80 protein-coding genes, 3 tRNA genes and 3 pseudogenes are annotated in these 94667 nt (G+C 73.1%); 49 read left to right on the top strand and 37 right to left on the bottom strand.

Translation table 11 applies throughout. From position 1 onward, the window contains the following. Window positions 1–34 precede the first annotated feature (34 nt). The 4 genes from hrcA (at window position 35) to AB0K92_RS11545 (ending at window position 4301) form a co-directional block, all read left to right on the top strand. Window positions 35–1051, top strand: a complete 1017-nt coding sequence (gene hrcA / locus AB0K92_RS11530) for a heat-inducible transcriptional repressor HrcA (RefSeq protein ID WP_165998278.1) — start codon at window positions 35–37, stop codon at window positions 1049–1051. Next, on the top strand, window positions 1052–2188 hold the full coding sequence (gene dnaJ, locus AB0K92_RS11535) for a molecular chaperone DnaJ (RefSeq protein WP_165998276.1): 1137 nt from the start codon (window positions 1052–1054) through the stop codon (window positions 2186–2188). A gap of 248 nt (window positions 2189–2436) precedes the next feature. Further along, window positions 2437–3555: a nitronate monooxygenase gene (locus tag AB0K92_RS11540; protein WP_365921721.1), complete on the top strand. Its 1119-nt coding sequence runs from the start codon at window positions 2437–2439 to the stop codon at window positions 3553–3555. Beyond that, window positions 3552–4301 (top strand): 16S rRNA (uracil(1498)-N(3))-methyltransferase, encoded by a 750-nt coding sequence (locus AB0K92_RS11545; RefSeq protein WP_365921723.1) that lies wholly within the window; start codon window positions 3552–3554, stop codon window positions 4299–4301. Before AB0K92_RS11540 ends, AB0K92_RS11545 begins: the two co-directional genes overlap by 4 nt. A 13-nt stretch (window positions 4302–4314) precedes the next feature. Here AB0K92_RS11545 and AB0K92_RS11550 read toward each other — a convergent pair whose 3' ends face one another. Beyond that, complete coding sequence (locus tag AB0K92_RS11550; protein WP_365921725.1) at window positions 4315–4677, bottom strand: hypothetical protein; 363 nt, start codon at window positions 4675–4677, stop codon at window positions 4315–4317. A 9-nt stretch (window positions 4678–4686) separates the two neighbouring features. Further along, the gene (locus AB0K92_RS11555; RefSeq protein WP_365921727.1) at window positions 4687–6258 is read right to left on the bottom strand and encodes a hypothetical protein; all 1572 of its coding nucleotides are present in this window, start codon (window positions 6256–6258) and stop codon (window positions 4687–4689) included. Between the two features lie 186 nt (window positions 6259–6444). On the opposite strand from AB0K92_RS11555, the gene AB0K92_RS11560 reads away from it, so the two are divergent. The 5 genes from AB0K92_RS11560 (at window position 6445) to AB0K92_RS11580 (ending at window position 12949) form a co-directional block, all read left to right on the top strand. Further along, window positions 6445–6981, top strand: a complete 537-nt coding sequence (locus AB0K92_RS11560; RefSeq protein ID WP_365921729.1) for a hypothetical protein — start codon at window positions 6445–6447, stop codon at window positions 6979–6981. A 45-nt stretch (window positions 6982–7026) separates the two neighbouring features. After that, window positions 7027–10278 (top strand): S41 family peptidase, encoded by a 3252-nt coding sequence (locus tag AB0K92_RS11565; protein WP_365921731.1) that lies wholly within the window; start codon window positions 7027–7029, stop codon window positions 10276–10278. A gap of 364 nt (window positions 10279–10642) precedes the next feature. Further along, window positions 10643–10996, top strand: coding sequence for a histidine triad nucleotide-binding protein (locus AB0K92_RS11570; protein WP_165998265.1), 354 nt, complete (start codon window positions 10643–10645; stop codon window positions 10994–10996). 13 nt (window positions 10997–11009) lie between these two features. After that, window positions 11010–11915, top strand: a complete 906-nt coding sequence (locus AB0K92_RS11575) for a ribonuclease Z (protein ID WP_365921733.1) — start codon at window positions 11010–11012, stop codon at window positions 11913–11915. 20 nt (window positions 11916–11935) lie between these two features. Beyond that, on the top strand, window positions 11936–12949 hold the full coding sequence (locus tag AB0K92_RS11580) for an adenosine deaminase (RefSeq protein ID WP_365921735.1): 1014 nt from the start codon (window positions 11936–11938) through the stop codon (window positions 12947–12949). Window positions 12950–12975: 26 nt separating this feature from the next. On the opposite strand, the gene AB0K92_RS11585 is transcribed toward AB0K92_RS11580, so the two are convergent. Next, window positions 12976–13761, bottom strand: coding sequence for an IclR family transcriptional regulator (locus AB0K92_RS11585; protein WP_365921737.1), 786 nt, complete (start codon window positions 13759–13761; stop codon window positions 12976–12978). A gap of 75 nt (window positions 13762–13836) precedes the next feature. Here AB0K92_RS11585 and AB0K92_RS11590 point away from each other — a divergent pair, with 75 nt between their 5' ends. The 9 genes and pseudogenes from AB0K92_RS11590 to era all read left to right on the top strand — a co-directional run bounded on the left by AB0K92_RS11590 (window position 13837) and on the right by era (window position 21972). Then, entirely contained in the window at window positions 13837–15138 is a 1302-nt protein-coding gene (locus AB0K92_RS11590) for a glucarate dehydratase family protein (RefSeq protein WP_365921739.1), read from the top strand. A 205-nt stretch (window positions 15139–15343) separates the two neighbouring features. After that, entirely contained in the window at window positions 15344–16462 is a 1119-nt protein-coding gene (locus AB0K92_RS11595; protein ID WP_365921847.1) for a PfkB family carbohydrate kinase, read from the top strand. 201 nt (window positions 16463–16663) lie between these two features. Next, on the top strand, window positions 16664–17737 hold the full coding sequence (locus tag AB0K92_RS11600) for a PhoH family protein (RefSeq protein WP_365921741.1): 1074 nt from the start codon (window positions 16664–16666) through the stop codon (window positions 17735–17737). A gap of 12 nt (window positions 17738–17749) precedes the next feature. After that, window positions 17750–18247 carry an rRNA maturation RNase YbeY gene (ybeY, locus tag AB0K92_RS11605; RefSeq protein ID WP_165998253.1) on the top strand — a complete coding sequence of 166 codons (498 nt, stop codon included), beginning with the start codon at window positions 17750–17752 and terminating at the stop codon, window positions 18245–18247. After that, window positions 18244–19548, top strand: coding sequence for a hemolysin family protein (locus AB0K92_RS11610; RefSeq protein WP_365921743.1), 1305 nt, complete (start codon window positions 18244–18246; stop codon window positions 19546–19548). Before ybeY ends, AB0K92_RS11610 begins: the two co-directional genes overlap by 4 nt. Continuing rightward, window positions 19545–19904, top strand: a complete 360-nt coding sequence (locus AB0K92_RS11615) for an MmcQ/YjbR family DNA-binding protein (RefSeq protein ID WP_365921745.1) — start codon at window positions 19545–19547, stop codon at window positions 19902–19904. Before AB0K92_RS11610 ends, AB0K92_RS11615 begins: the two co-directional genes overlap by 4 nt. A gap of 46 nt (window positions 19905–19950) precedes the next feature. Then, complete coding sequence (locus tag AB0K92_RS11620) at window positions 19951–20304, top strand: cytidine deaminase (protein ID WP_365921747.1); 354 nt, start codon at window positions 19951–19953, stop codon at window positions 20302–20304. Between the two features lie 155 nt (window positions 20305–20459). Next, window positions 20460–20896, top strand: a pseudogene (locus tag AB0K92_RS11625) (hypothetical protein). Window positions 20897–21018: 122 nt separating this feature from the next. Beyond that, complete coding sequence (gene era / locus AB0K92_RS11630; RefSeq protein WP_365921749.1) at window positions 21019–21972, top strand: GTPase Era; 954 nt, start codon at window positions 21019–21021, stop codon at window positions 21970–21972. 22 nt (window positions 21973–21994) lie between these two features. Here era and AB0K92_RS11635 read toward each other — a convergent pair whose 3' ends face one another. The 3 genes from AB0K92_RS11635 to AB0K92_RS11645 all read right to left on the bottom strand — a co-directional run bounded on the left by AB0K92_RS11635 (window position 21995) and on the right by AB0K92_RS11645 (window position 24720). Next, on the bottom strand, window positions 21995–23299 hold the full coding sequence (locus AB0K92_RS11635) for a GH1 family beta-glucosidase (protein ID WP_365921751.1): 1305 nt from the start codon (window positions 23297–23299) through the stop codon (window positions 21995–21997). Continuing rightward, entirely contained in the window at window positions 23296–23562 is a 267-nt protein-coding gene (locus AB0K92_RS11640) for a protealysin inhibitor emfourin (protein WP_365921753.1), read from the bottom strand. The genes AB0K92_RS11635 and AB0K92_RS11640 overlap by 4 nt, the downstream gene beginning before the upstream one ends. Window positions 23563–23649: 87 nt before the next feature. Next, entirely contained in the window at window positions 23650–24720 is a 1071-nt protein-coding gene (locus AB0K92_RS11645) for a M4 family metallopeptidase (RefSeq protein ID WP_365921755.1), read from the bottom strand. 318 nt (window positions 24721–25038) lie between these two features. Here AB0K92_RS11645 and leuA point away from each other — a divergent pair, with 318 nt between their 5' ends. Both leuA and AB0K92_RS11655 read left to right on the top strand, forming a co-directional pair. Next, window positions 25039–26760, top strand: coding sequence for a 2-isopropylmalate synthase (gene leuA / locus AB0K92_RS11650; RefSeq protein ID WP_365921757.1), 1722 nt, complete (start codon window positions 25039–25041; stop codon window positions 26758–26760). 198 nt (window positions 26761–26958) lie between these two features. Continuing rightward, entirely contained in the window at window positions 26959–27654 is a 696-nt protein-coding gene (locus AB0K92_RS11655; RefSeq protein ID WP_365921759.1) for a TerB family tellurite resistance protein, read from the top strand. Between the two features lie 224 nt (window positions 27655–27878). Here the strand turns inward: AB0K92_RS11655 and AB0K92_RS11660 are convergent, their stop codons facing one another. The 7 genes from AB0K92_RS11660 to AB0K92_RS11690 form a co-directional block, all read right to left on the bottom strand. Beyond that, a complete protein-coding gene (locus tag AB0K92_RS11660; RefSeq protein ID WP_365921761.1) occupies window positions 27879–28814 on the bottom strand; it encodes a dihydrodipicolinate synthase family protein in 936 nt (311 codons plus the stop codon). Window positions 28815–29008: 194 nt separating this feature from the next. Next, window positions 29009–29944: a hypothetical protein gene (locus AB0K92_RS11665; RefSeq protein ID WP_365921763.1), complete on the bottom strand. Its 936-nt coding sequence runs from the start codon at window positions 29942–29944 to the stop codon at window positions 29009–29011. Beyond that, window positions 29941–30471 (bottom strand): SigE family RNA polymerase sigma factor, encoded by a 531-nt coding sequence (locus AB0K92_RS11670; protein ID WP_365921765.1) that lies wholly within the window; start codon window positions 30469–30471, stop codon window positions 29941–29943. The genes AB0K92_RS11665 and AB0K92_RS11670 overlap by 4 nt, the downstream gene beginning before the upstream one ends. A gap of 89 nt (window positions 30472–30560) precedes the next feature. Beyond that, window positions 30561–31445, bottom strand: coding sequence for a class A beta-lactamase (gene bla, locus AB0K92_RS11675; protein ID WP_365921767.1), 885 nt, complete (start codon window positions 31443–31445; stop codon window positions 30561–30563). 94 nt (window positions 31446–31539) lie between these two features. Beyond that, window positions 31540–33015, bottom strand: a complete 1476-nt coding sequence (locus tag AB0K92_RS11680) for an alpha/beta hydrolase (RefSeq protein ID WP_365921769.1) — start codon at window positions 33013–33015, stop codon at window positions 31540–31542. Window positions 33016–33112: 97 nt separating this feature from the next. After that, the gene (locus tag AB0K92_RS11685; protein ID WP_165998221.1) at window positions 33113–33313 is read right to left on the bottom strand and encodes a DUF397 domain-containing protein; all 201 of its coding nucleotides are present in this window, start codon (window positions 33311–33313) and stop codon (window positions 33113–33115) included. Beyond that, window positions 33295–34128 carry a helix-turn-helix transcriptional regulator gene (locus tag AB0K92_RS11690; RefSeq protein ID WP_165998220.1) on the bottom strand — a complete coding sequence of 278 codons (834 nt, stop codon included), beginning with the start codon at window positions 34126–34128 and terminating at the stop codon, window positions 33295–33297. Before AB0K92_RS11690 ends, AB0K92_RS11685 begins: the two co-directional genes overlap by 19 nt. A 172-nt stretch (window positions 34129–34300) precedes the next feature. On the opposite strand from AB0K92_RS11690, the gene AB0K92_RS11695 reads away from it, so the two are divergent. From AB0K92_RS11695 to AB0K92_RS11705, 3 genes are read left to right on the top strand one after another with little or no spacing between them, the layout of a single operon-like run. After that, window positions 34301–34525, top strand: a complete 225-nt coding sequence (locus tag AB0K92_RS11695; protein WP_165998218.1) for a hypothetical protein — start codon at window positions 34301–34303, stop codon at window positions 34523–34525. 54 nt (window positions 34526–34579) lie between these two features. Continuing rightward, on the top strand, window positions 34580–35326 hold the full coding sequence (gene recO, locus AB0K92_RS11700) for a DNA repair protein RecO (RefSeq protein WP_165998215.1): 747 nt from the start codon (window positions 34580–34582) through the stop codon (window positions 35324–35326). A 25-nt stretch (window positions 35327–35351) separates the two neighbouring features. Then, window positions 35352–36188: an isoprenyl transferase gene (locus tag AB0K92_RS11705; protein ID WP_165998212.1), complete on the top strand. Its 837-nt coding sequence runs from the start codon at window positions 35352–35354 to the stop codon at window positions 36186–36188. Between the two features lie 113 nt (window positions 36189–36301). Here AB0K92_RS11705 and AB0K92_RS11710 read toward each other — a convergent pair whose 3' ends face one another. The 4 genes from AB0K92_RS11710 to AB0K92_RS11725 are packed head-to-tail and all read right to left on the bottom strand — an operon-like array spanning window position 36302 to window position 39493. Continuing rightward, a complete protein-coding gene (locus AB0K92_RS11710; protein WP_165998211.1) occupies window positions 36302–36712 on the bottom strand; it encodes a transcriptional repressor in 411 nt (136 codons plus the stop codon). A gap of 60 nt (window positions 36713–36772) precedes the next feature. Continuing rightward, window positions 36773–37675 carry a metal ABC transporter permease gene (locus AB0K92_RS11715; protein WP_365921773.1) on the bottom strand — a complete coding sequence of 301 codons (903 nt, stop codon included), beginning with the start codon at window positions 37673–37675 and terminating at the stop codon, window positions 36773–36775. Further along, a complete protein-coding gene (locus tag AB0K92_RS11720; protein WP_365921775.1) occupies window positions 37675–38445 on the bottom strand; it encodes a metal ABC transporter ATP-binding protein in 771 nt (256 codons plus the stop codon). Before AB0K92_RS11720 ends, AB0K92_RS11715 begins: the two co-directional genes overlap by 1 nt. 37 nt (window positions 38446–38482) lie before the next feature. Next, on the bottom strand, window positions 38483–39493 hold the full coding sequence (locus AB0K92_RS11725) for a zinc ABC transporter substrate-binding protein (protein ID WP_365921777.1): 1011 nt from the start codon (window positions 39491–39493) through the stop codon (window positions 38483–38485). Between the two features lie 160 nt (window positions 39494–39653). Here AB0K92_RS11725 and AB0K92_RS11730 point away from each other — a divergent pair, with 160 nt between their 5' ends. The 3 genes from AB0K92_RS11730 to AB0K92_RS11740 all read left to right on the top strand — a co-directional run bounded on the left by AB0K92_RS11730 (window position 39654) and on the right by AB0K92_RS11740 (window position 42827). Beyond that, the gene (locus tag AB0K92_RS11730) at window positions 39654–41036 is read left to right on the top strand and encodes a glycine--tRNA ligase (RefSeq protein ID WP_165998204.1); all 1383 of its coding nucleotides are present in this window, start codon (window positions 39654–39656) and stop codon (window positions 41034–41036) included. 154 nt (window positions 41037–41190) lie between these two features. Next, the gene (locus tag AB0K92_RS11735; protein WP_365921779.1) at window positions 41191–42204 is read left to right on the top strand and encodes an aldo/keto reductase; all 1014 of its coding nucleotides are present in this window, start codon (window positions 41191–41193) and stop codon (window positions 42202–42204) included. Between the two features lie 26 nt (window positions 42205–42230). Further along, a complete protein-coding gene (locus AB0K92_RS11740; RefSeq protein ID WP_165998199.1) occupies window positions 42231–42827 on the top strand; it encodes a TetR family transcriptional regulator in 597 nt (198 codons plus the stop codon). A gap of 260 nt (window positions 42828–43087) precedes the next feature. Here AB0K92_RS11740 and AB0K92_RS11745 read toward each other — a convergent pair whose 3' ends face one another. Next, window positions 43088–44527, bottom strand: a complete 1440-nt coding sequence (locus AB0K92_RS11745) for an MFS transporter (RefSeq protein WP_365921781.1) — start codon at window positions 44525–44527, stop codon at window positions 43088–43090. A gap of 77 nt (window positions 44528–44604) precedes the next feature. Between AB0K92_RS11745 and dusB the strand changes: the two genes are divergently transcribed. Next, window positions 44605–45759 carry a tRNA dihydrouridine synthase DusB gene (gene dusB, locus AB0K92_RS11750; RefSeq protein ID WP_365921783.1) on the top strand — a complete coding sequence of 385 codons (1155 nt, stop codon included), beginning with the start codon at window positions 44605–44607 and terminating at the stop codon, window positions 45757–45759. Here dusB and AB0K92_RS11755 read toward each other — a convergent pair whose 3' ends face one another. The 3 genes from AB0K92_RS11755 to AB0K92_RS11765 all read right to left on the bottom strand — a co-directional run bounded on the left by AB0K92_RS11755 (window position 45760) and on the right by AB0K92_RS11765 (window position 51080). After that, window positions 45760–47400: a CDP-alcohol phosphatidyltransferase gene (locus tag AB0K92_RS11755; RefSeq protein ID WP_365921785.1), complete on the bottom strand. Its 1641-nt coding sequence runs from the start codon at window positions 47398–47400 to the stop codon at window positions 45760–45762. Window positions 47401–47613: 213 nt separating this feature from the next. Further along, window positions 47614–49566 carry a glycogen debranching N-terminal domain-containing protein gene (locus AB0K92_RS11760; protein WP_365921787.1) on the bottom strand — a complete coding sequence of 651 codons (1953 nt, stop codon included), beginning with the start codon at window positions 49564–49566 and terminating at the stop codon, window positions 47614–47616. After that, window positions 49563–51080 carry a hypothetical protein gene (locus AB0K92_RS11765; RefSeq protein ID WP_365921789.1) on the bottom strand — a complete coding sequence of 506 codons (1518 nt, stop codon included), beginning with the start codon at window positions 51078–51080 and terminating at the stop codon, window positions 49563–49565. Before AB0K92_RS11765 ends, AB0K92_RS11760 begins: the two co-directional genes overlap by 4 nt. A gap of 121 nt (window positions 51081–51201) precedes the next feature. On the opposite strand from AB0K92_RS11765, the gene AB0K92_RS11770 reads away from it, so the two are divergent. Then, a complete protein-coding gene (locus tag AB0K92_RS11770) occupies window positions 51202–52428 on the top strand; it encodes an ROK family protein (RefSeq protein ID WP_365921791.1) in 1227 nt (408 codons plus the stop codon). Between the two features lie 570 nt (window positions 52429–52998). Next, on the top strand, window positions 52999–55692 hold the full coding sequence (gene ppdK / locus AB0K92_RS11775) for a pyruvate, phosphate dikinase (RefSeq protein ID WP_365921849.1): 2694 nt from the start codon (window positions 52999–53001) through the stop codon (window positions 55690–55692). A 165-nt stretch (window positions 55693–55857) separates the two neighbouring features. On the opposite strand, the gene AB0K92_RS11780 is transcribed toward ppdK, so the two are convergent. Both AB0K92_RS11780 and AB0K92_RS11785 read right to left on the bottom strand, forming a co-directional pair. Next, the gene (locus AB0K92_RS11780; protein WP_365921793.1) at window positions 55858–56805 is read right to left on the bottom strand and encodes a superoxide dismutase; all 948 of its coding nucleotides are present in this window, start codon (window positions 56803–56805) and stop codon (window positions 55858–55860) included. Window positions 56806–56961: 156 nt separating this feature from the next. Beyond that, window positions 56962–58119 (bottom strand): alkaline phosphatase PhoX, encoded by a 1158-nt coding sequence (locus AB0K92_RS11785; protein WP_365921794.1) that lies wholly within the window; start codon window positions 58117–58119, stop codon window positions 56962–56964. 231 nt (window positions 58120–58350) lie between these two features. On the opposite strand from AB0K92_RS11785, the gene AB0K92_RS11790 reads away from it, so the two are divergent. Together AB0K92_RS11790 and AB0K92_RS11795 are read left to right on the top strand one after the other, a co-directional pair. Beyond that, a complete protein-coding gene (locus tag AB0K92_RS11790; protein WP_365921796.1) occupies window positions 58351–58854 on the top strand; it encodes an excalibur calcium-binding domain-containing protein in 504 nt (167 codons plus the stop codon). Window positions 58855–58891: 37 nt separating this feature from the next. Beyond that, on the top strand, window positions 58892–59560 hold the full coding sequence (locus AB0K92_RS11795; RefSeq protein WP_365921798.1) for a hypothetical protein: 669 nt from the start codon (window positions 58892–58894) through the stop codon (window positions 59558–59560). A 126-nt stretch (window positions 59561–59686) separates the two neighbouring features. Here AB0K92_RS11795 and nirD read toward each other — a convergent pair whose 3' ends face one another. The 4 genes from nirD to AB0K92_RS11815 all read right to left on the bottom strand — a co-directional run bounded on the left by nirD (window position 59687) and on the right by AB0K92_RS11815 (window position 64869). Further along, window positions 59687–60040 carry a nitrite reductase small subunit NirD gene (gene nirD / locus AB0K92_RS11800; protein ID WP_165998185.1) on the bottom strand — a complete coding sequence of 118 codons (354 nt, stop codon included), beginning with the start codon at window positions 60038–60040 and terminating at the stop codon, window positions 59687–59689. Next, on the bottom strand, window positions 60037–62652 hold the full coding sequence (nirB, locus tag AB0K92_RS11805; RefSeq protein WP_365921800.1) for a nitrite reductase large subunit NirB: 2616 nt from the start codon (window positions 62650–62652) through the stop codon (window positions 60037–60039). Before nirB ends, nirD begins: the two co-directional genes overlap by 4 nt. Continuing rightward, a complete protein-coding gene (locus AB0K92_RS11810) occupies window positions 62652–63866 on the bottom strand; it encodes an FAD-dependent oxidoreductase (RefSeq protein ID WP_365921802.1) in 1215 nt (404 codons plus the stop codon). The genes nirB and AB0K92_RS11810 overlap by 1 nt, the downstream gene beginning before the upstream one ends. Window positions 63867–64023: 157 nt before the next feature. Continuing rightward, a complete protein-coding gene (locus AB0K92_RS11815; protein WP_365921851.1) occupies window positions 64024–64869 on the bottom strand; it encodes an NAD(P)-binding domain-containing protein in 846 nt (281 codons plus the stop codon). A gap of 196 nt (window positions 64870–65065) precedes the next feature. Here AB0K92_RS11815 and AB0K92_RS11820 point away from each other — a divergent pair. Beyond that, a pseudogene (locus AB0K92_RS11820) lies at window positions 65066–65432 on the top strand (helix-turn-helix domain-containing protein). 7 nt (window positions 65433–65439) lie between these two features. Here AB0K92_RS11820 and AB0K92_RS11825 read toward each other — a convergent pair. Next, window positions 65440–66060 carry a class F sortase gene (locus AB0K92_RS11825; RefSeq protein ID WP_365921804.1) on the bottom strand — a complete coding sequence of 207 codons (621 nt, stop codon included), beginning with the start codon at window positions 66058–66060 and terminating at the stop codon, window positions 65440–65442. A 170-nt stretch (window positions 66061–66230) separates the two neighbouring features. Further along, entirely contained in the window at window positions 66231–66749 is a 519-nt protein-coding gene (locus AB0K92_RS11830; RefSeq protein ID WP_365921806.1) for a hypothetical protein, read from the bottom strand. A 288-nt stretch (window positions 66750–67037) separates the two neighbouring features. Here AB0K92_RS11830 and AB0K92_RS11835 point away from each other — a divergent pair, with 288 nt between their 5' ends. After that, window positions 67038–67736, top strand: coding sequence for an NAD(P)H-dependent oxidoreductase (locus AB0K92_RS11835; RefSeq protein ID WP_365921808.1), 699 nt, complete (start codon window positions 67038–67040; stop codon window positions 67734–67736). Window positions 67737–67753: 17 nt separating this feature from the next. On the opposite strand, the gene AB0K92_RS11840 is transcribed toward AB0K92_RS11835, so the two are convergent. Next, window positions 67754–69379, bottom strand: a complete 1626-nt coding sequence (locus AB0K92_RS11840; RefSeq protein ID WP_365921810.1) for a M4 family metallopeptidase — start codon at window positions 69377–69379, stop codon at window positions 67754–67756. Between AB0K92_RS11840 and AB0K92_RS11845 the strand changes: the two are divergent. Continuing rightward, window positions 69378–69928 (top strand): annotated as a pseudogene (locus tag AB0K92_RS11845) (gamma-glutamylcyclotransferase family protein). The gene AB0K92_RS11840 and the pseudogene AB0K92_RS11845 overlap by 2 nt on opposite strands. 6 nt (window positions 69929–69934) lie before the next feature. Here AB0K92_RS11845 and AB0K92_RS11850 read toward each other — a convergent pair. After that, on the bottom strand, window positions 69935–72421 hold the full coding sequence (locus AB0K92_RS11850; RefSeq protein ID WP_365921812.1) for a molybdopterin-dependent oxidoreductase: 2487 nt from the start codon (window positions 72419–72421) through the stop codon (window positions 69935–69937). Window positions 72422–72522: 101 nt separating this feature from the next. Next, window positions 72523–73200, bottom strand: coding sequence for an ElyC/SanA/YdcF family protein (locus AB0K92_RS11855; RefSeq protein WP_365921814.1), 678 nt, complete (start codon window positions 73198–73200; stop codon window positions 72523–72525). A gap of 180 nt (window positions 73201–73380) precedes the next feature. Here AB0K92_RS11855 and AB0K92_RS11860 point away from each other — a divergent pair, with 180 nt between their 5' ends. The 5 genes from AB0K92_RS11860 to AB0K92_RS11880 all read left to right on the top strand — a co-directional run bounded on the left by AB0K92_RS11860 (window position 73381) and on the right by AB0K92_RS11880 (window position 80284). After that, a complete protein-coding gene (locus tag AB0K92_RS11860) occupies window positions 73381–74145 on the top strand; it encodes a sirohydrochlorin chelatase (protein ID WP_365921816.1) in 765 nt (254 codons plus the stop codon). A gap of 92 nt (window positions 74146–74237) precedes the next feature. Then, complete coding sequence (locus AB0K92_RS11865; protein ID WP_365921818.1) at window positions 74238–75503, top strand: deoxyguanosinetriphosphate triphosphohydrolase; 1266 nt, start codon at window positions 74238–74240, stop codon at window positions 75501–75503. 125 nt (window positions 75504–75628) lie between these two features. After that, a complete protein-coding gene (locus AB0K92_RS11870; protein WP_365921820.1) occupies window positions 75629–76894 on the top strand; it encodes an FAD-dependent oxidoreductase in 1266 nt (421 codons plus the stop codon). 124 nt (window positions 76895–77018) lie between these two features. Then, complete coding sequence (dnaG, locus tag AB0K92_RS11875; RefSeq protein ID WP_365921822.1) at window positions 77019–78923, top strand: DNA primase; 1905 nt, start codon at window positions 77019–77021, stop codon at window positions 78921–78923. A 140-nt stretch (window positions 78924–79063) separates the two neighbouring features. Next, the gene (locus tag AB0K92_RS11880; RefSeq protein ID WP_365921853.1) at window positions 79064–80284 is read left to right on the top strand and encodes a sigma-70 family RNA polymerase sigma factor; all 1221 of its coding nucleotides are present in this window, start codon (window positions 79064–79066) and stop codon (window positions 80282–80284) included. Window positions 80285–80332: 48 nt separating this feature from the next. Here AB0K92_RS11880 and AB0K92_RS11885 read toward each other — a convergent pair whose 3' ends face one another. The 4 genes from AB0K92_RS11885 to AB0K92_RS11900 all read right to left on the bottom strand — a co-directional run bounded on the left by AB0K92_RS11885 (window position 80333) and on the right by AB0K92_RS11900 (window position 85962). Continuing rightward, window positions 80333–82261 (bottom strand): ABC transporter ATP-binding protein, encoded by a 1929-nt coding sequence (locus tag AB0K92_RS11885; protein WP_365921824.1) that lies wholly within the window; start codon window positions 82259–82261, stop codon window positions 80333–80335. After that, entirely contained in the window at window positions 82261–83994 is a 1734-nt protein-coding gene (locus AB0K92_RS11890) for an ABC transporter ATP-binding protein (RefSeq protein WP_365921826.1), read from the bottom strand. Before AB0K92_RS11890 ends, AB0K92_RS11885 begins: the two co-directional genes overlap by 1 nt. Window positions 83995–84114: 120 nt before the next feature. Beyond that, complete coding sequence (locus AB0K92_RS11895) at window positions 84115–85566, bottom strand: FGGY family carbohydrate kinase (protein WP_365921828.1); 1452 nt, start codon at window positions 85564–85566, stop codon at window positions 84115–84117. Window positions 85567–85659: 93 nt separating this feature from the next. Continuing rightward, a complete protein-coding gene (locus AB0K92_RS11900; RefSeq protein ID WP_165998147.1) occupies window positions 85660–85962 on the bottom strand; it encodes a YtxH domain-containing protein in 303 nt (100 codons plus the stop codon). 167 nt (window positions 85963–86129) lie between these two features. Here AB0K92_RS11900 and AB0K92_RS11905 point away from each other — a divergent pair. The 3 genes from AB0K92_RS11905 to AB0K92_RS11915 all read left to right on the top strand — a co-directional run bounded on the left by AB0K92_RS11905 (window position 86130) and on the right by AB0K92_RS11915 (window position 86521). Beyond that, window positions 86130–86202: transfer RNA gene (locus AB0K92_RS11905), tRNA-Asn, on the top strand. A 5-nt stretch (window positions 86203–86207) separates the two neighbouring features. Then, a tRNA-Asn gene (locus AB0K92_RS11910) sits at window positions 86208–86280 on the top strand. Window positions 86281–86447: 167 nt separating this feature from the next. Beyond that, window positions 86448–86521: transfer RNA gene (locus AB0K92_RS11915), tRNA-Ile, on the top strand. Between the two features lie 171 nt (window positions 86522–86692). Here the strand turns inward: AB0K92_RS11915 and AB0K92_RS11920 are convergent. Next, window positions 86693–87532: an IclR family transcriptional regulator gene (locus AB0K92_RS11920; RefSeq protein ID WP_365921830.1), complete on the bottom strand. Its 840-nt coding sequence runs from the start codon at window positions 87530–87532 to the stop codon at window positions 86693–86695. Window positions 87533–87918: 386 nt separating this feature from the next. Here AB0K92_RS11920 and AB0K92_RS11925 point away from each other — a divergent pair, with 386 nt between their 5' ends. From AB0K92_RS11925 to AB0K92_RS11955, 7 genes are all read left to right on the top strand, one after another. Then, window positions 87919–88725, top strand: a complete 807-nt coding sequence (locus AB0K92_RS11925; protein WP_365921832.1) for a 4-oxalocrotonate decarboxylase — start codon at window positions 87919–87921, stop codon at window positions 88723–88725. Next, entirely contained in the window at window positions 88722–90212 is a 1491-nt protein-coding gene (locus tag AB0K92_RS11930) for an aldehyde dehydrogenase (RefSeq protein ID WP_365921834.1), read from the top strand. Before AB0K92_RS11925 ends, AB0K92_RS11930 begins: the two co-directional genes overlap by 4 nt. 197 nt (window positions 90213–90409) lie before the next feature. Beyond that, complete coding sequence (locus tag AB0K92_RS11935) at window positions 90410–90721, top strand: hypothetical protein (RefSeq protein WP_365921835.1); 312 nt, start codon at window positions 90410–90412, stop codon at window positions 90719–90721. Then, the gene (locus AB0K92_RS11940; protein WP_365921837.1) at window positions 90706–91545 is read left to right on the top strand and encodes a hypothetical protein; all 840 of its coding nucleotides are present in this window, start codon (window positions 90706–90708) and stop codon (window positions 91543–91545) included. Before AB0K92_RS11935 ends, AB0K92_RS11940 begins: the two co-directional genes overlap by 16 nt. Then, window positions 91542–92711 carry an amidohydrolase family protein gene (locus AB0K92_RS11945; RefSeq protein ID WP_365921839.1) on the top strand — a complete coding sequence of 390 codons (1170 nt, stop codon included), beginning with the start codon at window positions 91542–91544 and terminating at the stop codon, window positions 92709–92711. The genes AB0K92_RS11940 and AB0K92_RS11945 overlap by 4 nt, the downstream gene beginning before the upstream one ends. Beyond that, window positions 92708–93691: a class I SAM-dependent methyltransferase gene (locus tag AB0K92_RS11950; protein WP_365921841.1), complete on the top strand. Its 984-nt coding sequence runs from the start codon at window positions 92708–92710 to the stop codon at window positions 93689–93691. Before AB0K92_RS11945 ends, AB0K92_RS11950 begins: the two co-directional genes overlap by 4 nt. A gap of 57 nt (window positions 93692–93748) precedes the next feature. Beyond that, window positions 93749–94534 carry a TIM barrel protein gene (locus AB0K92_RS11955; protein WP_365921843.1) on the top strand — a complete coding sequence of 262 codons (786 nt, stop codon included), beginning with the start codon at window positions 93749–93751 and terminating at the stop codon, window positions 94532–94534. The last annotated feature ends 133 nt before the right edge of the window (window positions 94535–94667 follow it).

The raw sequence follows: 94667 nt of genomic DNA on the forward strand, positions 1-94667 counted from the left end.
CGCCAAGGGGACCGACCGCTGGAGGTGTGCGCGGATGCTCAGTGAACGGCGGCTTCAGGTATTGCGCGCCATCGTCCAGGACTACGTCGGAACCGAGGAGCCGGTCGGCTCCAAGGCGCTCACCGAGCGGCACAACCTCGGCGTCTCGCCGGCCACGGTCCGCAACGACATGGCCGCCCTGGAGGACGAGGGGTACATCGCCCAGCCGCACACCAGCGCCGGGCGGATCCCCACCGACAAGGGCTACCGGCTCTTCGTCGACAAGCTCGCCGAGGTCAAGCCGCTCACCGCGCCCGAGCGGCGCGCGATCCAGAACTTCCTCGACGGCGCCGTCGACCTCGACGACGTCGTGGCCCGCACGGTGCGGCTGCTCGCGCAGCTGACCCGGCAGGTCGCGGTCGTGCAGTACCCGTCGCTGACCCGGTCTACGGTGCGGCACGTGGAGCTGCTGTCGATGGCACCCGCGCGGGTGATGCTGGTCCTGATCACCGACACCGGACGGGTCGAGCAGCGGATGATCGACTGCCCGGCGCCGTTCGGCGAGACGTCCCTGGCGGATCTGCGGGCGCGGCTGAACAGCCGGGTCGCGGGCCGCCGTTTCACGGATGTGCCACAACTGGTGCAGGATCTCCCCGAGGGCTTCGAACCGGAGGATCGCGGTACCGTTCAGACGGTGCTCTCCACCCTGCTGGAGACGCTGGTCGAGCGCACCGAGGAGCGGCTGATGATCGGCGGCACCGCCAATCTCACCCGCTTCGGACATGACTTCCCCCTCACCATCCGCCCCGTCCTGGAGGCGCTGGAGGAGCAGGTCGTGCTCCTCAAGCTGCTGGGCGAGGCGAAGGACTCGGGCATGACCGTGCGCATCGGCCACGAGAACGCCCATGAGGGACTCAACTCCACGTCGGTGGTGTCGGTCGGCTACGGTTCGGGCGGCGAGGCAGTCGCCAAGCTCGGCGTGGTCGGACCGACCCGCATGGATTACCCGGGAACGATGGGAGCGGTACGAGCGGTGGCACGGTACGTCGGACAGATCCTGGCGGAGTCGTAGGTGGCCACGGACTATTACGCCGTTCTCGGCGTGCGCCGCGACGCGTCGCAGGAAGAGATCAAGAAGGCCTTCCGGCGGCTCGCTCGCGAGCTGCACCCGGACGTCAACCCCGATCCGAAGACCCAGGAGCGGTTCAAGGAGATCAACGCCGCTTACGAGGTGCTGTCGGACCCGCAGAAGAAGCAGGTCTACGACCTCGGCGGCGACCCGCTGTCGCAGAGCGGCGGCGCGGGTGCCGGCGGCTTCGGCGCGGGCGGCTTCGGCAACTTCTCCGACATCATGGACGCGTTCTTCGGCACGGCGTCGCAGCGCGGGCCGCGCTCGCGCACCCGCCGCGGCCAGGACGCGATGATCCGGATCGAGGTCGAGCTCGACGAGGCGGCCTTCGGCACCACCAAGGACATCCAGGTCGACACCGCGATCGTCTGCTCCACCTGCAGCGGTGAGGGCGCGGCGCCGGGCACCTCGGCGCAGACGTGCGACATGTGCCGCGGCCGCGGTGAGGTCTCGCAGGTCACCCGGTCCTTCCTGGGCCAGGTCATGACCTCGCGGCCGTGCCCGCAGTGCCAGGGCTTCGGCACGGTCGTGCCGAACCCGTGCCCGGAGTGCGCCGGCGACGGCCGGGTCCGCTCCCGCCGCACCCTGACGGTGAAGATCCCGGCCGGTGTCGACAACGGCACCCGGATCCAGCTCGCGGGCGAGGGCGAGGTCGGCCCCGGCGGCGGCCCCGCCGGTGACCTGTACGTCGAGATCCACGAACTCCCGCACCCGACCTTCCAGCGGCGCGGCGACGACCTGCACTGCACGGTGACGATCCCCATGACGGCGGCGGCCCTCGGCACCAAGGTGCCGCTGGAGACGCTGGACGGCATGGAGGAGGTCGACATCCGTCCGGGCACCCAGTCCGGCCAGTCGATCCCGTTGCACGGCCGGGGCGTCACGCATCTGCGCGGCGGCGGCCGGGGCGACCTGATCGTCCACGTCGAGGTGCAGACCCCGACCAAGCTCGACCCCGAGCAGGAACGCCTCCTGCGCGAGCTGGCCAAGCTGCGCGGCGAGGAACGCCCGCAGGGCCAGTTCCAGCCGGGGCAGCAGGGGCTGTTCTCGCGGCTGAAGGACGCGTTCAACGGCCGCTGAGGCGGGCGCGGCGCGCGCGGGCGCGGCTGGGCGGACGCGGCGTCGAGGCGGCCGGGGGTCCGGTCCGGGGGCGGCCCCGGGCAGGCACGGTCAGCCGGGGCAGCAGGGGCTGTTCTCGCGGCTGAAGGACGCGTTCGACGGCCGCTCGGGCCCGGTTCCGCGCAGGCCGGGTCCCGTGGGTGCCGGTGGTCTATGCCAGTCGGGCGCCCGGTTTCGGACTTGTTCGGGGGACGTGACAACATGCCGTCATGTCCTCCGCACTGACCGATCTCTTCCCCCACCCGATCGTGCAGGCCCCCATGGCGGGCGGCGTCTCCGTGCCGCAGCTCGCCGCCGCCGTGTCCGAGGCAGGGGGGCTCGGCTTCCTGGCCGCCGGGTACAAGACGGCCGACGGCATGTACCAGGAGATCAAGCAACTGCGGGGGCTGACGAGCCGCCCCTTCGGCGTGAACCTGTTCATGCCGCAGCCCGAGCATCCCGGCGCGGGCACCGGCTCCGGCGGAGCGACCGACGCCGCGCCCCCTCATGCCGCCGCCGTCGACGTCTACGCCCATCAGCTGGCCGGTGAGGCCGCCTGGTACGAGACCGAGCTGGGCGACCCGGACAGCGGTCGGGACGACGGCTACGACGCCAAGCTCGCCGTGCTGCTGGACAACCCGGTGCCCGTCGTCTCGTTCCACTTCGGCGTGCCCGGCCGGGACGTCCTGGACGCGCTGCGCCGGGCCGGAACGTTCACGCTCGTCACCGCCACCACCGTCGACGAGGCCCGCGCCGTCGAGCGGGCCGGGGCGGACGCGGTGATCGTGCAGGGCGTGGAGGCGGGCGGCCACCAGGGCACCCACCGGGACCTCCCCGAGAACGACGGCTCCGGCATCGGACTGCTCTCCCTGACCGCCCAGGTCCGCGAGGCGGTCCGGCTGCCCCTCGTCGCCGCCGGCGGCATCATGCGCGGCAGCCAGATCGCCGCCGTCCTCGCCGCCGGGGCGAGCGCCGCGCAGCTCGGCACCGCGTTCCTCGCCACCCCCGAGTCGGGCGCCCACGCCGTGCACAAGCAGGCGCTGACCAACCCGCTGTTCACCCGCACCGAACTCACCCGCGCCTTCTCCGGCCGTCCCGCGCGCGGCCTGGTCAACCGGTTCATGCGCGAGCACGGGCCGTACGCCCCCGCCGCCTACCCGGAGATCCACCACCTCACCTCGCCGCTGCGCAAGGCCGCCGCCAAGGCCGGGGACGCGCAGGGCATGGCGCTGTGGGCCGGGCAGGGCCACCGGATGGCCCGCGAACTGCCCGCCGGGCAGCTGGTGGAGGTGCTGGCGGCCGAACTGGCGGCGGCCCGGACAGCGTTGTCGGAAGGCGGCCGGCGATGACGGCACCCGTGTTCGTGGTCGACCACTTCGACGCGGGAAGCGGCGGCCGGTACGTGCTCGACGGCCCCGAGGGGCGCCACGCGGTCTCCGTGAAGCGGCTGCGGGCAGGCGAGGACGTCATCCTGACCGACGGCGCCGGCCGCTGGGCGGACTGCGTGGTCCTCGGCACCGAGGGCAAGGACCGCCTCATCGTCCAGCTCGACTCCTACTCGGAGGAGCCGCCCGAGCAGCCCCGCATCACCGTCGTCCAGGCCCTGCCCAAGGGCGACCGCGGGGAACTCGCCGTCGAGACCATGACCGAGGTCGGCGTCGACGCGATCGTGCCGTGGCAGGCCGCCCGCTGCATCACCCAGTGGAAGGGCGACCGCGGGCAGAAGTCCCTCGCCAAGTGGCGCGCCACCGCCCGCGAGGCGGGCAAGCAGTCCCGCCGGGTCCGCTTCCCCGAGGTCGCGGACCTCGCGTCGACCAAGCGGGTCGCCGCGCTGCTCGCCAAGGCCGACTTCGCCGCCGTACTGCACTCCGACTTCGAGTACGGCAGCGAGCCGCTGGCCACCGCCGAACTGCCCGCCGAGGGCGAGATCGTGCTGGTCGTCGGCCCCGAAGGGGGCGTCGCCGCCGACGAGTTGGCGCTGTTCCGGGAGGCGGGCGCCAAGGCGTACGTCCTCGGCCGGAGCGTGCTGCGCACCTCCACCGCCGGCACGGCCGCCGCGGCCCTCCTCCTCGGCCGCACCGGCCGCTGGTCCTGACGCCGCGCGCGGCCTACCCCGCGGCGCGGCGGGCGGCGGCGCCCGGGAGCAGCGTCCAGCCGTCCACCTCCTGCTCTCGGGGACCGGGCAGCAGCCCGCGCCCCGCGGCCTCGTCGACGAGCGCGCGCACGCTGCCCGGCTCGTTGAGGTTCAGCCCGTTGCCGTGCTCGTCGCTCACATACCCGCCGGGCTGATAGCCGCCCTCGACGGCGCGCCCGGGCCCCGCCCGGAACACGATCCGCGTCCGCCGCCCGTCCCGCAGCAGCCCGACCACCTCCTCACACGGCCGCCCCTGACCGTGCCGGTGCCGGACACTCCACAGATAGGTCGTCGTCTCGTCCACCACGAGCCGTCGCAGGCTGCCCTTCTTGCGCATTCCGCCAGGCTAGGCGGCGCGGCAACGCTTCGGCGCGGGGTTTTCCGCGGGAAGGAGCCGGACGTCCTCGCGGCGGACGGCGAAGGACTCCTGGACGACCTCGTCGTCGTAGCGGGCCGGATCCCACAGCCAGATCCAGTCGCCGGTGGCGCCGAAGGAGAGGACCGGGTGGCCGGTCGCGGCCGGACCGTTCTCCACCGGGAACGGATTGTCCGGGTCCACGGGGCGGACGCACACCAGGCGGCCCTGGAGGCCGTGATAGCCGGGCGGGTCGGTGCCGTCGCGGGCGACGGACCGGGCGGCGTGGCCCGCCGCGCCCCGCGCCAGGCCGGCGCCGAGCGCGAGCGCGGTCAGCGTGTAGGCGATGGTCAGGAGGGTCGTCAGGGTGATGGCGAACACCCGGAAGGTGCCGTCCCGTTCCAGCACGTGGAAGTGGCGCAGCCAGCCCACGAGCGCCACGAAGAACAGCACGCTGCCCAGCGCCAGCGCCATCGGCCTGCCCGCGGCCAGATACGTGCCGAGCGTCGGCGCGGGCACCGTGGCGGCCCGGATGTCGAAGCGGTCCAGGTACACCTCGTGCATCTCGCCGCCCAGCCAGCGGACCATCGACCACACCACCGGCACCGACAGCGGGACCAGCCAGGCGGCGTGCCGGGTGAAGAACGTCCGGCGCACCGCGAGCACCACCCCGGTGCCGGTGAACGCGGCCGCCGCGAGGACCAGCAGCCCCGCCCACAGCGCGCCGGGACCGGCGTCCCGGCCCACCAGGGCGCCGAACGCGGCCATCGCCGTCGTCCCCGCCAGACCCGCCGCCCACTGGGCCGCGGGTCCGCGGTCCCGGGTCTCCTTCATCGTGCGGCCCAGCGGCAGCGCGCCCGCCGTGCTCAGCGTGACCGGCAGCAGCTTCCACGCCCCGTCCGCCCACACCGCGTACATCCCGCAGACGACCGCCACCACGATCCCCACCGCGCCCGCGGCCTGCCACGCCAGCCGGATCCGCCGCTCCTGCCCGGTCTCGTCGCGCGGCGGGTTGGCGTCGGAGTGGACCGGCACCCGCAGGTCATGCCGTGCGGGGTCGTAGGCGCGCCCGCCGAGCGCGCGGGCGGTCAGCTCCGCCTCGGCCGCCTGCCGGGATCCGGGGCCCGCCGGTACCGTCACCGCCCGCTGCTCGTCGGCGAGACCGAGCCACACCCAGGCGCGGCGCGGCAGGCCGCCGGAGGCCGGCGCGCGGTGCAGGTGGTACGTCGTCCGGGGCGGCCGCTCGTGCACGACCAGCGCCGCGTCGCGCACCCACACCCCCAGCTCGGCCTGCCGGACGAGCCGTTCCACCTCCGCCACAGCCGTCCTGACCGCACCCAGCCGCGCCCCGTGCAGCCGGACCTCCACCACCAGCGCGGTGCGCTGCGGGTCGGCGGCCGTGGCCCGCTCGGCGGGTCCGGCGGGCCGTACCGCCCATCCCCGCTCCTCGAACAGGGCGGTGGCGTAGGCGACTTCGTCCGGGTGATCGACGACGTCGACCAGCATGCGCACCCGGCGCCGGCGCGGCGGCGCGGGCGGTGCGCCGGCCGGATCCGGCGCCACCGGAGCCCCTTCACCGGGAGGCTCCGCCGGGCGCGGCGCGGGCAGGATGCGGGGCCGGATGCGGGGCGGCAACGGTTCTCCAGGGCGCGGCGGTCGGGACGACACCCGATTGTGACGCGAGGGCAGGCGGTGCGTGGCCGTATGCGCTCTTCCGTGACCCGGCGGGTCGGTGGCAGCATGCCCCCCATGGGGGCGTTGAGGCGGGTTTGGGGTCGGTCCTTCGGGCGTGGGGCGGTTGCCGTGGTGGCGCTCGGTGTGGGTGTCGGTGGTGTGGTGGCGTGTGAGCCGGGCGGGCTGAGTTCGGCGACCGTGGCGTACACGACGGACGAGACGGTGACCCGGGAGCTTGAGCGGCAGAAGGCGGACGTGCGGTGGCTCAGCTGCACGGCGGACGTCGGGGACGGCGGGCGCCCGACGCCCAGTGCCGGCGAGGACACCGTCGCCGACGTGCGGTGCGAGGGCGAGACCACTGACGGCAAGGAGATCACCGTCGACGGCAAGGTGACCCGCGCGGTCAACGGCCGCTGCGTGCGCGGGGACATCGTCGCGAAGGTGGACGGCAAGGAGTGGTTCCGCGTCAACGGCCTCGGCGACTGCGACGCCCCGAGCACCCCGCCGGTGAACCAGCCGCCCGGTGCCGGTCCCGACCCGGACGTCACGGTGACGGTCACCAAGACCGTCTGGTGCCAGCGCGATCCGCAGTGCTGGCCGGAGGGCAAGTGATCCAGAACCCTGTCCGGGCCGCCGCCGCTTGCGTAGGGTGATCGGGTGACGCAGTCTTCCACGCCGGGGTATCTCCGATTTCCGCATCCGCACGGCGAGTTGGTGGCCTTCACCGCCGAGGACGACGTGTGGCTCGCACCGCTCGACGGCGGGCGGGCCTGGCGGGTCAGCGCCGACAACGTGCCGGTGAGCCACCCGCGCATCTCGCCCGACGGCACCACCGTCGCCTGGACCTCCACCCGTGACGGCGCCCCCGAGGTGCACATCGCGCCCGTCGACGGCGGCCCGTCCAAGCGGCTGACCCACTGGGGCAGCCGGACCACCAAGGTGCGGGGCTGGACCCCCGACGGTCACGTCCTGGTGACCGGCAGCCACGGCCAGGCGAGCACCAGCCGCACCTGGGCGCACGCCGTCCCGCTCGACGGGGGACCGGCGGTGACCCTGCCGTACGGGCCGGTCTCCGGGGTGGCGTACGGGCCGCACACCGTGCTGCTCTCCGCGGGCATGGGCCTGGAGGCGGCCCGCTGGAAACGCTACCGGGGCGGCACCGCGGGCAAGCTGTGGATCGACCGGGACGGCGACGGCGAGTTCGTCCGGCTCCACGAGGACCTGGACGGGAACATCGAGTACCCCTTCTGGACCGGTGACAGGATCGCCTTCCTCTCCGACCACGAGGGGACGGGAGCCGTCTACTCCTCCCTCGCGGACGGATCCGACCTGCGCCGCCACACCCCCCTCGGCGACACCTCCCACCCGGCCGAGACCGGGACCGGGACCGGGGTTGGGACCGGGGGAGGTTTCTACGCCCGCCACGCGGCCGGCGACGGCACCCGCGTCGTCTACTCCCGCGCCGGCGAACTGTGGCTGCTGGACGACCTCGACGGCGCCGAGCCGCGCCGCCTCGACATCCGCCTCGGCGGGCAGCGCACCGACCGGCAGCCGTACCAGGTGAACGCCGCCCGCTGGGTCGGCGGCGCCGCGCCCGACCACACCGCCCGGGGCAGCGCCGTCGCCGTGCGCGGCGCCGTGCACTGGGTGACCCACCGCGCCGGCCCCGCCCGTGCGCTCGCCGCCACCCCCGGCGTACGGGCCCGGCTGCCGCGCACCTTCCGGGTGGAGGGCGAGGAGTGGGTGGTGTGGGTGACGGACGCCGAGGGCGAGGACGCCCTGGAGTTCGCGCCCGCCACCGGACTCGCGCCCGGCGCCACCCCGCGCCGGCTGGCCGCCGGGCGGCTCGGCCGGGTACTGGGCCTGGCGATGGCCCCGGACGGCAGCCGCGCCGCGGTCGCCGCACACGACGGGCGGGTCCTGCTCGTCGAACGGGAGACCGGCGAGGTCCGCGAGGCCGACCGCAGCGAGCACGGCGACGTCTCCGGGCTCACCTTCTCGCCGGACTCGGCCTGGCTGGCCTGGTCGCACCCCGGCCCCAGCCCGCTCTGCCAGATCAGGATCGCCCACACCACCGACCTGACCGTCACCGAGGCGACCCCGCTGCGCTTCCAGGACTACGCGCCCGCCTTCACCCTCGACGGCAAGCACCTGGCGTTCCTCTCCACCCGCTCCTTCGACCCGGTCTACGACGAGCACGTCTTCGACCTGGCGTTCGTCACCGGCGACCGCCCGTACCTGATCACCCTCGCCGCGACCACGCCCTCCCCGTTCGGCCCGCAGCGGCACGGCCGCGCCTTCGACGCGCCGGACAAGGACGAGACCCCCGACAGCGAGGGCACCCCCGCCACCCGCGTCGACCTCGAAGGCCTGGCCGACCGGATCGTGCCGTTCCCCGTCGAGGCCGGCCGCTACTCCACCCTGCGCGCCGCCAAGGACGGCGTGCTGTGGCTGCGCCACCCCGTGCAGGGCGTCCTCGGCGCCTCCCGGGCCACCCCGGACGACCCCGACCCGCACACCGAGCTGGAGCGCTACGACCTCGCCCAGCAGCGCCTGGAACACCTCGCCGCCGACGCCGACCACTTCGAGGTCAGCGGCGACGGCAAGCGGGTGCTGCTGTGGACCGACAGCCGGCTGAAGGTCGTGCCCAGCGACCGGCGCGCCTCCGGCGACGAGGACAGCGACACCAACATCACCGTCGACCTCTCCCGCGTCCGCCAGACCGTCGACCCGGCGGCCGAGTGGCGGCAGATGTACGACGAGACCGGCCGGATCATGCGGGACCACTTCTGGCGGCCGGACATGAGCGGCGTCGACTGGGACGGCGTCCTCGACCGCTACCGGCCCGTCCTCGACCGCGTCGCCACCCACGACGACCTGATGGACCTCCTCTGGGAGGTGCAGGGCGAACTCGGCACCTCGCACGCGTACGTCATCCCGCGCGGCGGACACGGCCACGGGGACCGGCAGGGCCTGCTCGGCGCGGACCTCTCCCGGCACCCGGACGGCACCTGGCGCGTCGACCGGGTGCTGCCCTCGGAGACCTCCGACCCCGAGGCCCGCTCCCCGCTCGCCGCGCCCGGTGTCGCGGTGCGCGCCGGGGACGCGATCGTCGCCGTCGGCGGGCAGCCGGTGGACCCGGTCACCGGGCCGGCGCCGCTGCTCGCCGGCACCGCGGGCAAGCCGGTCGAGCTGACCGTCCTGCCCGCCGGCGGGGGCGAGGTGCGGCACACCGTGGTCGTGCCGCTCGCCGACGAGGAGCCGCTGCGGTACCACGCGTGGGTCGCCGGCCGGCGGGCGTACGTCCGCGAGCGCTCCGGCGGGCGGCTCGGCTACCTCCACGTCCCGGACATGCAGGCCCCCGGCTGGGCCCAGATCCACCGCGACCTGCGGGTCGAGGTCGCCCGCGAGGGCCTGATCGTCGACGTCCGCGAGAACCGGGGCGGGCACACCTCCCAGCTCGTGGTGGAGAAGCTGGCCCGGCGGATCGTCGGCTGGGGCGTGCCGCGCGGCATGCGACCGTACAGCTATCCCGAGGACGCGCCGCGCGGGCCCGTCGTCGCCGTCGCCGACGAGTTCTCCGGCTCCGACGGCGACATCGTCAACGCGGCGATCAAGGCACTCGGGCTGGGGCCCGTGGTGGGCACCCGCACCTGGGGCGGCGTCATCGGCATCGACAGCCGCTACCGCCTCGTCGACGGCACCCTCGTCACCCAGCCGAAGTACGCCTTCTGGCTGGAGGGGTACGGCTGGGGCGTGGAGAACCACGGCGTCGACCCCGACATCGAGGTCGTCCACCGCCCCCAGGACCACGCCGCCGACCGCGACCCCCAACTCGACGAGGCCATCCGCCTGGCCCTGGAATCCCTGGAATCCACCCCGGCAAAGGTCCCCCCACCTCTCCCGTGACGACCACGGCGGCCACGCGGAGGGCTGCCCACCCAGCCCTCCACACCCCCCACCCGACCACGACGCCCCACCACCCTCCCCCCAGGGACGCGGGGAACTGCGCGAACGACCCTCCACTACCCGCACCTGACCACGACGCCCGGCCCCCGTCCCCCCTAGGGGCGCGGGGAACTGCGCGAACGACCCTCCACTACCCGCACCTGACAACGACGCCCGGCCCCCGTCCCCCCTAGGGGCGCGGGGAACTGCGCGAACAACCCCCACAACCTGCACCCGACCACAACGCCCCGCCCCCCAACCCCCCACCCCCGCCGACGATACGATGCCCCCACAGACGATCACCCGCTCAACCCCCGGAGGGACCATGGCAGGGGAGCCACAGGACGACTGCTTGTTCTGCAAGATCGTCGCGGGCCGCATCCCGGCGACGATCGTCCGCGAGACCGAGACCACCCTCGCCTTCCGGGACATCAACCCCCAGGCACCCACCCACATCCTGGTGATCCCCAAGGCGCACTACCCGAACGCCGCCGAACTCGCCGCCGCCCGCCCCGACCTCGCCGCGGACGTGCTCCACGAGACCCGGGCCGTCGCCGACGACGAGAAGCTCGACAGCTACCGCACCGTCTTCAACACGGGCAGCGGCGCCGGCCAGACCGTCTGGCACGTCCACGCGCACGTCCTCGGCGGCCGCGGCCTGGAATGGCCCCCCGGGTAAGCGGTACGCGATCGTGTCCGTCCGTGAATTGGTGGTCCTCGGCACCGCCAGCCAGGTCCCGACCCGGCACCGCAACCACAACGGCTACCTGCTGCGCTGGGACGGCGAGGGCATCCTCTTCGACCCCGGCGAGGGCACCCAGCGCCAGATGCTGCGCGCCGGCGTCGCCGCCCACGACCTGAACCGGATCTGCGTCACCCACTTCCACGGGGACCACTCGCTGGGCCTGCCGGGCGTGATCCAGCGGATCAACCTCGACCGGGTGCCGCACCCGGTCACCGCCCACTACCCGCGCTCCGGCCAGCGCTTCTTCGACCGGCTGCGCTACGCCACCGCCTACCGCGAGACGGTGGGGGTGACCGAGGCCCCGGTCGACGCCGACGGCCCCCTCGCCCGCACCCCCTCCTACACGCTGGAGGCCCGCAGGCTCTCCCACCCGGTCGAGTCGTACGGCTACCGGATCGTCGAGCCCGACGGCCGGAGGATGCTGCCCGAGCGGCTGGCCGCGCACGGCATCACCGGCCCGGACGTGGGCCGTATCCAGCGGGAGGGCTCTCTGGGCGGGGTGACCCTGGCGGACGTCAGCGTCGTACGCCGCGGGCAGCGGTTCGCGTTCGTCATGGACACGAGGCTGTGCGACGGGGTGTACGCGCTGGCGGACGGCTGCGACATGCTCGTCATCGAGTCGACGTTCCTCGACGAGGACGAGCATCTCGCCACCGAGCACGGCCATCTGACGGCGGGTCAGGCGGCGCGGGTGGCCAGGGCGAGCGAGGTGCGCCACCTCGTCCTCACCCACTTCAGCCAGCGCTACACCGACCCGGGCGAGTTCGAGCGCCAGGCGCGCGCCGCCGGGTTCGAGGGCGAGCTGACGGTGGCGTACGACTTCCTGCGCGTACCGGTCCCGAAACGCAGGTAAACGGGGCGTACCATGCCCGAATGCCCCTCCCCAAAGCAGAACTGCACCTGCACATCGAAGGAACCCTGGAGCCGGAGCTGGCGTTCGAGCTGGCCGCCCGCAACGGGGTGACCCTGCCGTACGCCACCACGGACGAGCTGCGCGCGGCCTACCGGTTCGAGGACCTGCAGTCCTTCCTCGACCTGTACTACGCGCTGATGGCCGTCCTGCGCACCGAGCGGGACTTCGAGGACCTGGCCGACGCCTACCTCGCCCGCGCCGCCGCGCAGGGCGTGCGGCACGCGGAGATCTTCTTCGATCCGCAGGCCCACCTCGCGCGCGGCGTGGCGATGGGCACGGTCGTGGAGGGCCTGTGGCGGGCGCTGCGGCGCGGCGAGGCCGACCACGGCGTCTCCACCCGGCTCATCATGTGCTTCCTGCGCGACGAGTCCGCCGAGTCGGCCCTCGCCACCCTGGAGGCGGCGAAGCCGTACCTGGACCGGATCACCGGCATCGGCCTGGACTCCGCCGAGGTCGGGCACCCGCCGGCGAAGTTCCGCGAGGTCTACGAGGCCGCGGCCGCGCTCGGACTGCGCCGGGTCGCGCACGCGGGCGAGGAGGGGCCGGTGGAGTACATCACCGAGGCCCTGGACGTGCTCGGCATCGAGCGCGTCGACCACGGCCTGCGCGCCATGGAGGACCCGGTGCTGGTCGAGCGGCTGGTGCGGGAGCGGATCCCGCTCACCCTGTGCCCGCTGTCGAACGTCCGGCTGCGCGCCGTGGACACCCTGGCCGGCCACCCGCTGCCCGCGATGCTCGACGCCGGACTGCTGTGCACCGTCAACTCCGACGACCCGGCCTACTTCGGCGGCTACGCGGGCGACAACTTCGACGCCGTACGCCGTGAACTCGGCCTCTGCGACGAGCGGCTGCGCGAGCTGGCCCGCAACTCCTTCCTCGCCTCCTTCCTGGAGGACGACGAGGAGCGACGGGCGCGCTACCTCGCCGAGGTGGAGGCGTACGAGTTCCCGCGGCCCGGACCCGCCGTGCCGTAGACGGCGCGGGTGGGGCGCGGGTGGCGCTAGCGCCAGTGGACGGCGCCCCCGGACGCCGGTGCCGTCGCCTCGATCTTCGCCCGGACCTCCCGCATCACGGCGACGATCCGCTCCTCGTGCCCCGGCGTCAGCCGGACCACCGGCACCGAGCAGCTGATCGCGTCCTGGGCGGGGGAGTCGTACCGCAGGGCGAACCCGAAGCCGACGATCCCGGGCACGCCCTCCTCGCGGTCGATCGCGTAGCCGCGCGCCCGCACCTCGGCGAGGTCCGCCGCCAGGGAGGCGCGCGTGGTGCGGGTGCGGGGGGTGAGGGCGGCGTACGGCTCGTCCGGCAGCTGGTCGTCGGGGCGTTCGGCCAGCAGCGCCTTGCCCAGGGCGCCCGCGTGCGCGGGGAACCGGCGCCCGACGCGGCTGATGGTGCGCAGGTACTCGTGCGACTCCCGGGTGGCCAGATACGCCACGTCCCGGCCGTCCAGCCGGCCCAGGTGGACCGTCTCGCCGAGCGCGTCCGACGCCTCGTCGAGATACGGCCGTACGAGCCGTACGCGCGGGTCGGAGTCGAGGTAGCCGGTGCCGGTCAGCAGGGCGCGGATGCCGATGCCGTAGAGCGAGCCGGTGATGTCGGTGCGCACCCAGCCGCGCGAGATCAGCGTCTGCAGCAGGGCGTACATCGAGCTGCGCGGGACGCCGAGTGCGTCCGCCAGCTCCTGCAGGCGCGCCGGACGGTCACCGCGCGCGGTGAGCAGTTCCAGCAGCTCCACCGTGCGCGCGGCCGACTTCACCTCGCGGACTCCGCCGCCTGACTCGGACATGGGGAGATGGTAGTGCGGCGAGGACCGCGTCCCGCTATCTTCATACGGGAACGTCGTCTACGTAGGGAGATGGCTGTGGCTCGTGACCGTGACCTCCGGATCGCCCGGGTCACCCTGACCCCCGTCCTGGTCGCCGACCCGCCCCTGCTCAACACCCAGGGCGTGCACCAGCCGTACACCCCCCGGCTGATCGTGGAGGTGACCACGGAGAACGGCATCACGGGTCTCGGGGAGACGTACGGCGACACCCAGTACCTCGACCTCGCCCGGCCCCTCGCCGCGCTGCTCACCGGGCACCGGGTCGACGACCTCAACGGGCTGTTCGCGCTCGCCGACCGGGTCGCCGTGGACGCCGCGCGGGTCGACGGCGCCCTCGACGTCGGCGGGCTGCGCGGCGTCCAGAGCGCCGAGAAACTGCGGCTGTCCGTCGTCTCCGCGTACGAGGTCGCCTGCCTCGACGCGCTCGGGCGCACGCTCGGGCTGCCCGTGCACGCCCTGCTCGGCGGCAAGGTGCGCGACACCGTCGACTACAGCGCCTACCTGTTCTACCGGTGGGCCGCGCACCCCGAGGGCGTCGCCGCCGAACCCGACGACTGGGGCGCCGCCCTCGACCCGGCGGGGATCGTCGCGCAGGCACGCCGGTTCACCGAGCGGTACGGCTTCTGCTCCTTCAAGCTCAAGGGCGGCGTCTTCCCGCCCGACGAGGAGATCGCCGCCGTCCGCGCCCTCGCCGAGGCCTTCCCCGGGCACCCCCTGCGGCTCGACCCCAACGGCGCCTGGTCCGTGCCCACGTCGCTGAAGGTGGCGCGGGAACTGGAGGACGTCCTCGAGTACCTGGAGGACCCCGCCCTCGGTACGGCCGCCATGGCGGAGGTCGCCGCGGGGACGCCGGTGCCGCTCGCCACCAACATGTGCGTGACGACGTTCGCCGAGATCAAGGAGGCCTTCACGCGGGACGCCGTCCAGGTGGTGCTCTCCGACCACCACTACTGGGGCGGCCTGCGCCGCACCCAGCAGCTCGCCGCGGTCTGCCGCGCCTTCGGCGTCGGCATCTCCATGCACTCCAACACCCACCTCGGCATCTCGCTCGCCGCGATGACCCAGGTCGCGGCCACCGTGCCCGGCCCGCTGCACGCCTGCGACTCCCACTACCCCTGGCAGTCCGAGGACGTCCTCACCGAGCGTCTGACGTTCCACGACGGCGCCGTCCGCGTCGGTGACGCGCCCGGCCTGGGCGTGGAACTGGACCGCGACCGGCTGGCCCTGCTGCACGAACGGTGGACACGCGACGACGGCACGCTGCGGGACCGCGACGACGCGGCGGCGATGCGGGTCGCCGAGCCGGGGTGGAGGGCGCCGGCGATGCCCCGGTGGTAGGGGGCCGCGGCGGGGGCACGTGACGGACGGAGGGACCGACTGCTGGGGGACCGGCGGTGACAGCGAGGCGGCTGGTCGACGCCGTCACCGGGGTGCCGGGTGTGACGGAAGACGTGCTGTCGGTGGCGTGGTGCACACTGGCCTGACCCGCACCACGTTCAGGGAGTGCACCGTGAACGCGTCCGCCGGAGCCACCGCCTCCACCGTGCCGGCCTCGCTCGCCGCGCCCGCCCCGCAGGGCTGCCCGCCGCAGGTCGACCCCCTCGCCGCGCTGCGCGCGCCCGGCGATCCGCCCTGGGACGTCTACCTCACCGGCACCGTCTTCCTCGACATCATCTTCACCGGCCTCGACTCCGCCCCGGTGCGCGGCACCGAGTCCTGGGCGCGCGGCATGGGCTCCAGCCCGGGCGGCGTGGCGAACATGGCGACGGCGCTGGCCCGGCTCGGCCTGAAGACGTCCCTGGCGGCCGCCTTCGGCGACGACCACTACGGCGACTACTGCTGGGACGCGCTGGAGAGCGGCGAGGGCATCGACCTCACCCCCTCCCGCACCGTCCCCGGCTGGCACTCCCCGGTCACGGTCTCCATGGCCTACGAGGGCGAGCGCACGATGGTGTCCCACGGCCACGAGCCGCCCCCGGAGGAGCCCGCCCCCGACTGCCCGCCGCGCGCCCGGGCGGCCGTGGCGTCCCTGGTGCCCGGCACCTCCGCGCCGTGGATCGCCCAGGCCGCCGCGCGGGGCACCCGGATCTTCGCCGACGTCGGCTGGGACGACACCGGCGCCTGGGACCTCGCGGCCCTGCCCGACCTCGCGCACTGCGAGGCGTTCCTGCCCAACGCGGAGGAGGCGATGCGCTACACCGGCACGAGCTGCCCGCGCGCCGCCGCCCACGCGCTCACCGCGCACGTGCCGCTGGCCGTCGTCACCCTCGGCGCGGACGGCGCGTACGCGGTGGACCGGCGCACCGGCGAGACCGCCGAGGTCCCCGCCATCGAGGTCGAGGCCCTGGACCCGACCGGCGCCGGGGACGTCTTCGTGGCCGGATTCGTCACCGGCACCCTCGCCGGCTGGCACCTCGCCGACCGCCTCGCCTTCGCCGGCCTCACCGCCGCCCTGTCCGTCCAGGAGTTCGGCGGCTCGCTCTCCGCGCCCGGCTGGGCCGAGATCGCCGCCTGGTGGCGCAAGGTCCGCTCCCTCGACGACCAGGACCCCACCGCCCTGCAGCGCTACGCCTTCCTGGCCGGTCTGGTCCCCGAGGACTCCGGCCGCCCTTGGCCCCTGCGCCGCGCCGTCCCCACCATCGGCTTCCGCCGCCCGGCCTGACGACCCGCCGCCGACCGCCCGGCACGAGGCGGCTCCGCCCGCCGCCCCACGGAACGGAACCCCGCATGTGTTCCCCCCGCCGAGGCCCGTTCGAAAAGGCCTACGGGGTTGTCGGTGCTCCGTCGTACCCTGGGAATCGCGAGGCCGCCCTCAGCTGCGCGGCCGTGACGAGGAGGAACCGCAGGCCTTCAGCGCCGGCCCATGACTCAGACACCCACACCGCACACCCCCGCGCAGGGGCAGGCGAGAGTGCAGTTCACCGTCCCCGCCCAGCACCCCATGGTGACCGTGCTGGGTTCCGGCGACTCCCTCCTGCGCGTGATCGAGAAGGCCTTCCCGGGGGCCGACATCCATGTCCGGGGCAACGAGATCAGCGCGGTCGGCGACCAGGCGGACGTCGCCCTCATTTCGCGCGTGTTCGACGAGATGATGCTGGTGCTCCGCACCGGGCAGCCGATGACGGAGGACGCAGTGGAACGCTCGATCGCGATGCTCAAGGCGAGTGAGGCCTCAGGGGACGCCGGCTCGGAGACCCCGGCCCAGGTGCTGACGCAGAACATCCTGTCCTCGCGTGGCCGCACCATCCGCCCCAAGACCCTCAACCAGAAGCGGTACGTCGACGCGATCGACAAGCACACGATCGTCTTCGGCATCGGCCCCGCCGGCACCGGCAAGACGTATCTGGCGATGGCGAAGGCGGTGCAGGCCCTGCAGTCCAAGCAGGTCAACCGCATCATCCTGACCCGCCCCGCGGTCGAGGCCGGAGAGCGCCTGGGCTTCCTGCCCGGCACGCTCTACGAGAAGATCGACCCCTACCTGCGCCCGCTGTACGACGCGCTGCACGACATGCTCGACCCCGACTCGATCCCGCGGCTGATGGCGGCGGGCACGATCGAGGTCGCCCCGCTGGCGTACATGCGCGGCCGTACCCTCAACGACGCCTTCATCATCCTGGACGAGGCCCAGAACACCAGCCCCGAACAGATGAAGATGTTCCTCACCCGCCTCGGCTTCGACTCGAAGATCGTGATCACGGGTGACGTGACCCAGGTCGACCTCCCCGACGGCACCAAGTCCGGTCTCCGTCAGGTCCAGGACATCCTGGAAGGCGTCGAGGACGTCCACTTCTCCCGGCTGTCCTCGCACGACGTCGTCCGGCACAAGCTGGTGGGCCGTATCGTCGACGCGTACGAGAAGTACGACAGCAAGCACGGCACGGAGAGCGGCGCCCACAAGGCCCGTAAGTCCGCCGCCAAGGGCTCCAAGGGGAAGTAGACCAGCACGACCATGTCGATCGACGTCAACAACGAATCCGGAACCGAGGTCGACGAGCAGGCGATCCTCGACATCGCCCGCTACGCGCTCGCGCGGATGCGCATCCACCCGCTCTCCGAACTCTCGGTGATCGTCGTGGACGCCGACGCCATGGAGCAGCTGCACATCCAGTGGATGGACCTGCCGGGGCCCACGGACGTCATGTCCTTCCCGATGGACGAACTGCGTCCGCCGTCGAAGGACGACGACGAGCCCCCGCAGGGCCTCCTCGGCGACATCGTGCTCTGCCCCGAGGTCGCCGCCAGGCAGGGCGCCGAGGCGCCGACGAAGCACTCCATGGACGAGGAGCTGCAGCTGCTCACCGTCCACGGGGTGCTGCACCTGCTCGGCTACGACCACGAGGAACCCGACGAGAAGGCCGAGATGTTCGGCCTCCAGGCCGCCATCGTGGACGGCTGGCGCGCGGAGAAGGGCCTGACCGGCCCGTCCCCGGCCCCGACCGTGTCATGAGCCTCCCGCTCGTCACCGGCGCGATCGCCCTCGTGATCGTCGCCTGGCTCGCCGCCTGCGCCGAGGCCGGCCTGGCCCGCGTCTCCAGCTTCCGCGCCGAGGAGGCCGTACGGTCCGGCCGGCGCGGCGCCGACAAGCTCGCCCAGGTCGCCGCCGACCCCACCCGCTACCTCAACGTGGCGCTGCTCGTCCGCGTCGCCTGCGAGATGGCCGCCGCCGCGCTGATCACCTACGGGTGCCTGCGCGAGTTCGGCAGCGTCAGCCAGGCCCTGCTCATCGCCATCGCGGTGATGGTCCTGCTGTCGTACGTCGCCGTCGGGGTCTCCCCGCGCACCATCGGCCGCCAGCACCCCGTGCACACGGCGACCGCGGCGGCGTACGTGCTGCTGCCGCTGGCCCGGATCATGGGCCCGGTCCCGTGGCTGCTGATCCTCATCGGCAACGCGCTCACCCCCGGCAAGGGCTTCCGGCACGGCCCGTTCGCCTCCGAGGCGGAGCTGCGGGCCCTGGTCGACTACGCCGAGCGCGAGTCGTTGATCGAGGACGAGGAGCGCCGCATGGTGCACTCCGTCTTCGAACTCGGCGACACCCTGGTGCGCGAGGTGATGGTGCCGCGCACCGACCTCGTCGTCATCGAGCGGTTCAAGACCATCCGCCAGGCCCTCACCCTCGCCCTGCGCTCCGGGTTCTCCCGGATCCCGGTCACCGGCGAGAGCGAGGACGACATCGTCGGGATCGTCTACCTGAAGGACCTGGCCCGCAAGACGCACATCAGCCGCGACGCGGAGAGCGAACTGGTCTCCACGGCGATGCGGCCCGCCTTCTTCGTCCCGGACACCAAGAACGCGGGCGACCTGCTGCGCGAGATGCAGAAGGAACGCAACCACGTCGCCGTCGTCATCGACGAGTACGGCGGCACGGCCGGCATCGTCACCATCGAGGACATCCTCGAGGAGATCGTCGGCGAGATCACCGACGAGTACGACCGCGAGCTGCCCCCGGTGGAGGAGCTGGGCGAGGACCGCTACCGGGTCACCGCCCGCCTCGACATCACCGACCTCGGCGAGCTGTACGGCCTCGACGAGTACGACGACGAGGACGTGGAGACCGTCGGCGGCCTGCTCGCCAAGGCCCTCGGCCGGGTCCCGATCGCCGGCGCGTCCGCCGTGGTGCCGCTGCCCGACGGCCGCGACCTGCGGCTGACCGCCGAGGCCGCCGCCGGCCGCCGCAACAAGATCGTCACGGTGCTGGTGGAGCCGGTGCCCCCGGCCGAGGAGACCGAGGAGGAGAAGCCGGAGTGACCCCGCGGGAGCTGCGCGCCCTGTGCCTGTCCTTCGAGGCGGCCGAGGAGGACTTCCCCTTCGGCCCGGACATCTCGGTGTTCAAGGTCCACGGCAAGCTCTTCGCGCTGTCGCACCTGGACGCGCGGCCCCTGAAGGTCAACCTCAAGTGCGACCCGGAGGACGCGGTCCGGCTGCGCACCGCCCACCCGGACCTGATCGTCCCCGGCTGGCACATGAACAAGCGCCACTGGAACACGGTCACCGTCGACGCCGGCCTCCCGGACCGGCTGGTCCGGGAGCTGGTCGAGGACTCCTACGACCTGGTCGTCGCCGGGCTGCCGCGCGCCGCCCGGCTCCGCCTGGACCGTCCCTGAGGGCCCACCGCGGGCCGCCGGACGTGCTCCTACGTATCCTCGGTCCATGACCGACAGCAGCGCGCTCGACCCCGAGGACCGCAAGATCGTGACCCTGGCCCGTTCCGCGCGGGCCCGCAACGGGGTGCCCGAGGGGGCGGCCGTACGTGACGAGACGGGCCGCACCTATGTCGCCGCCACCGTCGCCCTGGACTCGCTGAGGCTGAGCGCCCTGCAGACGGCGGTCGCGATGGCGGTGGCGTCCGGGGCGAAGTCGCTGGAGGCCGCCGCCGTGGTGACCGAGGCGGAGTCGGCGTCCGACGCGGACCGGGCCGCCGTACGGGACCTGGGCGGCCCGGAGACGCCGGTGCTGGTCGCCGGGCCGGACGGCACGGTCCGGGCGACGGTGACGGCGGGCTGACGCCCGGACGGGGCCGCCGCGCCCCGACGACGGAAGGGAGCCGGGAGCCGATGCCGGACGGGCACCACCCCACGAGCGGGCACCACCGCACCAGCGGACATCCCCGCACCAGCGGACACCACCGCACGGGCCGACACCTCGGCACGGGCGCGGCCCTGGCGGCCGGGGCCCTCGCGGTCACCGAGCTCGCCGTCGTGCCCGCGGCGGCCGTGACCCGCAGACGGCGACGATCACGGCCGACTGCCGGACGCACGGCAGCGGCCCCGGCACCCTGACGGCCACCCAGAGCGACACCACCGCCACGACGACCCTGAAGTCCACCGCGATCACCGCCCCCATCGGGCTCGCCGACTCGATCACCTCCCGGCTCACCCTGGTGCGCCCGGACGGCACCACCGTCACCTTCAGCGGCACCAGGAACCCGGCCATGGCCGCGGGCGGCCCCGTCACCGTCGGCCCGCTCACCGGCACCGTCGCCCCCGGCGACCGCCTGGAGGGCTACGGCGGCTCCCTGCGGATGACGGCCTTCGGCATCACCGTCACCTGCACGGCGACCGCACCCCAGGCACCGGGCCCGTTCGTCTTCGGCTGACCGCACCGGCCGGCGGCAGGACCCCGTGACCGGCAGGCGGCAGCGGCGCGCACCGCGAGGAGCGCGGGCCCGCGGACGGTCACGGTACGGCGGCGCTCCGGGGATCAGGGAGAATGGGCGGCATGAGCGTTCGCACCCAGTCATCCGAGCAGTCGGCCGAGGCAGTCCACCGGGCCGGTTTCGCCTGCTTCGTGGGCCGCCCCAACGCGGGCAAGTCCACCCTCACGAACGCTCTGGTCGGGCAGAAGGTGGCCATCACCTCCAACCGCCCCCAGACCACGCGGCACACCGTGCGGGGCATCGTCCACCGCCCCGACGCGCAGCTGATCCTGGTGGACACACCGGGGCTGCACAAGCCGCGCACCCTGCTCGGCGAGCGGTTGAACGACGTCGTGCGCACGACGTGGGCCGAGGTCGACGTGATCGGCTTCTGCCTGCCCGCCGACCAGAAGATCGGCCCCGGCGACCGGTTCATCGCCAAGGAACTCGCGGCGATCAAGAAGACGCCGAAGGTGGCGATCGTCACCAAGACCGACCTGGTGGACTCCAAGTCCCTCGCCGAGCAGCTGATCGCCATCGACCAGCTCGGCAAGGAGCTGGGCATCGTGTGGGCGGAGATCGTCCCGGTGTCGGCGGTCGGCAGCAAGCAGGTCGACCTGCTGGCGGACCTGCTGATCCCGCTGCTGCCCGAGGGCCCGGCGCTCTACCCCGAGGGCGACCTGACCGACGAGCCCGAGCAGGTCATGGTCGCGGAGCTGATCCGCGAGGCGGCCCTGGAGGGCGTCCGAGACGAGCTGCCGCACTCCATCGCGGTGGTCGTCGAGGAGATGCTGCCCCGCGAGGACCGCCCCGCCGACAAGCCCCTCCTCGACATCCACGCCAACGTCTACATCGAGCGCCCCAGCCAGAAGGGCATCATCATCGGCCCCAAGGGCAAGCGCCTGAAGGAGGTCGGCATCAAGTCCCGCAAGCAGATCGAGGCCCTGCTCGGCACGCCGGTCTTCCTCGACCTCCATGTGAAGGTCGCCAAGGACTGGCAGCGCGACCCGAAGCAGCTGCGCAAGCTGGGCTTCTGAGCCTCGCCCGGCGGGCCCGGTCTCACCGCTGGGCCCGCAGCACGTCGCGGAACCAGCGGTACGACGCCTTCGGCGTGCGCGCCAGCGTCCCGAAGTCCACGTGGACCAGGCCGAAGCGGCGGGCGTAGCCCTCCGCCCACTCGAAGTTGTCGAGCAGCGACCAGACGAAGTAGCCGCGCACGTCCACCCCGGCCGTGAGCGCGTCGTGCAGGGCCCGGATGTGGCCGTCCAGGTAGGCGATGCGGTCCTGGTCGTCGAGCCCGTCGTACGCGCAGCCGTTCTCCGTGACGACCACCGGGGGGAGCCGGTCGCCGTAGCGGTCGCGGAAGCCGGTCAGCAGCTCGGTCAGGCCCTCGGGGACCACCGGCCAGCCGAAGTCGGTCACCGGGCGGCCCTCGATCTGGCGGAGCGAGAAGGGCAGCTCGGCGGGCATCCGGACGCCGCCGAAGTCCGTCTCGGTGTCCCGCGGGGCGCCCACCCTGGCCGGCGCGTAGTAGTTCACGCCGTACCAGTCGAGCGGTTCGGCGATCACCTTCAGGTCGGCCTCGACGTCTCCCGGCATCAGCTCGCCGAGCCCGGCCGGGTAGGTGCCGAGCAGCAGCGGGTCGGCGAACAGGCGGTTCAGCAGGACGTCGTAGAACTCGGCCGCCGCCACGTCCGCGCCGTCCTCGGAGGCCGCCCAGGTCGGCCCGTGGGAGTTGGCGATGCCGATGTCCGTGGCGCCGGCCGCGCGCAGCGCGCGGACGGCCAGCCCGTGGGCGAGCAGCTGGTGGTGGGCCACCGGCAGCGCGTCGAAGAGCAGCCGCCGGCCGGGCGCGTGGGTGCCGAGGGCGTGGCCGAGCAGGGTGTGTTCGGCGGGCTCGTTGAGGGTGATCCACTTGCGTACGCGGTCGCCGAGGCGGCCGGCGACGACCGAGACGTACTCGGCGAAGCGCTCCGCCGTGTCCCGCCGCAGCCAGTCCAGGCCGAGCGGCAGGTCCCAGTGGAACAGCGTCGGCACCGGGCGGACGCCCGCCGCGCACAGGTCGTCCACGAGCCGGTCGTAGAAGTCCAGGCCGCGCGGGGACCGCACGCGCGGCCAGGACACCGAGAAGCGGTACGCGTCCACGCCGAGGCCGGCGAGGAGGGCGACGTCCTCGCGGTGGCGGTGGACGTGGTCGCAGGCCACCGCCGCCGTCGAGCCGTCCTTCACCCGGCCCGGCTCGGCCGTGAACGCGTCCCACACGGACGGCTCGCGCTCGTCGGCCGCGCCCTCGATCTGGTGCGCGGAGGTCGACACGCCCCACAGGAAACCGTCGGGGAAGCGCGGTATCGGGGCCGTCGTCACGCTCCCTCCTTCAGCACGCGGGTGACCAGCGCCCGCAGGTCGTCCGGCAGCCCCGGGTCGCTCGCGTGGACGGTCCGGCCGTCCACCGTGATCTCGTAGTGGAAGCCGTCCGGCACCCCGGCCGGGCGGCTGCCCTGCCCGGCGGCCAGCGCCCGCCCGGCCAGGGCCTGCCACTCGGCGGCGTCGGGGCGGCCCGCGGTGTCGATCTCGGCACTCCGCTCGATGCCCGCGAAGCCGCCCGTGCGCCTCACCTGAATTCGCATGGGTCCCTGTCTAGTACGGATGCCGCGCGAACTACAGGGTGCTGACTCCAGGGTGGGAACACCACGGTGGTGTGTACAGCGTGCGGACTACAGGGTGCGTACGCCGACCTGCTCCCACGCCTTGCGCACCGCCTCGTGCTCGTCGCCGCCGTCGCCGTAGCGCTCGCGGGCGGCCTTGACGGTGAGGGTGGCGAAGTCCGTGAAACGGGCCCGCTCGGTCAGCTCGCCGCCGGTCAGCACGTCGTACCAGACCTGCCCCGCCTTCTCCCAGGCGTGGCCGCCGATGGCGGTCGCCGCGAGGTAGAACGCGTGGTTGGGGATGCCGGAGTTGATGTGCACGCCGCCGTTGTCGCGGCCGGTGCGGACGTAGTCCTCCATCCTCGCGGGCTGCGGGTCCTTGCCGAGGACGTCGTCGTCGTACGCGGTGCCGGGCGCCTTCATGGAGCGCAGCGCCGTCCCGCTGACGGCCGGCCCGAGCAGGCCCGCGCCGATCAGCCAGTCGGCCTCGCCGGCGGTCTGGCCCAGCGTGTACTGCTTGATCAGCGAGCCGAAGACGTCGGACATCGACTCGTTCAGGGCGCCCGGCTGGCCGTAGTAGGTGAGGTTCGCCGTGTACTGGGTGACGCCGTGGGCGAGTTCGTGGCCGATGACGTCGACCGGGATGGTGAAGTCGAGGAAGACCTCGCCGTCGCCGTCGCCGAAGACCATCTGCTCGCCGTTCCAGAAGGCGTTGCCGTAGTTCTCGTCGTAGTGGACGGTGGCGTCCAGGGGGAGGCCGTCGCCGTCGATGGAGTGGCGGCCGTAGGCCTTGAGGAACAGCTCGAAGGTGGCGCCGAGGCCGGCGTAGGCGCGGTTGACGGTGGCGTCCCGGCCGGGCTCCTCGCCCTCGCCGCGCACCTTGGTGCCGGGCAGGACGGTCTTGTGCCCGGCGTCGTAGATCGTGCGCAGCGGCTGGTCCGACGGTGCCTTCGCCTGCGGCGCGGCGGCGAGGCGGAACTCGGTGGTGACCCGGCGGTGGCCGCGCAGCGCGCTGTCGCGGACCAGGGTGCGGCGGGCGGGTCCGGCGAGTGCGGGGTCGTCGTGGCGGGCGAGCTGGTCGAGGATGTGCGGCGGTACGACGGTGCAGAAGACGGGCTCGTGGCCCCCGTGGGTGCTCATACCAGGCACCATCGCACCGAGTGACCGGGCTGTCACCAGCCGCAACCATGATGGGGGAATTGCGGTGACGGAGGGCCCCGCTCGCCCGCGTCGAGTGGTATGGCGCACTTTTTGTCCGCTATGCCGCCGCGGTCCCGCATACTGAAACACACCCGCGCATCCGAAGGGGCTCCGCTAGCATGCTGCGCATCATGCGTTTCGGGCTGCTTCTTCTTAGCTGCCGCGGCGAGGGCCTGTAGTCCAGGTCGACTCCCTCCCCGCGGAGCTCGGTGTTGCCGTCGGCCGTCCTTTCCGGACACCTCAAGGAGCCCCCGCATCATGGCGAATCGCCAGCAGCCCAGTTCCATGCCGATCCACAAGTACGGCCGCTACGAGCAGGTCGACATCCCGGACCGCACCTGGCCGAACCAGCGGATCACCCAGGCCCCGCGATGGCTCTCGACCGACCTGCGGGACGGCAACCAGGCCCTGATCGACCCGATGTCGCCGGTGCGCAAGCGGGCGATGTTCGACCTGCTGGTCAAGATGGGCTACAAGGAGATCGAGGTCGGCTTCCCGGCCTCCGGCCAGACCGACTTCGACTTCGTCCGGTCGATCATCGAGGACGAGGGCGCGATCCCCGAGGACGTGACGATCTCCGTCCTCACCCAGGCCCGCGAGGACCTGATCGAGCGGACCGTGGAGTCCCTGAAGGGCGCTCGCCGGGCCACCGTGCACCTGTACAACGCGACCGCCCCCGTCTTCCGCCGGGTCGTCTTCCGCGGCTCGAAGGACGACATCAAGCAGATCGCCGTCGACGGCACGCGGCTGGTCATGGAGTACGCGGAGAAGCTGCTGGGCCCCGAGACCGAGTTCGGCTACCAGTACAGCCCGGAGATCTTCACCGACACCGAGCTGGACTTCGCGCTGGAGGTCTGCGAGGGCGTCATGGACGTCTGGCAGCCCGGCCCGGACCGCGAGATCATCCTGAACCTGCCGGCGACCGTGGAGCGCTCCACGCCGTCCACCCACGCGGACCGCTTCGAGTGGATGCACCGCAACCTGTCGCGCCGCGAGTACGTCTGCCTGTCCGTGCACCCGCACAACGACCGGGGCACGGCCGTCGCGGCGGCCGAGCTGGCGCTGATGGCCGGTGCCGACCGCGTCGAGGGCTGCCTGTTCGGGCAGGGCGAGCGCACCGGCAACGTCGACCTGGTCACGCTGGGCATGAACCTGTTCTCGCAGGGCGTCGACCCGCAGATCGACTTCTCCGACATCGACGAGATCCGCCGTACGTGGGAGTACTGCAACCAGATGGAGGTCCACCCGCGCCACCCGTACGTGGGCGACCTGGTCTACACGTCCTTCTCCGGCTCCCACCAGGACGCCATCAAGAAGGGCTTCGACGCCATGGAGGCCGAGGCGAAGGCCAAGGGCGTCACCGTCGACGACATCGAGTGGGCGGTGCCGTACCTGCCGATCGACCCCAAGGACGTCGGCCGCTCCTACGAGGCCGTGATCCGCGTCAACTCGCAGTCCGGCAAGGGCGGTGTGGCGTACGTGCTGAAGAACGAGCACAAGCTGGACCTGCCGCGCCGGATGCAGATCGAGTTCTCCAGGATCATCCAGGCGAAGACGGACGCCGAGGGCGGCGAGGTCACGCCGAAGGACATCTGGGCGATCTTCGAGGACGAGTACCTGCCGAACCCGGAGAACCCGTGGGGTCGGATTCAGGTCAAGAACGGCCAGTCCACCACCGACCGGGACGGCGTCGACACGCTCACCGTGGAGGCCACCGTGGACGGCGCGGACACCGTGCTGACCGGTCAGGGCAACGGTCCGATCTCGGCCTTCTTCGACGCGCTGCAGTCCATCGGGATCGACGTACGCCTGCTGGACTACCAGGAGCACACGATGAGCGAGGGCGCGTCCGCGCAGGCCGCCTCCTACATCGAATGCGCGATCGACGGCAAGGTGCTGTGGGGCATCGGCATCGACGCCAACACCACCCGCGCCTCCCTGAAGGCGGTCGTCTCGGCCGTCAACCGGGCCGCGCGCTGACCGTCCGGACCGGGGGTTTCGCGGGCCCCGGCCGCCGGAACGCGGTGCGTTCCGGCGGGCGGGGCCCGTCGTTTACCGGCCACTGACCCGATCAGGTCACGGAAAGGTCTCGTCCTGGGTGCTGACTAGCCCTGACGGATGTGGCTAACATCACGCCAGCGCGGCGATGTTGCCGCGGGGTTACGGAGGTGCTGCGACGTGCTGCCAGGACGGGGACGAGACGGCCGTGTCACCGGGCTTTCGCGCATGGTGGGCACCCGTACCGCGTGGACGGCCCTCACCGACGGGGACTTCTTCTGCCCCGGCTGCGGCGGTGACCGCAATTACCAGCGGCTGACCGGGCGCCGCCGGTTCACCCTGCTCGGCGTGCCGGTGCTGCCGCGCGGGGCGTGCGGGCCGGTCGTGGAGTGCGCGGCCTGCCGCCGCCACTACGGCACCGACGTGCTCGACCACCCCACCACCACCCGCTTCTCCGCGATGCTGCGCGACGCCGTACACACCGTCGCCCTCGCGGTGCTCGCCGCGGGCGGCACGGGCTCCCGTACGGCCCTGGAGACCGCCGCGCAGGCGGTGCGCGCGGCCGGCTTCCCGGACTGCACCGAGGAGCAGCTGGCCGCCCTCGTCGAGGCGCTGGAGGCGGACACCGGCCGGATCACCGGCGAGCCCTGCGGGCCGGGGCTGGCCATCGAGCTGCACGAGGCGCTGGACCCGCTGGCCCCGCACCTCGCTCCCGCCGGACGTGAATCGATCCTGCTGCAGGGCGCGCGGATCGCCCTGGCTGACGGCCCGTACACCACCGCCGAACGCGAGGCGCTGGCCACGGTGGGCGCCGCGCTCACCATCGGCGGCGACGAGGTGAACCGGCTGCTCGCGGCGGCGCGTACGCCCTCCTGACCTCCCCGCGTACTCCGGCGGGAGCGACCCGGCCCCGGGCACGCCCCTCGCGGGAGCCGTGGCTCGGCCTCACGCGCGACGGAAGGCCCCTCCCGCGCCGGGCCCGGGACCGGGCGCGCCGGTGAGCGTGGCGCACGCACGGGTCGGGACGGGGCACGCCTGGCGCGAAGGGCGCCTCCTCCTGAAGGTTCCTGGAGGCTCATGGACGCCCTTGGAGGCCCGCCCTACAGGAGTCCCGCCGCCGAGAGGAACTTCCCCACCCGCCGCACCTCGTCCTCCGACAGCGGCACCTGCGGATCCGCCGTGGCCGGGCAGGCGATCACGCCGCGCAGGTGCAGGGCCGCCTTGAACGCGCCGATCGCGGACGAGCCGGGGCCCATGCGCGCGGGGTCGCCGGCGTGCACGAGGCCGAACAGGGCGCACAGCCGCTCCTGCTCGGTGCGGGCGCGTTCCGTGTCGCCGGCGCGGCACAGGCGGTCGAGGCGGACGTAGCCGTGCGGGTCGACGTTGGCGAGGCCGGGGACGGCGCCGTGCGCGCCGAGGGCGAGGGCGGCGTCCACGATCAGTTCCGAGCCGGTCAGGACGGTGAAGCCGGTCAGGCCGGTGCGGGTGCGGGCGCCGGTGACGACCTCGCGGAAGGCGGCCAGGTCGCCGCTGGAGTCCTTAAGCCCGGCGAGGACCCCGTCGGCGGCCAGGTCCAGGACCAGGTCCGCGGGGAGCTTGGTGTGGACGGCGACCGGGATGTCGTAGGCGAGGACGGGGACGGGGGACGCGGCGGCGACCGCGCGGTAGTGGCGGGCGATCTCCGCGGGGTGGGTGCGGGCGTAGAACGGCGCGGTGACGACCACCGCGTCGGCGCCCGCCGCCGTCACCGCGGCCACGTGCTCCAGGACCCGGGGCGTCGTCATGTCGATCGCGCCCGCGAGCACCGGCAGGCGTCCCGCCACGTGCCGCACGGTCTCCGCCACCACCAGCCTCCGCTGCGCGTCCGTCAGATACGCGGCCTCCGACGTGGAGCCCAGGACGAACAGGCCGTGCACCCCGCCCGCCGTCAGGTGGTCGAGCAGCCGGTGCAGCGACTCCACGTCCACCTCCCGCTCCGGTGTCAGCGGGGTGCAGACGGGCGGGACGACACCGGTGAGCGGGGCGGGGACGGTCATGGCGGCTCCCTCGGCTGACGGGACCGGCGCCCGGCGGCGCCGGTCGGCTCGTGCTCCTCTCCGGATGGTGACACCGCGGGCGGCGCCCCGGCAGGGCGCCGGGCGGGAAACCGGGCATCCGGGTGGCGCCGCCCCCTGTACGGCGCCACCCGGACGCGGGTACCGAGGGCCCCGGGAAAGGGGCCCACGGCCCGTCAGGGCAGCTCCGCCATGTAGTGCTCGTCGCGGTCGGAGTCGTAGACCAGTTCGCCCGCCGCGTCGTAGCCCTTGATCCGCGGCGCCCGCGTGACCTGCTGGTCGAGTTCGCCGGTGGCGACGAACCAGCCGTGGTCCAGGACGGCGGGCCGGGTCTCGCCGTCGCCGTAGGAGACGGTCACCCTGGCCACCGAGGGGTCGACGAGGCCGATGCTGCCCCAGCGGAACGGCAGCTTCCAGTTTCCTCTGTCCATGGCGGACTGCGCGTAGAGCCTGAGCGCGTTGACGTCCGGGACGACGGGGCCCTGGTCCGGTGGCCCCTCGGCGACGCCCCCGATGTTCAGCCCGGCCACCTCGCCCTCCTTGACGGTGCAGATCACCCGGGTCCTGGCGGCGTCGTCGCGGGCCGCGACCACGAAGTGGCCGTCCCCGGGGGAGTTGCTGTCGCCGGTGCTGCGCATGGCGAGCAGGATCCGGTACTCCTCGGCGACGCCCGGCCCCCTATGCGGTTCCCGCCCGAGGTCGGAGTCCAGGCAGTCCTCCAGCATGGACACCGCGGACCGCCGCGTCACCCCGTCGAGGAGCTGCCCGTCGGTGGCCGGACCCGAAGGGCCGGGCGAAGTCGCCGAGGCCGTGGGCACGGGCGACCGCGAGGCCGTCGCGGACACGGCCGGCGACGCGCCCTCCCCGCCCCGGTCCGCGCCGCCCAGCGCGTACGCCCCCACCGGCGCCACGGCCAGCGTCACCAGCGCCGCCCCGGCCGCCGCCACCCGCCGGCGCCGCTCCGCCACGCCCCGGCGCCGGATCGCCGGGTAGGGCGCCATCGACGGCTGGAGGGTGAGCGCGTCATCGGCGAGCAGTGTCCGCACCCGCTCCGCGAACTCCCGCTCGCCGTCGGCTCCCTGCCACGCGTCCACCCGCTCGTCCCCGTTCACCTGCTGTCTCCCTGCCTGGACGGCACACCCATCGCCTGGGCGAGCCCCGGATACGTACGCAACTTCGCCAGCCCCTTGGACGCCTGGCTCTTGACCGTGCCGGGCGAGCAGCCGAGGGTGTCGGCGACCTCCGCCTCGGACAGGTCCTCCCAGTAGCGCAGGACCACCACCGCCCGCTGCCGCGCGGGAAGTCCGGCCAGCGCCGTGAGCAGCGGCGAGCGCTCCACCACGCGCCCCACGGTCTCGTCGTGTCCCGCCCGCTCCGGCGGCGAGGCGGTCAGCGCCTCGCTGACCCGCCGCTTGCGGAAACGGTCGCTGTTGCAGCTGACGAGCATCCGGCGGACGTACGCCTCCGGGTTGTCACTGCGCGAGATCCGCCGCCACGAGCGGTACGCCTTCGCCAGCGCGGTCTGCGTCAGGTCCTCGGCGTGGTGCGCGTCACCCGTCAGCAGATAGGCGGTCCGCACCAGGTGTGACCACCGTGCTCTGACGAACTCCTGGTACTGGGCCTCGTGTTCGGCCTTCATCAAGCACCCTCCTCGCCCCCCAGACCACCGTCCGGACGGAATCGGTTGCCCGGAGGGTCCGAGGGATTTCCGGGGCGGTGCGGGAGTGGCTAGGCCAGCACCTCCGACAGGACGGCCGCGGTCTGCGCGATCAGGGCGTTGTCGCGGACCGCCGCCGGGTCGAACTTGCGGGACAGGATGGCGAGGACGACCGGGGTGCCGTCCGGGGTCCAGGCGATGCCGACGTTGTTGTTGGTGCCGTAGGCGCCGCCGCCGGTCTTGTCGGCGACCGTCCAGGTGGGCGGGACACCGGCGCGCAGCCGGTCGCCGCTGGTGGTGTTGTGCAGCAGCCAGTGGGTCAGCAGCTCACGGTCGGCGCCGGGGAGGGCGTCGCCGAGGACGAGCCGGGCGTAGGTGCGGCCGATCGCGCGCGGGCTGGTGGTGTCGGTGACCCGCCACGGCTCCGCCGAGTTCAGCTCCGTCTCCCAGCGGTCCAGGCGGGTCACCGGGTCGCCGAGGGAGCGGGCGAACCGGGTGATCGCCGTGGGGCCGCCCAGCTCGCGCAGCAGCAGGTTGCCGGCCGCGTTGTCGCTGAACCGGATGGTCACGTCGCACAGTTCGGCGACGGTCATCCCCTCGGCGAGGTGCTCGCGCGTCTTGTCGGAGCCGTCCACCAGGTCCGCTTCGGTGTAGTGGATGCGGCGGGCCAGGAACTCCCCGTCCCGGTCCAGGTCGCGCAGGACCGCGGCGGCGGCGAGGGTCTTGAAGACGGAACAGATCGGGAACAGGTCGTCCGCGTGATGCCGGACGGTGCGTCCGGTGCGCAGGTTGCGGGCGTAGACGCCGAGCTTGGCGCCGTAGCGCCGCTCCAGGTCGCGCAGGCGTCCGGTGGCACCGGTGGTACCTCCGTCGGCGTGCGCCGCGGTGGAGCCGAGCCAAGTGGCGGCACCGCCGACGGCACCAGCGGTGAGGAGGGTACGGCGGCGTAACGACATCGAGGGCTCCTTCGTGATCGTCTCTGCCCGTGATCGACGCCGTCGCGGCCCGCCTCGGTTGCGGCTGGACCGCGCGCCCCGGTCGCTGCTGCCGCTAGTCGCAGTACCTGTCCCGTACCGGCCGCTCGCCCGACGCCAGGAATCGGGAGACCGTCGCGTCGCCGCAGGCGTTGCCGTGGGCGAGGTAGGCGTCGTGGCCCGTGGAGTCGACGACGACCATGCGCGCCCGGTCACCCAGGGCCGCGCGCAGCTTCAGGGCCCCGGCGAGCGGGGTGGCCGGGTCACGCTCGTTCTGTACGAGCAGGATGTTGGAGGGCCCCCGGTCGGTGATCCGCACCGCGGGCTCCCTGGGCGGGAAGGGCCAGGCGGCGCAGAGCATCGCGTTGCGCGGCATGCCCGCGGTCAGCGGGTGGGCGGCCCGGCTGCGGGCGACGTCCTTCCGGTACCCGGCCGGGTCCTTGGGCCAGGCCACGTCGTTGCACAGGGTTCCGGCGGCCACGGCGGTCACGTTCTGCAGCACCTCGTCCGGCGGCGACGCGGGGGCGGGCGGCACGGTGCCGCGCTGGGCGGCCAGCATCAGCCGCGCGAGACGGGGGAAACGGGCGGGGGAGTAGAGGCTCTCCAGCATGGTCTGGCGCAGTACGTTGCCGTTCAGCTCCTCGGGGTTGGCGCCCGGCCAGGGGATCGGCTCGGCGTCGAGACGGGCGGCCAGCCGCAGGAACAGGGGGCGGACCTCGGCGGCCGTCCCGGCGACCCGGTCCGGATTGCCGGGTTGCGACGCCCACCGGGCGAACTCGGGGAACACGTCCTCGACGCCCTGTTCGTACCCGGCGAGCCAGGCGCGGGCCACGCGTGCGGGGTCGGGGTCGTCATTGCTGTCGAGCACGATCCGGTCCGTGCGGTGCGGGAACAGCTGGCTGTACACCGCGCCGACGTACGTGCCGTACGACACGCCCCACGCGGACACCTTGCGCTCGCCCAGCGCGGCGCGCACCCGGTCGAGGTCGCGGGCCTCGTTGGCGGTGCTCAGATGCCGGATCAGCTCGCCACCGTGGTGGGCGCAGGCGTCCGCCATCCGCCGCGCGTCGGCCAGGTTCCCGTCGATCGAGCCGTCGGGGGCGGGCCAGGGCCGCAGCTTCACCGGGGCGAGGTCACCGTGGTCCAGGCCGCAGCCGACCGGGGTGGACGGGGCGAGACCGCGCGGCGCGAAGCCGACCAGGTCGAACCGCTCCCGCACCTCCTGCGGCAGCTTCTGCCCCTTCTTCGACGGGTCGTCGAGGCTGGAGCCGCCGGGGCCGCCCGGTATCAGCAGGAGGACACCCCGCCGCTCGGCCGGGTCCTCGCTCGGGATGCGCGAGATGGCGATCTCGATCGTCCCGGCGCCCGGATCGGCGTAGTCCATCGGCACCTCGACGGTGGCGCACTGCTGCCGGGGGTCGGGCGCGCCGCCCGCGCACGCACCCCAGTCGAGGGAGGGCCGCGGGGCGGCGGCGGACGGGGCGGCGAGTCCGGCGAACAGCAGGGCGGTGGAGGCGGCGACGAGGCCGACGGTGCGCGTGGTCTTCTTCATGCCCACGAGCCTCGCCGATCCCCGCCCGCCCCCACATCCGGGCAACGGCCCGGTTTTCACGGGGGTTTACCCCAGCACCACTCCTCCGGTACGTCCCTCAGCCGGCGGTGCGCGCCGTACGGATGAACGCGGTCCAGGCAGCCGGTCCGACGAGGATCACGGGCCCGTCCGGGACCTTGCTGTCCCGGACGGGGACGACACCGGGGACTCCGTCGGCGACCTCGACGCAGTCGCCGCCATTGCCGTCGCTGTGGGTGCTCTTGCGCCAGCGGGCGTGGGTCAGGTCGTACTCGCGCATCGTCTGTGGTCCTCCGCCGCCGATTCGATCAGGGCCAGGGACGCGTCAGGCGACAACGCGGCGGCCCTCAGCAGATCGTAGGTGGCTTGCGTGCGCTTCACCACAGGCGGATCGTCAAGGAGGCTCCCCGAATACACGGCTTCTGTATAGACCGTGGGGGGAGCATCCTCGAACTCCATGTACTTCAAAGATCCGGTCATGATGGCGTACGCGCCTGCCGTGTACGGCAGCACCTGGAGCAGCACGGTGCGCTCCCGTGCCAGCGTCGCGATGTGCTCCAGCTGGCCGGCCATGGCGGCTGGGCCGCCGACCGGGGTGCGCAGCACGTTCTCGTGCAGGATCGCCCAGTACGTCGGCCGGGCGGCGTCCCGCAGGATCCGCTGCCGCTCCAGCCGACCGCTTACCTTGTCCTCGATGTGCTCCTCCGGCGCCAGCGGGTTCATCGCCAGCGTGACCGCGCGGGCGTACGCCGCCGTCTGGAGTAGGCCCGGTACGAGTGCCGGTGCGAACTCGCAGATCTTGGTCGCCAGCGCCTCCAACTCGGCCGCCTGGGCGAAGTACTCCGCATAACGCCGGTCATTGATGAGCTTCCTGCACAACCGCTCGAAAATACCGTCGGTTTGCAGGACCTCGTCGATGCGTTGGGCGATATCCAGCTGAGGTTTTCGAATGGCCTGCTCGAACTGACCGATATAAGCGCCTGAGACGAATACCCGCGCCCCCAGGTCGACTTGGGTGATGCCCGCGTCCTCGCGGCGTCGCCTCAGCTCCGCTCCGAAGAACTCCCAGGCAGCCTGCCGTGAACCATTGGCCATGGCCAACCCCTTTGCCCGGCCCCGCACTTGTAGCGCACAAGCTCCTGTCGAGTGTAGGGCCGGCGGACGATGCTGGAGAGGGAAAGAGTGAAACCCGAATACGCAGGGGAGCCACGTGGAGGCACAGCGCCGATTGCAGGAAATGCGAACCGCAGGAAAAGGCCGGAAACCAATGACACCGACGAAGCCGCCGATCGGCTCGTACGTCGTCGACACCCGCACCGGGAAGGTGGGCATCGTGATGGGCCACGAGGGACCCTACGTACAGCTGAGACCGTACGGCGGCGGCAGGGAGTGGGACGCGGACCCACGGAGCGTACGCAACGCCACCCCGGCGGAGCGCCTGCGCGCCGCGACCGCGTACGCCAACGCGCGCAGCCGGGGCGAGGTCCCTTGACGCGACGCGGGCGTACCCGGCCGGGGACCCGCGCGGGTAGGCGAGAATGGGTCCATGAGTCTGTTCCGCGACGACGGCATCGTGCTGCGCACCCAGAAGCTGGGTGAGGCGGACCGGATCATCACGCTGCTCACGCGCGGTCACGGGCGGGTACGCGCCGTGGCGAGAGGCGTGCGCCGGACGAAGTCCAAGTTCGGGGCGCGCCTCGAACCGTTCTCCCACGTCGACGTGCAGTTCTTCGCGCGCGGCAGCGAGCTGGTGGGGCGCGGGCTGCCGCTGTGCACGCAGAGCGAGACCATCGCGCCGTACGGTGGCGCCATCGTCACCGACTACGCCCGGTACACCGCCGGGACGGCGATGCTGGAGACCGCCGAGCGGTTCACCGACCACGAGGGCGAGCCGGCCGTGCAGCAGTACCTGCTGCTGGTCGGCGCCCTGCGCACGCTCGCCCGCGGCGAGCACGCCCCGCACCTCGTGCTCGACGCGTTCCTGCTGCGCTCCCTCGCCGTCAACGGCTACGCCCCCAGCTTCAGCGACTGCGTGAAGTGCGGGATGCCCGGTCCGAACCGCTTCTTCTCGGTGGCCTCCGGGGGCTCGGTCTGCGTGGACTGCCGGGTGCCCGGCAGTGTCGTACCCTCGCCGCGGACCCTGGAGCTGCTGGCCGCGCTGCTTACGGGAGACTGGGAGACCGCGGACGCGTGCGAGCCGCGGTATGTGCGGGAGGGCAGCGGGCTGGTGTCCGCCTATCTGCACTGGCACCTGGAGCGCGGGCTGCGTTCCCTGAGGTACGTCGAGAAGTAAGAGAAGCAAGGGAGACGAGACGCTCATGGTCGTACGCGGGTTCCTGGGGCGCCAGCGCCGCGAGTACAGGACGCCGGAGCCGCACCCGTCCGGCGCGCGGCCGCCGAAGCTCCCCGGCGAGCTGGTGCCGAACCATGTGGCGATCGTCATGGACGGCAACGGCCGCTGGGCCAAGGAGCGGGGCCTGCCGCGCACCGAGGGCCACAAGGTGGGCGCCGAGCGCGTGCTGGACGTGCTGCAGGGCGGCATCGAGATGGGCGTCGGCGCCATCTCCCTGTACGCCTTCTCCACCGAGAACTGGAAGCGCTCGCCCGAGGAGGTGCGCTTCCTGATGAACTTCAACCGCGACTTCATCCGCAAGTCCCGCGACCAGCTCGACGAGCTGGGCGTGCGGGTGCGCTGGGTGGGCCGGATGCCCAAGCTGTGGAAGTCGGTCGCCCAGGAGCTGCAGATCGCCCAGGAGCAGACCAAGGACAACGACCGGCTGACCCTGTACTTCTGCATGAACTACGGCGGCCGCGCCGAGATCGCCGACGCGGCGCGGGCCATCGCCGAGGACGTGAAGGCCGGGCGGCTCGACCCGTCGAAGGTGACCGAGAAGACCGTCCAGAAGTACCTGTACTACCCGGACATGCCGGACGTCGACCTGTTCCTGCGCCCGAGCGGCGAGCAGCGCACGTCCAACTACTTGCTGTGGCAGAGCGCGTACGCGGAGATGGTCTTCCAGGACGTGCTGTGGCCGGACTTCGACCGCCGTGACCTGTGGCGGGCCTGCCTGGAGTTCGCCTCCCGCGACCGCCGCTTCGGCGGCGCCATCCCCAACGAGGAACTGCTGGCCATGGAGGGCCGGACAGAAGGCTGACCGTGCACGGGGCGGCTGAGGTTTTCAGGGGCGCGGGGAACTGCGCGACCAGTCACCACGAACCCGCAGCCGCCCACGCACCGCACCTCCCACGGCGAACCCGCGAGCCCCGCTCAACCGGCGGCGCACTCCGCGCAGGTACCGAAAATCTCCACCGTGTGCGCCACGTTCACATAGCCGTGCTCGGCCGCGATGGCGTCCGCCCACTTCTCCACGGCCGGGCCCTCGACCTCGACCGCCTTGCCGCAGACGCGGCAGACCAGGTGGTGGTGGTGCTCGCCGGTCGAGCACCGCCGGTACACCGCCTCGCCGTCGGAGGTGCGCAGCACGTCGACCTCGCCGGCCTCGGCGAGGGACTGGAGGGTGCGGTAGACCGTGGTGAGTCCGACGGAGTCGCCCTTGTGCTTGAGCATGTCGTGCAAGTCCTGCGCACTGCGGAACTCGTCGACTTCGTCGAGGGCTGCCGCCACGGCGGCACGCTGCCGGGTGGCGCGGCCCTTCACGGGCGGTCCAGCGGTCGTCACCGGTTGCCTCCTCACGTCTGCTGCGGTCCGGGCCATTGTGCCAGCCCGGACCGGCAGCGGTCAGACGCCGATCTCGTCCTCGGTCCGGCGGCTGGCCGGAATCGCGCACTCCGCCGGGTCCCCGGACGGCTGCGCGGCGGCCAGTGCCCGGGCCCGGCGCCGGGCCAGCGGGGTCGCCAGCGCGGTCAGCACGACAAACGCGCCGATGGTCAGCAGCACGATCGTCGCGCCGGGCGGAACGTCCTGGTAGTACGAGGTCACCGTGCCGCCGAGGGTCACGGACACCCCGATCGCCACCGCGACCGCGAAGGTCGCGGCGAAGCTGCGGGTGAGCTGCTGGGCGGCGGCCACCGGCACCACCATCAGCGCGGACACCAGCAGCAGGCCGACCACGCGCATCGCCACCGTGACCGTCACGGCCGCGGTGATCGCCGTCAGCAGGTTCAGCGCCCGCACCGGCAGGCCCGTGACCCGCGCGAACTCCTCGTCCTGGCTGACCGCGAAGAGCTGGCGGCGCAGCCCCAGGGTGACCAGCATCACGAAGGCCGCCAGCAGGCAGATCGCCGTCACGTCCGACTCCGACACCGTCGACAGCGAGCCGAACAGATACGAGGTCAGGTTGGCGTTGGAGCCCGTCGGCGCGAGGTTGATGAACATCACACCGCCGGCCATGCCGCCGTAGAACAGCATCGCCAGCGCGATGTCGCCGCGCGTCTTGCCGTACCAGCGGATCAGCTCCATCAGGACCGCGCCGAGGACGGAGACGAGGGTGGCCATCCACACCGGGGACCAGGACAGCAGGAAGCCGAGGCCGACGCCGGTCATCGCGACGTGGCCGATGCCGTCGCCCATCAGCGCCTGGCGGCGCTGCACCAGGTAGATGCCGACCGCGGGCGCGGTGATGCCGACCAGGACGGCGGCGAGCAGGGCCCGCTGCATGAAGTCGTAGTTCAGGAGTTCCATCAGCTCAGCAGTCCCGTCCGGATCGGTTCGGCGTCGTGGGCCGCGTGCGGATGGACGTGGTCGTGGCCGGGCAGCGCGTGCTGGCCGACCGCCTTCGGGGGCGGGCCGTCGTGCAGCACACAGCCGTCGCGCAGGACGACCGCCCGGTCGATCAAGGGCTCCAGCGGGCCCAGTTCGTGCAGGACGACCAGCACCGTCGCGCCCTGGGCGACCTGCTCGCGCAGCGTCGCGGCCAGCACTTCCTGGCTGGCCAGGTCGACGCCCGCCATCGGCTCGTCCATGATCAGCAGCTCGGGGCCGGCGGCGAGCGCGCGGGCGATCAGCACCCGCTGGTGCTGGCCGCCGGAGAGCGCGTTCACCGAGTCCCCGGCCCGGTCCGCCATGCCGACCAGGTCCAGCGCCCGGCGGACGGCCTCGCGGTCGGCCTTGCGGAAGACGCCGAAGCGGGTACGGGACAGACGGCCCGAGGAGACCACTTCGCCGACCGTGGCGGGCACGCCGCCCGCGGCCGTGGTGCGCTGCGGGACGTAGCCGACGCGCGCCCAGTCCCTGAACCGCCGGCGGGGTGTGCCGAACAGCTCGATCTCGCCGGCGCTGACCGGCACCTGGCCGATGACGGTGCGCACGGCCGTCGACTTGCCGGAGCCGTTCGCGCCGAGCAGCGCGACGACCTCACCGCGGGACACGGTGAGGTCGATGCCGCGCAGGACGGGGCGCGAGCCCAGCTCGGCGCGTACGCCGCGCAGGGATATGACGGGCTCGCTCACCATGTGGCCTCCGTAACGGTCAATTCGCGATCACTGGCGATCACTTCGCGCCGAGGGCCGTCTTCAGCGCGCTGAGGTTGGACTCCATGACCTCGAAGTAGTCGTCGCCCTCGGACTTGTCGGTGATGCCCTCGAGCGGGTCGAGCACGTCGGTCTTCAGGCCGGCGTCCTTCGCGAGCGTCTTCGCGGTCTTGTCACTCACCAGTGTCTCGTAGAAGACGGTGGTCACGCCGTCCGCCTTGGCCTCCTCCTGGAGCTCCTTGATCCGGGCGGGGCTCGGCTCGGACTCCGGGTCGAGGCCGGAGATGGCTTCCTGGGTCAGGCCGTAGCGCTCGGCGAGGTAGCCGAAGGCGGCGTGGTTGGTGAAGAAGACCTTGGTCCTGGTGTTCTTCAGACCGTCCTCGAACCGCGTGTTCAGCTCGTTCAGCTCGCCGACCAGCGCGTCGGTGTTCTTCTTGTAGTCGGCCGCGTGGTCCGGGTCGGCCTTCTCGAAGGCGGCGCCGATGCCCTTGGCGACCTCGGCGTACTTCACCGGGTCCAGCCACAGGTGGGGGTCGAGGGCGTGCTCCTCTTCCTCGGAGTGTTCCTCGGAGTGTTCCTCGGAGGGGGCGTCGGAGTGCTCGTCCGCGTGCTCCTCGGCGTGCTCCTCGCCCTCGTGGCCGTGGTCGTGCTCGACGCTGCCGTGGTCCTCCAGCTTCGTGAGGGAGGCCGCGTCGATCTTCGTCTTCACGTCGGCCTGGGCGACGGCCTCGTCGACGGCCGGCTGGAGGGTCTTGAGGTAGAGGACCGCGTCGGCTTCCTGCAGCGCGGCGGTCTGCCGGGTGGAGAGCTCCAGGTCGTGCGGTTCCTGACCGGGCTCGGTGAGGGTGGTGACGTTCACGTGGTCCCCGCCGATCCGCTCGGCGAGGAACTGCATCGGGTAGAACGACGCGACGACATCGAACTTGTCCGTGTTGCCCGCGTTCGCGGAGTCGCTGGAGCAGGCGGTCAGGGCAGCGAGACCGAGGGCGGTCACCGCCGCGGTGGGTATGAGCTGTCGTCGTACGTTCATGAGAGTCATTTTCAACAAAAGTGGAAACCGTTGTCAACAAACGGTCGTCCCGGCCGCGAGGGTATCCCGATTTGGTTCAGGGGGAGTGCACGCCGGTAACCTGAAGCATTCGCTGGAAGCATCTCGCTTCGTCGCCCGTCGTCGTAATGAAGAGAGCACCGTGGCCGCCGACAAGATCGACACCATCGTCAGCCTGAGCAAGCGCCGTGGCTTCGTTTTCCCCTGTAGTGAGATCTACGGCGGTCAGCGTGCCGCCTGGGACTACGGGCCGCTCGGTGTCGAGCTGAAGGAGAACATCAAGCGCCAGTGGTGGCGCTACATGGTGACGTCGCGTGAGGACGTCGTCGGTATCGACTCGTCCGTCATCCTCGCCCCCGAGGTCTGGGTCGCCTCCGGCCACGTCGCCACCTTCACCGACCCGCTCACCGAGTGCACCTCCTGCCACAAGCGCTACCGCGCGGACCACCTGGAGGAGGCCTACGAGGAGAAGAAGGGCCGCGCCCCGGAGAACGGCCTGTCCGACATCAACTGCCCGAACTGCGGCACCAAGGGCCAGTTCACCGAGCCCAAGCAGTTCTCGGGTCTCCTCTCCACCCACCTCGGCCCGACCCAGGACTCCGGCTCCGTCGCCTACCTGCGTCCCGAGACCGCCCAGGGCATCTTCACCAACTTCGCCCTGGTGCACACCGCTTCGCGCAAGAAGCCGCCGTTCGGCATCGCCCAGATGGGCAAGTCGTTCCGCAACGAGATCACGCCGGGCAACTTCATCTTCCGCACCCGCGAGTTCGAGCAGATGGAGATGGAGTTCTTCGTCAAGCCGGGCGAGGACGAGCAGTGGCACGAGTACTGGATGGAGCAGCGCTGGAACTGGTACACCGGCCTGGGTCTCCGTGAGGAGAACATGCGCTGGTACGAGCACCCCAAGGAGAAGCTCTCCCACTACTCCAAGCGCACCGCCGACATCGAGTACCGCTTCCAGTTCGGCGGCAGCGAGTGGGGCGAGCTGGAGGGTGTCGCCAACCGCACCGACTACGACCTCACCGCGCACTCCAAGGCCTCCGGCCAGGACCTGGCCTACTACGACCAGGAGGCCGGCGAGCGCTGGACGCCGTACGTCATCGAGCCCGCGGCCGGCGTCGGCCGCACCATGCTGGCCTTCCTCCTCGACGCGTACGTCGAGGACGAGGCGCCCAACGCCAAGGGCAAGATGGAGAAGCGCACCGTGCTGCGCCTGGACCACCGCCTCGCCCCGGTGAAGGCGGCCGTCCTGCCGCTGTCCCGCAACGCGGAGCTGTCCCCGAAGGCCAAGGGTCTCGCGCAGGCGCTGCGCCAGCACTGGAACATCGAGTTCGACGACGCCGGCGCCATCGGCCGCCGCTACCGCCGCCAGGACGAGATCGGTACGCCGTACTGCGTGACCGTCGACTTCGACACGCTGGACGACAACGCCGTGACCGTCCGTGAGCGGGACTCGATGAAGCAGGAGCGGGTCTCCCTGGACCAGATCGAGGGCTACCTGGCCGCGCGCCTGATCGGCTGCTAGCCGTTTCCTGAACCGCCGCACCGTTCCCCGCGCCCGCGAAGGGCGCGGGGAACGGTCGTTTCCGGGCCCGGTCGGCGTCGGCGGATCAGCGGACGTGACACATGACAGCTGACAGATATTGAAATCTGTCAGCTGTCATGTCACTCTGGTGTGCATGACGACGATCCAGACCCGCACCCTCGGAACCACCGGCCCCCAGGTCTCCGCCCTCGGCCTCGGCTGCATGGGCATGTCCGCGCTGTACGGCGAGGCGGACCGGGCCGAGTCCATCGCGACCATCCACGCGGCGCTCGAAGCGGGCGTCACCCTGCTCGACACCGGCGACTTCTACGGCATGGGCCACAACGAGCTGCTGATCGGCGAGGCCCTGCGCACGGCGCCCCCGGCCCGGCGGGAACAGGCCCTGGTCAGCGTGAAGTTCGGCGCCCTGCGCGGCCCGGACGGCAGCTGGCTCGGCTACGACGGCCGGCCCGAGGCGGTGAAGACCTTCGCCGCGTACTCGCTCCAGCGCCTCGGCGTCGACCACCTCGACGTCTACCGCCTCGCCCGGCTCGACCCGGCCGTCCCCGTCGAGGAGACCGTCGGCGCGGTCGCCGAACTCGTCGAGCAGGGGTACGTCCGGCACATCGGCCTCAGCGAGGTCGGCGCCGGCACCCTGCGCAGGGCCGCCGCGACCGCCCCGATCGCGGACCTCCAGATCGAGTACGCCCTGATCACGCGGGGCATCGAGAAGGAGATCCTGCCGACCGCCCGGGAACTGGGCATCGGCATCACCGCGTACGGCGTCCTCTCGCGCGGCCTGATCTCCGGCCACTTCACCGCCGACCGGCAGCTCGCAGCAGACGACTTCCGCGCCCACTCGCCCCGCTTCCAGGGCGACAACCTCCACCGGAACCTGCGGCTGGTGGACGAGCTGCGGAAGATCGCCGAGCACAAGGGCGTGAGCGTCGCGCAGATCGCTATCGCCTGGGTGCTGTCCCGCGGCGAGGACATCGTGCCGCTCATCGGCGCCCGCCGCCGCGACCGGCTCGCGGAGGCCCTCGGCGCGCTCGACGTCACCCTGGACGCGGCCGACCTCGCCGCCGTCGAGGAGGCCGTACCGGCGGACGCGGTGGTCGGCGACCGCTATGCCGCGGCGCAGATGGCAGACCTCGACAGCGAGCGGTGACACGGCCGCCGGGTACCGTCTTGGGCATGGCCCCGACCAGTGAGACCCTGACCGCCGACCGCATCCTCGAAGCGACCGAGGAGGTGCTGCGCCGCCACGGCCCGGCCAAGGCCACCGTGGTCGACGTGGCCCGCGCGCTCGGCGTCAGCCACGGCAGCGTCTACCGGCACTTCCGCACCAAGGCGGCCCTGCGCGAGGCCGTCACGAAGCGCTGGCTGGACCGCACGTCGGGGGAACTGGCCGGCATCGCCGCCGACCGGGACCGTGACCCGGAACAGCGGCTGCGCGCCTGGCTGCGGGCGCTGTTCGACGCCAAGCGCCGCAAGGCGGGCCGCGACCCGGAGCTGTTCGCCACGTACATGGTGCTCACCCGCGAGAGCGGCGAGGCGGTCCCCGAGCACATCGCCGACCTCACCGCCCAGCTGACGGACATCGTCCGCGCGGGCCTCGGCACGGGCGCCTTCACCACCACCGACCCGGCCGCCACCGCCCGCGCGGTCTTCCACGCCACCGGCCGCTTCCACGACCCTGCCTACGCGGCCGAGTGGGAACAGCCCGGCATCGAGGCGGACTTCGACGCGGTCGTGGACCTGGTGGTACGGGGCCTGCGCGCGAAGCCCTGAGCCTCCGCGGGGCGCAGCGGCGCTACGGCACGAGCCGGACGCGGATGTCCTTCTCGGACGGCAGCACGATCGTCGGATTCCGCCCGCGCCGCCACTCGGGCGTCACTCGGGCGTCACCAGGAACAGCCGCCCGCCTGACGCCGGCAGCAGCCGGAACCCCCGGTACCGGTGACGGTACGTCCGCGCCTCCTCCCCGGCCGTGCCGAGCCGAGCCGAGCCGCGGGGATCTTTCACCCGTGACCTGCCGGGTTACTCCACCCTCAGCCGCGCACCGCCTCGCGGACCTCTCCGGACTCCAGTCGCGCGGCCGTGTGCTCGGCGGTGCGGCGGGCCCAGGGGCCGGTGGTCAGCACGCCGAGCACCAGGACCACCGCCCCGCAGCCCACGAGGATCCACCAGCCGGGAACCGCCGCGGCGACGAAGGTGTCCCGGTAGGCGGCGGAGCCGATGCCCGCGGCCAGGACCGCGCCGACGACCGCGACGCCCAGGGTCTGCCCGAGCTGCCGGCTGGTGGAGGCGACGGCGGCGGCCACCCCGGCCTGGGCGCGCGGCATTCCGGAGACCGCCGTGTTGGTGATCGGCGCGTTCACCATGCCGAAGCCGACGCCGAAGAGCACGTACCCGGTCAGGAGCCCCGCGTTCGACGTCTCGGCCTCGAACGCAGCGAACAGCAGCGCGCTCGCGGTCATCGCGATGCCCGCGAGGAGGAGCGGCAGGCGCGCGCCCCGGCTGCCGACGAGGCGGCCGGACAGGGGCGCGCACAGGAAGGTCGGTACGGCCATGGGCAGCATCCACAGGCCGGCGTGCAGGGCGTCCAGGCCGCGGACGTTCTGGAGGTACAGCGTGGACAGGAACAGGAAGCCGCCCAGCGCGGCGAACGCGGCGATCGCGATCACCGTCGCGCCACTGAACGGCGCCGAGCGGAAGAAGCGCAGGTCGATCAGCGGTTCGGCGCGCCGGGGCTCGTAGACCAGCAGGCCCAGCAGCGCGGCCGCCGCCACCGCCGCGAACGGCAGGACCGCCGCGACCCCGGCCGCGGGCGCCTCGATGATCGCGTACGTCAGGCCGCCGAAGAGGAGGATGACCAGCAGCTGGCCGAGGGGGTCGGCGCGGCGGGCCCTGGCCGCGCGGGACTCGGGGATGTACCGGAGGGTGAGCAGCAGGGCGGCCAGTCCCACCGGCAGGTTGATCCAGAAGATCGCCCGCCAGCCGACCGACTCGACGAGGAGCCCGCCCACCAAGGGGCCGGCGGCCATCGAGATGCCGACCACCGCGCCCCAGACGCCGATCGCGCGGGCCCGCTCCCGCGGGTCGGTGAAGGTGTTGGTGATGATCGACATGGCGACCGGGTTCAGCATCGAGCCGCCCACCGCCTGGACCATCCGGAAGATCACCAGAGTGTTCAGGTCCGGCGCCACCGAGCAGAGCGCCGAGCCGGCGGTGAAGACGATCAGGCCCGCCATGAAGACCCGCTTGCGGCCGATCCGGTCGGCCGTGGAGCCCGCGAGCATCAGCAGGGACGCGAGGACGAGGGTGTAGGCGTCGATCGTCCACTGGAGCCCGGACGTGGTGGCGCCCAGGTCGTCCTGCATGGACGGCAGGGCCACGTTCAGCACGGTGTTGTCGAGGCTCACGATCAGCAGGCTCATGCAGCAGATCGCGAGCACGAGCAGGCGTCGGCGCGGGCTGAGGTCGGGCATGAGCTCATCGTACGCCGATTTCGATAGTGCGGCTAACTAATGAATTTTACCTGTTCATTGCGCTGCACAATGGAGGAATGTCCACGCCCACACAGCCGCCCGCGCAGCCCCTCCGGATCGGTCCGCACACCGTCCAGCCGCCCGTCGTCCTGGCCCCCATGGCCGGGATCACCAACGCGCCCTTCCGCACCCTGTGCCGGGAGTTCAGCGGCGGCAAGGGCCTGTTCGTCAGCGAGATGATCACCACCCGGGCGCTGGTCGAACGCAACGAGAAGACCATGCAGCTGGTCACCTTCGACCCCACCGAGCAGCCCCGCTCGATCCAGCTGTACGGCGTGGACCCGGTCACCGTCGGCAAGGCCGTCCGCATGATCGCGGAGGAGGACCTGGCCGACCACATCGACCTCAACTTCGGCTGCCCCGTCCCCAAGGTGACCAGGAAGGGCGGCGGCTCGGCCCTGCCCTACAAGCGCAACCTGCTGCGCGCCATCCTCCGCGAGGCCGTCGCCGGCGCCGGGGACCTCCCCGTCACCATGAAGATGCGCAAGGGCATCGACGACGACCACATCACCTACCTCGACGCCGGCCGCATCGCCGTCGAGGAGGGCGTCACCGCGATCGCCCTGCACGGCCGCACCGCCGCCCAGCACTACGGCGGCACCGCCGACTGGGACGCCATCGCCCGGCTGAAGGAGCACGTCCCGGAGATCCCGGTGCTCGGCAACGGCGACATCTGGTCCGCCGAGGACGCGGTGCGGATGGTCCGCGAGACCGGCTGCGACGGCGTCGTCGTCGGCCGCGGCTGCCTGGGCCGGCCGTGGCTGTTCTCCGACCTCGTCGCCGCCTTCGAGGGCCGCCCCGACGACATCGCCCGCCCCACCCTGCGCGAGGTCGCCGACGTCATGGTCCGGCACGCCCGGCTGCTCGGCGAGTGGATCGGCGACGAGACCAAGGGCGTCGTCGACTTCCGCAAGCACGTCGCCTGGTACCTCAAGGGCTTCGCCGTCGGCTCCGAGATGCGCAAGCGGCTCGCCGTCACCTCCTCCCTGGAGGAGCTGCGCGCCGGACTCGACGAGCTGGACCTCGACCAGCCCTGGCCGGCCGGCGCCGACGGCCCCCGCGGGCGCACCTCCGGCAACAACCGGGTCGTCCTGCCCGACGGCTGGCTGAAGGACCCGTACGACTGCGCGGGCGTCGGCGAGGACGCGGAGCTGGACACCTCCGGCGGCTGATCAGCCGTTCCGCCGTGCCGGCGTCGAGCCGTAGGCGGTCAGGAAGCGGTCCCGGAACGCGCTCATCTTCCACACCGGCGCGTCCGGGGCCGGCTCCAGCCCCTCCGACCAGCCCCAGCCGTCGATCTTCTCCAGCACCTCCGGGTCCTTGGCGACGATCGTCACCGGCACGTCCCGGCTCGCGCCCTCGCCGCTGACCCGGGCGATCGGCTGATGGTCGCCGAGGAAGACGAGGACCGTGTCCTCACCGCCGTAGCGCCGCAGCCACTGGGTGAGGCTGGTCACCGAGTACGCGACCGACTTGCCGTACTCCTCCTTCGAGCGGGCCACGCTCGCGACCACGTCCGCCGGATCGGCACCCCGCGCCTCGACCGCCTCGAAGATCCGCCCGTCGCCCAGCTCGTCCCAGCCGACCAGCTCGGGGATCGGCGCCCACGGCTGGTGGCTGGAGGTGAGGATGACCTCCGCCATCAGCGGCTTCTTTCGCTCCTTGCCGTGCTCCAGCCGCTGGAAGGCCTCCAGCGCGTACTGGTCCGGCATCGTCGACCAGCTGAACTTCGGCCCGCGATAGCCCAGGTGGAAGGCGTCGTAGACGGTGTCGAGGCCGTAGAACTCCGCCTCCGGCCACGCCTTCTGCACCCCCGGCATGACCCCGACCGTCCGCCACGCGCCCGTCTTGCGGAACGCCTTCGTCAGGCTGAGATGGCCGCCGGAGGTCACCGTGCGGTACCGCTGCTGGTTGGCGATCCACAGGCCCGACAGGAACGTGGAGTGGCCGAGCCAGCTGCTGCCCCCGTACGTCGCCGAGGTCAGCCAGCCGCTCTTCGCCCGGAACCCCGCCTTCTCCAGCGCCCGCGTCTCCCTCTCCAGGGTGCGGTGGACGTCGGGCCGGATCGCCGGGTCCTCGATGGCGCTGCGGCCGTAGCTCTCGATGAACGTGAAGATCACGTCCTTGCCGCGCAGGTCGGGGACGAGCCGTCCGGGCGGGGTCGCGCCGAACGCGTCGGCCTTCGCCTCCCGCGCGAACGCCGCCTCGTCCCGCAGCGTGGCCCGCACCCGCTCGGTCTGGGTCCGCACCGCCGCCGACGCGTGATCCGCGGCCACCGGCGCCCCCGCCACCTGCACGCCCAGCGCCGCGGTCGTCGTCCACACGACGGCCGCGGCGAGCGTCGAGCGCACCGCGACCGTGCGGTGCCGGGCCAGCACCTCGCCCAGCCGGACCGTGGCCAGCGTCAGCAGCGCGCCCAGCACCAGCACCAGGACGACCGCCCCGGCCGCCAGCCCGAACGCGCCCGCCGAGCCCATCGTGTCCCGGGCGTACGACTGGGCGTCGTCGAGGAGTTCCCAGTCCAGGACCAGGTTGAAGCCCCGGCCCAGGTACTCGTGGAACCCCATGTCCAGCAGGTTCAGCACCGTGAGCACGGCCAGCGCCAGCCCGCCGAGCGCCGCCGCCACCACCCGGGGCCGCCGCGGCAGCGCCAGCAGCAGCGCCGCCCCGACGACCGCCTCCACCGGTATCCGCGCGAACGCCCCCGGCGTGACCGTCCGCACCGTGTTCGGCAGCAGCAGGGCGGCCAGCACGAGCACGGCGGACAGCACGGTGAGCGCCCGGCTCAGCACACGCACGACCGTGGGAGACACCGGGGTCCTTCCGTACGGAACGATCTGGTGGCGGACCCGGCGTGGGGGAACGGGTCCGCCACCAAGAGGTACGGCCCGACCCCGCGCACTGTTCAATCGGAGCGCGGACGACTTCCCGAGGGGCGCGGGGCTCTGTCGACATGCGGCTCGCCGCGTGGGCGCGACCGGCCCTCACGGACCCGCAGCCGCCCGCCGACCCGACCACCCCTCCGCTCAGGCGCCCCCGACGGCGGTGAGCAACGCAAGCGGCGCCGCAGCGGACCGAGACTCCCGCACACACGCGTGCGGATACGGCACAGGCTCCCCGTGCGTGCCGCGGTCGTACCCCGCCAGCACCTCCGGCAGCCGGTCGCCGAAGGCCCCCGCCGCGTCCACCAGCGCGCCCGCCACCGTCCGCGCCTCGTCATGCAGCCCGTACCGCGCAAGCCCCAGCGCGATCAGCGCGTTGTCGTGCGGCCACACCGACCCGCGGTGGTACGACAGCGGGTGGTACGCCGGCTGCCCGGCCGCCAGCGTGCGCACCCCCCAGCCGGAGAAGAAGTCCGGCTCGACCAGACGCCGGCCGACGACCTCCCCGTACTCCTTGTCCAGCAGCCCCGACCACAGCAGATGCCCGGCGTCCGAGGCGAGCGCGTCCACCTGGCGGCCCTCGCCGTCCAGCGCGAGCGCCGGGAAGGACCGCTCCGGCATCCAGAAGTCCCGCTGGAACCGGTCCCGCAGATCCCCGGCGGCCTGCTCCAGCAGCGCGGCGTACGTCTCGTCCGACCACACCGTGCGGGCCAGGTGCGCGGTGCGGCGCAGGGCGTCGTACGCGTACCCCTGCGCGCCCGCCGCCATCACCGGGCCGGTCGGGCGGGTGCCGTCGGCCCAGCAGATCGCGCCGGGGGAGTCCTTCCAGTTCTGGTTGGCCAGGCCGCCCCGGTCGGCGCGGTAGACGAGATAGCCGCGCGAGGTCAGCCCGCCGTGGTCCAGCATCCAGCCGACCGCCGCGCGGGCGTGCGGTTCGAGGCGGCGGGCCATGGCCGTGTCGCCGGTCTGCTCGACGTACGCGCCGAGCAGCACCAGGAAGAGCGGGGTGGCGTCCACCGAGCCGTAGTAGCGGCCGAACGGCACCTGACCGAAGTGGGCCAGCTCCCCGTACCGCACCTCGTGCACGATCTTGCCGGGCTGCGCCACCGAACCGGGGTGCGTCTCCGCGGCCTGGGTCGCGGCGAGCGCGGGCAGGGTGTGGGCGGCCAGCTGCGGCCGGTACGGCAGCGCGAACAGGGCGGTGAGCAGGGCGTCCCGGCCCAGCAGCGCCAGGAACCAGGGCGCGCCGCCCGCGGGCACGCGCAGGTCCTCGCCGTCGGGGCCGGTCGCCGGGATCCGGAGGGAGGCCAGGTCGGCGAGCCCGCGGGCGCAGGCCGCCGCCAGCTCCGGCCAGCCGGTCGGGAAGGCCACGCCCTCCATGAAGCCGTCCTCGCGGGCCTGCCGCTGCTCGCTCAGCCCGGCGGGAGAGCTGGGCACCCGCAGCGTCCGCCGCTCACCGTGCGGGCGGGCCACCACCCGCACGGTCAGCTCCGCGGTGCCGTGCGGCTCCAGCGCGAGGGTCCACACCAGGCGCCGGGCGCCGGTGCCGGTCTCCTCGACGGCGTCCGGGGCGGGCTCCGCGGTGACCGTCGTACACGACCGCCACTCGCCGCGCTGATAGGTGAACTCCAGCCCGTGCGACAGGACCTGACGGCGGCGCACCACCCCCGGCTTGGGGTACGTGCGGTGGTCGGAGCGCAGCTCGAACTGGTCGGTGAAGTCGGCGTCGGCGGTGATGGCGAGCCGGACCGTGGTCGGCACCGGGCGGTTGCTGGTCACCCGCAGCCGCTCCACGAACGAGCTGTCGCCGACGGCCTGTTCCCGGAACACCGTGTACGCGGGCGGCTCCTGCCGTCCGCCGCGCGGGACGCGCACACAGCGCGCGGTGTCCCCGCCGGCCACCGGGGACAGCGTCTCCGGGACCGCGCCGTCGACGGTGAGCTGCCACCGGCTCAAGTGCCGGGCGTCGCGCACGAAGAGCCCGTCGGGCAGGCCGTGGCGGCCCGCGCCGCCGGCCCGTACCCCGTTGATGTCGCCGCCGTCGCCCACGGCGGCGTACGTCCCGCCGTGCACGAGCGGATGATGCCGGTCCGTCATCCCCGGTCCCCTCCCCTGAGGTCACTGCTGGCGGTGATCTGGTCGTGCCGGTCCTGCGACAGGTCCAGGGCGAGCGCGGCGGTCCAGCCGAAGCCGGTCGCACCACAGGCCTCGCCGGTGTACGGGTCGACGTACTCCGCGAATCCGGAGGCGTCCGCGAGGTCGAGGAGCGCCGTGCGCAGCGCGTCCGCCCGCTCCCGCTCCCCGTGTCTGCGCAGCCCCCGCTCCACCAGCCAGCCGGTGTTGAACCAGGCCGGGCCGCGCCAGTACCGGTGCCGGTCGAAGGACTCGCCGAGCAGGTCGTAGCTGGGCACCAGGCGGGTGGTGTCGCCGAGGCCGAAGTGCGGGCCGGTGAGGGTGCGCACCAGGGCCCGGGCGACCGGGCGGGGGAGCGAGGGCAGCAGCAGCGGGATCAGGCCGGACACGCCGCGCTCGGGGATGAGCCGGCCGGCGCGCACGTCCCGGCAGAGGAACATCCCCGCCTCAGCGCAGTACAGGCGTTCGACGAGCGCTCCCGTCAGCCGTTCCGCGCGGGTGTGGCGGGCCGTGCCGGTGGCGCCCAGTTCGCGGGCGATCCGGGCGAGCGCGTGCTCGGAGGCGATGAGCAGGGCGTTGAACGCGGGGTCCTCGACGGCGAAGTCGCCGGGGCCGTCGGCGTACCCGCGGTCCCGGTAGTCGGCCGCGAGGCGCACATAGCGGCCGTAGTCCAGGTCCGTCGGACGGTCCTCGGCGGCGCCGTGGTCGAGGTCGGCGCGGCGGAAGGAGCGGGCGGGGGCGGGGGTGACGCGGGCGAGCGGGGCGTCCCAGCAGGGGCTGTTGTCCATGCCCTGCTCCCACGGGTGGACGACCGAGGCGAGGCCCGCGCCGCCCAGGTCGCGCCGGTGCAGCAGATAGCGGTGCCAGGCGGCCAGCCGCGGATACACCCTGGCGAGGAAGGTGCGCGCCCGGGACAGCACGGGGTCGGCGCGGTGCACCAGCCAGGCGGCCAGCGCGTGCACCGGTGGCTGCACGATCCCCGAGGTCTGTACGGTGCGCGGGGCGCCCGCGGTGCGCCCGGCGGTGGAGGAGCGCCAGAAGTCGGGGCTCGGGAAGTAGGCGTCGAGCGGCACGGAGGGGTTGAAGACGATGTGCGGGATGCGCCCGTCGCCCCACTGCGCGGCGAGCAGTGTCTCCAGCTCCGTCTGCGCCCGTAACGGCGACAGGTGGCGCAGGCCGATCGCGATGAACGCGGAGTCCCAGGACCACTGGTGGGGGTACAGGCCGCGCGAGGGAACGGTGGAGGTGCCCGTCCAGTTCGCCTCCAGCACCCGGACGGCTCCGGCGTGCAGGGCCTCCGGGTCGTGCGGCGGAGGGCTGAGCGGCGGACCGAGCGGTGGGCTGTGGGGCGGGCTGTGCGGCGGACCGGGCGGCGGGCTGTGCGGCGGACCGGGCGGCGGGCTGTGCGGCGTGTGGGGCGGATCGTATGCGGTGGCGCGGTCCGCGCCGGGCACGGGCAGTTGGGCAGTGCGATCCACTCGGGGCTCCCCGAAAGGCGTCCGGCCCGACCGGTTCGGTCGGGGCCACCGTAGAGTTACGTCTATTTAACACGCAAAACTCAATATGTAATGCAGGCTTGAGAAACACAAGGGGGTGCGCATGAGCGGACGGCCGGGAAGGACCGGAAAGGGCGCGGGCCAGGCGAGCGCCGGCGACCTGCTCGAACTGGTGCGCAGTGGCCGGGCGACGACACGGGGCGCGCTCCAGCAGGTCACCGGGTTGTCCCGGGCCACCGTCGGCCAGCGGCTGGACCGGCTGTTCCGCGCGGGCTGGCTGCGCGAGGGGGCCGGCGGGCCGGTCGACTCCCCGCTGGGCGGCCGTCCCTCCATCACCCTGGAGTTCGACGACGCGCACGCGGTGGTCCTCGCCGCCGACCTGGACACCCGTCACGCGCGCGCCGCCGTGCTGTCGTTGACCGGCGAGATCCACGCCGAACACTCCGGCACCCTCGTCGTCGAGGACGGCCCCGACGCGGTCCTCGGCGAACTCGGCCGCTGGTTCGCCGAGTTGCTGGAGAAGGCCGGACACCGCGCCGAGGAGGTCTGCGGCATCGGCCTGGCCGTGCCGGGCCCGGTGGACAACGGCACCGGCCGGGTCGTCCAGCCGCCCATCATGCCCGGCTGGGACGGCTACGACATACGGGGCCGCCTCGCCCGCGCCTTCACCGAGCACACGGGCGCCGCCGGGGTGCCGGTGCTGGTCGACAACGACGCCAACCTGATGGCCTACGGCGAGCAGCGCACCGCGTACCCGGACTGCTCGGCGTTCGTCCTGGTGAAGGTCTCCACCGGCATCGGCGCCGGGGTCGTGGTCGACGGCTCGGTCTACCGGGGCATCGACGGCGGCGCCGGGGACATCGGCCACATCCGGGTGCCGGAGGGCTCCGGCGCGCTGTGCCGGTGCGGTTCCTACGGCTGTCTGGCCGCCGTCGCCAGCGGCGGCGCCGTGGCCCGCCGGCTCGCCGAGAGCGGGGTGCCGGCGGCGTCCGGCTCGGATGTGCGCGACCTGCTGGCGGCGGGGCATCCGGAGGCGGTGGGGCTGGCGCGGGAGGCCGGGCGCCGGGTCGGTGACGTCCTGGCGACGGTGGTGACCCTGCTGAACCCCGGCGTGCTGATGATCGCCGGGGATCTGGCCGGCACCCCCTTCCTCACGGGGGTGCGGGAGCTGCTGTACCAGCGGGCGCTGCCGCGCTCCACCGCCCGGCTGGAGGTCGTCACCTCGCGGCTGGGGGAGCGGGCGGGGCTGGTGGGGGCCGGCGCGTTGGTCGTGGAGCACCTGTACGCGCCGGAGCGGGTGGAGGAGCGGCTGCGGGCGATGGGGGTCTGAAGGGGCCTTGAGGGCCTGAGGGGGTCTTGAGGGGCTGAGGGGGGTTGTGAGAGGGGAGGGCCGGCCCCGTCAAGCGGCCGGCGTGACGGCCGGACGTGACGGCCGGGTTCCGGGCCGGATTCCCGTCTCGGGGCGCGTCCGGATGGTGAAATCCGGCAGGTCGTGGCAGCGTGATTCTCGCCACCCTTGATAAGGGTTGCGCTCACATGAGCGGATCATGGGCGACTGCACTTCTCCAAAGGGTGGCACTCAGTGCCACCCTTTGATCGTTCAGCGACCGAAATCAAGCGTGCTGGAGTCCGCTCATCTGAGCACAAAAACCGGTCTACCAGCGTTGCTGTGTTCAAGAAGTGAAAACATGATCCGTCGGCGGCTTACCAAGCCTTGACTTTCGATCCGCTGGCGGACGAGTGGTTACAGGCGCATGACGCGCAAGTGGACGTACCCAGCAGCCTTCGATCTGGGTATGTTCCTCGCCGTCAGGGCAGCCACCGCGTCCTCGAGGAGTCGAGACCCGTGTCGGAAAACAAAGATCAGCAGGCAGCCGCGCCGGCCGGCAGCGTTGAGGGCGTGAAGTTCGTCTACGACTTCACGGAGGGCAACAAGGACCTCAAGGACCTCCTCGGCGGCAAGGGCGCGAACCTCGCCGAGATGACCAACCTCGGCCTTCCCGTACCGCCCGGCTTCACCATCACCACGGAGGCCTGCAAGGTCTACCTGGAGAGCGGCGAGGAGCCGGCGGCACTGCGTGACGAGGTGAGTGCGCACCTCGAAGCGCTGGAACAGCGGATGGGCAAGAAGCTCGGCCAGGCCGACAACCCGCTCCTCGTGTCGGTCCGCTCCGGCGCCAAGTTCTCCATGCCGGGCATGATGGACACCGTCCTCAACATCGGGCTGTCCGACAAGTCGGTGCAGGGCCTCGCCCAGCAGGCCGGCGACGAGCGGTTCGCCTGGGACTCCTACCGCCGCCTCATCCAGATGTTCGGCAAGACCGTCCTCGGCGTCGACGGCGACCTCTTCGAGGACGCGCTGGAGAAGGCCAAGGAGGCCAAGGGCGTCACGGTCGACACCGAGCTGGAGGCCGCCGACCTGAAGAAGCTCGTCACCGCCTTCAAGAAGATCGTCAAGAAGGAGGCGGGCCGGGACTTCCCGCAGGACCCGCGCGAGCAGATGGACCTCGCCATCAAGGCGGTCTTCGACTCCTGGAACGGCGACCGCGCCAAGCTCTACCGCCGCCAGGAGCGCATCCCGCACGACCTCGGCACCGCGGTCAACGTCTGCTCCATGGTCTTCGGCAACCTCGGCCCCGACTCCGGCACCGGCGTCGCCTTCACCCGCGACCCCGCCTCCGGCCACCAGGGCGTCTACGGCGACTACCTCCAGAACGCCCAGGGCGAGGACGTGGTGGCGGGCATCCGCAACACCGTCCCGCTGGCGGAGCTGGAGAAGATCGACAAGAAGTCGTACGACCAGCTCATGCAGATCATGGAGACCCTGGAGAACCACTACAAGGATCTCTGTGACATCGAGTTCACCATCGAGCGCGGCAAGCTGTGGATGCTCCAGACCCGCGTCGGCAAGCGCACCGCGGCCGCCGCGTTCCGCATCGCCACCCAGCTGGTCGACCAGGGCCTGATCGACGAGGCGGAGGCGCTGCAGCGCGTCACCGGCGCCCAGCTCGCCCAGCTGATGTTCCCGCGCTTCGACGAGAAGGCACAGGTCCAGCAGGTCGCCCGTGGCATCGCGGCCTCGCCGGGCGCGGCGGTCGGCAAGGCGGTCTTCGACTCCTACACCGCGGTGAAGTGGTCCCGCTCCGGCGAGAAGGTCATCCTGATCCGCCGCGAGACCAACCCCGACGACCTGGACGGCATGATCGCCGCCGAGGGCATCCTGACCTCGCGCGGCGGCAAGACCTCCCACGCGGCCGTGGTCGCCCGCGGCATGGGCAAGACCTGTGTCTGCGGCGCGGAGGAGCTGGAGGTCGACACCAAGCGCCGCCGGATGAAGGTGCCGGGCGGCCAGGTCGTCGAGGAAGGCGACCTGATCTCCATCGACGGCTCGACCGGCAAGGTCTACCTCGGTGAGGTCCCGGTCGTGCCCTCCCCGGTGGTCGAGTACTTCGAGGGGCGGATGCACGCCGGCGCCGACGACGCCGACGAGCTGGTGGCCGCCGTCCACCGCATCATGGCCTTCGCCGACCGCAAGCGCCGCCTGCGGGTGCGCGCCAACGCCGACAACGCCGAGGACGCGCTGCGCGCCCGCCGCTTCGGCGCCCAGGGCATCGGCCTGTGCCGCACCGAGCACATGTTCCTCGGCGACCGGCGCGAGCTGGTCGAGCGGCTGATCCTGGCCGACACCGAGGAGGAGCGCGAGGAGTCGCTGAAGGAGCTGCTGCCGCTCCAGAAGCAGGACTTCGTCGAGCTGTTCGAGGCGATGGACGGCCTCCCGGTCACCGTCCGCCTGCTCGACCCGCCGCTGCACGAGTTCCTGCCCGACATCACGGAGCTGTCGGTCCGCGTGGCCCTCGCGGAGTCCCGCCAGGAGTCGCACGAGAACGAGCTGCGGCTGCTGCAGGCCGTGCACCGCCTGCACGAGCAGAACCCGATGCTGGGCCTGCGCGGCGTACGCCTCGGCCTGGTCATCCCCGGCCTGTTCACCATGCAGGTACGGGCGATCGCCGAGGCCGCGGCCGAGCGCAAGGCGGCCAAGGGCGACCCGCGCGCCGAGATCATGATCCCGCTCGTCGGCACCGTCCAGGAGCTGGAGATCGTCCGCGACGAGGCCGACCAGGTCATCGCGGAGGTCCAGGAGGCCACCGGCACCGAGCTGAAGCTCGCGATCGGCACGATGATCGAGCTGCCGCGCGCCGCGCTCACGGCGGGCCAGATCGCGGAGGCGGCGGAGTTCTTCTCCTTCGGCACCAACGACCTGACGCAGACGGTGTGGGGCTTCAGCCGCGACGACGTGGAGGCTTCGTTCTTCACCGCGTACCTGGAGAAGGGCATCTTCGGCGTCAGCCCGTTCGAGACGATCGACAAGGACGGCGTCGGCTCCCTCGTCGCCGCGGCGGCGAAGGCGGGCCGCGAGACCCGCCCGGACCTGAAGCTCGGCGTCTGCGGCGAGCACGGCGGCGACCCGGAGTCCGTCCACTTCTTCCACGAGGTGGGCCTGGACTACGTCTCCTGCTCCCCGTTCCGCATCCCGGTCGCCCGCCTGGAGGCCGGCCGCGCGGCGTCCACCTCGGAGGGCAGCGACCACCGCTAGCCCTTCGCGGACCTCGAAGCTCCGGAGCCGCCGCTTGTCACCCGACCCTCACCGATCGGCGGCGGCTCCGGCCTCCCGAAAGAGGGGGCGGCACCCTGTGCGGGGGTGCCGCCCCTTCGGTGTGCGCGGGGCCGGGGTGTCACGGCGGGCGGACCGGCGCGGGGGTCAGATGTCCACGGCCACCGCGGTGAACGTCGTCTCCGGGGTCTGCGGGCTGGTGAAGCGGGCGTTGACCAGGTAGAGGCGGTTGCCGTAGCGGGCGGCGGTGGTGGGGACGTCGAAGCGGGGGTCGGTGATCGTGCCGGTGAGGGTGGCGCTGGTGCTCGTGGCGTTCAGGTGCCAGACGGAGACCTTGTTCAGGCGGTTCTGGACGACGTACAGCGTGCGGCCGACGCGGTACAGGCCGTCGCCGTTGACGACGGAGTCCTGCCCGGCGAGGGCGATCTCGGCCGCCTTGCCCGTCCGCAGGGAGACCCGGTACAGCGTGCCCGGTGTGCTCTTCACGACGATCAGGCCCCGGTTGTCGGGGGTGGCGACGATCCCGTTGGCGTTGATGACGTCGGGCAGCTGCTCCCAGGCGCCGGTGAGGGGGAGTTCGCGTACCTCGCCGACGCCGTGGCGCGGGACGCCGTAGAGGACGGGCGCGCGGGAGTCGGTGAACCAGGCGCGGTCCTCGTGCAGGACCACGTCGTTGACGAACTGCCCGCTGGGCGCGGTCAGTCGGTAGGTGTGGACGAGTTCGCCGGTGTGCGCGTCCACGATCCGCGCCGTGCCCGCGCCGCCGCCCGCCACGTAGAGCAGGCCGTCCCGGTCCAGTTTCAGGCCGATGGACGCGGTGCCCGGCGCGCCGGGGTGGAGGATTCTGCTCGTGCCGGTGCGCAGATCGGTGCGGAGGATGCCGCCGTGGGCGCGGGAGCCGAAGTAGGCGTACGGCCGGGCGCCGATGGTGATGCCTTCGGGGAGCCAGCCGTCGGGCAGCGGGAACTCGGTCGGCCAGGTGGGCCGCGGGGTCGCGGCGCCGGCCGTGGCGGCGGCGGTGGCCGGTGTGAGCGCGGTGACGGCGGCGGCGCCGAGGACCGCGCGGCGGGACGGCCGGGGACGGTTCCGGGTCATGGTGGGGGCCTCCGAGAGGGGTGAGGCGTACGAGGGAAGGCGGGACTCGATGAAACGTCATGGGCGCCGGCCGGATCGACCGATGCGGGGAAGCCGACAGCAAGTCGACAGCCCATGCCGGTTCTCCCGGGTCCCACCTTGCCCGCGTCCGGGCGGCTAGGCGCGGAACGGCCCCGTCACCTCGTACGTGATTCCACCGGACGAGGTGCCCGTCGTGCCGCGCTGACTGGAGAAGTACAGGCGCCGGCCGTCGGGGGAGAACGCCGGGCCGGTGATCTCCGAGCCGGACTGGTTGTCGATGCGCAGGAAGGGCGCGATGACGTCGGCGGGGGTGATGACGCAGATCTCCATGTTGCCGCCGTCCTCGGCGACGTAGAGGTCACCGGAGGAGGTGCCGGTGACGTTGTCGACGCCGGTCAGCGGGGCGGTGCCGGAGGTGACGAGCGAGTCGTCGTAGGCCAGTTCGATGGTCTGGGCGGCCGCGTTGTACTGCCAGACGCGGTTGTCGCCCTTGGTGGTGAACCAGCAGGTGTCGTCGGCGTAGTAGCAGCCCTCGCCGCCGTTGAAGCGCTTGGCCCCGGAGACCTGGTTGCGGGTCGCGGTGGCGCCGGTCGGGTCGGGGACGCGGGCCCAGGTGACCGGGCCGGAGGTGCCGGAGCCGGCGACCATCACCTCCAGGGTGCCGGAGGAGAGGTTGCCCCAGGTGGTGGGGCGGAAGCGGTAGAAGCAGCCGTCGGAGACGTCCTCGGTCATGTAGACGACCTGGCGGACCGGGTCGGCTGCGGCGGCCTCGTGCTTGAAGCGGCCCATCGCGTCGCGGCGGACGGCCGCCTTGGCGCCCCAGGGGTCCGTTTCGTAGACGTAGCCGCGGTCGACCTCCTCGCACGACAGCCAGGTGTTCCACGGGGTCTTGCCGCCCGCGCAGTTGGTGCGGGTGTTGGACAGGATCCGGTACGCGCCGGTGATCGCACCCGTGGAGGAGAACTTCACGGCGCTCGCGCCGCCGCCCGGGTTGATCTCCGAGTTGGAGACGTAGATCCAGCCGGTGCCGTCGGCGTAACAGGCGCCGCCGTCCGGGGCGTTGTGCCAGGTGTACGAGGTGCCGGGGACCGTCTGCCCGGAACGGGCGATGACCCGGCTGGTGAAGCCGCTGGGAAGTCTGATGCCGTTGGCGTCCGGCGCGCCGAGCGGCCCGTAGGGGCCGGTCCCGGGCTGCGCGGGCGCCGCGTACGCGGCCCCACGCCACAACGTTCCGCCGAGCGCGGCCGAGGAGCCGCCGATCAGGGCCGCACGCAGAAGGCTACGACGTTCCACTCTCACTCCAGGAGGTGCCGTGTCCGCCCCGCCACCGGTCGGTGACGGGGTCGCGCGATCCGGGACCCTAGAGGCGCCGGATGGATTGTCCATGGACAGACAATGACGGCTGGGCGGCGGGCGCCCCAGCTCACTTCGCGTCACAGGTCACGGAATGGACACACGCGTCATACGTCACACGGGTACGCCATACGTTCATCCCCTCACGCAACAGACGTCCGGGGGGACGAGATGACCAACCCGTACACGAACCCGCACACGACACCGCCGCCGCCGCCGAACGCCACGCCTCCGGCCCCCGCGTGGGCCCGCAAGCGCTATGTGCTCCCGGCCCTCGCCCTGGCGTTCCTCCTCGGCATCGGAGCGGGCGCCGCCGGCGGAGAGGACACCACGACCGGCCAGAAGCCGATGGCCGCCGCGCCGGGGCCCAAGGAGACCGTGACGGCGACCGCGACGGTGACGCGGACGCCGGAGGCCGAACCCGCCCCGACCGTCACCGCCACCGAGACCGTCCGGGTCACGCGCACCGTGACCGCCCGGCCCGCGGCGGAGGCGGGCGGCGGCGACACGGACACCTCCGGCGACACGGACACCTCCGGCGGCGGCGACACCGACGTCTACTACGCCAACTGCACCGCGGTACGCGCCGCCGGCGCCGCGCCCATCCACCGCGGCGAGCCCGGCTACGCTTCCCACCTCGACCGGGACGGCGACGGCGTGGCCTGCGACACCTGAGCCTCGCCAGCGCCGGCCGGCGGCGGAAGGAGGAGTGATGGGAGGGCTGCCCGCTTATCGGGTGGAGGTCGGGGACGAGCCCCTCGAGCAGCCGGCGCGGCACTCCGTGGGGGGCCGGCCGTACCTGGAGGAGGGGCAGGGGTGGCCGGAGTGCTTCTGCGGGGCGCGGATGGCCTTGTTCTTCCAGCTCGACGTGCCGGCGGACGTCGAGGTGTTCGGCGGGGATCACCTGCTGGTCTTCCACTGCGGGGCGCACAACGACGCGACCGATCCGCCGGTGGCCGGCGGGCGGCTCGTGCCCCGGTACTGGGAGGCGCCCCAGCCGCCGTATCCGGCCCCCTTCTGGCGGGTGCTGATGCAGGGACCGGAGGCGAAGGCGGTGACGGAGACCGAGCCGGCCGTGTGCGCGCGGCCGCTGCGGCTGGTTCCCTTCCAGGACAGCCCGGAGCGGGCGGACTTCAAGGTGGGGGGCGAGCCGTCGTGGGCGCAGTTCCCCGAGTCGTACCGGTGTGCGTGCGGGGCCCGGCTGGCGTTCGTCTGCCAGGTGCCGGAGGGCGTGGAGTTCGCCGTCCGGCCGGGGCTGCCCGAGCAGCCGTACAGCATCGGCGCCGACACCTACAACCTGTTCCTCGGCAACGAGGTCTGCCTGCTGGCCTGCCCCGACCGGTGTGATCCGGCCGCGGTCTGGCCGGTCAACCAGCACTGAACGCGCGGCGCCCCACCCGCCGGGCGGGCGCGGCCGTGGGAACGCCGCCGCCACCGTCTCACCGGCCGGAGGCAGGGCAGGGCAGGCCGGTGAGACGGTGGCGGTCGGCGGTCCGGGGCGTGCGGCTCAGGCGGCCCGGACCTCGTACGCCGTCACACGTACGGTCTCGTCGTCCAGGCACTGCCCGGACTCCAGGTCGAACCGCTGCTTCAGCAGGGGCGAGGCGACGAAGGGGCGGCCCTGCCGGCTGCCCGTCAGGCCGCGGGAGAGGACGGCCGCGCCGGTGAACGGGTCGCGGTTGTCGATCGCGTAGAGGTTGCCCCCGCGGTCGCGGAACAGGGCCACCTGGCGGCCGTCCGGCAGCAGGGCCGCCACACCGCGCCCCGGCAGCAGGACGGTCAGGTCGCAGACCGTGAACCACTCGTCGTCCGCCAGCCGGAGCTGGACTTTCAGGTCGGTCGTCTCGGGTGCCAGAGTCATCGCTGGGCGCTTCCTTCCAGAACGTTGTCGTCGGCGGGGCGTCGCAGACCGATCGACAGCAGCGGCAGGTCCGGCTTCATCTGGTCGCGCTCGGGCACGAAACCGACCACCGGGTCGGGGGTGTCGGGCGCGTTGACGAAGGACACGAACCGGGCCAGCTTCTCCGGGTCGTTGATGGTCTCCGCCCACTCGTCGCGGTAGTGCGAGACATGCGCGGCCATCAGGCTCTCCAGCTCCTCGCAGATGCCGAGGGAGTCGTGGACGACCACGTCACGGACGTGGTCCAGGCCGCCCGGGATGCGCTCCAGCCAGGTGCTCGTGCGCTCCAGGCGGTCGGCCGTGCGGATGTAGAACATCAGGAAACGGTCGATCAGGCGGATCAGTTCGGCGTCCGACAGGTCCTGGGCGAGCAGGTCCGCGTGGCGGGGCGTCGCGCCGCCGTTGCCGCCGACGTACAGGTTCCAGCCGCTGGACGTGGCGATCACGCCGAAGTCCTTCGACTGGGCCTCCGCGCACTCGCGGGCGCAGCCCGAGACGGCCGCCTTCAGCTTGTGCGGGGAGCGCAGCCCCCGGTAGCGCAGCTCCAGGTCGATCGCCATCCGCACCGAGTCCTGCACGCCGTAGCGGCACCAGGTCTGGCCGACGCAGGACTTCACGGTGCGCAGCGACTTGCCGTAGGCGTGACCGGACTCGAAACCGGCGTCGACCAGACGGGCCCAGATCGACGGCAGCTGCTCCACGCGCGCGCCGAACATGTCGATCCGCTGACCGCCGGTGATCTTGGTGTAGAGGCCGAAGTCCCGGGCGATCTCCCCGATCACGATCAGTTTCTCCGGGGCGATCTCACCGCCGGGGATACGAGGGACGACGGAGTACGACCCGTTCTTCTGGAGGTTGGCCAGGAAGTGGTCGTTGGTGTCCTGGAGCGCCGCCTGCTCGCCCTCCAGGACATGGCCGTCGGCGCCGATGGCCGGGGCCAGCGAGGCGATGATCGACGCCACCGTCGGCTTGCAGACCTCGCAGCCGTCGCCGCCGCGCGCGCCCTCCCGGCCGTAGCGGTCCAGGAGGTCCTGGTAGGAGGTGACGCGCAGGGCGAGGACGATCTCGTACAGCTCCTCGCGGGTCTGCGCGAAGCAGCCGCACAGGCCCTTGTCGACCTCGATGCCGGAGGCCTCCAGCTCGGCGTCGACCAGCTGGCCGAGCACCTTGACGCAGCTGCCGCAGGTCGTACCGGCCTTGGTGCACTTCTTCACCTCGGGCACGGTGGTGCACCGGTGCTCGGTGACCGCCTCGCGGATCGTGCCCTTGCGGACGTTGTTGCAGGAGCAGATGATCGCGTCGTCCGGCAGCGCGGCCGGGCCGAGCTGGACGGGCGCGCCCGCACCGGCCGGCAGCACCAGCGACTCCGGCGAGACGGGCGGGACCGAGCCGGTGAACGCCTTCAGCGTGCCGTACGCCTCCGCGTCGCCGACCAGGATGCCGCCGAGCAGCGTGCCGTCGCGGCCGATGACCAGCTTCTTGTACAGGCCCGAGCGGGAGTCGGAGTAGACGACGTCGAGGCAGTCCTCGCTCGTGCCGTGCGCGTCGCCGAAGGACGCCACGTCCACGCCGAGCAGCTTCAGCTTGGTGGACAGGTCCGCGCCGGTGAAGCTCGCCTCGTCCGCGGCGATCGTCGCCGCCGCCGTCTCCGCCTGCTCGTAGCCGGGCGCGACCAGACCGTAGACCCGGCCGTCCGCGGCCAGCGCGCACTCGCCGATGGCGAACACGTGCGGGTCGGTGACCGTACGGCACTGCTCGTCGACCGCGATGCCGCCGCGCTCGCCGACCGCCAGTCCGCAGTCGCGGGCCAGCTGGTCGCGGGGGCGGACACCGGCGGAGAAGACCACCATGTCGGTGGCCAGCTCCGAGCCGTCGGACAGCTTCATGCCGGTCACGGCGCCCGCGGCGTCGGTCACGATCTCCTGGGTGCCCACGCCCGTGTGCACGGACAGGCCCATGTCCTCGATGGTGCGCAGCAGCGCCGCGCCGCCGCCCTCGTCGACCTGCACCGGCATCAGCCGCGGCGCGAACTCCACGATGTGGGTGTCGACGCCGAGGCCCTTGAGCGCGCCGGCGGCCTCCAGGCCGAGCAGACCGCCGCCGACCACCGCGCCGGTCGTCGCCCGCGTCCTCGCGTACTCCTCGATCGCCAGCAGGTCCTCGATCGTGCGGTAGACGAAGCAGCCGGTCGCGTCCTTGTTCGGCACCGGCGGCACGAACGGGTACGAGCCGGTGGCCAGCACCAGCACGTCGTAGTCGACGACCAGCCCGGAGCGGGCGGTGACCTTGCGCGCCTCCCGGTCGATCGTCTCGGCCGGGTCGCCGATGTGCAGCTCGATCCCGTGGTCCTTGATGAACTCCTCGTCGGTCAGGGAGAGGTCGTCCGGCGTCCTGCCCGAGAAGTACGAGGTGAGCGCGACGCGGTCGTAGGCGGGGCGCGGCTCCTCGCAGAGCACCACCACGCGGTGCGTGGCGGTCAGGCCGCGCGCGGCGAGCGCCTCCAGGAAGCGCTGGCCGACCATGCCGTGGCCGACGAGCAGGATCGTGGGGGTAGCCCCTTGGGTGGCGGTCATCAGGAGCCTCCGTCGTTGGTGAGCAGGTGGAGCAGGGGGCCGCCGTCCGAGGGGAGCGGCTCTGCTCCCTCCCAGGCGCGGGCGAGCGCGCCGACGGTGCCGAGTTCGCCGACGAGGACCCCGCCGACCAGGCGGTCGTCGCGGACGACGACCTTGCGGTAGGTGCCGCGGGTGGCGTCGGCGAGCTGCACGACGTCGTCGCCGGGGCGGGGCTGCGTCTCGCCGAACGCGGCGAGGTCGAAGGGGATCTGACCGGAGAGGGTGAGGCGGGTCAGGGAGCGGGTGCCGGTGTAGCGGGCGGTGCCGCTGCCCGTGAGCAGGGCGGCGAGCACGTCGGCCTGCTCCAGGGCGGGCGCGGCCAGGCCGTACACGGTCCCGTCGTGCTGGGCGCAGTCCCCGATCGCGCGGATGTGCGGGTCGGAGGTGCGCAGCTCGTCGTCGACCAGGACGCCCTTGCGCACGGCGAGCCCCGCGTCCTCGGCGAGGCCGGCGCGCGGGCGGACCCCGCAGGCCAGGACGACGAGGTCGGCGTCGAGGGCGTAGCCGTCGGCCAGCTCCACCGAGCGGACCGCGCCGCCGGCCACGCGCACGTCCCGCACCCGGCACTCGGTGTGCACCTCGACCCCGAGGTCGACGAGGTGGCGCCGGACCAGCTTCGAGGCGGCCGGGTCCAGCTGGCGCTCCATCAGCCGCTCGGCCTGCTGGGCGAGCACGACCTGCGCGCCGCGCAGCGCGAGCGCGCGGGCCGCGGAGACCCCGAGCAGCCCGCCGCCGATGACGACCGCCCGCACACCCGGCCGGACCGCCTTGGACAGGCCCAGGCAGTCGTCCATGGTGCGGAAGGCGTGGACACCCTCGGGCAGCTCGTGGTCCGGGGTGAACAGTCCGCGCAGCGGCGGCAGCACCGGGTTGGAGCCGGTGGCCAGGACCAGCGTGTCGTATGCGATCTCCGAGCCGTCCGCGCAGCGCAGGGTGCGGCCGACGCGGTCGATGCCGGTGACCCGGGCACGCGTCAGTTCCGCGGGTGCCGGGAGGGCGATCACATCGGGGCTGTAGCGGCCGGCCAGCACCTCGGCGAGCAGCACCCGGTTGTACGGACGGTGCTCCTCCTCGCCGATCAGCAGCGCGGGCGTGCCGAGCTCACCGAGCCGCCGGGCGAGCCGTACGCCCGCGAGGCCGGCGCCGATCACCACCACACGCGAATTCGAGGTCATGTTCCCGAGCGTGCGGTGCGGGTGTTACCCGGCGGCATCACGTCTGTTTCACGCGGGGAACTCTGCCCTCAGCGGGGGTGGGGGGTGGGTGTGAGGGGGCGCCGTCGCGACTCCGACGGCGCCCCCACCCGCTGCTGCTCCCGCTCAGGCCGTGGCCTCAGGCGGTGGCCGGCCGGGTGACCAGGAGGTCGATCACCCCGGTGGTGTCCTCGTCGCCGTGCCCGCCGTCCAGACGGCGCTTCATCAGGTCCAGCATGGGCCGCAGCAGCTCCTCGCTCACGCCCTGCTCCTCCGCCGTGCGCAGCAGGGTCCGCTGTCCGGCCTGCACCTGCATGGCGAGGTGGGAGACCACGCCCGTGGTGTAGTCGCCGGTCGTCAGCCGCTCGGCGGTTTCGGGCACCGAGCGGGCCATGGCGTGCAGCCAGCCCTCCAGCAGCGGGGCGAACTCCTTGGGCGCGATGTCCTCGCCGCGGATCAGCGCGAAGGCGTGCGAGATCCCGGCGAACATGCCGTACATACCGCTCAGCAGGGCCACGTCGTGCAGCGCCGCGAATCCCGGGTCGGTGCCGACGAACCGGGTGTCCGCCGGGACGGCGAGGGTGGCCCGGTGCTCCTCGAACAGCTCGGACGAGCCGCTGTAGAACACGTACGCCCCGGAGTCCGGCCGCCCGATCATCGGCGGTACGGCCATGATGCCCGCGTCCACGAACCGCGCGCCGCGCGCCTCGGCCCAGGCGGCGCGGGCCCGGCCCTCGGCGGGCGTGCCGGTGGTCAGGTTCACCAGGTCCCGCCCGGTCAGGTCGGCGTCCTCAAGCGCCTCGCCGAGCGAGGCGTCGTCCAGCAGGCAGGCGATCACCAGCCGGTTGGCGGCCACCGCCTCGGCCGCGCTCGCGGCGACCGTCGCGCCCTCGGCGGCCAGGGCCTCGGCGCGGGCCGGCGTGCGGTTCCAGACGGTCACCGGATGCCCGGCGGCCAGCCAGGCGCGGGCCAGGGCGGCGCCCATGGCACCGGCGCCGAGGAGGGTGAGCGGGGTGAGCGGGTCGAGCCCGGTGGAGGGCGTGCGGGGGCTCGGGGAAGCGGCGGTGTCAGTCATGGCGTTTAGCCTCGTGGAGGGTGAACTGCCTGCTCAAGTACGCACTTTCGAGTGGGTGGTTACCGCGAGGGAAGAGACCTGGCAGCGGGAGGGGCGGATGGCGGGCATGACGGCTGGACGGCGGGCGGGGTCGTACGTCTGCGGGGTTGACGCGGCGATGGACGTGATCGGCGGGAAGTGGAAGGTGCTCATCCTGTGGGCGCTGAGCGAGCGGCCGCACCGCTTCGGCGAGCTGCGCCGCGCGCTGCCCGGGGTGACCGAGAAGGTGCTCGCGGCGCATCTGCGGGAGCTGGAGGCGGACGGAATCGTGCACCGGGAGGAGTACGCCGAGGTGCCGCCGCGCGTGGAGTACTCGCTGACGCCGCGGGGCGTCACGCTGAAACGAGGCGCTGGAGCCGCTGGGGGCGTGGGGGAAGGCGAACGTACTGGGCGGGACGCAGGGGCAGGAGCGCGAACCGGAGCCGGTGCCGTGATCCGGCGTCAGCGGCTGCCCGTCAGACGGGCGAAGACGACGACGTTCCCCTGGTAGCCGGTGGCGCGCGAGTAGCCCCCGCCGCAGGTGATCACCCGCAGCTCGGGCCGGCGGGCCGGGCCGTACACCTTCTCGTCGGGGAAGTCGGCGGCCTGGTACACCTCGACGGCGTCCACCGTGAAGACCGCGACGGAGCCGTCCCGCCGGTCGATCTCGATGGTGTCGCCGCGCTTGAGGGCGCCGAGGCCGTAGAAGACGGCGGGCCCGTCGGCGTTGTCGACGTGCCCGGCGACGATCGCGGTGCCGCGCTCACCGGGCGTGGTGCCGGCCTCGTACCAGCCGGCGAGGTTCGGCTTGTCGGCCGGCGGGACCTCCAGGCTGCCGGTCCGGGTCAGGCCCAGGCCCGTCAGCGGGGCGTTCACCCGGATCGCGGGGATGCGGACGCGGTCGGGCGGGGACGGGGGCAGCGCCGGGGCGGCCGGGCGCTCCGCGGCCGGGTCGGCGTGCGCCTCGGCGGCCGAGGGCTGCGGCGGGGCGTGCGAGGCGGCGCCGTTGCTCAGCAGCCAGGCGCCGGAGCACAGGGAGACGGCGGTGACGGCGGCTATGGCGATGTTGCCGTGCCTGCGCATGGAAGCCTCCCTGGGCCGACGGAACCGGTGCACCGGTGGCACTGCCGGCACCGGTGGGGACCGGAGGGAACGGATGGCCGGGCCCGTACCCCCTCCGGGCCGCGAGGGGCGTCGGACCCGGAGGGGGAGGGGCGTTGCGGTACCGGCGGACGGACAGCGGAGGGTGCCCGTCAGATCCCGTCGCCTCTCGCCCGGCGATGCAGGAGCCAGGTACCGCCCGCGGCGGCGACGGCCAGAGCCGTCACGCCGGCCGCGGTCTGCACGGGGTCGGGGCCCAGTGCGCCGCCGACCCCCGTCTTCACACTTCCCCGGGGATGCACCGGCTGGGCCGAGGTCAGCGTGACCACCAGGTCGCCCCGGACCTCCCGGCCGTCCCCGGCGCACCGCGCGACGATCTCGTACGTCCCCGGCTGCGCGCTGGGCGGTACCCGGAACTGGCCGATCGCGTTGCCCTCGTGGGTGCTGGGCGCCAGCGTGAAGTGCCCGGAGCCCACGGCGCTGGCGTCGCCCGCGGCGGCGCCGTCGGCCCCGCACGCCGTGGTGTTCACGCTGACCGAGCCGCCCGGCACCACCGAGGACGGGTACACCTCCAGGCCGCCGGTGTCGTCGGCGTACGCGGGCGCGGCGAGCGGGCCCGCGGCGGCGACGGCGAGCGCGGTGCCGGTCAGCAGCCGGGCGATACGGCGCATCGGGGTTCCCCCTCGGTGGAGTGGAGCTGTCGGGTGCCGTGCACTTCCGAGGTAAGAGGCAGCGGCGCGAGCGCGCTTGCTGATGGATCGTCAGAAATACGGTGAACGGGTGCAGCGGCCGGCCGGCGCGCCCTCGCTCCGCGGTTCGTTTCGGCAGGTCACCGGCGCGCGGCGGGGCGTGCGGCAAGACGACCCGAAGGGTGCACGGGAAACGTGTGAACGGGTGACCGGGCCTGAGGACCGGGCGGACTTGACCTCAACCAAGGTCGAGGTACGAGCCTGTGCGGCATGGAGAACGCAACCGCCCGCACCCTGACCGCGGCGACCACCGCGACCACCGCGACCACCGCGACCACCGCGACCGCAGCGACCACCGCGCCCACGGCGACCACCGGGACCCATGAGTCGCCCGAGCCGCCCGAGCCGCCCCTGAAGGTGACCGTCGTCCTCGGCAGCAACCGCCACGGCCGCTTCGGCCCCGTCGTCGCCGACTGGCTGCTCGAGCGCATCCGCGAGCGGGACGACCTGGTCGCCGACGTCGTCGACGTCGCGGACGTCACCCTGCCCACGACCATGGAACCCGGCCCGCACGCCGACGCCGACCCGGTCGGCGCCCGGCTCGACGCGGCGGACGCCTTCGTGATCCTCACCCCCGAGTACAACCACTCCTTCCCCGCCGCCCTGAAGAACCTGATCGACTGGCACGTCACCGAATGGCGCGCCAAGCCCGTCGCCCTCGTCTCCTACGGCGGCATCTCCGGCGGCCTGCGCGCCGTCGAGCACCTGCGCCAGGTCTTCGCCGAACTGCACGCCGTCACCGTCCGCGACACCGTCTCCTTCTCCCACGCGGCCGGCGCCTTCACCCCCGACGGCCGCCTCAAGGACCCGGCCGCCCCCGAGGCGGCGGCGAGGACGATGCTGGACCAGCTGGCGTGGTGGGGCCACACCCTCCGCGAGGCCAAGCGGCGCCGCCCGTACGGGAGTTAGACCGCGGCGCGGTGGGGTCAGCGCACGCCCACCGCGCTCCACGCCGCCGCCACCGCCCGGTGCTCGGCACTGCCCGTGCCGTACAGGTCCGCGGCGGCCTCGAGGGTCGCGGTGCGGGCGCCGGTGTAGGTGGTGGAGGACGTCATGTAGACGGTCAGCGCGCGGTACCAGACGGCGCCCAGCCCGGCGCGGCCGATGCCGGTGAGCGTGCTGCCGTCGCAGGTGGGGGAGTGGTGGGCGACGCCGCCCACGGTCTTCGGGCCGCTGCCCTCGGCCAGCAGGTAGGCGAAGTGGTTGCCGATGCCGGAGGAGTGGTGGACGTCGAGGGCGGCGACCGCGGGGCTCCAGCAGTCGGGGGATTCGCCGTCGCGGGAGGGGCGGTCCATGTAGCGCAGGGCGCCGCGGCCGAAGCCGGGGCGGACGATCTTCTCGCCGATCAGCCAGTCGCCGGGGTCCTCGGCGTTGGCCGCGTGGAACTCCACGAGGGTGCCGAAGATGTCGGAGGTGGCCTCGTTGAGGCCGCCGGACTCGCCGGTGTAGGTCAGGTTCGCGGTCGTGGAGGTGACGCCGTGGCTCATTTCGTGCCCGGCGACGTCCAGCGACACCAGCGGGCCGAACGTCGTCCCGTCACCGTCGCCGTACGTCATGCAGAAGCAACTGTCGTCCCAGAAGGCGTTGTTGTAGCGGTTGCCGTAGTGCACCCGGTTGTACGAGCCCTTGCCGTCGCCCGCGATGCCCGCGCGGCCGTGCCGGGCCTTGAAGTAGTCCCAGGTGACGGCGGTGCCGTACTGGGCGTCCACCGCCGCGGAGGCGCGGTCCGCGGGCGTGCCGTCGCCCCAGTGGTTGTCGGCGTCGGTGAACACCGTGGCGGGGGCGCGGCTGACGCAGAGGGTGCCCAGCAGGCACAGGTCCGTCTGGTTCGCCGCGTCACCGGTGTGGGTGCCGCCGCGGACCGGGTCCTTCAGGGCGTACGAGGAGCCGGCCGGGGTGGTCTCCAGCGGGACCGTCCCGCCGTACAGCGAACGCCCGTCCCCGGCCGCGGACTCCAGGGTGTCCCAGGCGTCGACCCGCGCCCCGCTGCGGGCGTCCGTGATCACCGTCCGCGCCACCGGGTTGCCGCGCGCGTCGAGGGCGGCCGCCCGGGTGCGCCAGGCCAGCCGCGGCGTGCCGTGCAGCGCGTCGACCACCAGCTCCGGCCTGGTGGTGAGCCGCTGCAGGGGCTCACCGGGGTGCGCGGCCCGCAGCGCGTGCGCGGCCACGTCGGCGGCCTTCGGCGCGGGCAGCGCCGGGCTGACACTCGGCAGGGCGATGGACGCGGTCGTCGCGCGGTCGGCGCCCTCGTAGGCGCCGTCGGGGGAGAGGTGCAGGACGAAGTCGCCGCCGAGCACGGGCAGTTCGCGGTAGGTCCGGTCGTAGCGGATGTGCCGGCTCCCATCCGCGTCGACGACGACGTCCCGCACCCGCGTCTCCTGACCGGCGCCGAGGCCCAGGCTCGCGGCGCGCTCGGCGAGGATCGCGGCGGCGTCCGCCGGCGCGGCGGCCCGCGCGGGCCGGCCGGCCGCGCCCGCGGTGGGGGAGAGCGCCGTGGCCAGCAGGGCGGCGGTGGTCGTGGCGGCCAGGGCGTACGGCCGTATCCGGCTCATGGGGCTCCTTGAACTGGTCACACTGAGGGTGACCAAGATTCAAGAGGGCGTGGACATGCCAGAGCCAGGGGGAGGACGTGGAGGTGTGTGTGGGGAGAGAATCGCTTCTGTGAGTTCCGCGCGGACCCGTCTCCGGCTGCCCTTCTTCGTCTACGGCACCCTCCGCCCCGGCGAGCCCAACCACGACCTGTTCCTGCGCGGCCGCACCCGCGCGCAGGAGCCCGCCCGCCTGCCCGGCGCCGTCCTCTACGACGGACCCGGCTACCCGTACGCGGTCGAGGAACCCGGCGGGGTGATCCGCGGCGAGCTGGTCACCGCGCACGACGAGACCTACGCGAACTGCTCGCCGTCCTCGACCGGCTGGAGGAGTGCCGGGCACCGGGCGATCCGCGCAACCTCTACGACCGGGTCGCCCGCGAGGCCGCCCGCGACACCGACAAAACCGTCGTGCGGGCCTGGGTCTACCTGGCCGCACCCCCCGTCGCCGCCCGCCTGCGCGCCTCGGGCAGGCGCATCGCGAGCGGCGACTGGCGGGCGCGGCGGACGTAGCCGGGGTCAGTCCTCCGCCGTGCCGGCCGCGGGCAGCGCTTCCAGCCGCACCGCGCAGGCCTTGAACTCCGGCATCCGCGACGTCGGGTCCAGTGCCGGGTTGGTGAGGGTGTTGGCGCGTCCCTCGCCCGGCCAGTGGAACGGCATGAACACCGTGTCGGGGCGGATGGCGTGGGTGATCCGCGCCGGTGCGACGGCCCGGCCGCGCCGCGAGACGACGGCCACCGGATCGCCCTCGGCCGCGCCCAGGCGGGCCGCCAGCCGCGGGTGCAGCTCCACGAACGGGCCGGGCGCCGCGGCGTTCAGCTCGTCGACGCGCCGGGTCTGCGCCCCGGACTGGTACTGGGCGACCACCCGGCCGGTGGTCAGCAGCACCGGATACTCGTCGTCGGGCTCCTCGGCCACCGCCCGGTGCGACACGGGCACGAACCGGGCCCGCCCGTCCGGCGTGGCGAACCGGTCGAGGAACAGACGCGGGGTGCCGGGATGCGGCACGGCACCCGCCTCGCCGTCCCGGGCGGGATCGTCCCCGGCCACGTCGAACGAGGCGTCCTCGGGATCCGACGGCCCGACGCCGGCTCCCGCGGCGCCCCCGGAACCGGCGGCCGGCACAACATCGGCGTCCGCGAGGCCCGCGGGACCGGCGGCCGGCACGGCATCGGTGTCCGCGAGGCCCGCGGGACCTGTGGCCGGCACGGCATCGGTGTCCGCGAGGCCCGCGGGACCTGTGGCCGGCACGGCATCGGTGTCCGTGAGGCCCGCGGGACCTGTGGCCGGCACGGCATCGGTGTCCGCGAGGCCCGCGGGACCGGCGGCCGGCACGGCATCAGTGTCCGTGAGGCCCGCGGGACCTGTGGCCGGCACGGCATCCCCCGCCGCGCCCGCCTCTTCCGCCGGGCACGGCCAGAACACCCCGTTCTCCTCGACGAGCCGGCGGTAGGTGATCCCGGAGTAGTCCGCGGGCCCGCCCGCGCTCGCCCGCCGCAGCTCCTCGAAGACCTCCTCGGGGTCGGTCGGGAACCCCTTCTCCACACCCAGCCGCGCGGCCAGCTCGTGCAGGACCTCCAGGTCGCTGCGCACCCCCTCCGGCGGGGTGATCGCCCGCCGCCGCAGCAGCACCCGCCCCTCCAGGTTGGTGGTCGTCCCGGTCTCCTCGGCCCACTGCGTCACCGGCAGCACCACGTCCGCCAGTTCGGCCGTCTCGGACAGCACGACGTCGCACACCGCGAGGAAGTCCAGCGACCTGATCCGCTCCTCGATGTGCGCGGCGCGCGGCGCCGACACCACCGGGTTGGAGCCCATCAGCAGCAGCGTGCGGATGTCCGTGCCGAGCGCGTCCAGCAGCTCGTAGGCGCTGCGCCCCGGCCCCGGCAGCGAGTCCGGGTCCACCCCCCACACCTCGGCCACATGCCGCCGCGCCGCCGGGTCGTCCAGCTTGCGGTAGCCGGGCAGCTGGTCGGCCTTCTGGCCGTGCTCCCGCCCGCCCTGCCCGTTGCCCTGCCCGGTCAGACAGCCGTAGCCGCTGTACGGCCGGCCGGCCCGCCCGGTCGCCAGGCACAGGTTGATCCACGCGCCGACCGTGTCGGTGCCCTTGGACTGCTGCTCGGGCCCGCGCGCGGTGAGCACCATCGCGGACTCGGGCGCGCAGAACATCCGCACCGCCTCCCGCAGCTCGGGCACCGGCACCCCGGTGATCCGCTCCACGTACTCCGGCCAGTGCGCCATGGCCGCGGCCCGCGCCTCCTCCCAGCCAGTGGTCCGCTCGGCGATGTACGCCTCGTCGGTGCGGCCCTCGGCGACCACCAGGTGCAGCAGGCCCAGCGCGAGCGCGAGGTCGGTGCCGGGCCGGGGCGCCAGGTGCAGATCGGCCTGCTCGGCGGTCTTGGTGCGGCGCGGGTCGACGACGATGAGCGTGCCGCCGTTCTCCTTCAGCTCGGTGAAGAACCGCAGCGACGGCGGCATGGTCTCGGCGAGGTTCGAGCCGACGAGGATCACACAGCCGCTCTTCGGGATGTCCTCCAGCGGGAACGGCAGCCCCCGGTCCAGCCCGAACGCCTTCATCCCGGCCGCCGCCGCGGACGACATGCAGAACCGGCCGTTGTAGTCGATCTGCGAGGTGCCCAGCACCACCCGCGCGAACTTGCCGAGCGTGTACGCCTTCTCGTTGGTCAGCCCGCCCCCGCCGAACACCCCGAGCGCGTCCGCGCCGTGCTCCGCGCGGGTGCGCCGCAGCGCGTCCGCGATCCGGTCCAGGGCCTCGTCCCAGGAGGCGGGCACCAGCGCGCCGCCATCCCGCACCAGCGGCGAGGTCAGCCGCACCCGCGACGAGAGCACCGCGGGCGCGGTGCGGCCCTTGCCGCACAGCGCTCCCCGGTTCACCGGGAAGTCGGCGCGTTCCCGCACCTCGACGCCCCCGTCCGGGGTGGGCGACAGGTTCATCCCGCACTGCAGGGCGCAGTACGGGCAGTGGGTGGGCGTCGGGGTGCTGTTCATGCCCATCAGGGTCGGCGGGCCGTGTTACGTCCGCGACGGCTCCCTGTTACGCGTGCCGCACGGCGACCTCCCGGCCGCCCCGGCGCCACCGTGAGGGCCCGCTACCGCGCGTCGGCCAGCGCCCGCCCGACCCCCGGTTCGGCCGGCCCGAGGAACCGCGGATCGGGTTCGAACACCGCGTCCAGCGCCGCCTTGCCGCTCGCGAAGACCTCCCGGACCCCGCCGTAGTACCAGGTCGCGTCCCGCTCGGCGGGCACCCCGACGCCGTACGACGCGACCCCCGCCTCCCGGCACAGCGCCACCGCCCGCCGGATGTGGAAGTCCTGGCTGATCAGCACCGCCTCGTCCACACCGAAGATCTTCCTGGCGCGTACACAGGAGTCCCAGGTGTCGAAGCCGGCGTAGTCGCTGACGATCCGCGCGTCCGGGACGCCGTGCCGGGTCAGATAGGCGCGCATCGCGTCCGGCTCGTCGTAGTCCTCCCGGCTGTTGTCGCCGGTCACCAGGACCACCTCGATCCGCCCCGCCCGGTACAGCTCGGCCGCCGCGTCCAGCCGGTGGGCGAGATACGGCGACGGCTCCCCGTTCCACAGCCCCGCGCCGAACACCACGGCGACCTCGGTGCGCGGCACGTCGGCGGTCGTCCGCAGCCGGTCGGCGGTCGACACGTACAGCCACGTCGAGGGCAGCAGCGCCAGCACGCACCCCGCCATCACGGCCTGCACCAGCCGCCGCCGGCCGGCCCGGGTGCGGGGGAGACGCGGTCGTACGATCTTCATACCGAAAGGGACGGAAGGCGCGCCGCCCCGGTTGCGCGCCGTCCCGGTGCACCCCCCCCGAGGCGAGTCGCTCCGGTTGCGTCCCCCTCACACACCCCCCGCCCCCCGCCGTGAACCCACGGAAAACGCCCGTGACGCCCAGGCAACGGCCCGGCAACGTCTCCGCGTCACCCTCGACGCATGGACAGCCAGCTCAGCCCCGCCCCCGGCCCGCCCGCGCTCGTCGCCGTGGCCCACGGCAGCCGTGACCCGCGCGCCCTCGCCACCGTCCGCGCCCTCCTCGACCGGGTCCGCGCGCTGCGCCCCGGACTGCCGGTCCACCTGGGGCACATCGAGCTGAACGAGCCCCTCCTCCCCGACACGCTCGCCGCCCTCGGCGACCGCGAGGCGGTCCTCGTCCCGCTCCTGCTCAGCCGCGGCTACCACGTCAAACAGGACATCCCCGAGATGGCCGCCGCCGCCCCGGCCCGCACCCGTCTCGCCGCTCCTCTCGGCCCGCACCCCCTCCTCGCCGCCACCCTCCACACCCGCCTCACCGAGGCCGGCTGGCGTCTCCCGGCGACCGGCGCCGAGCGCCGCGCCACCGCCGTGATCCTCGCCGCCGCGGGCTCCCGCGACCCCGACGCGGCGACGGACACCGGCCGCACGGCCGCCCTCCTCGCGGCCCGCCTCGGCGTCCCGGTGCTCCCCGCCTACGCCTCGGCCGCGACCCCCACCGTCGAGGCGGCCGTCCGCTCCCTCCGAGCGCGGGGCCGCCACCGCATAGCCGTCGCCTCCTATTTCACGGCCCCCGGCCGCTTCGCGACGGAGTGCGCGACCGCGGCCCCGCACATCGCCGCGGACCCCTTGGGCGCCCACCCCTTGATGGCGGAACTCCTCCTCCACCGCTACGACGAGGCGGCGACTCGGGGAACTCTCGAACCTGCGCTCGCTGCAACTCGTTGAGGGGCGCGGGGGACTGCGCGACCAGCCCAAGACAACCCGCACCCGCAAACGAACACCATCCCGGCAGACGCATCTGCGCATAGTGTCGACACATGGAAGGCACCACGTACCCCGCAGCCGCAACCGAACGATGGGCCCCCGAGCCCGACAAACGCCCCGGCCGCACCGCCTTCCAACGCGACCGCGCCCGCATCCTGCACTCCTCCGCCCTCAGACGCCTCGCCGGCAAGACCCAGGTCGTCACCCCCGGCGAGCACGGCGCGAACGCCTGGGACCCCAGCCCCAGAACCCGCCTCACCCACTCCCTGGAGTGCGCCCAGGTGGGCCGGGAACTCGGCGCGGCCCTGGGCTGCGACCCCGACCTCGTCGAGGCCGCCTGCCTCGCCCACGACCTCGGCCACCCGCCCTTCGGCCACAACGGCGAAGCGGCCCTCAACGAGTTCGCCGAGGACTGCGGCGGCTTCGAGGGCAACGCCCAGTCGCTCAGGCTCCTCACCCGCATCGAGCCCAAGCGGTTCACCCCGCAGGGCTCCGTCGGCCTCAACCTCACCCGCGCCACCCTCGACGCCGCCATGAAGTACCCCTGGCCGCGCGGCGCCCACCCCACCGACCCGGCGTCCCCCAAGTTCGGCGTGTACGAGGACGACCGCCCGGTCTTCGACTGGGTCCGCGAGGCCGCCCCGGGCACCCGCACCTGTTTCGAGGCCCAGGTCATGGACTGGTCCGACGACGTGGCGTACTCCGTGCACGACGTCGAGGACGGCCTGCACGCCGGCCACATCGACCCCAACCTCCTGCACGCCGAACCGGAACGCGAGGAGATCTTCCGCGTCGCCGTCGGCCGGTACGTCCCCGCCGGCACCGACCCCGCCGAACTCGCCGCCGCCCTGGACCGCCTCCAGGACCAGGAGTGGTGGCCGCACGGCTACGACGGCTCGGCCGTCGCCCAGGCACGCCTGAAGGACGCCACCAGCCAGCTCATCGGCCGCTTCTGCCTGGCCGCCGAGGCCGCCACCCGCGCGGCGTACGGCGCCGGCCGGCTCACCCGCTACGGTGCCGAGCTGGTCGTACCGCGCGAGACGCGGCTGGAGTGCGCGGTGCTGAAGGCGGTCGCCGACCGGTACGTCATGCAGCGCGCCGAGCAGACCCGGCTCCGCGCCGACCAGCGGATCGTCGTCGCCGAACTCGCCGAGGCGCTCACCGCCCGCGCCCCGGACGGCCTCGACCCCCAGTTCCGCGCGTTGTTCGACCAGGCCCCCGACGACCGGGCCCGCAAACGGGTGATCGTCGACCAGATCGCCTCCCTCACGGACGCCTCCGCCCGCTCGCTGCACGCGAGACTGACGGGACGTGCGTGACATCCGGGGCGCTCACCGGTCCCTCGATGTGACCCTGCGTGGCCTGATCGGGTCACCCCCTCTTCCCCCCTCACGCTCCGTGCGGGAGGCTCGCATCCGGCGGCACAGTGACGAGGAGGCATCAAGTGGTCGACGCGGATCAGACATTCGTCATCGTCGGAGGAGGGCTCGCCGGCGCCAAAGCGGCCGAGACGCTCCGCGCGGAGGGCTTCACCGGGCGGGTGATACTGATCTGCGACGAGCGCGACCACCCCTACGAGCGGCCGCCGCTGTCCAAGGGGTTCCTGCTCGGCAAGGACGAACGCGAGAGCGTCTTCGTGCACGAGCCCGCCTGGTACGCGCAGCACGACATCGAACTGCACCTCGGGCAGACCGTCGACGCGATCGACCGGGCCGCGAAGACGGTCCGCTTCGGCGAGGACGGCACGGTCGTGCGCTACGACAAGCTGCTGCTGGCCACCGGCGCCGAACCCCGCCGCCTGGACGTCCCCGGCACCGGCCTGGCCGGCGTGCACCATCTGCGCCGCCTCGCCCACGCCGAACGGCTCAAGGGGGTCCTCACCCACCTCGGCCGGGACAACGGACACCTGGTGATCGCGGGCGCCGGCTGGATCGGCCTGGAGGTCGCGGCGGCGGCCCGCGAGTACGGCGCGGAGGTCACCGTCGTCGAGCCGGAGCCCACCCCGCTGCACGGCGTGCTCGGCCCCGAGCTGGGCCAGCTCTTCACCGAGCTGCACCGCGAGCACGGGGTGCGCTTCCACTTCGGCGTACGGCTGACGGAGATCGTCGGGCAGGACGGCGTCGTGCTCGCGGCCCGTACGGACGACGGCGAGGAGCACCCCGCGCACGACGTGCTCGCCGCGATCGGCGCCGCGCCGCGCACCGCGCTCGCCGAGGCGGCCGGGCTGGAGATCGCCGACCGGGCGCACGGCGGCGGGATCGTGGTCGACGAGCGGCTGCGCACGTCCGACCCCGACATCCACGCGGCCGGTGACGTCGCCGCCTTCCCGCACCCGCTCTTCGGCACCCGGATGCGGGTCGAGCACTGGGCGAACGCGCTGAACGGCGGCCCCGCGGCGGCGCGGGCCATGCTCGGGCAGGACGTCACCTACGACCGGGTGCCGTACTTCTTCTCCGACCAGTACGACCTGGGCATGGAGTACTCCGGGTGGGCGCCGCCCGGCTCGTACGACCAAGTGGTGATCCGGGGCGACGCGGGCAAGCGGGAGTTCGTCGCGTTCTGGGTGAAGGAGGGGCGGGTGCTGGCCGGGATGAACGTGAACGTGTGGGACGTCACAGAGCAGATTCAGCGGCTGGTCCGCTCCGCGGTGCGGGTCGACGTGGAGGCGCTGTCGTCTCCCCATGTGCCGTTGGAGTCGTTGGGCGCGTAGGCGTCTGCCGGGTTCCGTCGTGGGGCGGGTGCGGGTTGACCGTGGCTGATCGCGCAGTTCCCCGCGCCCCTTCAGGGCGCATCGGCGACCCGGAGTTGTCGGTGCGCCCCCGTAGAATTCACGCGTGGCTGGACGGATCAACGACGAGGACGTGAAGGCGGTACGGGACGCGGTCCCGATCGACGCCGTGGTGTCCGAGTACCTCCAGCTGCGCAACGCGGGCGGCGGCAACCTCAAGGGGCTGTGCCCGTTCCACGACGAGAAGTCGCCGTCCTTCCAGGTCAGCCCGAGCAAGGGGCTCTTCCACTGCTTCGGCTGCCAGGAGGGCGGCGACACCATCACGTTCGTGATGAAGATCGACCACCTCACCTTCTCGGAGGCGGTCGAGCGGCTCGCCGCGCAGGCGGGCATCACGCTGCGCTACGAGGAGGGCGGGTACAACCCCGCCCACCAGCGCGGCGAGCGCATCCGCCTGGTCGAGGCACACAAGATCGCCGCCGAGTGGTACGCGGAACAGCTGGCGACCAGCCCCGAGGCCGAGACCGGCCGGATCTTCCTCGCCGAGCGCGGCTTCGACCAGGCCGCCGCCGTCCACTTCGGCGTCGGCTACAGCCCGCAGGGCTGGGACCACCTCACCCGCTATCTGCGCGGCAAGGGCTTCTCCGACAAGGAACTGATCCTCTCCGGGCTCAGCCAGGAGGGCCGCCGCGGTCCCATCGACCGCTTCCGCGGCCGGCTGATGTGGCCGATCCGCGACATCGGCGGCGACGTCGTCGGCTTCGGCGCCCGCAAGCTGTACGAGGCGGACAACGGGCCGAAGTACCTCAACACGCCCGAGACCGCGATCTACAAGAAGTCCCAGGTGCTCTACGGCATCGACCTGGCGAAGAAGGAGATCGCGAAGACCAGCCGGGCGGTCGTCGTCGAGGGCTACACGGACGTGATGGCCTGCCATCTGGCCGGGGTGACGACCGCGATCGCCACCTGCGGCACCGCCTTCGGCGGCGAGCACATCAAGATCCTCAGACGGCTGCTGATGGACAACGGCTCGGCCCGCGTGATCTTCACCTTCGACGGTGACGCGGCCGGCCAGAAGGCCGCCCTGCGCGCCTTCGAGGACGACCAGAAGTTCGCCGCCGAGACGTACATCGCCATCGCCCCGGACGGCATGGACCCGTGTGATCTGCGCCTGGCCAAGGGCGACGAGGCGGTGGCCGACCTGGTCGAACCGCGCACCCCGCTCTTCGAGTTCGCCCTGCGCCAGATCGTCTCCCGCTACGACCTCGACACCCCGGCCGGCCGTGCGGCGGCGCTCGACGAGGCCGCGCCGGTCGTCGCCCGGATCAAGAACAGCGGCGCCCAGCACGAGGTCGCCGTGCAGCTCGCCGGCATGCTCGGCATCCTCGACACCCAGTTCGTGGTGAAGCGGGTCGCCCAGCTGGCCCGCTGGGCGCGCGACCGCGGCGGCAAGGGCCCGGCCCCCGCTCGCGGCCCACGGCAGCCGTCGTACGACGCGGCCCCCCGCCCCACCGCCTCCGGCCCGGCGCTCAACCTGCGCAACCCGGTCTACGCCACCGAACGCGAGCTGCTCAAACTCGCCCTGCAGCGCCCGGAGCTGGTCTGCCCGGCGTTCGACGCGTACGGCGTCGACGAGTTCACCGCCCCGCCCTACGCGGCCGTACGCCAGGCCATCCTCGACGCGGGCGGCGTCGAGTACGGCACGCGCGACCCGCAGGAGTATCTGGTGCGGGTCCGCGAGGCGGCGCCCGACGACACGGTTCGCGCCATGGTCACCGAGCTGGCCGTCGAGGCGATCATGCGCCGCACGGTCGACGAGGCGTACGCGGGCGAGCAGCTGGTCTGGGTCCGCCGCCGCGCCGTCGACCGCCGCATCCAGGACATCCAGTCCACCCTCACCCGCCTCGCCACCGGCGGCGACCCGGCCCGGCTGGCCGCCGTCCAGAACGAACTGTGGGTCCTCCAGCAGTACGGGCAGGCCCTGCGGGAACACGGCGCCGCGGCACTGTGATCGCGTCTGAGTAACCGACCGGTCACGCACCGGACTCAAAAAGTGCGCGCACGCCCCTCGTGGCGGAGATGTGTCTTACCCCACACTGGGTGCGGTGCCTGAGTCCTCGGAGCGCGGCCGGTCCGTCCCCCCACGGGTCCCTGCCCGCGGTCCGCCACCTCAGCAGCGATCACCTGGAGGTCGCCCCCGTGCAGACCCAGACCCTCGTCCCTACCGACAGCCCCACCACCGCGGAGCCCGACGCGGAGCCGGACGTGCTGATGGCCGTCCCCCCGCAGAGCCGTGCGGCGCACCACCCGGAGACCCGGCCGCGGACGCGGCCCGAGCCCGGCCCGCCGCCCGACGCCGGGGCCGGCCCGGAGCCGGAAGCGGAAGCCCAAGCGGAACCCGAGGCGGAACCCGAGGCCGAGGCCGTCGAGCCGGCGCCCGGCCGGGTCGCCGAGACCGGCGGCCCCACCTCCGACCTGTTCCGGCAGTACCTGCGGGAGATCGGGCGGATCCCGCTGCTCACCGCCGCCGAGGAGGTGGAACTCGCCCGCCGCGTCGAAGCCGGCCTGTTCGCCGAGGAGAAACTGCTCACCACCCCCGACCTGGACAGCCGGCTCGCCCTCGACCTGGACCGGCTCGTCGTCATGGGCCGGATGGCCAAGCGCCGGCTGATCGAGGCGAACCTGCGGCTGGTGGTGTCCGTCGCCAAGCGGTACGTCGGCCGCGGACTGACCATGCTCGACCTGGTACAGGAGGGCAACCTCGGCCTCATCCGCGCCGTCGAGAAGTTCGACTACGCCCGCGGCTACAAGTTCTCCACCTACGCCACCTGGTGGATCCGCCAGGCCATGTCCCGCGCCCTCGCCGACCAGGCCCGCACCATCCGCGTTCCGGTGCACGTCGTCGAGCTGATCAACCGCGTGGTCCGCGTCCAGCGGCGGATGCTCCAGGAACGCGGCTGCGAGCCCACGCCCGCCGAGGTCGCCGCCCACCTGGACCTGCCGCCCGAGCGGGTCAGCGAGGTGCTGCGGCTCGCCCAGGAGCCCGTCTCCCTGCACGCCCCCGTCGGCGAGGAGGACGACGTCGCGCTGGGCGACCTGATAGAGGACGGCGACGCCGCCTCCCCGGTGGAGTCCGCCGCGTTCCTACTGCTCAAGGAGCATCTGGAGGCGGTCCTGTCCACCCTCGGCGAGCGCGAACGCAAGGTCGTGCAGCTGCGCTACGGCCTGGTCGACGGCCGCCCGCGCACCCTGGAGGAGATAGGCCGCATCTTCGGCGTGACCCGGGAACGGATCCGCCAGATCGAGTCCAAGACCCTCAACAAGCTGCGCGACCACGCCTTCGCGGGCCAGCTGCGCGGTTACCTGGACTGAGGAAAGGGGCCGCTCCCGCAGCGAGAGCGGCCCCCTCACCTCGCGCCGCTAGTCGACCTCGGCGACCGCCTGCGCGAACTGCGCCTTGTACAGCCGCGCGTAGGCGCCGTCCGCCGCCAGCAGCTCCGCGTGCGCGCCCTGCTCGACGATCGACCCGTTCTCCATCACCAGGATCGTGTCCGCGTCCCGGATCGTCGACAGCCGGTGCGCGATGACGAACGACGTACGCCCGTGCGCCAGCTTGGCCATCGCCTTCTGGATCAGCACCTCGGTACGGGTGTCGACCGAACTCGTCGCCTCGTCGAGCACCAGGATCACCGGATCGGACAGGAACGCCCGCGCGATGGTGATCAGCTGCTTCTCACCGGAGCTCACCCCGGAGCCCTCGTCGTCGATCACGGTGTCGTAGCCGTCGGGCAGGGTGCGGATGAACCGGTCGGCGTGGGCCGCCCGCGCCGCCTCCTCGATCTCGCCGCGGGTGACCTCCCGGGCCGCCCCGTAGGCGATGTTCTCCGCGATGGTGCCGCCGAACAGCCAGGTGTCCTGGAGGACCATGCCGATCCCGGAGCGCAGTTCGTCCCGGGACATCGTCGCGATGTCGACGCCGTCGAGGGTGATCCGCCCGCCGGTCACCTCGTAGAACCGCATCAGCAGATTGACCAGCGTGGTCTTGCCCGCGCCGGTCGGGCCGACGATCGCCACCGTCTGGCCCGGCTCCACCGTCAGCGTCAGGTCCTCGATGAGCGGCTTGTCCGGGTCGTACCGGAACGACACCCGCTCCAGCGCGACCCGCCCGCGCAGCTCCTCCGGCCGCACGCCCGGCACCGGGTCCGCCGACTGCTCCTCCGCGTCGAGCAGTTCGAAGATCCGCTCGGCGGACGCCACCCCGGACTGCACCAGGTTCGCCATGGACGCGATCTGCGTGAGCGGCATCGAGAACTGGCGCGAGTACTGGATGAACGCCTGCACGTCACCGATCGACAGCGACCCCGACGCCACCCGAAGCCCGCCGACCACCGCGACCAGTACGTAGTTCAGGTTCGACACGAACATCATCAGCGGCTGCATGACGCCGCTGTTGAACTGCGCCCGGAACCCGGCCTCGTACAGCGCCTCGTTCTGCTCGGCGAACTGCCGCGCCGACTCCTCCTGCCGCCCGAACACCTTCACCAGGGTGTGCCCGGTGTACATCTCCTCGATGTGCGCGTTGAGCGTGCCGGTGGACCGCCACTGCTGCACGAAGTGCGGCTGCGACCGCTTGCCGACCCACGTCGCCACGTACAGCGACAGCGGGACCGTCACCAGCGCGACCAGCGCGAGGATCCACGACACCCAGAACATCATCGCGAGCACGCCGATGATGGTGAGCAGCGAGTTGATCAGCTGGCCCATCGACTGCTGGAGCGTCTGCCCGATGTTGTCGATGTCGTTGGTGGCGCGGGACAGCACCTCGCCGCGCTGCCGCTTGTCGAAGTACGACAGCGGCAGCCGCGACAGCTTCGTCTGCACGTCCTCGCGCATCCGGTACATCGTCCGGTTCACGACCCGGTTCACCAGCCGCGTCGCCACCGCCATCAGCAGCCCCGCGACCACGAACACGGCGAGCGCGAACAGCAGGACGTGTCCCACGGCGGTGAAGTCGATGCCCTCGCCCGGCGTGAAGTCGGTGGAGCGCAGCATGTCGGCGACGTCCCCGTCGCCGCGCTCCCGCATCGCCTCCAGCACCTGCTCCTTGGAGGCGCCCGGCTCCATCTCCCGTCCGACGATGCCCGCGAACACCAGGTCGGTGGCCTCCCCGAGGATCTTCGGACCGGCCACCGACAGGGCCACGCTGAACAGCACGCACAGCAGCAGCGCGTAGATCGTGAACCGCTCCGGCCGGAACCGCGCGACGAGCCGCCGGCCCGACCCCCTGAAGTCCAGCGAGCGGTGATCCGGTCCGGTCCCGGCCATCATCCGCCCCATGGGCCCGGCCATCAGGCAGCCTCCGCTTCCGTCAGCTGGGAGAGCACGATCTCCCGGTAGGTCTCGTTGTCCGCCATCAGCTCGTGGTGCCGTCCGGTGCCGACCACCCGGCCCTCGCCCAGGACGACGATCCGGTCGGCGTCGCGGATGGTCGCCACCCGCTGGGCGACGATCACCACGGTCGCCTCGGCCGTCTCCCGGGACAGCGCGGCGCGCAGGGCGGCGTCGGTGGCGTAGTCGAGCGCGGAGAAGGAGTCGTCGAAGAGGTAGATCTCCGGGCGCTGCACCAGCGTGCGCGCGATGGCGAGACGCTGGCGCTGACCGCCGGAGACGTTCGTCCCGCCCTGCGCGATCGGCGCGTCCAGGCCGCCCTCCAGCCGCTCCACGAACTCCCTGGCCTGCGCGACCTCCAGCGCGTGCCACAGCTCCTCGTCCGTGGCGTCCGGATTGCCGTAGCGCAGATTGGTCGCGACGGTCCCCGCGAACAGGTACGGCTTCTGCGGGACCAGGCCGACGGTCCTCGCGAGCACCGCCGGGTCGATCCTCCGTACGTCCTCGCCGTCGACGAGCACCTCGCCGTCCGTCGCGTCGAACAGCCGCGGGACGAGCCCCAGCAGGGTGGACTTGCCGCTGCCCGTCGAGCCGATCACGGCGGTGGTCTCGCCGGGCCGGGCGACCAGGTCGACGGCCCTGAGCACCGGCTCCTCGGCACCCGGGTAGCGGAAGCCCGCGCCGCGGATCTCCAGATGCCCGTGCCGGCGCAGCTCCGTCACCGGCGCGGCCGGCGGGACCACGCTGGAGGAGGTGTCCAGCACCTCGCGGATCCGCTCGGCGCAGACCTCCGCGCGCGGCACCATCATGAACATGAAGGTGGCCATCATCACGGACATCACGATCTGCATGAGGTAGGCGAGGAAGGCCGTCAGGTCACCGATCTGCATCCCCCCGCTGTCGATCCGGTGCGCACCGAACCACACCACCGCGATGGACGACAGGTTCACCACCGTCATGACGATCGGGAACATCAGCGCGAGCAGGTTGCCGGTGCCCACCGACATCTCGGTCAGCTCGGCGTTGGCGTTGCGGAACCGCTGCTCCTCGTACGCGTCGCGGACGAAGGCGCGGATCACCCGGTTGCCGGTGATCTGCTCGCGCAGCACCCGGTTCACCGTGTCCAGCCGCTCCTGCATGGTCCGGAACAGCGGCCGCAGCCGCCGCACGATCAGCGTCACGCAGATGCCGAGCACGGGCACGACGGCGACCAGCACCCCGGACAGCGGCACGTCCAGGCCCAGCGCCATCACGATGCCGCCGACGCACATGATCGGCGCCGACACCATCAGCGTGAACGTCATCAGCGCCAGCATCTGCACCTGCTGGACGTCGTTGGTGGTCCGGGTGATCAGCGAGGGCGAGCCGAAGTGGCCCACCTCACGCGCGGAGAAGGACTGCACCCGGTCGAAGACGGCGGCCCGCACGTCCCGGCCGAGCGCGGCGGCCGTGCGGGCGCCGTAGTACACCGCGCCGATGTTGCAGACGACCTGGACCAGCGAGATGCCGATCATCAGGGCGCCGAAGGTCAGGATGTAGCCGGTGTCCCCGTGCACGACACCGTTGTCGATGATGTCCGCGTTCAGGGTCGGCAGGTAGAGGGTCGCGCAGGTCTGCAGGAACTGCAGCAGCACCAGCACGGCGATGGGTTTTCGGTAGGGCCTGAGGTAGGTCCGCAGGAGTCGTATGAGCACGCTGGTCTCTCGGAGTCGGCGGCGAGAGGGGCCGGATGGTTGCCCCTGGCCCCTATCGTCGGACACTCCACCCGCGTTACCTCAACCGATTAACCCATCGGGCGGCGCGCCGCGCCGGCCTCACGGCCGGAACGCCCCCGGATGCGTCTGCTCCCGCACCGACACGAACTGCTGGCGCACCGCCTGACCCACCGCCAGCTCCTCGCCCGGCTCCAGCACCTGGGCCACCGCGCCCTGCCAGGCCGGCGGGACATGCGGGTCGAGGGTGCCCTGTGACACCCCGAGCGCCCAGGCGGCCTGCCGGGCGGCGCCGATCGCCGCGTAGTCCGCCGGCTGCGGTACGACGACCTGCGTGCCGAACAGCGACGGCGCCGCGGCCTGCACCGCGGGCAGCTCGGCGGCCGGGCCCAGCAGGAAGATCCGCCGCACCTCCACGCCCCGCCCGCGCAGCACGTCCAGCGCGTCGGCGAGCCCGCACAGCATGCCCTCGAACGCGGCCCGCGCCAGGTGCTCCGGCTTCATCGACTCCCGCCGCAGGCCCGCCAGGGTGCCCGCGGTGTGCGGCAGCGCCGGCGTCCGCTCGCCCTCCAGGTACGGCAGCAGCACCAGCCCGTGCGCGCCGGGCGTCGACTTCAGCGCCAGGTCGGACAGGGTCTCCAGGTCCGGCAGGCCGAGCAGTTCGGCGGTGCCGCGCAGGGTGCGCACCGCGTTCAGCGTGGTGACGACCGGCAGATGCATCCCGGTGGCGTCGGCCAGCGTGGTGATGGTGCCCGTCGGGTCGTACAGCGCCTCGGGGTGGACGGCCATGACGGACCCGGAGGCGCCGAGCGAGACGACCGCGTCCCCGAGCCCCAGGCCGAGTCCGAACGCGGCGGCCATGGTCTCGACGGTCCCCGCGGAGATCAGCAGCCCCTCCGGGGTCGTACCGGCCGCGTCCGACGGTCCGATGACCTCCGGCAGCATCGCCTGCCGGCCGAGCGCCAGCTCGACCAGTTCGGGCCGGTAGGCGCCGGTGGCGGCGGACCAGTAGCCGGTGCCGGAGGCGCCGCCGCGGTCGGTGGTGCGGCGGACCGGGCGGCCCAGCAGCTGCCACACCAGCCAGTCGTGCGCCTGCATCAGCATGGCGGTGCGGGCGGCGGCGTCCGGCTCGTTCTTCGCGAGCCAGCGCAGCTTGGTGACCGGGTGCGCGGCCTGCGGGACGCAGCCGACGGCCTGCGCCCAGCCCTCCCGGCCGCCGAGCGCGTCGACCAGATCGGCCGCCGCGACCTGCGCGCGCTTGTCGCCGCCGGTCATCGCGGGGCGCACGGTGTTGCCCTGCGCGTCCAGCGGGATCACCGCGTTCGCCTGCGCGGAGACGCCGATGGCCTGGACGCCCTCCAGCAGGCCGCCGGCGGCGGCCTCGCCGAGGGAGAGCAGCCAGGCCTGTGGATCGACGTCACTGGGTCGCCCGCCGTCGGGGCTCTCCAGCGGATGGGGGGCATATCCCTGCCTGAGCACGGCCCCCGTGTCCGTGTCGCAGACGACGATACGAGTGAAATCGGGTGAACTGTCCAACCCGGCGACTATCCCCATACGCATGATTGTGCCGTAGCGCCGCGCGGGCTCGAGCCGGGTCGCCCCAGGGGAGACGGGTGCCCGTCTCCCCTGGGGGACAAGGACGCGGACTTACGTGGTGCTCGTGCCCCAGTCGTCGCCCGCCGAGCCGTTGGAGCGGTCGCGGACGGCACGCACGCGGTGCGCGACGGAGTCGGGCATACGGTCGCCCACCTTGTCGCTGACCACGTGATACGCCTTGCCCGCGAACTCGCGGCCCTGCTGGGCCGCGGTCTCGGCGGTGTTGCGCACGGCCGGGTTCTGGGAGAGTCGCTGGGCCGACTTCTTCAGCTGTTCGTAGCGCTCTCGCCCGGCCCGTGTGCCCAGGACGTAACCCAGAGCGAGTCCGACGACGAACGTGAGCCGGTAACGCATGGCGGCCACCCTTTCCTTGCGTAGTCCCTGGCACGGTTCCGGTGCGGCATCGGGCCCGGAGGTACCGATTGGCGGAGCACCCCCCTGCTTGCGCTAATGTATGTGTCGCAGCGAGCGAGCGCCCCCTGGCGGATACCCAGGTAGGTACGTTCGATGCAACGAGGCATTCCTCCGTAGCTCAATTGGCAGAGCAGCCGGCTGTTAACCGGCAGGTTACTGGTTCGAGTCCAGTCGGGGGAGCTCGGTCCTCCGTAGCTCAATTGGCAGAGCAGCCGGCTGTTAACCGGCAGGTTACTGGTTCGAGTCCAGTCGGGGGAGCATGCTGAACGAGGACCCTCCGGGGTCCTTTTTCATGTCCGGGGGAACCGTCCGGGCCGCGGCGGAGTCCTCATGGTCGTGCGATGCCGACCATGCCGGAGCAGGAGATCGTATGAGCGGCTATGCTGCGGCAGACGGCGCGCACAAATGTGCGCGACGCGCCGTGAGGGGCGGTAGCTCAGCCGGTTAGAGCAGCGGACTCATAATCCGTCGGCCGTGGGTTCGAGTCCCACCCGCCCCACCGACGCACTCCGCCGCAGAAACGTTCTCACCTGCGGCGGAGTGTGAAACACCGGCACGCCGGGGGGTCACTCGGGGGCATCAAGACCGCTGACGTGACTCCTGCTCGCCCGATGCTCGTCCGCCGTTCGATCCGGGCGGGGCGGTGCCGTCCGGTGTGCCGGGGATCACCTCATCCGCTCGCCCCGAAGACCGCCGCCGGCTGCGCGGCCACCATGTCCTCGCCGCGGCCCAGCAGCGTGCGCTGCATCCCGGACGTGGCCGACAGCAGGGGTTCGCGCCACCGTTCCGCACGCTGCGGGGACCGTACCGACAGGCCCATGGCCGCGACCGCGTGACCGTTCCCGCCGAGCACCGGCGCGGCGATGTTCACCGCGCCCCGGTCGGCGGCGTCGGGCAGGACCACGCAGCCCTGGCGGCGGGCCCGGCGCAGCAGTTCCGCGAGGGCCGCCGAGTGGGTACGCCCCAGCGGGCGCGGTTCGTGGTCGCGGCCGTGGTAGGCCAGCAGGGCCAGGCCCGCAGCCGACTGCTCCATCGGCTGGCGCACCGGCAGCCGGGGCGCGGACTCCCACGGCGGGCCGGCCGTGCCGAACCGCTCGACGTACACCACGTCGCCCTCGTCGGCGACCGCGACGAACACCTGGGCGCGGGTCGCCTCGTGCAGGGCGTGCAGATAGGGCAGCGCCACCTCCCGCAGCCGGGTGCGGGCGGAGGTCAGACTGCCCAGCTCCCACAACCGGAGACCGATGCGGTAACGCCCGTCCGGCCCCCGCTCCACAGCGCGCCATTTCTCCAGTTCCGACAACAACCGGTGGACGGTGGTGATGGGTATGCCCGCCCGCCGGGCGATCTCCGTCAGCGACAGACTCGGGTGCCGCACATCGAACGTTCCGAGGACTGCCAGAACACGACTCGTGACCGATACGCCGACCTGATTGGTGTTGCCCGCCATCCCCCTGGCCTCTCTCCTGAGCGTGGGACGCCCGGGGGCGGGCGTGGTTCGCACAGCCATCGACTACCCCTGGCGAAGCTGAGACGCGCACGGGGGGTCAACCCCGCTGCGGGCGAACGTACGTCCGTCGAGGGGCGCCCGCCACCGCCTCTGAACACACATCGCGCGCTGCCGCTCCACGCCTCCCAAACGTTCGGCGCACACCGTGCGCGGCTCGTCGCCCCCTGAACGTTCGACGGGGCGGGCCGCCCGTGACCACCCCGCCGGATCCGCCCCTTCCCCGGGCGGGGCTGCGATGGTCCGCCATGCCGGACCCCGACGGGCGCTGACGCCCGCTCAGCGGAATGGCTCCGGCGGGGTTTTCGATGAGTGGAAACAGCCGCCGCACGCCCGGCGCCGCTCCCCAAGATGACCCGTCGGAGCAGTCCGAGGCGGAGGTGTGTGCTGTGGCGACGGACGTGGGTGCGGCGGCGACGGACGTGGTGAGGGCGGCGCGGCTGCTGCTCGACGCGGAGGCGTCCGCGACCGCGCTGACCCCGCTGACCGGCCAATGGCCGGGACTGGACGCCGAGACGGCGTACCGGGTGCAGGACACCGCGCTGCGTCTGCGGCTGGCCCGCGGGGAACGCCTCGTCGGCGTCAAGCTGGGGCTCACCTCGCGGGCCAAGCAGCAGCGCATGAACGTGGCCGAGCCGCTGGTGGCCTGGCTCACCGACCGGATGGTGCGGCCGGCCGGCGCGACCGTCCCGGTGGGCGGTCTGATCCAGCCGAGGATCGAGCCGGAGATCGCCTTCGAGATGGCCGCGCCCCTGGACGGGACCGCCGACGAGACGGCGGCCCGCCGGGCGATCGGACGGGTCCGCGCCGGACTCGAGGTCATCGACAGCCGGTTCGCGGACTACCGGTTCACGCTGCCGGACGTCGTCGCGGACAACGGCTCCAGCGCCCTGTACGCCCTCGGCGACACGACCCGCCCCGCCGGCGACGGCCTGCGCGAGGAGAGCTGCCGGATCGACGTCGACGGCGTCACCGCCGGCAAGGGCGTCGGCGCGGACGTGCTCGGCGACCCGGTCGGCGCGCTCCTGTTCGCCGCCCGGCTGCTCCACCGGCGGGGACTGCGCATCGAGGCGGGCTGGACCGTGCTGACCGGCGGGGTCAACGACGCGGCGCCCTTCCCGGCCGGCACGACGGCCACCGCGGTCTTCTCCACCCTCGGAACGGTTTCGCTCACTGCTGCGGAGGGACGGTCATGACCGGGCAGTACGAGGACTTCTACGGACATGTGATCGACGGCAAGGAGACCGAGTCCGACGACGGGCGCCGGTTCACCTCCGTCGATCCCTGGCAGGGCCACGCCTGGGCGGAGATCGCCGAGGGCGGGCCCACGGACACGGACCGGGCCGTCGGCGCCGCCCGGCAGGCCTTCGACACGGGGGAGTGGCCCCGGATGGGGCACGCCGCGCGCGGCAGGATCCTGCACCGGCTGGCCGCCCTGATCGAGGAGCACGCCGCCGAACTGGCCACCGCCGACAGCCGCGACATGGGACGGCCCCACGCCCAGGCCCTGGCCAAGGACGTGCCCCGGGCCGCCGCCAACTTCCGCTTCTTCGCCGACCACGCGCGGCTGACCGCCGCCGAGCACCTGCCCGCCGACAACGGCACCCACGTCTACACCCGCTACGAACCGGCGGGCGTGGTCGCGGCCATCGCCCCCTGGAACTTCCCGCTGATGCTGGAGAGCTGGAAGATCGCCCCCGCGCTCGCCCACGGCAACACGGTGGTCCTGAAACCGGCCGAGCAGAGCCCGGTCTCGGCGACCCTGCTGGCCCGCCTCGCCCTTGAGGCCGGCATGCCGCCCGGCGTGCTCAACGTGCTGCACGGGCACGGCCCCGCCGCGGCCGGCGAGTTCCTCGTCTCCCACCCCGGCGTCGACCGCATCACCTTCACCGGCGAGTCCGCCACCGGCCGGGCCATCGCCCGCGCCGCCGCCGACCGGCTCACCCCGCTCAGCCTCGAACTCGGCGGCAAGGCGGCCGGCCTCGTCTTCGCCGACAGCGACCTGGAGCGCGCGGTGACCTGGTCGGTGACGGGCGCCTACCTCAACGCGGGGCAGGTGTGCCTGGCCGGCAGCCGCATCTATGTGGAGCGCCCGGTCTACCACGCGTTCCTGGAGCGCTTCACCGCCGCCGCGGCCGCCCTGCGCACGGGCGACCCCGCCGACCCCGGTACCGACATCGGCCCGCTGGCCTCCGCGGAGCACCACGCGAAGGTGCGCGGCTTCCTCGACCGGCTCGACGGCGGCCCCGAGGGACGGCTGCTGGCCGGCGGCCCCGACCCCGACGACCCCCGGCTGGTGCGGCCCACGGTGGTGGTCGACGCCGCCGAGGAGGCCGCCGTACTGCGGCAGGAGGTCTTCGGGCCGGTCGCCACGGTGGTGCCCTTCGACACCGAGGAGGAGGCGGTGGCGCGGGCCAACGGGACCCCGTACGGGCTCAACGCCATGGTGTTCACCGAGGACCTGAGGCGCGCCCACCGCACCGCCGGGGCGCTGCGCGGCGGCACCGTCTGGGTCAACTGCTTCTTCGTACGGGACCTGCGCGCGCCCTTCGGCGGCGTCGGCGCCTCCGGCATCGGCCGCGAGGGAGGCACCCACAGCAGGGAGTTCTTCACCGAGCCGAAGGCGGTCGTGATGGACATCGCGGGAGCCGTCGGGCCCGAGGCGACGGGAGCGGCCCGGTGAACGCGCCGACGAGCGAGTCCATGAGGGCGCCGGTGAGCGAGGCGGTGAGGGCGTCGTCGAGTGGGCCGGTGAGCGGGGTGGTGAGGGCGTCGTCGAGTGGGCCGGTGAGCGGGGTGGTGAGGGCGTCGTCGAGTGGGCCGGTGAGCGGGGCGGTGAGGGCGTCGGTGAGCGAGGCGGGTGCGTCGTCGAGTGCGTCGGTGAGCGAGGCGGTGCGCGAGGCGGGCGCGGATCGCGGGCGGGTGCAGCGGGACAACTACCCCTTGCAGCGTGCCGTGTTCGACCGGCTGCGCCACGGCGAGGCGGCCGCCGCGCCGGCCGGTCTGCCGGAGTCCGACGCCGCGCTGCTGCGCGCCGGCGATCTGCGCGGACTGGCCGACCGGGGCGTGCACCCGGTGCTGATCAACGCGTTCGCCCGCGCCCTCGGCATCACCCGCGCCGACTACCGCCGGCTGCTGGCGGCCGGACGCCCCGCCGCGCGTGAGGGGGTGGCGCGATGGCGCGCATCGTAGCCGCGTTCGCCGCCTCCCACGCGCCGATGCAGCTGGCCGCCGCCGACTCCGCGCCCGGCGACCAGGCGAAACGGTTCCTCGACGCGCTGGGCGACGCCGCCCGGCGGGTGCGCGAGGCGGACGCCCAGGCGGTGGTGATGCTCTCCAACGAGCACTTCACCAACTTCTTCCTGGAGAACTTCCCGCAGTGCTGCGTCGGCCTCGCCGACCGGCACACCGGCCCCGCCGAGCCCTGGCTGCCGATCCCCCGGGGCAAGGTCCCCGGCCACGGCCCGCTGGCCCGCTCGCTCGCCGACGGGCTGCTCGGCGACGGCTGGATGACGTCCTTCTCGGAGCGCCTCGACCTCGACCACGGCGTCATGACGCTCTATCACGCCCTCGCCCCCGACGCCGGTCTGCCGCTCGTGCCGGTCCTGCAGAACTGCGCCGTCGCGCCGATGCTGCCGCTGCCCGCCTGGTACGACTTCGGGCGCGCGCTCGCCCGTGCCGTCGAGAACTGCGACGGCGTCGACCGGGTCGCCCTGGTCGCCGCGGGCGGGCTGTCCCACTGGATCGGCGTCGACCGCACCGGCGACATCGACGAGGAGTTCGACCGCTGGTTCCTCGACCGGCTGGCGCGCGGCGCCCTCGACGAGGTGCTGAGCCTCACCGACGCCGAACTGGAGCAGGCCGGCAACGGCGCCCACGAGATCCGCAGCTGGCTCGCGCTGGCCGGCGCCGTGGACGCCCCGGTGACCGTGACGGCGTACGAGCCGATCCACGCCTGGGTCACCGGCATGGCCGTCGCCGAATGGCATCCGCCCACCCCCGGAGGTCACGCATGAGCGGTGCCCGCGACACCCGCGACACCCGCGACACCCGCGACACCCGCGACACCCGCGACACCCGCGACACCCGCGGTGCCTACGACGTGCACGCCCACGCCATGCCGCTGCCCGTGCTGCGGTTCCTCGCCGACCGGGGCCTCGCCGACCTGTCCGCGCTGCCCTCCGGCGTGGTCCGCCTCGACCACCGGGTGTCCGGACTGGGCCAGAGCGACGTGCCCATCCCCTGCCCGCCGGAGCAGTACGACATCACCGCGCGCCTCGCCCGCATGGACCGCGAGGGTGTCGCCCGGCAGGCCGTCTCCCTGCCGCCGTTCCTCACCTGCTCCACCACCCGGCACGAGGTGTTCGTCCGGGAGATCGTCACCGCCGGCAACGACGCGCTCGCCGCGTTCTGCGCCGCCGCACCCGACCGGCTCACCCCGCTCGGCACCGTGCCCATCGGCTCCCGGGCCGCCGCCGCCGAGGCCGGACGCTGCCTCGGCGAGCTGGAGATGCCCGGACTGGCCTGCGGCACCCGCGGCATGGGCCGCGAGTGCGACCACCCGGTCAACGACCCGCTGTGGGAACTGCTCGGCCGCACCCGGGTCTTCACCCTGCTGCACCCGTCCACCGCGCCGGCCCTCGACCGGCTGACCGACTACTGGCTGCCCCAGCTCGTCGGCTACCCCATGGAAACCGCCCTCGCCGTCTCCCGGCTGCTGCTCGGCGGCACCCTCGAACGCCACGAGCCGGTGCTGTGCCTCGCCCACGGCGGCGGCTGCCTGCCCGCGCTGCGCGGCCGGCTCGACCTCGGCTGGCACACCAAGCCCGTCGCCCGCCGCACCGCGCGGCCACCCCGCCACGGCCTCGACGGCCTCTACTACGACACCGCCGTCTTCTCCACCTCCCAGCTCACCTCCCTCGTCGCCGACGTGGGCCCCGGGCACGTCCTGCTCGGCACCGACTCGCCGTTCGACCTCGCCGACACCGCACCGCTGCGCACCGTCGGCGCCCTGGGCCTGCCCGCCGACCACGCCGCCCTGATCCTCCACCGCAACGCGACCCGGCTGCTGCACCGGCGGCCGGACGCCCCGCCCGGCACCGCCACCGGCGGCGCCACCCGGCGGTCCGTACCCACCCCCGCGGCAGCGCCGCGACCGACACACCAGGAGGCCGTACGATGAACAGCCCGCTTTCCGCCGGACGACGCCCCGCCTTCGACCTCATCCGCGGCCATGTGCTGGCCTCCACCTTCGCCGCGCTCGACATGACCGGCTCCCTCACCCGGCTCGCCGAGCAGGGCCTGACCGTCGAGGAGGCCGGAGCCAACCGCTTCCTGGGCGAGGGCGTCTTCCGCTACCTGTCCCAGCGCGGCGTGCTGCGCACCGACGGCGACCGCTACCACCTCACCGAGCTGGGCCGCAGCCTGTACGAGGACCGCGGCTACCTGGTGTGGCTGGCCGGCGGCTACAGCGAACCGCTGCGCCGCTTCGGCGACCTGCTCACCGGTGCGGCCACCTACCGCGAGGACGTGCTGCGGGACGGCAAGTGGGTCGCCGTGGGCTCGGCGCTGCTGGGCAAGCAGGACGTGCAGCCCGAGGTGGTCAAGCTGCTCGGCGGCCTGGAGTTCGACCGGGTCGCGGACATCGGCTGCGGCAACGCGCACTTCCTGATCACCCTCCACGACCAGCTCGGCGCCAAGGGGCTCGGCATCGACATCAGCCCCGAGGCGGTGGCCGAGGCCCGGCGCGAGGTCGAGGCCGCCGGCAAGAGCGGCGCCATCGACGTCATCGAGGCCGACGGCAGCGACATCGCCTCCATCCCCGGCCTGGAGGACGTCCAGCTGGCCATCACCTTCTTCTTCCTGCACGAGGTGTACGAGAAGGGCTTCGACGCGCTCGTGGACTATCTGCGCGCGCTGGCCGGCCGCCTCCCGGCCGGGGCGCACGTGCTGGCCGCCGAGGTCACCGCGGCGCCCAGCTCCACCGCCACCGACGACGTCTTCGGCCCCGAATTCGCCCTGGTCCACGCGGTGATGGGCCAGTACCTGCTGGACGAGGAGGGCTGGGCCCGCGCCTTCACCGAGGCGGGGCTGACCGTGAAGCGGCTGGTCCGTCCGGCGATGCCCGACGGTCTGCTGATCCTCGCGCAGAAGGCCGCCTGACCCGTGCCGGCCACCTCTGCGACACGGCGTACGCGGACCGGGTCCGTCCTCAGCGCGATGACCCTGCGCGCCTGCGAACTGGGCGACCGGGTGCGGGCGGCGGCCGCCGCCGGATTCGACGCGATCGGCCTGCGGGTCGACGACTACCTGCGGGCCCGCTCCCAGGGCTGGACCGACGAGGAGATGCGCGACCTGCTGGCCGGCCACGGACTGCGGGTGAGCGAGGTGGAACTGCTGCGCTCCTGGGGCCGGCCGGACGAGGCGGCCCGGCGGGAGGAGGACCTGGTCTTCCACATCGCCGCGGTCTTCGGCGCGCGCAGCGTCAACGCCGGACTGCCCGACATCGAGCCCGAGGTGGACCTCGCGCCCGAGTACGCGCGGTTGTGCCGGCGGGCCGACGCGGCCGGTGTCGTCGTACCGCTGGAGTTCATGCCGTACGGCGCGATCCCCTCGCTGGACCGGGCGCTGCACCTGGTCGAGAGCGCCGCGCGGCCCAGCGCGGGCCTGCTGATCGACACCTGGCACTGCCACCGCACCGGGCTCGGCGCCGAGGACATCGCGGCGCTCGCGCCGGACGCGGTGCTCTCGGTGCAGATCTGCGACACCCGGCCCGACCCGCACCCCGATCCGCGTCACGAGGCGCGGCACCTGCGGCTGCTGCCGGGCGAGGGCACCGCCGACATCCACGGCATCCTGCGGGCGCTGCTGCCCGCGCGGCGCCTGGAGTCGGTCGCCGTGGAGGTCATGTCCGACGAACTGGACGCCATGGACGGCGCGTCGGTGGCCCAGCAGGCCCGTGTCGCGCTGGACAAGTCCCTGGCCGGCGGCGGCTGGACCCGGTAGACCCACGTCGCCGGGGCGCCCGCAAGGCCGGTCCCGCCCGCCAGGCCTGTCCTGTCCGCCTGCCAGCCGGTCCTGTCCGCCGGGACGCCCGCCCAGCCGTCCCGCCCGCCGGGCCCGCCGGGGCGCGTCCCGG

The organism is Streptomyces sp. NPDC052687 (assembly GCF_040678395.1).
Classification (GTDB): Bacteria; Actinomycetota; Actinomycetes; order Streptomycetales; family Streptomycetaceae; genus Streptomyces.

Excerpts from the sequence above, each read along its gene's own strand:
- hrcA (WP_165998278.1), top strand. The coding sequence starts at position 35 with ATGCTCAGTGAACGGCGGCTTCAGGTATTGCGCGCCATCGTCCAGGAC.
- AB0K92_RS11540 (WP_365921721.1), top strand. The coding sequence starts at position 2,437 with ATGTCCTCCGCACTGACCGATCTCTTCCCCCACCCGATCGTGCAGGCC.
- AB0K92_RS11545 (WP_365921723.1), top strand. The coding sequence starts at position 3,552 with ATGACGGCACCCGTGTTCGTGGTCGACCACTTCGACGCGGGAAGCGGC.
- AB0K92_RS11550 (WP_365921725.1), bottom strand. The coding sequence starts at position 4,677 with ATGCGCAAGAAGGGCAGCCTGCGACGGCTCGTGGTGGACGAGACGACG.
- AB0K92_RS11560 (WP_365921729.1), top strand. The coding sequence starts at position 6,445 with ATGGGGGCGTTGAGGCGGGTTTGGGGTCGGTCCTTCGGGCGTGGGGCG.
- AB0K92_RS11570 (WP_165998265.1), top strand. The coding sequence starts at position 10,643 with ATGGCAGGGGAGCCACAGGACGACTGCTTGTTCTGCAAGATCGTCGCG.
- AB0K92_RS11580 (WP_365921735.1), top strand. The coding sequence starts at position 11,936 with ATGCCCCTCCCCAAAGCAGAACTGCACCTGCACATCGAAGGAACCCTG.
- AB0K92_RS11585 (WP_365921737.1), bottom strand. The coding sequence starts at position 13,761 with ATGTCCGAGTCAGGCGGCGGAGTCCGCGAGGTGAAGTCGGCCGCGCGC.
- AB0K92_RS11600 (WP_365921741.1), top strand. The coding sequence starts at position 16,664 with ATGACTCAGACACCCACACCGCACACCCCCGCGCAGGGGCAGGCGAGA.
- ybeY (WP_165998253.1), top strand. The coding sequence starts at position 17,750 with ATGTCGATCGACGTCAACAACGAATCCGGAACCGAGGTCGACGAGCAG.
- AB0K92_RS11610 (WP_365921743.1), top strand. The coding sequence starts at position 18,244 with ATGAGCCTCCCGCTCGTCACCGGCGCGATCGCCCTCGTGATCGTCGCC.
- AB0K92_RS11620 (WP_365921747.1), top strand. The coding sequence starts at position 19,951 with ATGACCGACAGCAGCGCGCTCGACCCCGAGGACCGCAAGATCGTGACC.
- era (WP_365921749.1), top strand. The coding sequence starts at position 21,019 with ATGAGCGTTCGCACCCAGTCATCCGAGCAGTCGGCCGAGGCAGTCCAC.
- AB0K92_RS11640 (WP_365921753.1), bottom strand. The coding sequence starts at position 23,562 with ATGCGAATTCAGGTGAGGCGCACGGGCGGCTTCGCGGGCATCGAGCGG.
- AB0K92_RS11645 (WP_365921755.1), bottom strand. The coding sequence starts at position 24,720 with ATGAGCACCCACGGGGGCCACGAGCCCGTCTTCTGCACCGTCGTACCG.
- leuA (WP_365921757.1), top strand. The coding sequence starts at position 25,039 with ATGGCGAATCGCCAGCAGCCCAGTTCCATGCCGATCCACAAGTACGGC.
- AB0K92_RS11660 (WP_365921761.1), bottom strand. The coding sequence starts at position 28,814 with ATGACCGTCCCCGCCCCGCTCACCGGTGTCGTCCCGCCCGTCTGCACC.
- AB0K92_RS11670 (WP_365921765.1), bottom strand. The coding sequence starts at position 30,471 with ATGAAGGCCGAACACGAGGCCCAGTACCAGGAGTTCGTCAGAGCACGG.
- bla (WP_365921767.1), bottom strand. The coding sequence starts at position 31,445 with ATGTCGTTACGCCGCCGTACCCTCCTCACCGCTGGTGCCGTCGGCGGT.
- AB0K92_RS11680 (WP_365921769.1), bottom strand. The coding sequence starts at position 33,015 with ATGAAGAAGACCACGCGCACCGTCGGCCTCGTCGCCGCCTCCACCGCC.
- AB0K92_RS11685 (WP_165998221.1), bottom strand. The coding sequence starts at position 33,313 with ATGCGCGAGTACGACCTGACCCACGCCCGCTGGCGCAAGAGCACCCAC.
- AB0K92_RS11690 (WP_165998220.1), bottom strand. The coding sequence starts at position 34,128 with ATGGCCAATGGTTCACGGCAGGCTGCCTGGGAGTTCTTCGGAGCGGAG.
- AB0K92_RS11695 (WP_165998218.1), top strand. The coding sequence starts at position 34,301 with ATGACACCGACGAAGCCGCCGATCGGCTCGTACGTCGTCGACACCCGC.
- recO (WP_165998215.1), top strand. The coding sequence starts at position 34,580 with ATGAGTCTGTTCCGCGACGACGGCATCGTGCTGCGCACCCAGAAGCTG.
- AB0K92_RS11705 (WP_165998212.1), top strand. The coding sequence starts at position 35,352 with ATGGTCGTACGCGGGTTCCTGGGGCGCCAGCGCCGCGAGTACAGGACG.
- AB0K92_RS11715 (WP_365921773.1), bottom strand. The coding sequence starts at position 37,675 with ATGGAACTCCTGAACTACGACTTCATGCAGCGGGCCCTGCTCGCCGCC.
- AB0K92_RS11720 (WP_365921775.1), bottom strand. The coding sequence starts at position 38,445 with ATGGTGAGCGAGCCCGTCATATCCCTGCGCGGCGTACGCGCCGAGCTG.
- AB0K92_RS11725 (WP_365921777.1), bottom strand. The coding sequence starts at position 39,493 with ATGAACGTACGACGACAGCTCATACCCACCGCGGCGGTGACCGCCCTC.
- AB0K92_RS11735 (WP_365921779.1), top strand. The coding sequence starts at position 41,191 with ATGACGACGATCCAGACCCGCACCCTCGGAACCACCGGCCCCCAGGTC.
- AB0K92_RS11740 (WP_165998199.1), top strand. The coding sequence starts at position 42,231 with ATGGCCCCGACCAGTGAGACCCTGACCGCCGACCGCATCCTCGAAGCG.
- AB0K92_RS11745 (WP_365921781.1), bottom strand. The coding sequence starts at position 44,527 with ATGCCCGACCTCAGCCCGCGCCGACGCCTGCTCGTGCTCGCGATCTGC.
- dusB (WP_365921783.1), top strand. The coding sequence starts at position 44,605 with ATGTCCACGCCCACACAGCCGCCCGCGCAGCCCCTCCGGATCGGTCCG.
- AB0K92_RS11760 (WP_365921787.1), bottom strand. The coding sequence starts at position 49,566 with ATGACGGACCGGCATCATCCGCTCGTGCACGGCGGGACGTACGCCGCC.
- AB0K92_RS11770 (WP_365921791.1), top strand. The coding sequence starts at position 51,202 with ATGAGCGGACGGCCGGGAAGGACCGGAAAGGGCGCGGGCCAGGCGAGC.
- AB0K92_RS11780 (WP_365921793.1), bottom strand. The coding sequence starts at position 56,805 with ATGACCCGGAACCGTCCCCGGCCGTCCCGCCGCGCGGTCCTCGGCGCC.
- AB0K92_RS11790 (WP_365921796.1), top strand. The coding sequence starts at position 58,351 with ATGACCAACCCGTACACGAACCCGCACACGACACCGCCGCCGCCGCCG.
- AB0K92_RS11795 (WP_365921798.1), top strand. The coding sequence starts at position 58,892 with ATGGGAGGGCTGCCCGCTTATCGGGTGGAGGTCGGGGACGAGCCCCTC.
- nirD (WP_165998185.1), bottom strand. The coding sequence starts at position 60,040 with ATGACTCTGGCACCCGAGACGACCGACCTGAAAGTCCAGCTCCGGCTG.
- nirB (WP_365921800.1), bottom strand. The coding sequence starts at position 62,652 with ATGACCGCCACCCAAGGGGCTACCCCCACGATCCTGCTCGTCGGCCAC.
- AB0K92_RS11810 (WP_365921802.1), bottom strand. The coding sequence starts at position 63,866 with ATGACCTCGAATTCGCGTGTGGTGGTGATCGGCGCCGGCCTCGCGGGC.
- AB0K92_RS11815 (WP_365921851.1), bottom strand. The coding sequence starts at position 64,869 with ATGGGCGCCGCCCTGGCCCGCGCCTGGCTGGCCGCCGGGCATCCGGTG.
- AB0K92_RS11825 (WP_365921804.1), bottom strand. The coding sequence starts at position 66,060 with ATGCGCAGGCACGGCAACATCGCCATAGCCGCCGTCACCGCCGTCTCC.
- AB0K92_RS11830 (WP_365921806.1), bottom strand. The coding sequence starts at position 66,749 with ATGCGCCGTATCGCCCGGCTGCTGACCGGCACCGCGCTCGCCGTCGCC.
- AB0K92_RS11835 (WP_365921808.1), top strand. The coding sequence starts at position 67,038 with ATGGAGAACGCAACCGCCCGCACCCTGACCGCGGCGACCACCGCGACC.
- AB0K92_RS11840 (WP_365921810.1), bottom strand. The coding sequence starts at position 69,379 with ATGAGCCGGATACGGCCGTACGCCCTGGCCGCCACGACCACCGCCGCC.
- AB0K92_RS11850 (WP_365921812.1), bottom strand. The coding sequence starts at position 72,421 with ATGAACAGCACCCCGACGCCCACCCACTGCCCGTACTGCGCCCTGCAG.
- AB0K92_RS11855 (WP_365921814.1), bottom strand. The coding sequence starts at position 73,200 with ATGAAGATCGTACGACCGCGTCTCCCCCGCACCCGGGCCGGCCGGCGG.
- AB0K92_RS11860 (WP_365921816.1), top strand. The coding sequence starts at position 73,381 with ATGGACAGCCAGCTCAGCCCCGCCCCCGGCCCGCCCGCGCTCGTCGCC.
- AB0K92_RS11865 (WP_365921818.1), top strand. The coding sequence starts at position 74,238 with ATGGAAGGCACCACGTACCCCGCAGCCGCAACCGAACGATGGGCCCCC.
- AB0K92_RS11885 (WP_365921824.1), bottom strand. The coding sequence starts at position 82,261 with ATGGCCGGGCCCATGGGGCGGATGATGGCCGGGACCGGACCGGATCAC.
- AB0K92_RS11895 (WP_365921828.1), bottom strand. The coding sequence starts at position 85,566 with ATGGGGATAGTCGCCGGGTTGGACAGTTCACCCGATTTCACTCGTATC.
- AB0K92_RS11900 (WP_165998147.1), bottom strand. The coding sequence starts at position 85,962 with ATGCGTTACCGGCTCACGTTCGTCGTCGGACTCGCTCTGGGTTACGTC.
- AB0K92_RS11920 (WP_365921830.1), bottom strand. The coding sequence starts at position 87,532 with ATGGCTGTGCGAACCACGCCCGCCCCCGGGCGTCCCACGCTCAGGAGA.
- AB0K92_RS11930 (WP_365921834.1), top strand. The coding sequence starts at position 88,722 with ATGACCGGGCAGTACGAGGACTTCTACGGACATGTGATCGACGGCAAG.
- AB0K92_RS11940 (WP_365921837.1), top strand. The coding sequence starts at position 90,706 with ATGGCGCGCATCGTAGCCGCGTTCGCCGCCTCCCACGCGCCGATGCAG.
- AB0K92_RS11945 (WP_365921839.1), top strand. The coding sequence starts at position 91,542 with ATGAGCGGTGCCCGCGACACCCGCGACACCCGCGACACCCGCGACACC.
- AB0K92_RS11950 (WP_365921841.1), top strand. The coding sequence starts at position 92,708 with ATGAACAGCCCGCTTTCCGCCGGACGACGCCCCGCCTTCGACCTCATC.
- AB0K92_RS11955 (WP_365921843.1), top strand. The coding sequence starts at position 93,749 with ATGACCCTGCGCGCCTGCGAACTGGGCGACCGGGTGCGGGCGGCGGCC.